Origin of the sequence: Sphingomonas sp. PAMC26645 (assembly GCF_004795835.1) — a bacterium.
In the GTDB taxonomy this organism is placed as follows: Bacteria; Pseudomonadota; Alphaproteobacteria; order Sphingomonadales; family Sphingomonadaceae; genus Sphingomonas.
In genome coordinates this window covers 2,952,009-3,067,351 of sequence record NZ_CP039249.1, presented here as the reverse complement: position 1 = coordinate 3,067,351, position 115,343 = coordinate 2,952,009, and the positions used below count along the sequence as shown (strand labels likewise).

At 65.2% G+C, this 115,343-nt stretch carries 96 protein-coding genes, 3 tRNA genes, 1 other RNA gene and 5 pseudogenes (1 of these 105 only partly in view); 56 read left to right on the top strand and 49 right to left on the bottom strand.

The genetic code is table 11. From position 1 onward, the window contains the following. The 10 genes from E5673_RS14115 to E5673_RS14070 all read left to right on the top strand — a co-directional run. Window positions 1–419, top strand: partial view of an N-acetylmuramidase family protein gene (locus E5673_RS14115; protein ID WP_136190487.1) — the end only. 496 nt of this gene lie to the left of the window's left edge; the window shows 419 of its 915 coding nt (coding positions 497–915); the start codon falls outside the window, past its left edge; the stop codon is at window positions 417–419. 10 nt (window positions 420–429) lie between these two features. Further along, a complete protein-coding gene (locus tag E5673_RS14110; protein WP_136190486.1) occupies window positions 430–1,092 on the top strand; it encodes a hypothetical protein in 663 nt (220 codons plus the stop codon). 257 nt (window positions 1,093–1,349) lie between these two features. Further along, window positions 1,350–1,832 (top strand): hypothetical protein, encoded by a 483-nt coding sequence (locus E5673_RS14105; RefSeq protein ID WP_136190485.1) that lies wholly within the window; start codon window positions 1,350–1,352, stop codon window positions 1,830–1,832. Between the two features lie 42 nt (window positions 1,833–1,874). After that, on the top strand, window positions 1,875–4,490 hold the full coding sequence (gene tssH / locus E5673_RS14100) for a type VI secretion system ATPase TssH (RefSeq protein ID WP_136190484.1): 2,616 nt from the start codon (window positions 1,875–1,877) through the stop codon (window positions 4,488–4,490). Between the two features lie 114 nt (window positions 4,491–4,604). Next, window positions 4,605–5,543 (top strand): BPSL0067 family protein, encoded by a 939-nt coding sequence (locus E5673_RS14095; RefSeq protein WP_136190483.1) that lies wholly within the window; start codon window positions 4,605–4,607, stop codon window positions 5,541–5,543. 11 nt (window positions 5,544–5,554) lie between these two features. Further along, complete coding sequence (locus tag E5673_RS14090; RefSeq protein ID WP_136190482.1) at window positions 5,555–6,145, top strand: hypothetical protein; 591 nt, start codon at window positions 5,555–5,557, stop codon at window positions 6,143–6,145. A 272-nt stretch (window positions 6,146–6,417) separates the two neighbouring features. Continuing rightward, a complete protein-coding gene (locus E5673_RS14085; protein ID WP_136190481.1) occupies window positions 6,418–7,977 on the top strand; it encodes a ShlB/FhaC/HecB family hemolysin secretion/activation protein in 1,560 nt (519 codons plus the stop codon). Window positions 7,978–7,987: 10 nt separating this feature from the next. Then, complete coding sequence (locus E5673_RS14080; RefSeq protein ID WP_168711638.1) at window positions 7,988–16,156, top strand: filamentous hemagglutinin N-terminal domain-containing protein; 8,169 nt, start codon at window positions 7,988–7,990, stop codon at window positions 16,154–16,156. A gap of 35 nt (window positions 16,157–16,191) precedes the next feature. Then, window positions 16,192–19,329, top strand: a complete 3,138-nt coding sequence (locus E5673_RS14075; protein ID WP_168711637.1) for a CHAT domain-containing protein — start codon at window positions 16,192–16,194, stop codon at window positions 19,327–19,329. After that, window positions 19,326–20,135, top strand: a complete 810-nt coding sequence (locus E5673_RS14070; RefSeq protein WP_136190478.1) for a type II CAAX endopeptidase family protein — start codon at window positions 19,326–19,328, stop codon at window positions 20,133–20,135. Before E5673_RS14075 ends, E5673_RS14070 begins: the two co-directional genes overlap by 4 nt. 2 nt (window positions 20,136–20,137) lie before the next feature. On the opposite strand, the gene E5673_RS14065 is transcribed toward E5673_RS14070, so the two are convergent. Next, window positions 20,138–21,235, bottom strand: a complete 1,098-nt coding sequence (locus E5673_RS14065) for a M23 family metallopeptidase (RefSeq protein ID WP_168711636.1) — start codon at window positions 21,233–21,235, stop codon at window positions 20,138–20,140. Window positions 21,236–21,248: 13 nt separating this feature from the next. Here E5673_RS14065 and E5673_RS19715 point away from each other — a divergent pair, with 13 nt between their 5' ends. The 7 genes from E5673_RS19715 to E5673_RS14035 all read left to right on the top strand — a co-directional run bounded on the left by E5673_RS19715 (window position 21,249) and on the right by E5673_RS14035 (window position 30,928). Beyond that, entirely contained in the window at window positions 21,249–21,476 is a 228-nt protein-coding gene (locus tag E5673_RS19715) for a hypothetical protein (RefSeq protein WP_168711635.1), read from the top strand. Between the two features lie 181 nt (window positions 21,477–21,657). After that, complete coding sequence (gene tssK / locus E5673_RS14060) at window positions 21,658–22,962, top strand: type VI secretion system baseplate subunit TssK (protein ID WP_247599398.1); 1,305 nt, start codon at window positions 21,658–21,660, stop codon at window positions 22,960–22,962. Continuing rightward, entirely contained in the window at window positions 22,959–24,389 is a 1,431-nt protein-coding gene (icmH, locus tag E5673_RS14055; protein ID WP_247599397.1) for a type IVB secretion system protein IcmH/DotU, read from the top strand. Before tssK ends, icmH begins: the two co-directional genes overlap by 4 nt. Then, window positions 24,389–27,901: a type VI secretion system membrane subunit TssM gene (gene tssM / locus E5673_RS14050; RefSeq protein ID WP_136190475.1), complete on the top strand. Its 3,513-nt coding sequence runs from the start codon at window positions 24,389–24,391 to the stop codon at window positions 27,899–27,901. The genes icmH and tssM overlap by 1 nt, the downstream gene beginning before the upstream one ends. Beyond that, window positions 27,883–28,350, top strand: a complete 468-nt coding sequence (gene tagF / locus E5673_RS14045; RefSeq protein ID WP_168711634.1) for a type VI secretion system-associated protein TagF — start codon at window positions 27,883–27,885, stop codon at window positions 28,348–28,350. Before tssM ends, tagF begins: the two co-directional genes overlap by 19 nt. Further along, entirely contained in the window at window positions 28,347–29,111 is a 765-nt protein-coding gene (locus E5673_RS14040) for a protein phosphatase 2C domain-containing protein (RefSeq protein WP_136190473.1), read from the top strand. The genes tagF and E5673_RS14040 overlap by 4 nt, the downstream gene beginning before the upstream one ends. Beyond that, complete coding sequence (locus E5673_RS14035) at window positions 29,108–30,928, top strand: serine/threonine-protein kinase (protein WP_136190472.1); 1,821 nt, start codon at window positions 29,108–29,110, stop codon at window positions 30,926–30,928. The genes E5673_RS14040 and E5673_RS14035 overlap by 4 nt, the downstream gene beginning before the upstream one ends. Before the next feature lie 401 nt (window positions 30,929–31,329). On the opposite strand, the gene E5673_RS14030 is transcribed toward E5673_RS14035, so the two are convergent. Further along, window positions 31,330–31,620, bottom strand: a complete 291-nt coding sequence (locus E5673_RS14030; protein WP_136190471.1) for a hypothetical protein — start codon at window positions 31,618–31,620, stop codon at window positions 31,330–31,332. 248 nt (window positions 31,621–31,868) lie between these two features. After that, complete coding sequence (locus E5673_RS20080) at window positions 31,869–32,432, bottom strand: muraminidase (protein ID WP_247599396.1); 564 nt, start codon at window positions 32,430–32,432, stop codon at window positions 31,869–31,871. Between the two features lie 1,963 nt (window positions 32,433–34,395). On the opposite strand from E5673_RS20080, the gene E5673_RS14020 reads away from it, so the two are divergent. After that, complete coding sequence (locus E5673_RS14020; RefSeq protein ID WP_136190469.1) at window positions 34,396–34,947, top strand: hypothetical protein; 552 nt, start codon at window positions 34,396–34,398, stop codon at window positions 34,945–34,947. Here E5673_RS14020 and E5673_RS14015 read toward each other — a convergent pair. Further along, the gene (locus E5673_RS14015) at window positions 34,940–35,173 is read right to left on the bottom strand and encodes a hypothetical protein (RefSeq protein WP_136190468.1); all 234 of its coding nucleotides are present in this window, start codon (window positions 35,171–35,173) and stop codon (window positions 34,940–34,942) included. The two genes, E5673_RS14020 and E5673_RS14015, sit on opposite strands and share 8 nt — an antisense overlap. A 759-nt stretch (window positions 35,174–35,932) precedes the next feature. Between E5673_RS14015 and E5673_RS14010 the strand changes: the two genes are divergently transcribed. Further along, window positions 35,933–37,336 (top strand): DNA-directed RNA polymerase subunit alpha C-terminal domain-containing protein, encoded by a 1,404-nt coding sequence (locus tag E5673_RS14010; RefSeq protein WP_168711632.1) that lies wholly within the window; start codon window positions 35,933–35,935, stop codon window positions 37,334–37,336. A 588-nt stretch (window positions 37,337–37,924) separates the two neighbouring features. Here the strand turns inward: E5673_RS14010 and E5673_RS14005 are convergent. Beyond that, window positions 37,925–38,338: an NTF2 fold immunity protein gene (locus tag E5673_RS14005; RefSeq protein ID WP_136190466.1), complete on the bottom strand. Its 414-nt coding sequence runs from the start codon at window positions 38,336–38,338 to the stop codon at window positions 37,925–37,927. Here E5673_RS14005 and E5673_RS14000 point away from each other — a divergent pair. Then, window positions 38,331–38,711 carry a hypothetical protein gene (locus E5673_RS14000; RefSeq protein WP_136190465.1) on the top strand — a complete coding sequence of 127 codons (381 nt, stop codon included), beginning with the start codon at window positions 38,331–38,333 and terminating at the stop codon, window positions 38,709–38,711. The two genes, E5673_RS14005 and E5673_RS14000, sit on opposite strands and share 8 nt — an antisense overlap. 411 nt (window positions 38,712–39,122) lie before the next feature. Here E5673_RS14000 and E5673_RS13995 read toward each other — a convergent pair. From E5673_RS13995 to E5673_RS13985, 3 genes and pseudogenes are all read right to left on the bottom strand, one after another. Continuing rightward, window positions 39,123–39,467 (bottom strand): annotated as a pseudogene (locus E5673_RS13995) (DUF4303 domain-containing protein); the annotation flags it as partial. A 30-nt stretch (window positions 39,468–39,497) separates the two neighbouring features. After that, entirely contained in the window at window positions 39,498–39,692 is a 195-nt protein-coding gene (locus E5673_RS13990) for a DUF4303 domain-containing protein (RefSeq protein WP_136190463.1), read from the bottom strand. A 333-nt stretch (window positions 39,693–40,025) separates the two neighbouring features. Continuing rightward, window positions 40,026–40,541: a hypothetical protein gene (locus E5673_RS13985; RefSeq protein WP_136190462.1), complete on the bottom strand. Its 516-nt coding sequence runs from the start codon at window positions 40,539–40,541 to the stop codon at window positions 40,026–40,028. A 1,130-nt stretch (window positions 40,542–41,671) separates the two neighbouring features. Here E5673_RS13985 and E5673_RS13980 point away from each other — a divergent pair. After that, window positions 41,672–41,969, top strand: a pseudogene (locus tag E5673_RS13980) (transposase); the annotation flags it as partial. A 1,377-nt stretch (window positions 41,970–43,346) separates the two neighbouring features. Here E5673_RS13980 and E5673_RS13975 read toward each other — a convergent pair. The 4 genes from E5673_RS13975 to E5673_RS13960 all read right to left on the bottom strand — a co-directional run bounded on the left by E5673_RS13975 (window position 43,347) and on the right by E5673_RS13960 (window position 46,130). Then, window positions 43,347–43,724: a hypothetical protein gene (locus tag E5673_RS13975; RefSeq protein ID WP_136190461.1), complete on the bottom strand. Its 378-nt coding sequence runs from the start codon at window positions 43,722–43,724 to the stop codon at window positions 43,347–43,349. Continuing rightward, window positions 43,721–44,428: a hypothetical protein gene (locus E5673_RS13970; RefSeq protein WP_136190460.1), complete on the bottom strand. Its 708-nt coding sequence runs from the start codon at window positions 44,426–44,428 to the stop codon at window positions 43,721–43,723. Before E5673_RS13970 ends, E5673_RS13975 begins: the two co-directional genes overlap by 4 nt. A 303-nt stretch (window positions 44,429–44,731) precedes the next feature. Then, window positions 44,732–45,073: a hypothetical protein gene (locus E5673_RS13965; RefSeq protein WP_136190459.1), complete on the bottom strand. Its 342-nt coding sequence runs from the start codon at window positions 45,071–45,073 to the stop codon at window positions 44,732–44,734. Window positions 45,074–45,728: 655 nt separating this feature from the next. Continuing rightward, window positions 45,729–46,130, bottom strand: a complete 402-nt coding sequence (locus E5673_RS13960; RefSeq protein WP_136190458.1) for a lysozyme inhibitor LprI family protein — start codon at window positions 46,128–46,130, stop codon at window positions 45,729–45,731. 144 nt (window positions 46,131–46,274) lie between these two features. On the opposite strand from E5673_RS13960, the gene E5673_RS13955 reads away from it, so the two are divergent. Beyond that, complete coding sequence (locus E5673_RS13955) at window positions 46,275–47,186, top strand: LysM domain-containing protein (RefSeq protein ID WP_136190457.1); 912 nt, start codon at window positions 46,275–46,277, stop codon at window positions 47,184–47,186. Window positions 47,187–47,966: 780 nt separating this feature from the next. Here the strand turns inward: E5673_RS13955 and E5673_RS13945 are convergent. After that, the gene (locus E5673_RS13945) at window positions 47,967–48,401 is read right to left on the bottom strand and encodes a hypothetical protein (RefSeq protein ID WP_136190455.1); all 435 of its coding nucleotides are present in this window, start codon (window positions 48,399–48,401) and stop codon (window positions 47,967–47,969) included. 748 nt (window positions 48,402–49,149) lie between these two features. Continuing rightward, window positions 49,150–49,419 carry a DUF4157 domain-containing protein gene (locus E5673_RS13940; RefSeq protein ID WP_136190454.1) on the bottom strand — a complete coding sequence of 90 codons (270 nt, stop codon included), beginning with the start codon at window positions 49,417–49,419 and terminating at the stop codon, window positions 49,150–49,152. Between the two features lie 883 nt (window positions 49,420–50,302). Between E5673_RS13940 and E5673_RS13935 the strand changes: the two genes are divergently transcribed. The 6 genes and pseudogenes from E5673_RS13935 (at window position 50,303) to E5673_RS13910 (ending at window position 54,970) form a co-directional block, all read left to right on the top strand. Beyond that, window positions 50,303–51,169: a peptidoglycan-binding domain-containing protein gene (locus E5673_RS13935; RefSeq protein ID WP_136190453.1), complete on the top strand. Its 867-nt coding sequence runs from the start codon at window positions 50,303–50,305 to the stop codon at window positions 51,167–51,169. Continuing rightward, the gene (locus tag E5673_RS13930) at window positions 51,166–51,729 is read left to right on the top strand and encodes a hypothetical protein (RefSeq protein ID WP_136190452.1); all 564 of its coding nucleotides are present in this window, start codon (window positions 51,166–51,168) and stop codon (window positions 51,727–51,729) included. The genes E5673_RS13935 and E5673_RS13930 overlap by 4 nt, the downstream gene beginning before the upstream one ends. 50 nt (window positions 51,730–51,779) lie before the next feature. Then, window positions 51,780–52,463, top strand: coding sequence for a PAAR domain-containing protein (locus tag E5673_RS13925; protein ID WP_136190451.1), 684 nt, complete (start codon window positions 51,780–51,782; stop codon window positions 52,461–52,463). 327 nt (window positions 52,464–52,790) lie between these two features. Further along, window positions 52,791–53,114: a hypothetical protein gene (locus E5673_RS13920; RefSeq protein WP_136190450.1), complete on the top strand. Its 324-nt coding sequence runs from the start codon at window positions 52,791–52,793 to the stop codon at window positions 53,112–53,114. Between the two features lie 82 nt (window positions 53,115–53,196). Beyond that, window positions 53,197–54,040 (top strand): annotated as a pseudogene (locus E5673_RS13915) (glycosidase); the annotation flags it as partial. Window positions 54,041–54,259: 219 nt separating this feature from the next. Then, window positions 54,260–54,970, top strand: coding sequence for a DUF805 domain-containing protein (locus E5673_RS13910; RefSeq protein ID WP_136190449.1), 711 nt, complete (start codon window positions 54,260–54,262; stop codon window positions 54,968–54,970). Between the two features lie 774 nt (window positions 54,971–55,744). Here E5673_RS13910 and E5673_RS13905 read toward each other — a convergent pair. After that, window positions 55,745–55,821 (bottom strand) — tRNA-Arg (locus E5673_RS13905). Window positions 55,822–55,882: 61 nt separating this feature from the next. Here E5673_RS13905 and E5673_RS13900 point away from each other — a divergent pair. Then, on the top strand, window positions 55,883–56,638 hold the full coding sequence (locus E5673_RS13900) for a queuosine precursor transporter (RefSeq protein ID WP_136190448.1): 756 nt from the start codon (window positions 55,883–55,885) through the stop codon (window positions 56,636–56,638). 172 nt (window positions 56,639–56,810) lie between these two features. On the opposite strand, the gene purQ is transcribed toward E5673_RS13900, so the two are convergent. From purQ to E5673_RS13870, 6 genes and pseudogenes are all read right to left on the bottom strand, one after another. Then, window positions 56,811–57,479, bottom strand: a complete 669-nt coding sequence (gene purQ / locus E5673_RS13895; RefSeq protein ID WP_136190447.1) for a phosphoribosylformylglycinamidine synthase subunit PurQ — start codon at window positions 57,477–57,479, stop codon at window positions 56,811–56,813. Beyond that, on the bottom strand, window positions 57,476–57,706 hold the full coding sequence (purS, locus tag E5673_RS13890) for a phosphoribosylformylglycinamidine synthase subunit PurS (protein WP_136190446.1): 231 nt from the start codon (window positions 57,704–57,706) through the stop codon (window positions 57,476–57,478). Before purS ends, purQ begins: the two co-directional genes overlap by 4 nt. Further along, entirely contained in the window at window positions 57,707–58,486 is a 780-nt protein-coding gene (purC, locus tag E5673_RS13885; RefSeq protein ID WP_056050712.1) for a phosphoribosylaminoimidazolesuccinocarboxamide synthase, read from the bottom strand. A gap of 155 nt (window positions 58,487–58,641) precedes the next feature. Continuing rightward, complete coding sequence (locus E5673_RS13880; RefSeq protein WP_136190445.1) at window positions 58,642–59,499, bottom strand: hypothetical protein; 858 nt, start codon at window positions 59,497–59,499, stop codon at window positions 58,642–58,644. A 62-nt stretch (window positions 59,500–59,561) separates the two neighbouring features. Continuing rightward, a pseudogene (gene kynU, locus E5673_RS13875) lies at window positions 59,562–60,775 on the bottom strand (kynureninase). Continuing rightward, on the bottom strand, window positions 60,772–61,692 hold the full coding sequence (locus tag E5673_RS13870; protein ID WP_136190444.1) for an alpha/beta hydrolase: 921 nt from the start codon (window positions 61,690–61,692) through the stop codon (window positions 60,772–60,774). Before E5673_RS13870 ends, kynU begins: the two are co-directional and overlap by 4 nt. Before the next feature lie 122 nt (window positions 61,693–61,814). Here E5673_RS13870 and parC point away from each other — a divergent pair, with 122 nt between their 5' ends. Continuing rightward, on the top strand, window positions 61,815–64,064 hold the full coding sequence (parC, locus tag E5673_RS13865; RefSeq protein ID WP_136190443.1) for a DNA topoisomerase IV subunit A: 2,250 nt from the start codon (window positions 61,815–61,817) through the stop codon (window positions 64,062–64,064). Window positions 64,065–64,129: 65 nt separating this feature from the next. Continuing rightward, window positions 64,130–65,803, top strand: a complete 1,674-nt coding sequence (locus E5673_RS13860; RefSeq protein WP_136190442.1) for a bifunctional diguanylate cyclase/phosphodiesterase — start codon at window positions 64,130–64,132, stop codon at window positions 65,801–65,803. Between the two features lie 27 nt (window positions 65,804–65,830). Here E5673_RS13860 and E5673_RS13855 read toward each other — a convergent pair whose 3' ends face one another. The 4 genes from E5673_RS13855 to E5673_RS13840 are packed head-to-tail and all read right to left on the bottom strand — an operon-like array spanning window position 65,831 to window position 68,742. Continuing rightward, complete coding sequence (locus E5673_RS13855; protein WP_247599394.1) at window positions 65,831–67,009, bottom strand: CCA tRNA nucleotidyltransferase; 1,179 nt, start codon at window positions 67,007–67,009, stop codon at window positions 65,831–65,833. Further along, the gene (locus E5673_RS13850; protein ID WP_136190440.1) at window positions 67,000–67,596 is read right to left on the bottom strand and encodes a CoA pyrophosphatase; all 597 of its coding nucleotides are present in this window, start codon (window positions 67,594–67,596) and stop codon (window positions 67,000–67,002) included. Before E5673_RS13850 ends, E5673_RS13855 begins: the two co-directional genes overlap by 10 nt. Continuing rightward, window positions 67,593–68,171, bottom strand: coding sequence for a DUF1285 domain-containing protein (locus tag E5673_RS13845; RefSeq protein WP_120300037.1), 579 nt, complete (start codon window positions 68,169–68,171; stop codon window positions 67,593–67,595). The genes E5673_RS13850 and E5673_RS13845 overlap by 4 nt, the downstream gene beginning before the upstream one ends. 43 nt (window positions 68,172–68,214) lie before the next feature. Continuing rightward, entirely contained in the window at window positions 68,215–68,742 is a 528-nt protein-coding gene (locus tag E5673_RS13840) for an N-acetyltransferase (protein ID WP_136190439.1), read from the bottom strand. Between the two features lie 160 nt (window positions 68,743–68,902). On the opposite strand from E5673_RS13840, the gene E5673_RS13835 reads away from it, so the two are divergent. Both E5673_RS13835 and E5673_RS13830 read left to right on the top strand, forming a co-directional pair. Next, entirely contained in the window at window positions 68,903–69,274 is a 372-nt protein-coding gene (locus E5673_RS13835) for a dihydroneopterin aldolase (protein ID WP_056482390.1), read from the top strand. 4 nt (window positions 69,275–69,278) lie between these two features. After that, window positions 69,279–69,554 carry a Rossmann fold domain-containing protein gene (locus tag E5673_RS13830; protein WP_056482387.1) on the top strand — a complete coding sequence of 92 codons (276 nt, stop codon included), beginning with the start codon at window positions 69,279–69,281 and terminating at the stop codon, window positions 69,552–69,554. Window positions 69,555–69,576: 22 nt separating this feature from the next. Here E5673_RS13830 and E5673_RS13825 read toward each other — a convergent pair whose 3' ends face one another. After that, on the bottom strand, window positions 69,577–70,425 hold the full coding sequence (locus tag E5673_RS13825; RefSeq protein ID WP_247599393.1) for a hypothetical protein: 849 nt from the start codon (window positions 70,423–70,425) through the stop codon (window positions 69,577–69,579). Between the two features lie 272 nt (window positions 70,426–70,697). Between E5673_RS13825 and E5673_RS13820 the strand changes: the two genes are divergently transcribed. From E5673_RS13820 to E5673_RS13800, 5 genes are all read left to right on the top strand, one after another. Then, window positions 70,698–71,378, top strand: a complete 681-nt coding sequence (locus E5673_RS13820) for an energy transducer TonB (RefSeq protein ID WP_056058187.1) — start codon at window positions 70,698–70,700, stop codon at window positions 71,376–71,378. Window positions 71,379–71,431: 53 nt separating this feature from the next. Then, a complete protein-coding gene (locus E5673_RS13815) occupies window positions 71,432–72,226 on the top strand; it encodes a MotA/TolQ/ExbB proton channel family protein (RefSeq protein ID WP_056058190.1) in 795 nt (264 codons plus the stop codon). 91 nt (window positions 72,227–72,317) lie between these two features. Beyond that, a complete protein-coding gene (locus E5673_RS13810; protein WP_056058193.1) occupies window positions 72,318–72,794 on the top strand; it encodes a biopolymer transporter ExbD in 477 nt (158 codons plus the stop codon). A 59-nt stretch (window positions 72,795–72,853) separates the two neighbouring features. Further along, window positions 72,854–73,282, top strand: a complete 429-nt coding sequence (locus E5673_RS13805; RefSeq protein ID WP_056058196.1) for a biopolymer transporter ExbD — start codon at window positions 72,854–72,856, stop codon at window positions 73,280–73,282. A 243-nt stretch (window positions 73,283–73,525) separates the two neighbouring features. After that, complete coding sequence (locus E5673_RS13800) at window positions 73,526–73,888, top strand: tetratricopeptide repeat protein (protein ID WP_247599392.1); 363 nt, start codon at window positions 73,526–73,528, stop codon at window positions 73,886–73,888. A 660-nt stretch (window positions 73,889–74,548) separates the two neighbouring features. Here E5673_RS13800 and dcd read toward each other — a convergent pair. Continuing rightward, a complete protein-coding gene (gene dcd, locus E5673_RS13795; protein WP_136190437.1) occupies window positions 74,549–75,103 on the bottom strand; it encodes a dCTP deaminase in 555 nt (184 codons plus the stop codon). A gap of 223 nt (window positions 75,104–75,326) precedes the next feature. On the opposite strand from dcd, the gene E5673_RS13790 reads away from it, so the two are divergent. From E5673_RS13790 to E5673_RS13780, 3 genes are all read left to right on the top strand, one after another. Further along, on the top strand, window positions 75,327–76,016 hold the full coding sequence (locus tag E5673_RS13790) for an N-acetylmuramoyl-L-alanine amidase (RefSeq protein ID WP_247599391.1): 690 nt from the start codon (window positions 75,327–75,329) through the stop codon (window positions 76,014–76,016). A gap of 187 nt (window positions 76,017–76,203) precedes the next feature. Beyond that, window positions 76,204–76,588: RNase P RNA component class A (gene rnpB / locus E5673_RS13785), an RNA gene on the top strand. Between the two features lie 50 nt (window positions 76,589–76,638). Then, window positions 76,639–78,612, top strand: a complete 1,974-nt coding sequence (locus E5673_RS13780; protein ID WP_136190436.1) for a hypothetical protein — start codon at window positions 76,639–76,641, stop codon at window positions 78,610–78,612. A 108-nt stretch (window positions 78,613–78,720) separates the two neighbouring features. Here the strand turns inward: E5673_RS13780 and E5673_RS13775 are convergent, their stop codons facing one another. Both E5673_RS13775 and E5673_RS13770 read right to left on the bottom strand, forming a co-directional pair. Further along, window positions 78,721–79,359: a carbonic anhydrase gene (locus E5673_RS13775; RefSeq protein WP_136190435.1), complete on the bottom strand. Its 639-nt coding sequence runs from the start codon at window positions 79,357–79,359 to the stop codon at window positions 78,721–78,723. Next, window positions 79,356–80,936: a SulP family inorganic anion transporter gene (locus E5673_RS13770; protein ID WP_082440998.1), complete on the bottom strand. Its 1,581-nt coding sequence runs from the start codon at window positions 80,934–80,936 to the stop codon at window positions 79,356–79,358. Before E5673_RS13770 ends, E5673_RS13775 begins: the two co-directional genes overlap by 4 nt. Window positions 80,937–81,151: 215 nt before the next feature. Here E5673_RS13770 and E5673_RS13765 point away from each other — a divergent pair, with 215 nt between their 5' ends. Both E5673_RS13765 and E5673_RS13760 read left to right on the top strand, forming a co-directional pair. Continuing rightward, on the top strand, window positions 81,152–81,691 hold the full coding sequence (locus tag E5673_RS13765; RefSeq protein ID WP_136190433.1) for a J domain-containing protein: 540 nt from the start codon (window positions 81,152–81,154) through the stop codon (window positions 81,689–81,691). Further along, window positions 81,688–81,996, top strand: a complete 309-nt coding sequence (locus E5673_RS13760) for a (2Fe-2S) ferredoxin domain-containing protein (protein ID WP_210731745.1) — start codon at window positions 81,688–81,690, stop codon at window positions 81,994–81,996. Before E5673_RS13765 ends, E5673_RS13760 begins: the two co-directional genes overlap by 4 nt. 135 nt (window positions 81,997–82,131) lie before the next feature. Here the strand turns inward: E5673_RS13760 and E5673_RS13755 are convergent, their stop codons facing one another. The 4 genes and pseudogenes from E5673_RS13755 to E5673_RS13740 form a co-directional block, all read right to left on the bottom strand. Next, window positions 82,132–82,539 (bottom strand): SufE family protein, encoded by a 408-nt coding sequence (locus E5673_RS13755; protein ID WP_136190432.1) that lies wholly within the window; start codon window positions 82,537–82,539, stop codon window positions 82,132–82,134. 113 nt (window positions 82,540–82,652) lie between these two features. Next, entirely contained in the window at window positions 82,653–82,892 is a 240-nt protein-coding gene (locus E5673_RS13750) for a hypothetical protein (protein WP_056482364.1), read from the bottom strand. A 9-nt stretch (window positions 82,893–82,901) separates the two neighbouring features. Next, complete coding sequence (locus E5673_RS13745) at window positions 82,902–83,144, bottom strand: hypothetical protein (protein WP_136190431.1); 243 nt, start codon at window positions 83,142–83,144, stop codon at window positions 82,902–82,904. A gap of 95 nt (window positions 83,145–83,239) precedes the next feature. Then, window positions 83,240–83,419, bottom strand: a pseudogene (locus tag E5673_RS13740) (hypothetical protein); the annotation flags it as partial. 80 nt (window positions 83,420–83,499) lie between these two features. Between E5673_RS13740 and E5673_RS20240 the strand changes: the two are divergent. After that, the gene (locus E5673_RS20240) at window positions 83,500–83,763 is read left to right on the top strand and encodes a hypothetical protein (protein ID WP_210731744.1); all 264 of its coding nucleotides are present in this window, start codon (window positions 83,500–83,502) and stop codon (window positions 83,761–83,763) included. 48 nt (window positions 83,764–83,811) lie between these two features. Here the strand turns inward: E5673_RS20240 and E5673_RS13730 are convergent, their stop codons facing one another. From E5673_RS13730 to E5673_RS19710, 5 genes are read right to left on the bottom strand one after another with little or no spacing between them, the layout of a single operon-like run. After that, window positions 83,812–84,087, bottom strand: coding sequence for a hypothetical protein (locus tag E5673_RS13730; RefSeq protein ID WP_136190429.1), 276 nt, complete (start codon window positions 84,085–84,087; stop codon window positions 83,812–83,814). A 32-nt stretch (window positions 84,088–84,119) separates the two neighbouring features. Next, complete coding sequence (gene pspC / locus E5673_RS13725; protein ID WP_056482352.1) at window positions 84,120–84,503, bottom strand: envelope stress response membrane protein PspC; 384 nt, start codon at window positions 84,501–84,503, stop codon at window positions 84,120–84,122. A gap of 1 nt (window position 84,504) precedes the next feature. Continuing rightward, complete coding sequence (gene pspB / locus E5673_RS13720) at window positions 84,505–84,801, bottom strand: envelope stress response membrane protein PspB (protein ID WP_136190428.1); 297 nt, start codon at window positions 84,799–84,801, stop codon at window positions 84,505–84,507. A gap of 1 nt (window position 84,802) precedes the next feature. Then, a complete protein-coding gene (pspA, locus tag E5673_RS13715; protein ID WP_056482347.1) occupies window positions 84,803–85,468 on the bottom strand; it encodes a phage shock protein PspA in 666 nt (221 codons plus the stop codon). A gap of 52 nt (window positions 85,469–85,520) precedes the next feature. Further along, on the bottom strand, window positions 85,521–85,664 hold the full coding sequence (locus E5673_RS19710) for a hypothetical protein (protein WP_168711631.1): 144 nt from the start codon (window positions 85,662–85,664) through the stop codon (window positions 85,521–85,523). Between the two features lie 172 nt (window positions 85,665–85,836). Between E5673_RS19710 and pspF the strand changes: the two genes are divergently transcribed. Further along, window positions 85,837–86,874: a phage shock protein operon transcriptional activator gene (gene pspF / locus E5673_RS13710; RefSeq protein ID WP_136190427.1), complete on the top strand. Its 1,038-nt coding sequence runs from the start codon at window positions 85,837–85,839 to the stop codon at window positions 86,872–86,874. Window positions 86,875–87,025: 151 nt separating this feature from the next. Here the strand turns inward: pspF and E5673_RS13705 are convergent, their stop codons facing one another. Beyond that, window positions 87,026–88,234, bottom strand: coding sequence for a cation:proton antiporter (locus E5673_RS13705; RefSeq protein ID WP_136190426.1), 1,209 nt, complete (start codon window positions 88,232–88,234; stop codon window positions 87,026–87,028). 248 nt (window positions 88,235–88,482) lie between these two features. Between E5673_RS13705 and E5673_RS13700 the strand changes: the two genes are divergently transcribed. Next, window positions 88,483–89,403: a right-handed parallel beta-helix repeat-containing protein gene (locus E5673_RS13700; protein WP_136190425.1), complete on the top strand. Its 921-nt coding sequence runs from the start codon at window positions 88,483–88,485 to the stop codon at window positions 89,401–89,403. Window positions 89,404–89,522: 119 nt separating this feature from the next. On the opposite strand, the gene E5673_RS13695 is transcribed toward E5673_RS13700, so the two are convergent. After that, complete coding sequence (locus tag E5673_RS13695; protein ID WP_136190424.1) at window positions 89,523–91,151, bottom strand: alkaline phosphatase family protein; 1,629 nt, start codon at window positions 91,149–91,151, stop codon at window positions 89,523–89,525. A gap of 108 nt (window positions 91,152–91,259) precedes the next feature. On the opposite strand from E5673_RS13695, the gene E5673_RS13690 reads away from it, so the two are divergent. From E5673_RS13690 to E5673_RS13675, 4 genes are all read left to right on the top strand, one after another. Beyond that, the gene (locus E5673_RS13690) at window positions 91,260–93,308 is read left to right on the top strand and encodes a protein-disulfide reductase DsbD domain-containing protein (RefSeq protein WP_210731743.1); all 2,049 of its coding nucleotides are present in this window, start codon (window positions 91,260–91,262) and stop codon (window positions 93,306–93,308) included. A gap of 232 nt (window positions 93,309–93,540) precedes the next feature. Further along, window positions 93,541–95,076, top strand: coding sequence for a circularly permuted type 2 ATP-grasp protein (locus tag E5673_RS13685; protein ID WP_136190422.1), 1,536 nt, complete (start codon window positions 93,541–93,543; stop codon window positions 95,074–95,076). Next, entirely contained in the window at window positions 95,076–96,011 is a 936-nt protein-coding gene (locus E5673_RS13680; protein WP_056048449.1) for an alpha-E domain-containing protein, read from the top strand. The genes E5673_RS13685 and E5673_RS13680 overlap by 1 nt, the downstream gene beginning before the upstream one ends. Further along, window positions 96,011–96,820: a transglutaminase family protein gene (locus E5673_RS13675; RefSeq protein ID WP_133019511.1), complete on the top strand. Its 810-nt coding sequence runs from the start codon at window positions 96,011–96,013 to the stop codon at window positions 96,818–96,820. The genes E5673_RS13680 and E5673_RS13675 overlap by 1 nt, the downstream gene beginning before the upstream one ends. A 65-nt stretch (window positions 96,821–96,885) precedes the next feature. On the opposite strand, the gene E5673_RS13670 is transcribed toward E5673_RS13675, so the two are convergent. Both E5673_RS13670 and E5673_RS13665 read right to left on the bottom strand, forming a co-directional pair. Further along, complete coding sequence (locus tag E5673_RS13670) at window positions 96,886–97,662, bottom strand: arginyltransferase (RefSeq protein ID WP_136190421.1); 777 nt, start codon at window positions 97,660–97,662, stop codon at window positions 96,886–96,888. A 127-nt stretch (window positions 97,663–97,789) separates the two neighbouring features. Continuing rightward, window positions 97,790–99,049, bottom strand: a complete 1,260-nt coding sequence (locus tag E5673_RS13665) for a threonine ammonia-lyase (RefSeq protein WP_136190420.1) — start codon at window positions 99,047–99,049, stop codon at window positions 97,790–97,792. A gap of 57 nt (window positions 99,050–99,106) precedes the next feature. Here E5673_RS13665 and E5673_RS13660 point away from each other — a divergent pair, with 57 nt between their 5' ends. After that, on the top strand, window positions 99,107–99,961 hold the full coding sequence (locus tag E5673_RS13660; RefSeq protein WP_136190419.1) for an NAD(P)-dependent oxidoreductase: 855 nt from the start codon (window positions 99,107–99,109) through the stop codon (window positions 99,959–99,961). Window positions 99,962–100,134: 173 nt separating this feature from the next. Continuing rightward, window positions 100,135–101,805, top strand: coding sequence for an amidohydrolase (locus tag E5673_RS13655; RefSeq protein ID WP_136190418.1), 1,671 nt, complete (start codon window positions 100,135–100,137; stop codon window positions 101,803–101,805). A gap of 9 nt (window positions 101,806–101,814) precedes the next feature. Here the strand turns inward: E5673_RS13655 and E5673_RS13650 are convergent, their stop codons facing one another. The 6 genes from E5673_RS13650 to E5673_RS13625 form a co-directional block, all read right to left on the bottom strand. Beyond that, window positions 101,815–102,702, bottom strand: a complete 888-nt coding sequence (locus tag E5673_RS13650; RefSeq protein WP_136190417.1) for an acyl-CoA thioesterase II — start codon at window positions 102,700–102,702, stop codon at window positions 101,815–101,817. A gap of 133 nt (window positions 102,703–102,835) precedes the next feature. Next, window positions 102,836–103,963 carry an acyl-CoA dehydrogenase gene (locus E5673_RS13645; protein WP_136190416.1) on the bottom strand — a complete coding sequence of 376 codons (1,128 nt, stop codon included), beginning with the start codon at window positions 103,961–103,963 and terminating at the stop codon, window positions 102,836–102,838. A 90-nt stretch (window positions 103,964–104,053) separates the two neighbouring features. Beyond that, the gene (locus E5673_RS13640; protein WP_136190415.1) at window positions 104,054–105,235 is read right to left on the bottom strand and encodes an acyl-CoA dehydrogenase family protein; all 1,182 of its coding nucleotides are present in this window, start codon (window positions 105,233–105,235) and stop codon (window positions 104,054–104,056) included. Window positions 105,236–105,239: 4 nt separating this feature from the next. Continuing rightward, window positions 105,240–106,544 carry an amidase family protein gene (locus tag E5673_RS13635; RefSeq protein ID WP_136190414.1) on the bottom strand — a complete coding sequence of 435 codons (1,305 nt, stop codon included), beginning with the start codon at window positions 106,542–106,544 and terminating at the stop codon, window positions 105,240–105,242. A 37-nt stretch (window positions 106,545–106,581) separates the two neighbouring features. Beyond that, entirely contained in the window at window positions 106,582–108,627 is a 2,046-nt protein-coding gene (locus E5673_RS13630; protein WP_136190413.1) for a 3-hydroxyacyl-CoA dehydrogenase NAD-binding domain-containing protein, read from the bottom strand. 96 nt (window positions 108,628–108,723) lie between these two features. Beyond that, window positions 108,724–109,944 (bottom strand): serine hydrolase domain-containing protein, encoded by a 1,221-nt coding sequence (locus tag E5673_RS13625; RefSeq protein ID WP_136190412.1) that lies wholly within the window; start codon window positions 109,942–109,944, stop codon window positions 108,724–108,726. A 193-nt stretch (window positions 109,945–110,137) separates the two neighbouring features. Here E5673_RS13625 and E5673_RS13620 point away from each other — a divergent pair, with 193 nt between their 5' ends. Beyond that, window positions 110,138–111,844, top strand: coding sequence for a class I adenylate-forming enzyme family protein (locus E5673_RS13620; RefSeq protein WP_136191521.1), 1,707 nt, complete (start codon window positions 110,138–110,140; stop codon window positions 111,842–111,844). A gap of 156 nt (window positions 111,845–112,000) precedes the next feature. Here E5673_RS13620 and glpK read toward each other — a convergent pair whose 3' ends face one another. After that, window positions 112,001–113,485, bottom strand: a complete 1,485-nt coding sequence (glpK, locus tag E5673_RS13615; RefSeq protein ID WP_136190411.1) for a glycerol kinase GlpK — start codon at window positions 113,483–113,485, stop codon at window positions 112,001–112,003. A gap of 172 nt (window positions 113,486–113,657) precedes the next feature. Between glpK and E5673_RS13610 the strand changes: the two genes are divergently transcribed. The 3 genes from E5673_RS13610 (at window position 113,658) to E5673_RS13600 (ending at window position 115,112) form a co-directional block, all read left to right on the top strand. Beyond that, complete coding sequence (locus tag E5673_RS13610; RefSeq protein WP_136191520.1) at window positions 113,658–114,806, top strand: AI-2E family transporter; 1,149 nt, start codon at window positions 113,658–113,660, stop codon at window positions 114,804–114,806. Between the two features lie 54 nt (window positions 114,807–114,860). Further along, window positions 114,861–114,937 (top strand) — tRNA-Asp (locus E5673_RS13605). Between the two features lie 98 nt (window positions 114,938–115,035). Next, window positions 115,036–115,112 (top strand) — tRNA-Asp (locus E5673_RS13600). Window positions 115,113–115,343: the final 231 nt, after the last annotated feature.

The following is a 115,343-nucleotide window of genomic DNA, read 5'->3' as shown; positions in this document are numbered from 1 at the left end:
AGCGCCACAAGTTCAGCAAGCACACGGGCGGGCGGTACGACCGTACCGATCCCGAACTCTCCAATCCCGTCGGTGGCGGCTACGGTAAATTTTCCGAGCAATATCCGAAGCTCGAGCGCGCAATGAAGCTCAACAGCAGCGCGGCGCTGAAGTCGGCGAGCTGGGGCGCGTTCCAGATCCTCGGTGAGAACCATGTCCAGGCAGGCCATGCGACGGTCGAGGCGTTCGTCGCCGCGATGAAGAGCGGCATCCTCGCGCAGGCGGAGGCGTTCGTCGCGTTCGTGCTGGCGAACCGGAGCTTGCTGACCGCGCTGCGGGCGCGAAACTGGTCTACGTTCGCCAGGATCTACAATGGTCCGGCCTATAGAAAATTCGCTTACGACGACAAGATGCGCAGCAACTACCTGAAATACGCTTGAGGAAAATGAGATGACATTCGATCCGAAATTGCTGTTGCTCGGCGCGGCATCGCTGGTGCTGGCCTGCTCTCCCGAGGCTGGCACTGCGTCCGGCAATTCGACCGCCGCCGTCGCCACGCCTGCGGCTGAGCCTAGCGAGACCGTCGCGCCCGAGCCAATGACGCCGCCTGCCGCGCCCGCATCGGCCGGAAAGGTCGCACTGTCCGGTAGCGCCGACGCGGAAGCCATCGCGCAGATCAAGACGGCGGCAGCGGGTGAGCAGATGACGAAGGTCCAGATCACGTCGGCGCAGTCGTTCGGACTGTCGGTGGATGGACAGCGGGTCGCCTCGATCGTCACCGGCGAGGCCAGTCTCTCGAACGGCACCCCCGGATGCTTCGCCGCGATCGTGCAGGACGGGAAAGTCTCGCTGGTCCCAACGATCGGGCAAGGCGAGTATGAAGCCGAATCGTGCGATAAGCCGACAGCGGTCGGTGTCCTGTCGTCATCCGGCGACATGGTTCGCATCGGCGCGGTGTTCGGTGCGTTTTCGCCCAATGCCACGGTCAGCGAGCCGATCGTCCTGAACTGGTCGCGCTCCACCGGCGCGCTTTCGATCGATGCAGCCGGTTCCAGCAAGGCCTCGCAGGACGGTGCGCAGACGATCGCCGCGATGCGAAGCGCGGTGCAGTGACGCACCCTCGGGGTCGATGATCAGGCGAACGTTAGTTCTATTGGGTGATGGAAAGATGCGCACAGATTGCCAACGACTTTCCTATGCGGGCTAGTGCGTTCGCCTTGCGCGGATCTGTGGTGTCCATACTCGCTTGCGCGGCAGCGGCATGCAGCGCGGAGCCGAGCACGGCTAACAGCAACGCTGTCGGGACGCCCAAAACCGCCTCAGTCGTAGCCTCGGTATCTGCACCTGCGGTTCTGCCTGCCCGACAGGATTTGAAACTTGCCGGGCAGGCGGACGGTACCGCGGTCGCAGCAGCGCTTGCCGAGGCGCGACGTCAGAAAATGACGGACGTCGAAATATCCAAGACCCAGTCGTTCCGTGTGGTCGATGGCGCCGGGCCGGTGGCGACGGTCCTGACCGGCCACGGCGACATGCCGGCTGCCATCTCTGCCGGCTGCTTCATCGCGATCCAGCAGGACGATGACGTCGAACTGATCCCGACGCTGGGATATGGCAGTTACGAAGCTGAGACCTGCGGCGGGCCGTTGGCTGTCGGCATCGTATCGAGCGCGCCGGTCCGTTTCGGGATCGTCTTCCGCGGCTATTCCCGAGAGGCCAAAACCAGCGTCCCGATGGTGGTGGAATGGAACCGGAGCGACAACACGCTGCTGATCGACGACGCCCTGTCGACCAAAGCCCTGGATGGGGGGGCGACCAGTATCGCAGCCATGCGACGCCTGATCGGTCGACCATAGATTCATGATTATGTCAGCACACCGTGCAGAAACAGGGGCCCCATGACCGAAATCAGCCGTGCGTCATTGTTCGGGCGGCTCGACGCCGCCGCGTTGACGTCGATCGAGTCCGCGACCGGGTTCGCCCGGATGCGCGGCAATCCCTATGTCGAGCTGGTTCACTGGATCCATCTGCTCTTGCAGGATCCGCAGGGCGACGTCGCGGGGATCCTGCAGAACTTCGGGCTCGACGAGGCGCGGCTGGCGCGCGACGTGGTCGGTACGCTCGACCTGTTGCCGCGCGGTGCCTCGGCGATCTCCGACTTCGCGCCGCAGGTCGAGGAGGCGATCGAGAAGGGGTGGCTGTACGCCTCGCTCCAGTTTGGTGCGGCCAAGGTGCGGCCGGGCCACCTGCTGTACGGGATGTTGCGGACGCCGACGTTGCGCAACGCATTGTTCGCGACCAGCGGCGAATGGCGCAAGATCCAGGTCGAACGGCTCGGCACCGAGTTCGCCGCGATCGTCGGGGGCGGCAGCGACGCCGGGGGCGATCCGGTCGAGCCGCTACAGGCCGCCGGAACCGTGCCGCCCTCGTCCGGCGAAGCGCTGGAGCGGTACTCGGTCGACCTGACCGCCCGCGCGCGTGCCGGCGAGATCGACTCGATCGTCGGGCGCGATGCCGAAATCCGGCAACTGGTCGACGTGCTGCTGCGCCGACGCCAGAACAACCCGATCCTGGTCGGCGAGGCTGGCGTCGGCAAGACCGCGGTGGTCGAGGGGTTCGCCAAGCGGATCGTCGATGGCGACGTGCCGCCGGCGCTGCGCAACGTCGTCGTCCGCGCGCTCGACGTCACGCTGATGCAGGCGGGCGCGGGCGTGAAGGGCGAGTTCGAGAAGCGGCTGCGCCAGGTGATCGACGAGGTCGAGGGCGCGTCGACGCCGGTGATCCTGTTCATCGACGAGGCGCACACGCTGATCGGCGCGGGCGGGCAGGCGGGGACGGGCGACGCCGCAAATCTGCTGAAGCCGGCACTCGCGCGCGGTCGGCTGCGCACGATCGCCGCGACGACCTACGCCGAATACCGGCAGTATTTCGAAAAGGACCCCGCGCTCACCCGACGGTTCCAGACGGTCGACGTCGCCGAGCCGGAGGCACCGGTCGCGATCGCGATGCTGCGGTCGGTGGTGCCGGCGATGGAGGCGCATCACGATGTCGTGATCCTCGACGATGCGGTCGCGGCAGCGGTGACGCTGTCGCAGCGCTATGTCCCGGCGCGGCAGCTGCCCGACAAGGCGGTCAGCCTGATCGACACCGCCGCGGCGCGCGTCGCTGTGTCCCAGAACGCGACGCCTGCGCCGGTCGAGGACCAGCGGCGGCGCCTCGAACTGCTCGAGGTCGAGCGCGGCATCGTCATGCGGGAAACCGAAGGGCGCTACCGTCACGATGACGCCCTGCCGGCACTGGACGAGGCGATCGCATCCGCCCGTGCTGCGGTCGAGGCGGTCGAGGCGCAATGGGCGCGGGAGAAGGACGCACTCGATGCCGTGCGGGCGGCGCGCGACGGTGGCGACGGTGCGGCGCTGGACGCGGCCCTCGCGACGGCGCGTGATCACGCGGGCGATGCGCCGATGGTGTTCGGCGTGGTCGACGCCGACGCGGTCGCGGCGGTGGTCGGCGACTGGACGGGCATCCCCGTCGGGCGGATGGTGAAGGACGAGATCGCCAGCGTGCTGGCGATCGGCGAGGCGCTGAAGACGCGAGTGATCGGGCAGGATCATGCGATGGCCGCGATCGCCAAGCGCATACAGACGAGCCGCGCGAAGCTTGACAATCCCGGCAAGCCGGTCGGCGTGTTCATGCTCTGCGGTCCGTCGGGAGTCGGCAAGACCGAGACCGCGCACGCGCTGGCGGAACTGATGTACTCCGGCGACGATTCGATGATCGTCATCAACATGAGCGAGTTCCAGGAGGCCCATACCGTCTCCACGCTGAAGGGGGCGCCCGCCGGCTACGTCGGTTTCGGACAGGGCGGCGTCCTTACGGAAGCCGTTCGCCGACGGCCGTACAGCGTCGTTCTGTTGGATGAGGTCGAGAAGGCGCATCCGGACGTCCACGAGATGTTCTTCCAGGTGTTCGACAAGGGGTTCATGAACGATGCCGAGGGACGCCACATCGACTTCCGCAACACTGTCATCCTGCTGACGTCGAACGTCGGCACGGATCTCATCGCATCGCTGACCGACGACGAGGAGATGGCGCCGGAACCGGAAGGTCTGGCCGATGCGTTGCGTCCGGAGCTGTTGAAGGTGTTTCCGCCGGCGCTGCTCGGTCGGTTGCAGGTGCTACCGTACTATCCGCTCGGCAGATCCGTGCTGGGGGGCATCGTCCGTCTACAGCTTGCGCGGATTGAGCGCCGGATAGCCGACAATCACGGTATCGCGATGACGATCGATGAGGCCGTAGTGCAGCACATCGTCGATCGTTGCACCGAGCTCGCATCAGGCGGGCGCATGATAGATGCGATCCTCACCAACACGATGCTTCCCGACATGTCGGTCGCACTGTTGGAACGCCGAATGCGGAGTGAGGAGGTGTCGGAAATCCGCGTGATGGCGACGGACGGCGGCTTCAGCTACGAATATCGAGCTGTCGCAGGCACGGGCAACGTAATAGGCTGACTGACGAGCGGCTCGCAGAATCATATTAATCAATACGAGTCTAAGAGAACGCGAAGGCCGCGACGGACGTGTGACTGCACAGATCAGATGCAATTCAGCAGAGGATGGTGAAGGATGGCGACACGGTTGGTACGGAAGGGCGATCACGGTCCGATCGTTCGTGAGATCCAGGGGAATCTCACGAGGACGGGACATCAGGTCAAGACTGATGGTCTGTTCGGAAGCGAGACGGACGCAGCGGTCAGGGCCTTCCAGAAGGTGCACAAGCTGCCAGTGGACGGCGTCGTCGGGCCGCGGACACTCGCCGTGCTCCATCGTCGTCCCCCGCAACCCAAGCCGCCTGGGCAGGACGCGTTCGATCCCGCCGCGTTCGGCGCGTGGCTGTCGCGGTTGCCTGGGGAGGTCTTCGACGCCGTACTTCCGGACAAACCGGCGGCAGCGATCGCCAGGCCTACGGCGCGTCCCGAGCCACGCCACGAGATTCGCAAGGTGCCCGATCGGCCGACACGAGCCACCGGCAAGCCGGTGGTCTCGCCAGCGCAGAACACCAAGCATCGCCGCATCAGCTTTCCCGGCTACGAAGGACGCGGCTTCGTCCTGCAGGATTTCGAGAAGTACGAGAATTACGCGATCAAACTGCTGGGCGGCTATTCAGTCGCACCTTGGGATCCGCGTAAGCTCATCAAGAACGAATGCGCACAGTTCGTTCAGTTCTTCGGGGTGCCTCGCACGCGGGAATGGCGGGCAGGACCCCAGGTCTGCTTTCTCGATCAGGGCGACATTCCATCCGGTACCGTCGTTGCGACGCTACGCGACAACATGTACCACAACGACTATTCTGGGCGGTCCCATGTCGGCATCTATCTGCGGCATGACCCTTTCGGGACGAAGGGCGGCGGCGTCCTTCTGCTCGACCAGTTCAACAAGAACCCGATCAAGCGCCGACTGAAACGCTATGACGGCGATGCCGGGCGCGCCAAACCGATCCGGGCGACCGGTCGCCGGTACAACTGGTCCGCTGACGGCGAAGAATATTTCGTGCTTCTGGTATGAGGATCGTTACGATGGGATCAACGGGAACCGGCAGTGCCAGTGCGATGGCGGCGGTACTCATCGCACTGAGCGGATGCGGCGCGCAGGCGACGGGTGGACAGGCGTCTTCGAACACCATGCAGGCGTCCTCTCAACAACCGGTCGACGCCGGAGGCGTGAAGCCGAAACCTGCGCAAGCCTCCTCCGTATCGGCGGAGCAAGGCGTGATCGAGTGCCCCGCAACGCTAGTGTCTGGCATGACGCTGCCAAGCGGCGCACGATTGCTCGGCGCACCGCTCGGCGCCCGTCTCAGCCTGACCTCGGCAACAGTGACGGCGGATGCAGTCGGAACGATGCCTGCAGATCTCGATGGCATAGCGGAGGTCGAGCCGGTGGAACGTCCAGGAACGACAGGGATGACCGTGCAGATGCAGGACGCCGCCCCAACGGCCGATGCGCCGTTCACGCTGATATGCCGGTACGGCGAGGCCAAGCCGCCGCTGCTGGCACAATCGGTGGCGCTGATCCCGTTGCCGGCCAACGGCGCCCGCTACGACTGCACCACGCGCCTGCCGCAGGGAAAGGATCCGAGGACGGCGAGCGCCATGTGCAAACGGAGCTAGCGTTTCGTCCAATGCGACGTGACAAGCTACCGTGCGAGTGGTGCGTGGCACGATGAAGACGGTCTGAGAGACGCCACGGGGGCGGTGACATGGGGGACTTGGCGTTGCGGCGAATGACGGCAGGATTGGTTTCGACGCTTGCGATGGTGTTCGCGGGGACATGGTCCATCGCGTCCGATGCGCAGGTGGCGCTCCCTTCGCGACAGGAAGTGACCCCGCCGACGCCTCGACCGCGTTCCGACTCCACCGCCAGCGTCGATGCTCGAGGTGCGATGGCCGAGACGAGCTGTCCGTTCGAGAAGTCGGGGCTACGGCTGACGCTCGACCGTATCGAGTTCACGCGCCCCGACGGTTCACCGCTCCAGGCGCCGATCGCGGCCGCGCTCGCCGATCTGCGCGCGCCGTCCGGCCAGCAGCCGATCACGGCGGTCTGCGACGTGCGCGACGCCGCCAACGAAGCACTGCGGCGGGGCGGCTGGGTCGCGTCGGTGCAGATCCCCGCGCAGGAGATCGCCGACGGCGTGTTGCGTCTGCAGGTCGTCACCGCTCGCATCGTCGACGTCCGGGTGCGCGGCGACGCGGGGCGGTACGAACCGTTCCTGCGACGGCGGATCGCGGCGATCCAGGCGCTGGACCCGCTGAACGAGCGCGAGGCGGAACGGATCCTGCTGCTCGCCGGCGACGTGCCGGGACTGGACGTCGCGCTGTCGTTGCGGCCGTCGAACGGCGAGGCCGGGACGGTGATTGGCGACCTGACGGTCAGTTCGCGACACTTCGCGCTGTTCGCCAACGCCCAGAACTACAACTCGTCATTGCTCGGCCGCGAGACGGTCTATGGGCGCGGCGAGATCTACGGCCTGACCGGGCTCGGCGACATCACGTATCTGGGTGCGTCGACGACCACCGACTTCCAGGAACAGGTGATCGTCCAGGGCGGACACATCCTGCAACTCGACGATGGCGGCACGACCCTTGGCGGCCGCGCGACCTATGCGTGGTCGCTGCCGGACCTGGGCGCACTCGACCTCAGGACCAATACGCTGATCGCGGGCCTGGACCTGGCGCGGCCGCTGTTCCGGTCGGTCCGCGGCAATGCGCGGGTGCGGTTTGGGCTCGATTTCGTCGATCAGATCTCTCGAGTCGGGGGTGGTGACGATGCCGTCACGCTGACCCGCGACAAGCTGCGCGTGCTTTTCGCGGGCATCGATGCCGACCAGCAGTTCGTCAACGCCAACGGGCGGCCCTGGCTCTCGGTCTCGTCGTCGCTGGAAGTGCGCAAGGGCCTGAGCCTTTTCGACGCGAGCCAGACCGGCTTTGCGAGCGGCGAGCTTACCTCGCGATTGGAGGGCAATTCCCGCGCCCTCGTGGTACGCGGCGTGATCGACACGACGCTGTCGCTCGGGCCGATCTTCAGCATCGCGGCGATCGGCCAGATGCAATGGGCGAACGATCCGCTGCTGAACTATGAAGAGTTCGCGCTCGGCAGCCTGACGATCGGTCGAGGCTATGATCCAGGCTCCAACAGCGGCGACCGTGCGCTGGGCGGGCATGTCGAGGCACGTGCCGATATGCCGCTGGTTACGGGGCTCGGCACGCAAGTATACGGTTTCTACGACCATCTCTATCTGACCAATCTCGATCGCGCGCGGATCGAGGGCGCGCGGAATTTCGACAGCGTGGGGGGCGGCGTGCGTGTGTCCTTCCCGAACCGCCTGGTGCTCGACGTCGGCTACGCCAAGCCGCTCGACCGTGCGCTGAGGCTCGACAAGGAACGACCGCCGGCGCGCGTGCTCGTTTCGTTGACCGTGCAGTTCCGTGATGGCGCTCGATAGGATGTTACCGATGACCCATGTCACGTCGCCCGTTCGCCGCCGCCGCCTGCTTCTGATCGTCACAAGCGCGCTCGGCGGCATCGCGGCCTTGCCTGCGGTTGCGCAGACCGTGCCGGCGCCGCCGGTACTGCCGACGCGGGCGAGCGTGGATTCCGTGCAGACGAACGTTCTCGGCAGCGATCCCCGGATCACGAGCCCGAACGGCAATCTGAACGTCGAACTGCGCGCCAACAATACGGTGATCAACTGGAAGGGGTTTAATATCCCTAAGGACCAGGCGGCGAACTTCGAAAACGGCACGGCGTCGAGCAATATCGCGGTTCTCAACCGCGACATCTCCAGCAATCCGTCGCAACTGCTCGGCAAACTCACAAGCAGTGCCGGCGTCGCCGTCTGGGTCTTGAATTCCAACGGCATCGTGGTCGGTCCGGGCGCAAACTTCACGACCGGATCGCTGGTGCTGTCGACGCTCGACGTCACGGATACCGACTTCCTGGACGGCGGCAGCAACTATCGCCTGAGCAGCGGTATGAACGGGGCGGGCAGCATGTCTGCAATCACCGTGGCGAGCGGTGCCCAGATGACGGTCGAGGGCGGTAATCGCGGCCTGATCATGATCGCGCCCAGGATCGAGGCCGACGGCGTGTTCCAGGCCAAGGGCCAGGACGTCGCGTTCGTGACGGCGACCGACGTCACGCTCAACTATGCGACGAACAGCCCGCTGTCGGTGACGCTCAACCGCGGCACGGCGGTACCGAAGAATAGTCAGTATGTCCGCGGTACCGTCGATGGGCGCGACGCGCTGTTCGCGCTGGCATCACAGGGAAACATCACCGACGCGTTGCTGCAAATCGATGCGCGTGTGACGACCGCTTCGAACGGCCGGCGCGGCATCGTACTATCCGCCGGCAAGCCCGACACTGCGGTGGCGGGGATCACGGTTGCTGGTGCAGCAGCGGACACCGGCGGCATCGCCGGAGTCTCTGTAAGTGGCGTATTGTCCACCCAGTCCGACGATAACGGTGACATCATCGCCGGCGCCAGCGGTACCGCGAGCTTCGCGCGCGCCCTCACGAGCGGACGCGATGTGATCCTTTCGGCTGGGGGCGCGCTGACGGTGGCGGGTGACGTGACCGCTACCCGCGACTATCGGATCGCCGCCCAGGGTATTGCGCTGGGCAGTGGCACTTCGGCGATCCAGCGCTCCGGTCGAGGTGTCGATCTCGTATCGACCAACGGCAACATTACCGGCGCTGCAGGTTTGTCGCTGCGGTCCGGCGGCAGTGCCGGGTTGACGTTATCGACCGTTGGCACAGCGGCGGGCGACATCTTGTTCGACGCGACCAGCAGCATCTCCGGCGGCAGTGACCGATCGGGCTATGTCGATATTCGCCAGCGCGGTCCAGCCAACCAGATCGCCTTGGGCAACGTTGCCGCACGGGGCTTGCGCCAGGCCATCGGCGCCGGCGCGATCCGCAACGGGCTGACGACGACCAGTTCGCTGGCGCTAGGCAACATCGACGTGCGCGATGGACTCGCACTCGATGCTGCGGGCATCAGCGCGGGGACGCTCGCGTCCGATCGCGGCGTCGCCATCGTCTCCAACGGGGCGTTGACGACCAGCGCGATCACTGCGGGGAGCGGTCCGGTCGCGCTGACCGGCGGCGGCACGACTTCAGTCGCCGGTACGATCACGGCCATCGGCAGCACCGTGGCCGATATTACCATCGTTCGCGATGGGGCGATGACGCTTCAGGGGCTGACGGCGACGCGTGACGCGCAGATCGATGCTGTCACCGGGGCCGTTTCGATTGCGGGTGCCGTCGGCTTGGGTCGCAACTACCGGGTTTCGGGAAGTGGCGTCACGCTCGGCGCTCCCGGTGCGGTGACGCAGCGCGCCGACGGGGCGATCACGATCACCGCGGGCGCGGCCGGCATCACCGGACTCGAGGGGCTGGCTCTGCGCTCGGACGCGAACGGATCCGGCAACGATCCGTTGACCCTTGCGGTCACCGCACCGTCAACAACGGGGATCGCCTTCGCGCCCGGCACCAGCCTGTTCGGTGGAACGTCGCGGCAGTCGGATGTTCAGCTCCAGCTGAACGATGCAGCAAGTCCGATTTCGCTGGGTCAAGTCGAGGCGCGCTCGCTGACTGGGCTGAGCACCACCGGCGCCTTGCGCTCGGGCGACGTCAATATCGTTCGCGATCTTACCGCTAGCGGTGCGTCGATCGCCACCGGTGCGTTGACGGCTAGTTCGGGCGCCGTGACGCTGACCGCGACGGGGGGCGCGCTGACCATTGGCGCGGTCGATGCGGGACAAGGCATCACGTTGACCGGAACCGATGCGATCGCCACCGGTCGCCTGACCGCTCGCGATGCCGTCACCGTAAATGCCGTCGGCGCTGCGACCTTCGGCAGCGATGTGACGGCCGGGGGCGCACTGACCCTGCGCGGCGCTTCGCTGGGGTTTGCGGGTGGCAATGTCTGGAGTGGCGGATCGATCGACTTGCTCGCATCGAGTGGCGGTATCGTCGCTACTGGTGGGGTTGCTCTCGCCTCGACCAGTACACGCACGAGCGATTTCGTCCGGTTGCAGGCGGCCGGTGTCGACGGCATCGTTCTGGCCTCGGGCAGTTCGATCACCGCGGGCGCCAATCGCGCCTTGCGCATCGGGATCTTCAACGCCGCCGCCGATGCGCCGCTCAGCCTGGGCAACGTCACCGCGCGGTCCTTAAGTGCGCTGGGTGCAGCCAACGCCGACGCCACGGTCCTTGGCGGCGCGATCGTGTCGGGCGGCTCGCTGACGTTCGGCGCGCTCGACCTGGTAGACGGCTTTGCGGCCAAGAGCGCCGGCGGTAATCTGAGTGTCGGTCGACTGGCGGTGACGGGCGCGGGGCAGGGCATCAGCCTGCGTGCCGCCAACGGAACGCTAACCGTGCAGAACGACGTGTCCGCCAGCGGCGACGTGACGCTTGTAAGCGGTACCGCGCTGCAACTCGGTACGGTGGAAAGCCGTGACGGGCAGGCCACGCTGACCAGCGGTGGCACCGTGACGCTGGGTACACTTGCGGGTCGGCTCGGTGCCAGCGCGAGCGGGACGCAGATCGCGATCGATACGGTCCGCGGCGGTGCCGTCGGGCTGACCGCCAGCAGCGGCAACGTGCAGGTCGGGCGGATCGATGGTGCGGCAGTGACCGCCACTGCCACCGGTGGTGCCGTCACGATCCGCAACGCGCTCGCGGCGACGGGCGCCGTCAACCTTACCGCGACCGGCGACGTGCGGGTCGGCGGGGCGATCACCGGTGCCGGCGTCACCGTCGGCGCACAGGGCGATACGGCGCTGCTCGGTGGACTGCAGGCGCGCGGCAACGTGGCGTTGTCGGGACGTTCGGTGACGCTCGGCGGCGCGCAGGGCGCCATGGGCAGCTATACCGCGACGAGCAGCGCAGGCGCTATCACCGGCAACGCCGGAACCGCGATCGTCGCCGACAGCGACAACTTGGGTGGCGAGGCGCTGAGCCTCACCGCAACCGGCGGTGGCATTATCTTCGATCCGGCCACCTCGCTACGCGGAGGCAACGGGACGTCGGCGGTTTCGCTCGCGACCGATGGCGGGATCATCACGGTCGGCGACGTCGGCGCGACGGTCTTCACCGCCAACGGTGCGGGTAGCATCCGGACCGGCAGTCTGACGTTGACCAAATCGCTGGCGCTGAGCGCGGCGGGTGGCGTCACCACGGGCGCGGTCGCGACGGGCGATGGCACGGTCACGATCGACAGCGTCGGCGGCGCGGTCACTACCGGCGCCATCGACGCGGGTGGCGGGGTATCGCTGGCCGGGGACACGGTCACGTTCGGGACGGTTCGGGCGGCGTCGCTCAATGCGACCGCGAAGGTTGGAACGCTGACCGGCGGCGATATCACCGTGGACGGCGTCACCGCTCTCCAAACGCCGGGTGCGTTGGCCGTCGGTGCGATCCGTGCCGGCAACAGCGTATCTTTGAGTGGCAGCACCGTGCGGTTTGGTCGCGTCGAGGCATCGGCTTTCAAGGCGGCGGCGGGTGCCGCGCTGAACGGGGGCGATATTGTCACGCGTGGCGATGCGACGCTGACGGCGGGCGACGCGCTCGCGGTCGGTGTGGTCGATGCGGACGGTATCGTTGCCCTGCGCGGCACGACGGTGAACGCAGGCCGGATCGATGGCGCATCGCTTACCGCAGTCGCAAGCAAAGGCGCACTGGTTGCGGGAGACATGCTGATCGGCGGGTCGGCGACGATCGAAGCGACAGAGGGGCCGATCAATCTCGGCACCGTCGACTCGCGCGGCGATCTGACGATCACCGCCGGCGGCCGGCTGTTCGCGACGGGCCTCGTCTCGGGTGGCACCGCGTCGCTGAAGACGACCGGTCCAGGTTCCGACATCCTGCTGGCGAACGGTCTTGTCGCGGAGAATGGGGTGGACGTTCGCGCGATGGGGAACGTCCGCGCGCCGGTCATCAGAAGCCGCACCGGCGATCTTACCATCGCGGCGCCCAACGGCGAACTCTCCGGCTACGACGCGAACAGCGGAGTCACACTTGGTGCGGGACCGGGCAAGGCATTCTCCCTGACGATCGGCACCGCGGCGCGGTTGGGTGACGTGGTCGGCGGCAAGCTGACCGTCGTCGCAACGTCGATCAGCGCAGGGCGGGTCGACACCGGCAACGATGCGCTGGAACTGCGCGCGACCAACGGCGACCTGACGCTGACCGGGCCAGCGAGCGGCGGCACGGTGACGCTCGACGCAAGCGGGCGGACCCAGCTCGCTGGCGTCACTTCGAAGGGCGCATTGGCGCTGACCGGCGGCAGCATCGCGTTCTCCGATATTTCGGGTGCGACGATCGACGCGACGTCGGCAGGCGCGATTACTGGGGGTTCCGCGACGGCTACGGGTTCTCTCGCCATCCGCGGCAGCGCCGTGACCCTGAATCAGGCGAGCGCCGGCACGACACTCCGCCTGACGGCGACCGACGGCGATTTGACGCTGGCGGGGCCGGTCACGGGCGGCGACGTCAAGCTCGGTGCAAGCGGGGCGGCGAACCTGGCCAAGACCACGGCAATCGGTGCGCTGACCCTTAGTGGTGGCAGCATCGCGTTCTCCGATGTGTCGGGCGCGACGGTCGACGCGACGTCGGCAGGGGCGATCACCGGCGGCTCGGCGACTGCTAAGGGCGCTCTCGACATAAGTGGCGGCGCAGTAACTTTGAATCAGGCGAACGCCGGCACGACACTTGGCCTGAGGGCTACCGATGGCGATCTGACGCTGACGGGCCCAGTTACCGGCGGCGACGTGACGCTCGGCGCGAGGGGGCGAACGAGCCTGACTAAGACCACCGCCCGTGGCGCGCTGAAGCTGACCGGCGGCGGTATCGCATTCTCCGATATTTCGGGTGGATCGATCGACGCTACGTCGGCAGGCGGGATCACTGGCGGGTCCGCGACCGCTACAGGCGCTCTCGCGATCCGCGGCGGCACCGTGAACCTCGGTCAGGCCAACGGCGGCACGACGCTCGGCTTGACCGCGACCAACGGCGACTTGACGCTGACGGGCCCTGCAACCGGCGGCACCGTGACGATCGGTGCAAGCGGGCAGACCGCTCTGACGGATGTCACCGCCAAGGGCGCGATGACCCTTACCGGCGGCACCATAGCGTTTGCCAATATCGCGGGGGCCTCGGTCGGCGTGACGTCTCCAGGTGCAATTACCGGTACCTCGGCTACGGCCACGGGAGCACTCGGCGTGCGCGGCGGTACGGTGACCCTCGATCGGGCCGGGGCGGGCGCGGCACTCGCCCTGACCGCGACCAACGGCGATCTGGCCGTGACGGGACCGGTAACTGGTGGCGACGTCACGCTCGGTGCCAGCGGGCGGACCAGGCTCGGCAAGGCCACGGCCACCGGCGCGCTAGTGCTCACCGGCGGCAGCGTCGGCTTTGCCGACATCGCGGGCGCATCGATCGACGCCACGTCGACCGGCGCGATCACCGGGACTTCGGCGGCGACGACGGGCACACTCGGCGTCCGCGGGGCGACGGTCGCTCTAGGTCAGATCGCGGCAGGCGGTACTGCGACGGTGGCGGCGACCGGAGGCGATCTGGCACTGACCGGGCTGACGTCCGGTAGCGATGCAATCCTGAGCGCAACGGGCGTGGCGCGGATATCGGGCGCGGTCACTTCGGGCGGGGCGTACCGGGTGACCGGTGGCAGCGTGACACTCGGCGACACCGGGATCGTCCAGAAGGCCGCCGGCGAGGTTAGCATCACCGCGACGTCGGGCGACCTGACGGGGGTACGGGGCCTGACCCTGACGAGCGATTCGGACGGCACGGGCGCGGATCGGCTGGTCCTCGATTCCGCAGGCCAGATTGCCTTTGCAGGGACCCGGATCCAGGCGCGACCCGGCGGCGGCGCGGTACTGGGCCTTCGCGCCGGGGCGGGCCGCGCGATGCAGTTCGGCAGCATCGAGGCGTCGAGGATCGGCAGCTTCGACGGCAACGCGATCGTAGCGACACTCTCGCATAATGCCAACATTGGCGCCGACGACATCGCGGTGTCCGACCTGTCGGTGGCGTTGGCGCGCGGCGACCTGACCTTCGGTAAGGTCGGCGCATCCGGCAACCTCACACTGCGTACCGACGCCGGTGCTATTGCGCTCGGCGAAGTCCGCGGCGGCGATATCGAGCTGGCGAGCAACGGCGCGCTGACCACGGCGAACGTGACCAGCACCGGCGGGACATCGTTGAAGGGCGAGACGATCGATGTTCGCGGCAGGCTGTCGGCCGCGCGGCAATTGCTGGCGGATGCGCGGGCGGCACTGACCCTGCGCGATGTCGGTGCGGGCGGCTCAGCGACTTTGAAGGCAGGCGGCGCGATCGTTGCCGACACCGTCGAAGCCGCGAGCATCACCGCCAGCGGGGCCGGTGTCACGTTGGCCAACGCAAAGGCGGGCGATGCGCTGGCGCTGACCAGCGGCCGCGATCTGTCGCTCGGCAGCGGGAGCGCAGGCGGTTCGGCGACGCTCGATGTCGCCGGGCTGGCGACGATCGGCGCGCTGGCCGCCGGCCCCGCCGTTACGGTCACCGCGAACGATGTCGCGTTGAACGGACCGGTACGCTCGCAGACGGTGGCGTTCGCCAACCGTGCGCCGGCGACCACGACGATGCGGATCGGCGACGGCACCGGCGCGGACGGCTTCCGCCTGTCCGATGCCGAGGTGCGGCAGGTAACCGCCGACACGCTCCGGTTCGATGCGGGTGCGGGGGCGATGGAGGTCGGCACGCTGGCGCTGGGGACGGGCAGCGGGCGGGCGGTCGAGATGCTCGGCACCGGCGACATCCGCGTGATCGGTGCGGTCTCGACCCAGGGCAGCGGCCGTTCCGTGCGGATCGGCGGCGGGCTGACCGAGGGCAACGCCAATGCCATCCACGTCGTCGCGACCCGCGATGGCGGCGGACGATTGCTGTTCGACGGATCGGATGTCGAACTACGGGGCACGCGAATCGCCATCGGTCTCGCACCCGGCTTCGTCGACACGCTACAGCCGGGAGCTGCCGGCATCGCGCAGGCACAGTCGCTGATCGGCAACGGCAATTCGGCCTTGTACAACCCGCAACTGGGCGGTGGCTTCTACGATCCGGCGTCCACGACGACGCTTTCGGCGCGGTCTTTGACGGTGCGGTTCGGCGATTATGCGCTGTTCCAGAATACGGCCATTCCCGGTGAGTTCTCCGGATTGAAGCTTGGAGGCACGCAGAGCGCACCGGTGTCACCGGCTCTGCGGATCAGCACGTTCGGCACGCCTGGACAGGCCAGCGTCGCGCTGTTCGGGACGATCAATGGCATCGACGGGGCTAGCGCTGCACTCCTCGGCAATCCGATCATCAACATCGATCCCGTATTGCTGGCCAGCAGTCGCATCAACGGCTGCCTCGCAGGGTCGGGCGCGGGGTGCATCACCACGATCGTGATCCAGCCGACCTTGCAGGTGTTCGACTGGAGCAGCGAAGAGGTGTTCGGCATTTCGCGCGACGTCACCGTGCCGTTCGCGCCGCTGATCGGCAGCAACAACGAGGAGTTGTTGACCGACTTGCCGGCATTGGCGCCGCAATCCCTGACCGACCAGAAGGCCAAACCCTGATGCCGCGCTCGATGCCTCGTACCCATAAAGCGTTGATGATGATGGCGCTGGGCGGCTCCGCGCTGGCCGGCTGCGCGACCGTCACGCCGCAGGCTCGCCTTGAGACGGTCGGACTTGGCCGCAATCCGGCTGGCGAGGCGTGCGTCGCGACGCGCAACTGGTCGGATCCCGGCGTACCCGATCGCTTCGCGCGCGCCTATACGATCGCCTGTTCCGGCGTTGCCGCCAGCCGGCCACTCGGCACCGTCCGCGCGATCAAGGCGACGGCCGAGGCTCAAGCGGCGCTCGAGGCGCAGTTCGACTGCGGTCCCGTCCAGGCGGTGCGCGTCGCCGCGGCAGAGGCCACCGCACGCCGCTGCCTCGACAAGGTCACCGGGCTCGAATCGGTGCGGCTGGATACGGCGCGCGGCGGGATGCACTATGCCGCTGCCGGCACGCCCGCACTGCTACCGTTGCTCGAGGAGGCGCTCGGGATCGTGTCGGGCGTGCTGCCGCCGAACACGGACGTCACCCGCACGCCGACCGCGACGATCGATATCGCCGGGCTTGCGCCGCGGCCGAGTGCGACGGGCGCCGACCTTGCCGCGGCCGATGCTGCGGGTACGGTCGCAGCCCCGCTCGACGTCGCGACCGCGTTGGCACAGGGGATCAGCCTCAACCACAAGGGGCTCTATGTGGAGGCCTCGCGCATCCTCAACGATGCGCTGAGCCGGTTGTCGCCCACCGCGTCCGCCCCGTCTACCACCACCAACACCACAGCTCTGTTGAGCGCCGAACTGCTGCTGGAGGCGGCACTGGCGGATTCGAACATCCGTTTCCCCGATGCCGCCGCCGCGCATTTCGCGGCCGCGGATGCGATCTTCGCCGCGCAGCCCGGCTCTCGCACGGCGTTCCTGTCGCGCAAGCGCGATACCTATGGCGCGCTCGATGCGATCAACCGCCACGCCTTTCCTGAAGCACTCGCAACACTTGATCGGGTGGCGAATGCACCCGCCGCGGCAGACCAGCCGTTGCGCGATCCGTCGACGTTGCGGCTGTTGAACCAGCCGCGCCAGAACGGCACCGCGACGGCACTTACCGTGCCCAATGCTGCCGTGCTGTCGCAGTTGGTGCTCGACATCCAGACGCAATATGCGCGCAGCGTCGCGCTGCTCGCCCAAGGTGACCGCGACCAGGCCGAAGCCGCGATCGATCGTGCCGCTGCGATCTATCGTCCGCTCGCCAACGAACGGCTGGACCAGACGCAGCTGCTATGGCTCGGCGCGCGCATCGCTCGCCAGCGCGGTCGATTGCAGGCACAACGCGGCGATTATTCCAACGCCTATGATAATTTCACCGACGCGGTCGACATGCTCCGGCGAAGCGCGATCGCCAATGCCGGGACCGGCAACGAGCCTGCCATCGCCGAGGCGCAACTCGATCGCGCCGCGGTCTATGCCCGGACCGGCGCATCGCGCACGGCGGTGCGTAATGCCTTTGGCGAGGCGGTCGACGCGCTGATCGATTCCCACGGCACGTCGCTTGGCAGCGCGCTCGGCATGCAGGATTATCTCGATCTGCTGGTCGCCGAATCCGCCAAGCCGCTGGCCGATACCTATGATCGGTTCTTCCGGGCGGTGCAGGCGAATGGCGAGCCCGCGGTTGCCCGCCAGCTCAGCCAGTTGCAGACCACCGTGACGGCCGACGGCACGATCGCCACGGCGTTGCGCGAGCGCGCCGATCTGGAACGGGAAATCACCCGGTTGCGCTATGCGTTGGCGGGCGGAAAGACGGGCGAGGCCGCGCCGACCGACCTGTCGCGCGCGCGAACGGCGGCCGAACAACGTCTGCTCGCGGTCGATGCCAAGCTTGCCGCCGATCCGCGGTATCGTACGCTCGACGATGCGCCGGCGACGTTGGCCGAACTGCGCGGCGCACTGCGTCCCGGCGAGGCGTTCCTCAAGCTGACCCGGCTCGATCGCCGCATCTACGGCCTCGTCGTGACCCCCGACCGGACGTTCGTCTACCACGTCGCGGACAGCGAAGCGGCAACGCGCGCGGTCGAGACGCTGGGTCAGCAGCTGCGCGCTTCGATCGATGGCGGCCTCGACGTCGGCAAGCTCGTCCCGTTCGACGAAGCGCGCGCCTATACGCTCTTCCGGCTGGTCGCGGGGCCGGCGGCGCCGACGCTGCAGGCCTCGCGGTCGATCGTCGTCGATCCGGCAGGTCCGCTTGAGACGCTGCCGATCGGTGCGCTTGTGACGCGCTATGACGCGAATGCAGTGCGCGCCGATCCGTTCGACTTCTCGCAGACCGCGTTCCTGGCGCGTACCGCATCGATCTCCAACGCGCTGTCGCCGCGATCGTTTCTGGTCGCGCGCGGCACCCCGGCGTCGCGAGCGCAGCGCGCGTTCATCGGCTTCGGCCAGCACAGCGCCCCCGCCAGCGCAACCGGGGTGGCGGCACTCCGGCCAATCTCGGTTGGCTATGGGTGTACCGTCGACTATGGTCGTCTCGCGTCTCTGTCGCGGACCTTGAAGCCGATCAGCGCGCGCGAACTCGGTATCGCGGCGGGCGCGTTGCAGGTCCGTGACGCGCAACTGCTCACGGGCGCCGCGTTCACCGATACCAGCGTCGAGGCACGTGGCGATCTCGACCAGTATGAGGTCGTTCATTTTGCCACGCACGGCCTGACCGAAGGAATGTGGGGTTGCTCCAAGTCGCCACCCGCACTCGTCACCTCGTTCGGCGATGCCAAGTCCGACGGATTGCTGAGCTTTTCGGAGATCGCGCAACTTCGGCTCGATGCGAACCTAGTGGTGCTGTCCGCGTGCGACACTGCGGCTGGCGTGCGGGACGAAGGGCTCGCCCGCAGTGCCGGACAGGAGGAGGCTGGCGCAACGCTCGAGGGGCTGGTGCGCGCCTTCCTCACCGCCAACGCCCGCGCGGTGCTCGCCACCTATTGGCAGGTGTCGGCGGAGAAGGAGAGCGACGAGTTCATCCGCGCCTTTTATGCCCGCGCGCGCACGGGCACGATGGGTGAGGCGATGCAGGATGCGCAGCGTGCGCTGATCGCGCAGCCGGCGTATTCGCATCCATTCTACTGGGCGCCGTATTTCCTGGTCGGCGACAGCAGCAAGACCGCGCTGACAACTGCCTCGCCCGCTCAAAGTCCGCACGTCGCGGCAAAATGAGCGCGGTACGACCACTCGCGGGGGCGGCGATCGGCGTCGTCCTGGTGGCAGTGTTGCTGGCGTTCGGGCCTCCGGTCGTTGCCGGATGGTTGAACGGTACATCAGGGGCTTCGGGCGAAAGCCTTTTCACGCTGGCGATATTCGGGCCGATGCTGGCGATCGGCATCGCCGGTTGGTGGCTGGATCGTGTGACTGGCCCTGTGTTCGGCAAACGTCCCGGCCGTGCGACGGTGCTGGGTTTGGCGCTGGGCGCGGGTGGCCTGGCCTTGGCGGTCGGCTATACCTGGCTGGCTGGTAGTCTGGTCGGCGGAGCTGGTAGCACGGTCCTTTCTACGTTGCTGCTCGGCATCGTGACCGTGACGCTTCAGGTCGGGGCGGAGGAGATGCTTTTCCGTGGCTGGCTGCAACCCCAGATCGCATCGGTCGTCGGTGCGCCCGTCGCGGTGCTGCTGGTAGCCGTATTATTCGCGGCACTTCATCTGCTGGGAGGCGCGACGGGCGTGATGACGCTCGCCAACCTGACGCTAGGCGGAATCCTGTTTGGGTTGATCGCGGTCCGCGACGGCGGCATTGCAGGGGCCATCGCCGCGCATTGGGGGTGGAATGTCGGCGAGCAGATGCTGCTCGGGCTCGATCCCAATCCAGGCGTCGGCGCGTTCGGCGCGCTTTTCGACCTGGACCTGGTCGGCGCGGCACGGTGGGGCGGATCGGACCAGGGGCTTAACGCAAGTCTCGCAATGACGATCGCACTTGCCGCGATCGTGATCCCGCTGGCGCTTCGATATCGCCGCGCAAAGCCCGCCTGAGATCAGCCCGGCGTTGCGACCCGTGCCGCGTCGACCCGGTCGCGCAGCGCGCGGAATTGCTTAAGCGCGGCGCCGGCCAGCGTGCGACTGCCGCCGACCTCGATCGACATCGGGTCGACCGGCTGGCCGTCGATATGCACCTCGTAGTGAAGGTGCGGGCCGGTAGAGCGTCCGGTGGTTCCGACCTCGCCGATCTGCTGCCCCTGCGCGACCTTGAGGCCCGGCATCAGTCCTGCGGCGATGCGGTTCATGTGGAGGTACAGCGTGTCCCAGCCATTGGCGTGATGCAGGCGGACGAAATTGCCGTTGGGCCCCTTCGGCCCCGCGAACGTGACGACCGCATCGCCCGCCGCGTAGATCGGCGTGCCGGTCGGTGCCGCGAAGTCCGTGCCCTTGTGCATCTTGACGAAGCCTAGGATCGGATGGCCGCGCATGCCGAACCCCGAACTGATCCGCGCCGCCTCGACGGGCGTGCGCATCAGCGACTTGCGGCTGCTCCGGCCGCCGCTGTCGAACCATTCTTCCTCGGCATCGCCCGGCGCGCGGTAGCGATACAGCGCGCGCGACTTGCCCGCGGTGGCGAGCGAGGCATAGACCAGCACCGGCGTGCCGACCGGCTCGCCGTCCGCGGTGACGCGCTGCTCGAACCCGGCTTCGAACACGTCGCCTCGCGCGACCTCGCGCTGCATGTCGAAATCATAGCGGAATGCGTTGACGAACGGACCGATCAGCACGTCGCTGACGCCGGCCGCGACCGCTGAACTGTAGAAGCTTTCGCCATCGAGTTCGCCGCGGACGAAACGGGTTTGCCGACGCAGGTCCGCAGCAAGCGATGTCGTTGCAAAGCCGCCGCCGGTTTGCGGCGCGAGCTTCACGCCCGACCCGTCGGTGCGTGTCGCGGTGAGACCCGCCAGCCGGATCGCGGCGCCGTCATGATCCAGCGTGAACACCAGCCTGATATCGCCGGCCGTGGAGCCGAGAGTCTTGCCGATCGCACGAACCGCCGCCTGGCTGTCGGCGATAGACACGCCTGACGCGGCGAGCGTCGGCGCAAGGTCGGCTACCGTAGGCACGATCAGCGTGCGACTTTCCGAGGCCACCTTGTGCGGTCCGGTGGCTGGTGTCGCAACGGCAGCCGAAGGCGGTGCCGAGGGTCGAGACGAGACGGCAACAATGGCGCCAGCAGCAGCAATCGCGATGCCGATACCCGGTGCGATCCAGCGGCGTGTCGTCGCAGTAGCGCTGGTCGCCGCAATGGCAGGAGCTGGCCTTGGCGGAGTGATTGCGGCAGGGGCCGGTTTCGGTGCGACCCAGGATCGGGGATCGAACGACGGTTCCTGATCTAGGGGACTGGGCATCGACTTCCCGGACATAGATTGTGTCGCCGCGTGCGACATAGCTATTGCCCAGTTCGACAGGCGAGGCAATAACCGGGCCAGCAGCCGCATCGTCGCGGTCGGTTTATGACCCTGCAGGGGGAATGCGATTGGCTGGGAAGAATCGGGTTGCCTGGCACGAAGGCATGTTCCTCAGGCCGCAGCATTTTCAGGCTCAGGACCGTTTTATCGACGCCCAACTGGGCGCGCGGGTCGAATCGATTCGGCCTTGGGCGTGGGGCATCACGGCGCTCACGATCGACGAGGATCTGGCCGCGCTCGGCAAGTTCGCCGTTTCGCGCGCCACCGGGATACTCCCCGACGGTACGCCGTTCGCGATCCCCGACGACCTGCCGCCGCCCGACCCCCTCGACGTGCCCGGCGACACGCGCGACGCGATCGTGCACCTGACGCTGCCCGCGAGTCAGGTCGGGGCGGTGCAGTTCCGCGATGGCGACGCCCCCGGGCTCGATGCGCGCTTCCTGGTCGACGAGGCGGAGTTGGCGGACGCCTATTCCAACGATCGCACCAGCGAGCCGATTGGACTGGGTCGGCCCAACCTCCGCTTCGGCATCACGCGCGACCAGATCTACGGGCGGGTGACGCTCGGTCTCGCGCGCGTTCGCGAAGTGCAGAACAAGCGCGTGATGTTCGACGACCGCTATGTCGCGCCGACGCTGGATGCCGCAGCGGCACCGCGGCTGCGCGGCGGACTGTCGGACATCGTCGGTCGCGCCGCACAGCGAGCGGAGGAACTGGCGGTGCGCGCGGTCGAGGCGACCGACGGCGGCTCCGACACGTTTGCGAGCTTCCTGCTGCTACAGGCTCTCAACCGTTGGCTGCCGGTGCTCGAGCATCTCCAGTTCCTGCCGGTCGTCCACCCGGAGCGCCTGTTCGAGGCGCTGGTGTCGATGGCGGGCGAGATCGCGACGCTGATCCGCGCGGAGCGCAAGCCACCGCCGCTGCCGCGCTACGACCACGAGAACCCTCAGATCTGTTTTGAGCCGGTGTTCGATCTGCTGCAGTCGATGCTGTCGGCGGTGTTCGAGCGGTCTGCGCTCCAGATGCCGCTCGATCAGGCGGGGCCGGGCGCGTACGTGTCGCGGATCACCGATCATAGCCTGTACGAAACCGGATATTTCTATCTCGCGGTCGCGTCCGCATCGCCGGTCGAGGAGATCCGCGGGCTGTTTCCCTCGGTGGCGAAGATCGGCACGGTGCAGAAGATGCGCCAGATCGTCGATTCCGCGCTGCCTGGCGTGCCGTTGCGCCATACGCCGACGCCGCCGCCGCAGCTCCGCGTGCTGCCCGGCTTCGTCTATTTCGAACTGGATCGCGGCGTACCCGACTGGCGCGAGTTCCAGCAGGCGACGGCGCTCGGGCTGCACGTCGCCGGCGACTGGCCGCAGCTGAAGCTGGAACTGTGGTGCGTCAAACGGGGCGGGCGATGAGCGAAGACGGCGACAAGACCGTTTTCCGCCCCTCGCCGCTGCAGGGGCTGAAGCGGGGCGAAGGCAATGCGCCCGCAGGCCCTGCCGGCAACGCGACCCCCTGGTCGCCCACCGGCAACGCGGGATACGGGTCGTCTCCCTCCAGCGCCGGATACGCCGCGCCGCCGTCGCTGTCGCGGACCGGTAGCGCATCGGTCGCACCGGGGCTGACGCCGTCGCGGCTCGGTGAGGACGATGTCCCGCTGCCGGCCACGCCGCAGTCGATCCGCAACGTCATGCTGGCGGAGGCGGAGCCGGTGCTGGCCTTGCTCGCCGCGGTCCGTGCCGGTCGCGTCCGCCCGGCGATGCCCGAGCTGCACCGGCAATGTGCCGCGGCGATCGCCCGGTTCGAGCGCGCGATCCAGCCGCACTACACCGAGGAAAAGCGCCAGCGCGCCAAATACGCAGTCTGCGCGACCGCCGACGACATCGCGCAGAACCTGCCGGGCGTAGGTGGCGACGGTGCCGAATGGGCACGACGGTCGATGGTCGTCACGTTCTTCCAGGAGAACATCGGGGGCGACCGGTTCTGGCAGCTGGTCGACGACATGCTGCGCGTACCGCAGGACAATCTCGATCTGATCGAGCTGTTTCACGCCTGTCTCGCCGCCGGGTTCGAGGGCCGCTTCCGAGTGATGCCGGATGGCCGGCGGCGGCTGCACGAGATCATGACGCGGTTGCAGGGCGCACTGCCCCATGTCCGGTCGCTGTCGCAGGTCGAGCTCGTGCCCCACTGGCGCGGCGAGACCGCACCAGTCGGCCGGATCGGGTGGAGCGTGCTGGCGCTGGCATCCGCAGCGGCGCTCGCGCTTCTCCTGCTGGTGTATGTCGTGCTGCGGCTGATGCTGGGCTCCAGCGGCGAAACGCCGTCGTCCCGGCTAAACGCGCTGACGCCCGACGCCCGGCTGACCCTGTCGCGCCCCGCCGCCGCGATGGCCGTGACGTCGAGCGCGCAGGCGAGCAAGCTCAGGCGGTTCCTCGAACCCGAGATCCGCGAGCATCTCGTCACGGTCGAGGAAGACGCGCAGACCGTTCGCGTCCGCACCACAGTCGGGCAGCTCTTCGAGTCCGGCTCGGACGCGCTCGAACCCGGCCGCGAAACGCTGTTCCACCGCATCGGTCGCGCGATCGAGGGCGAAAAGGGCAATGTCGTGATCGAGGGGCATGCCGATAATGCACCCGTCGCGACCGTCCGCTTCCCCGACAACACGGCACTCAGCGAAGCCCGTGCCGAGACGGTCGGCGCGCTGGTCCGCCAGGACCTGTCCGATCCGGCGCGGGTATCCACCAAGGGACTAGGAGACACAGTGCCGATCGCTTCCAATGCGGATGCCGCGGGCAAGTCGCAGAACCGGCGCGTCGAAATCGTCGTGCCGCGGCGCTACTGATGGGGCGCTTCTTCCGGAACTGGTATGCGGTGACGATCACCGCGGCGGTGCTGCTGGCCGCGTTGCTGGCGTTCGGTCTGCCGTTGCTCGTCGCGTTCTTCCGCCCCTTGCCGGTGCGGATCGGCGCGGTAGTCGCGGTCGCTCTGGGCTGGGGGCTGTGGTGGTTCCTACGGCGACGGGCTGCGCGCCGCGCCGCCGACGCCATCGCCGCCGAACTCGCCGGGCCGAATGCCGCCGACGAGGAGGGCAAGGCGCTCGGCCGTCGCATGAGCGAGGCGCTGACCAAGCTGCGCGGCGCGGCGGGCGGAAAGCGCGACTATCTCTACAGCCGTCCCTGGTACGTCATCATAGGTCCGCCGGGCGCGGGCAAGACCACCGCGCTGCTGAACTCGGGGCTACGGTTTCCACTCGTCGAACAGGCCGTCGGCGGTGTCGGCGGCACCCGCAACCTCGACTTCTGGTTCGCCGACGAAGCGGTGCTGGTCGATACCGCGGGGCGCTACACGACGCAGGACAGCGACACCGTGGTCGATTCGGCTGGCTGGGGCGCGTTCCTTGGACTGCTCAAGCGCCACCGGCCACGTCAGCCGATCAACGGCGTGTTCGTGGCGATCGGGGTCGATACGCTGGTCGCGAGCGACTGCGCCGCGATCGACTCGCACGCGCGTGCCGTCCGCCGTCGCCTCGTCGAGTTGCGCCGCTCGCTCGAGACCGCCGTCCCGATCTATCTGCTCGTCACCAAGGCGGATCTGCTCGCCGGCTTCACCGATTACTTCGACGATCTCGACGTCGAGGGGCGGCGTGCCGTGCTTGGTGCGACGTTGCCGTACTCTGAAGGGCGACCGTCCGCCGAGATGCTGGCGCATGCGTTCGACGAGGCGACGCAGGCCGTTGCCGACCGTCAGGCGCGGCGGCTGTTCGAGGAGGTCGACCAGCGCCGTCGCGGCATGATGATCGGGTTCCCGGCACAGTTGCGATCGCTGCGCGCGCGGATGATGCGCTTCGCCGACGGCGCATTCGTCGCCGGCGACGAGGCGGCCGGCGTGCTGCGCGGCTTCTACCTGACCAGCGGCGTGCAGGAGGGGGCGCCGCTCGACCGTATCCTCGCCTCGATGGCCGAGGTGTACGAACAGCCGGTCGATCCTGCGGTCGGCGCGCGTGGGCGTGCGTATTTCCTCAACCGTCTGCTGACCGAAGTGATGTTCCCCGAGGCCGGGCTCGTCACCACCGACACCAAGGCGAAGGCGCGGCGTCGCGGCCAGCTCGGCGCGGCGCTGGCGGGCATCGCCATCGCGGCGGCGCTGGTACTGACCGCCTGGGGCGTCAGCTTCGTGCGCAACCGGGCGTTCCAGTCGGCGCTCGCCGGCCAGACCGCGCGCGCCGAACAGCAGTTCCGCGATGCCGGTGTCGACCTGACCCAAGTGCGCGAGGACGATGCCGACCTGCGTGCAGCGATCCCGGCGCTCGATACCCTGCGCAACCTGCCGCGGGGTTATGCCGAGCGGCGTAGCGGGGGGGCAGCGCTGACGATGACCTTCGGCCTGTACCAGCGGAGCCTCAGCCAGCAGGCCGAGGAGACGTACCGAGATGCGCTGCGCCGTGTGATGCTGCCGCGGTTGCTGTTGCGTCTGGAAGCCGTGATGAAGGCGAACGGGCGCGATCCGATGCAGCTGTACGAGCCGCTCAAGGTCTATCTGATGCTCGGTCAGCAGGGGCCGATGGATGCCAGGGCGGTGCGCGCGTGGGTGACCGCGGATTGGGCTACCGATCTGTATCCGGGCGCGGACAGCCAGGCCGAGCGGACCGCCCTCACGCGCCATCTCAACGCACTGATCGAAGACAAGGACATGGCGTCGGTCTGGCCGAGCCGTCGTCCGCCGCTCGACGGCCAACTCGTCGCGAGTGCGCGTGCGGCCGTGCAGACCCTCAGTCTCGCCGACCGGGCTTATGCGGTGATGCGGCAGAAGGCAGCGTCGGCGGGACCGGCTTGGGAAGTCGCCAACGTGCTGTCGCAGGGCGATGCACTGGCGTTCGCGTCGCCCGATACGCTCATCGCGTTGCGCATCCCGTATTTTTTCACGCGTGGGGGTTACGAGAAGACATATCTGCCGGGACTTGCGACCGTGCAGCAGGACCTCAAGCGGGACCTCTGGGTGCTCGGCGGTGCGGAGGAGGCTGGCGTCGGCGAGGAGCTGAGCAACGTCCGTCCCGGCGTCGCGGGGCTGTATGCCAAGGATTACATCGCCGCCTGGGAGGGCGTCGTCACCGCGATGAAGCCCGCCGCGTATTTCAGCGATCCGGCGGCGTTTGGCGCGCTGACCAAGAGCCCATCGCCGCTGAAGCGCGTGCTGCTCGAACTGCGCAAGAACACGATTTTCACCGGTGGTGCGCAGGCGGGTCTCGCGCGGGCGGGGCGCTATGGCATGAACCGCTCGCGGCTCGGGCGGGTGGCGAACGAGATCGGCCGCGATCGATCGCGCGGCATCGATGCCGGCGATGAGATCAGCGGGTATTTCCAGCCGATGCACGAATATGTCGGCAATGGCCGCGGTTCGGCGCCGATCGATGACTTCGTCGCCGGGATCAAGGCGGCCGGGCAGGCGGTCATGGCGGCACGCTCGGTCGGCGGCGGTGGCGGTGCGGACACCACGCAGGCGCAGATGGCGGCGGCCTTGGCCTCGGTCCGTGCGGCGGCGGCAGGGGCTCCCCCGCAATTGCAGGGCTTCGTCAATTCGGCTGCGGGCGGGGGCACCCGTGCGCAGATCGGCGCGGCGAGCGGTGCGGTCGGCGACGCCTATGCGCAGACCGTGCTGCCCGCATGTCGGGGGGTTGCCCAGGAGCACTACCCTTTTTTCGCCACCGCAGCGGATGCCCCGATGGTTGAGGCGTTGCGCGTGTTCGCCATGGGCGGGGTGTTCGACGGCTTCGTCCAGCAACGGCTGATGCCGATGATCGACACGTCCGGCCCGGTATGGCGGTGGAAGGACAACGACCCGGTCGCAGCCGCGCTGAATCCTTCCACTCCGGAAACGCTGGCGCGTGCGGTACAGCTCCGCGAACTGCTGGCGGCGGGCCTGCCCATCAAGGTGTCGGTCGCGAGCTTCGGCGCCGATGTCGGCATCGTCGAGGTCGCGAGCGGTGGGACGCGCTATCGCTTCACACCGCAGAACAATCAACCGAAGCCGCTGATATGGTCCGCGACCGGCAGCTTGCCGGAAGCATCGGTGGTTCTGTATCGCAACCAGCCCACCACACCGGCCACGCCAGCCACGACGGGCACAGGCGCCGATGCCCCGCCCGGTGTCGAGTTGGCCCGCGTCGAGACCGAAGGGCCCTGGGCCCTGTTCCGCTTGATGGATCGTGCAGAAAAGCAGAACGCGGGACCCAAGGCGGTCCGAGCCGGCTTTGGCGATGGGCCGCAGCACACGACGCTGACTGTGCAACTGCCCGGCACCACCAACCCGTTCAGCCGCGCTGGCCTATGGTCGTTCCGGTGCCCGGCCAGCCTGTGACCGCCCGCCTGTTCGGCAAGCTGCCCGCGCATGGGGACTTCGTCACACGCGGCTGCACGGCGGCGGAGCGGGCCGGTCTGGATGCCTGGCTCACCGCGTCACTGACGGATGCGCAGAGCCGTTTCGGTGGAGAGTTCGCCGATCGGTTCGACGCGGCGAGGCCTTGGAAGGGGCGTGGAGCCGGCGCGGTCGGAGTGATCGCCGCATCGCAGGACGCTGCCGGGCGGCGCTATCCCCTGGTACTGCTGTGTGCGGAAGCAGACGACATCGAGGACCTGATCTACGCGGCCATCGCTGAGCGCTGGGATGCCGATCGGCTCGCGACGGTGGCCGGAATAGGTCCCTCCTCGTCGATCGAGCGATGGGAGTCCGCCGACGGCGGAATGTGTCTCGACGGCGGCATGCCAGTCGATATCGTGACCGCCATGCTGGAGACCGTCGGCGTATGAGCGTCCAATTCCGCATTGTCAGCGTCGCTGCGACGCATCCGGGCCTCGTGCGTCGGATCAACGAGGATCGCCATGCCGAACGGACCGCCGATGGTCTTTGGGTCGTGGCGGACGGCATGGGCGGCCATGCATTCGGAGACTGGGCTGCGCATGCGGTGGTCCAGGCGATCGAGAGCGTTGAGATCCCGGCGGCATTCGATGCCGCCGTACAGGCCGTCGCAGATGGCGTACACAGCGCCAATCGGAGAATATGGGCGGAGTCGCAGCGGCGCGAGCAGCAGATGGGGTCAACCGTCGTCGTGCTGCTGGTCCACGGTGATCGTTTCGCGGCGTTATGGGTAGGGGACAGCCGCATCTATCTGCGTCGCGCCGACATGCTGGTTCCGCTGACCCGCGATCACAGTCAGGTGCAGGAGATGGTCGATCGCGGCCTGATCTCGCCCGAAGAGGCGGCTGACCATCCGCGGGGGCATGTGCTGGCACGTGCGGTCGGTGTCGGCGCACGGATCGCGGTCGATGTCGTCACCGACGTCGTCGAACCGGGCGATCGGTACCTGTTGTGCAGCGATGGGCTGTCCGGGCAGGTCGCCGACCCGGAACTGGGTGCGATACTGGGGCTGCCTGATCAATCGGAGGCCATCGAAGCGCTCGTGTCGCGCGCGCTCGACCGTGGCGCACCCGACAACGTGACCGCGATTCTGGTTGGCGTCCAGGAGACGACGCGACTCGAGTTCGCTCATGCCGCCGAGGCACGGTCATGATCGACGACGACCACGACCGCACGGTCTTCGATCCCGACCGCACGGTATTCGACCCGGCGGGGGCCGGACCGAGGCAGGGTGCGGGCGGTACGACGCCGCGGCAACCTGCAGGTGGAACCGCGATCAAGGTCGGCGACGTGCTCAATCACATGTTCGCGGTCACCGGCTTCCTAGCGCGCGGCGGCATGGGAGAAGTGTTCGTCGGCGCCAACGTCATCACCGACGAGCGTGTCGCGATCAAGGTGATGCTCCCCGCCCTCGCCGCCGATCCCAACGTCATCACGCTGTTCCGACGCGAGGCGAAGACGCTGACCCGTCTGCACCACGAGGCCGTCGTGCAATACCGCGTGCTGGCGCAGGAACCCGAACTGGGCGTCCTCTACATCGTCACCGAATACATCGAGGGTACCAGCCTCTCGGACGTGCTCGCGACGCTTCGGCCTTCGCCCGAAGACCTGGGCGCGCTGTTGCGGCGGCTCGCGTCGGGACTGGCAGCGGCACATGCGCTCGACGCGATCCACCGCGACGTCTCGCCTGACAACGTGTTGCTGCCTGGCGGGCGACTCGGTGGCGCAAAGCTGATCGACTTCGGGATCGCCAAGGATCTCGACCCCGGCACGGCGACCGTCATCGGCGACGGGTTCGCGGGCAAGCTCGGCTACGTCGCACCCGAACAGCTTGGCGACTTCGGGCGAACGCTGGGGACCTGGACCGACGTCTACAGCCTCGGACTGGTGATCCTCGCGGTCGCACGCGGCAGTGATCTCGGGCTCGGCGGGACGCTGGTCGATGCGGTCGACAAGCGTCGCGCGGGGCTCGATCTTGCCGCCGTGCCGATACCGCTGCGCTCGGTCGTCGCGGGGATGGTCCACCCTGATCCCGCTGCTCGCCTGCAGTCGATGGGCGCCGTGCTGGCTGCGCTCGACGGCGCGGAAGTGCCCGGCGCCGCGGCCACTAGCAGCCTGCCGCGCTGGTGGCCTGCCGCCACCGCGATCGTGCTGATGCTGCTGGTCGTGGTGGGCTGGTTCGCGATGCGCAGCGATGCACCGACCGAACGGACGCCATCCATCGCAGTCGCCGCCGATCCGGTCGCACGTGCGCGCGATGCCATCGATGCTGCATTGCCATCGGTCAGCTGCACGTGGTTGCGGATCGTCTCCGTCAGCCCGAGCGCCGGCGGCCCGCGCGTCGCGCTCACTGGTGTCGCGGGCAACCCGACCCAGGCGCAGACCGAGATCGTCCGCACACTGCAGGCGCAGGGACTCACCGCCAGCGCGATCGATTTTGCAGAGGTGTCGCCGATCACGCAGTCGGGCTGCGCCGTGCTCGATGCGTTTCGTCAGATCCGGACGACCGGGCGCAACCGCCTGTCGGTGCCGCAACGGCGCTTTGAGATGCGCACGCAGACGGCAGGTACCGCGTATGAAGGCAAGGTCGCGGCGAGTGCGGTCATCGGCATCGCGATCGGTGATCCGTCGTTGGACTTCGCTCTTGTCGGCTTGGAACCGTCCGGCGCGATCGACATACTGATACCGAGCCGGGCCGCCTTCGCCGAGCAGGTGCGCAGGTCGCGCGATGGCTTGCCGATCACGGATCTGGGGGGCGACCGATATCGGATGCAGCTCGATCTGGATCATGAAGGCTGGTCCGGCCTGCTGCTCGTCACGGGCAAGGGACCGTTCGACGCCAAGGTGATCGCCCCGCCCCTCGGTCAGCGCGACGCTACCTGGCGCACCACGCTTGTCCAGCGTGCGGCAGAGCACGAATGGCAGGCGGACATGGTCTGGTTCCGGTCGGTCGACGACGAGAAGGACTGAAACAGCCTGACCGCGGTCCCATTCGCCGCAACGCTTATCGAGAGCAAGATCGGTGCCGCTTCCCGGTTCGATGGGCGCAGCATCCCGTCGGCGCCGTTAGCGATCAGCGCGGGCGCGAATCCGCTGACGAACGTCGCTGTGCGGTTATGAGCAGGGCGTCGTCGAAGCACATTCGCTTTCTCTCGGCCTGAACCCTCGAACTTCCAGGAGGCCGGTGACCTTGGCGAGACGGCGTCGGATGGTGCCTCCGCTGCCGCCTCATGATCACGACCGGGAGGGCCGCGCTTCAGCGTGGACCATGCGGCAACCAGGATTGCACACCTCGACGAAGTGGTTCGTATTGCGCGCTCGCGTGTCTCTCGACGACATTCGGCCCCGGCGTCGGCCCTCACGGAAGGACATTAGCTCTGACAGTCGTCCGACAGCAGGCCCATTCCACCATCGACGCGTCGGAAACCCGGGCCGTCCGCTATCGTGAATACGTGCCGACCCTGATCGTCCGCGATCGGCAGGGTGGCCGTGCCATTGTCCAACTCCCCAGCGAAGTTCCCCACCTTGGTCCAGTTGACGGTGACGGTGCCTTCAGCTGTCACGAACGCGGTATTGCACCTTCCCGTCATGCGGACATCCGTCAGGGGCGACCCGTCGAGTTTGCCCGCACCGACGAGTTCACGCTTCAGCGACTCGTTCACCGTTGCATGATTGGCTCCGGCGACGGGCCCGACCGTGCCATCTCCAGGGACCTGTTGCGCAGAAGCGCTCGACGATGGTCCGGTAGGTGCACGCGAAGTGTCCTGAGCGGAGGAAGAGACGGGCGCCGTAGCGACAGGACCATCTCCTACGGCCGAGGCCGTATCCGAGTTTGCCGTCACTGCGGCGGACGGACTGCCACAGGCACCCGGGAGAAGAGCAAACAGCAGGGTAAGCGAGGATGGTCGGATCACTTATACTCTCCGTAGAGGAACAGTCGGGACTCCGCTTTGCGACGGACGACGAGGCTGGCCACGACGTCGGGGCCGGACTTGATCTGGCGGGCGATGACTTCCATCGCCGCGCCAGGCTTGTGTTCGTTCACGAACGTCGTCGTGCTCCTCCAGCCCCCGCCGGGATTGTATGCGTAGGACACCAGCGCATCGAACTCATACTGATGCAGCGGTATGCGGATCTTGCCCTTCACCATCGATTCGTAGTGCGGTACGATCCGGTCAAGCAACGCCGACTCCTGGTGGATGTCGATCGTAACCAGATCCTTGTTGGCCTTGACGAAGACCTTCGCGTCGTGACCCTTTATGCCAGCGCCAGCGGCGACAGCTTCTGCGACCGACCGCTCGACGCCGATCGTCATCAAGTCGCTGGTGACCGAACTGGGCGTCCTCGTCCCCATGTCGTATCCTGGGCCGAGCGTGACGCCGCTCACCCCACCTGGCCAATGCAGCCGGTTGGAGACGCCGCGAACCGCCTCATGGGCGATGATGAAGCGCCGCCCGTCCCTCGATGTCGTCATCTTGGCTACGGGCCGCACTTCACCGGCTGGCATGGTTGCGGACACCGCTCTGTTTCTGGCCGGTACGACCGCAGGGCGAATGGCTCTTGGAACGTCGTTCGCGCTCGGCATGTGCGCGGAAACGAAGTCGGAGACGTCCTTCTCAAGTCCCCTCAATGCGGTTCCGGCCGCGCTCATCAGCGACGCCGCCCAGTCGGACCAACTCGGATCGCGGGCCGCCTGGGTCCTTCGACGCGCGGAGGCCAGGCCTGCAAGCGTCCTTGGTCCGGCTATGCCGTCAGCAGGGAATACGCCGCAGCGACGTTGCGCCAACCGAACGGCACGCTCCGTCGCCGGGCCGAAACGTCCATCTGGTACCAGCGTCGGATCGTATCGCTTCAGCGTCGTCTGGAGAGCCTTCACGCCGTCTCCATGGCTACCAAGTTTCAGCACGTCCCCTCCGTGATGCAAATCCGGCAAACGGTCCGACGCGAAGCGACGAACAGGTTGCCATGGTGAGCGGACGCATACCCCGTGACAACCTAAAAGTTGACGTCAGTCGGGCCCCTCGGCGTATTTCCGCGCAGACAGTCCTTCATGCTCGTTTGGCGCAGTTCGCTGGAACACTTCATTGGTCTGCGACATCGGTCAGATCTTCCGCTTCGTCCTCATCGGCCTGAGGGGATCCTTGGAACTTGCCCTGTGATCCTGGATGTGCGCGGCGGGTCGAACCCAAGCCCCCAAGGTGGGGTGACGTCGACTTCATCCATCGACGTTCCGAGGCCCGGCGTCGATGTCGGACATGTTGGCATGCCCGCAGACGATGACCACCTTCGTGAGAAGATGGTTGATCCCGTTCCCTCCCATCGCGCCAGCGCTTCGCGACGAGGCAATCCGTCGTCGTTCATATCGTTCTCTTCGAACGCCTTCGATCCATAAGCCTGCTAGTCCGTCGCAGGCTGGCATCCGGCTATGTCCCTCGTGAAGGGTCAGGGCGCTGCCGCCTACGAGCAGATCCGGAGGGATCCGCTATTCCTCTGATCCATCCGAGGAGATCCGCGAAGGCTGAAACCCGGTGCGGCGGATGATCTCGCAAGGATCGCGCGTCGCATCGAAGCACTCGAGGCAAAGCCGTCTCATGCGAAGTTCCACGATCCCAAGGGGCGATATCTCCGCTGGACGCATCGATGGGCGTCCCAGCGCCATAGAGCGAGAATCCATCCGGGGGCTGGTTCTGCTCGTTCCCGTGAGATCGATTCCGGATGCATGGGGACGTCGCGCGGCACTGGACTTCGATGCGGCGTCGCGTAGGTTGAACTGCGTAGGCGAGGTGCCGACGCGGCATGGATGTGGGAAAGCGGCATCCAGCGCAGGTTGAAACTGAGGTTGTTCGTGCTGGACGAGCGAGGACGGTCCACCGGCGTCTCACGCAGCCTGGATGTCGAGTTTCGAATCAGATGGGCTCGCTCGATGGCAAGCGCCGATTACGTCCTGTGCGTGTACCCGACACAGAACGATCTCCCCATGGTCCCGGGCAGGACCGAGCGGCCGCCGTTCGTCATGTCCGGCGTCTGGACCCAGTCGCACAGGATCGAGATGCACATCGCGGCGACCGAGTCCGCGTGCACGTTCAGTCATGAGTTCGGTCACTGCATCGGACTGCCCGACGAATACAGCCATCCCGGTGTCGGCTATTTCAAGCCGGACGGGCGCGAGGGCCTGCTGCTCCAGCGGCCGGACGCCTTCATTCCCGCCAACCGGCAAGGCGGTGTCACGTTCGGCCGCCGCAATCCGGATCTGAGGACGGAGACGAGCACGAACCCCAACTGCAACCTCCTGCCACGACATCTGTGGCCGACTGCGATCGAAGTTCGAAGGCTGGTCAATCGGTCGTCGAAGTCCACCAAATTCGATCGTTCCGCTGGCAGCGGTGGCGGCAGCCTGAACGATGGCGCCTGCCACAGCCGAACTGTAAGGCGCGGCGATGCTCCGGGTTTATGCCTTCGCCGCGCTGCTGGTGGTCACCTCTGGCTACGCCCTATGGCGCGGAGGCGCGCCCGAACGGCTCGTGGCCACCGGACTCCTGCTGGCATATGTCGCCACGATCGTGAACTGGTCCCATATGCCCGCCCGGTTCTACGGACTCGAACTGAACGTGTTCGCGGTGGACGTGGCGCTCTTCGCAGGGCTCCTCGGCGTCGCAGTACGGGCTGATCGGGGGTGGCCGCTCCTCGTCGTGGCGCTCCAGCTCGATGCGGTCGGCGCCCACTTCGTGAAACTGGTCGCCCCGGAGACGATCCGTGTCGCATATGCGCTGCTGATCACGGTCTGGAGCTGGCCTGTCCAAATTCTGCTGGCCATCGGCACGTGGCGCCATTCCCGGAGAATGAAGCTCGACGGCTTCGACCGCTCGTGGAGCCTTCCCGAATACAGGGATCAGTCCGGATGGATGATCGGGCATCACTGCAGAGTGAGGATCAAGAGTACGATTTCGAGATGTTCACCTTGGGACAGAAGCGACGCCTCGATCAGCTGATCGCAAGTACGAGCGCGCGGAAGGAGCGGTTCGTGAGTCCGTCCAATCTGTTCTGCGATCCCGCCTGGGACATACTGCTCGATCTGTTCGATGCAACGATGAAGAGCAGGGCGGTCTCCATCACGTCGGCTTGTGCTGCGTCGGGCGTCGCCCAGACGACGGCCCTCAGATACATCCGCGTCATGGAGGACGAGGGACTGATCCGCGCAGGAGCGACGAAACGCATGCCCGCCGGGCCATCCTCTCCATCGCCGCTCCCGGCTTTGCGTCGATGCATTCGTACGTACGGTGGCTGGAGGAGGCGAATGCCTAGGCCGGTCGAAATGTCCGCGGGCCGCGGAGGGTTTTCCGTGTGATAGCACGAACGATTCCTGGTGCGTTCGTCAGCCTTCGGGCGATCGCCTCTCCCAAACGCCACGGGTCGACGAGTCTCCGGTCGACACGGCTGCGACCGAGAAGGCGTTCTACGACCTTCTTGTCTCGGCTTTCGCATGAGCCCGTCGAAACCCCGTCCGGCAGGTAGACACGATGCATCACGATGCGTGCCGTCTTGCCACCGGAGAACCTGATGCAGGCCGCTTCCGTACCGTACGCCAGGGTGACATGCACGTCATCCCGGGGCGACGTACGTGTCACCCGGAACAGAACAGACTAATCGTACTGTTGTGCGAGCGGGACGTCGGGCGCCGTTCCAGTACCTTCGGGATGCTCGCCGACGCTGCAGACGGGGGTGCGGAAGCGGGCGGGGCATGCGTAGCAGTCGGACATGGAAGATTGGACCGCAGCGACGATACTGGCACACCCTGGCGACGGCGTGCTGGTGGAGGCCCTTCATTCGGCCCTTCATGAACTGCTTCCCGGCTTCCGGATCAGGACGGCGGACGCGGAACGCCCGGAGTAGATCATCGCCGCGGACGCGGGTGCGGTCGTCGTGGTCGCCACCCCCGTCCTCGTCGGTTCTGTGCAGTTCCCAAGGCTGATGAGGATGCTGAGCGCTGCCAGAACCGTGCGGCAGCGCATCTTCGTGACGACGAGCGTGAAGGTGCCGGCATTTTCCGGGGACGGTTGGGAACTGGTCGACGTTTCCGGCTGGAACGGCCATTCGTCGTCCGAAGCCCTGCGCAGGCTGGCGGGTCTGATCTCGAGCAGCCGTTCGACGCTATCACGTGGAACGCCGGCGATGCCGCTGATGGACGCCCTGCTCGGCCGGGTGGACGAACTGGCGCTCACCGCCCGGACGAAGACGCTGCTGCGCAGAGAAAACATGATCCACGTCGGCGACCTCGTTTCGCGGACCGAAGCGGAGATGCTCAGGCTGCCGGATTTCGGACGTAGGTCGCTGAACGACGTCAAGGAGCGACTGGGCGAGATCGGTCTGAGACTCGGGATGGATCTGCCGGAGTGGCCGCCCGAGGACTTCGACGCGGCGGCCTTCCAGATGACGAACGCGAGGCGCGTGGCGAAGCTCAGCCAGGTTCCGGGCGGTGCCGTCTTCGAACCGGTCGAGGACCGTTTCGTGATGAGGACCACCGGCGACGAGGACGACGACGCCGCCGCACGTCGGCCGATGACGCAGCAGCTGCAGTCGGCGGCGCTGGACAAGGCGCGGACGTTCGCCGGGCTGGCCGCGAGGCTCGACAACCAGCCCGGCTGGACGGGCATCGCGAGATCCGCATCCTCGATCGTCGCGCTGCTCGATCGTCCGCCGCTCGAGATCCCGACCGTGCTGGGTCTCATATATCCCGCGAGCCTGGAGATGGCGTCGTTCCTGGAACTGGACGAGCGGCTCGCGTCGGGTGCCGAATCGTTCGCCGTTCCTCTCGAGCCGGAGATGCGCCGTCCGCTCGGGGATCTCATCAGGACCCTGGCCCCATGGCTGCGGGCGTTCCCCAGCATTCGTCAGGCGGATGACGATGCAAGCAGGTTCCTCCTCGAGGTTTCCGAACTTCAGCCCACCTCGGACGTCGTGCGTTCCGCACACGAGTTCGCCTTGCTGACGAACGGCGATCTCGAAGTGTTCAGGCAGCTTCGTGACGCCGCCGAGCGTGGCGCGTTCCAGGGCGGCAAGGCGGCGGAGCGCGCAAAGCGATCCGCCTTGAACCTGGTGATCGGGGTGGCCGTCTTCGCGAGCGGCGCGATGATGGATGCGGTGGTGTCCGACTACGCCACCACGTCTCCCCTAGCGCACAAGGCCGGCCAGTTCCTCACTCGGACGGAGGTCGCGATCGAGTCGCTCGTGGCAGACATGCCGTTCGACCTGCGTCACGCGATCGTCGATTTCGCCCGAGCGGCTGGAGATCCGCCGGTGCTGCCGACGTCGCCGGCGGAGCCGATCGAGCCGCACTCGCGGTCATCGTCCAACCGCCGCTCTTCGGACGAGGAGCACTGAACACGCTTCCGTACCTGACGGATTCCACCTTCCCGGAGTCGAACGCCGAAGATCCACTTCGTGCCTAGGTAGTATGGGCCGCTGAACGGTATGAGATGCGGCCGACGCCGGTCTCCCTGATGTCGCATTCCCCGACGCACTCTTCGTGACGCGGATCCACGGTGCCGGGCTGGGTCGCAGGATTGCGACTCCGGGGAGCGGGGCGGTTTTCGACGTTCGCGTCGATCGGCTGCCACCGACGGACCTCCGCTGGCGAAATTGCCGGCGTCGTCGATCGGACGACGGCAGGGGACGGTGGCGGGCCAGTTATGGAAGAGGCCAACCCCTTCCGGACTGAATCAGGCAGCCTGGTGGTCCGGTCTCGCCAGAATGCCGCTTTCGTACAGGCGTTTCCGTCCGAAGGGACTGTGCACTCGGGCAAGTCTTTGCCCTGTAAATCTACGTTGCGATCATGCTTGAGGACTAAATCGAAAAACTATCCGCTTAATGTCGCAAGGGTTGATCGAACGGGAATACTATCCTGGGCGCGCCTTCACATCACGTTTACAGCGCATCGTCGTTGATCGACGCTATAGGCCCATTGTTTAATCATACGTGATGAGATTTCCACTTTCCCGACACGTCGTTATAGACCTCGCGTTTTGACAGTTTCCACTCGCTGCCACGGCGCGTCATCACGTAGCGAAACCTGTCTTGAAAGCCCGTTTTCGACTGTACGTATATGATCGTCTTGGTGTCTCCAGACTGCGTAACTTCGATCGTATCGCTGTCCGCGTCGTAGTCAGATGGGCGGCTCGTAGCGGGGTTTTTAAGACGTTCGTCGCCACGAACGGCGTTCGGCCAGACGTACTGGCGAAATATCGGTTTGAGCTCGGCGGCGGCCTCATCGGCGAATGCAGCGGCATTCTCCTTCATGACAGGGTAGAAGTTGTCGTTCCACCTATTCATCGCCGAAGCGAACTCGAGCCAGACCGTGGATGCCTCATCAGGAGATTTGATCATCGTCCACCTTTCTAAGATACCCCGCCGACGCGATAACGTTGACCAAAGCCTGACCGAAAACCTGCCGATCAAAGTCGGTGGCTATTTTGCGCGCTTCAAGGGGTATCGCGGGCCCAGCTTGGCTACTGGGTTAAACAACATCATGTACTGGCTCGGTGTAGTTCAAATTACTCTCCCAAAGGCATTCCGCGCGCAACCGTCGTATCATTTCCCGACGATCGACCAGGCGTCCGCTTCTGCTATTCTGCCAATCACCACGGTGACCCTGATTGCTGTAAAAACGGTCGTTCGGGAGGTTTGCACGTCCGTTCGACAGAGAGCCAATATTACGCGGATAATCTTCCCAGGGCAGCAGCCATTGCTGCGTTATTGACATAGCGCTCGGTTTCGCCACGAACCCGGCCGGTTTGTAGCAGCTCCTGTCGTTGGGCGCTCGTCCAGTAGACCGTTCCATTTCGTGTTGTGCGGACCAGTCAGTGTTCCTGAGCCCAAGCCCTCGCGATGCCACTTGAATAGCTACCGGGCTGTCGTGCCGACGTAGGATGAATGGGATAGGTGACGGCGCCGGGCTCGCTTGAAAGACCCCCCGGATCAACCCGGGTCAACGGATCGGACGAATAAGTGTGGGTCCGCAAGCCACCGTCGATGCCGGTTAGATCGGGCGACGGATACTTGCCCGTTCCCGAGTCTTGGAAGGGGTGAAGATTACAGTGCAGCCCACTTTCGGGCTCTACCAACCGTCTTGGAAACTAGGACGAACCGCGACATGGAGTCATTCTGGCAACTAAGAATATCTAGCGAGTAGCGCGTTTGAAATACTCTGCGGATTAAGTAGACCTGCAGACTGTCGTTCGACCTCTTCAGCGGTTTCACTGTCGGATACGGTTACAAATAGCGCGACGTTGGTAAGCATGTCCGCCCTCTCTTTGCGCAGGTAAGCTAGTCCATCGGTCATTGTTTGTATCAGACGAGCAAAATGGCCAGTGAAATTGATGTCTGAGTCCGTCAACAAAACGCTAAGGTCACGATTGACCGCGGAGAAATGCGTATCACCAACGACTTCAAAGCGCCATTCGGCAGGGGACCAACGCAAGTAACTACGATACTCAGGCGTCATATCCTCGAGTTCGGCCTCGAATGCGCATCTCGCGGAATAACCCTATTCGGTATTGGCACCCGCACCTACGCTGATGCCGTCTTCCGCCGTCTGCAGGCAGATGACATATAAGCGCTCATCTCCTACCGATACGATCAATTCGTCGAAGGTCGCTAGAACAGCCGCCTGAATGCTCTCGCGATTGGTATCCCAATCCATAATTAATCCTTCATTTCCATCTGAATAAGTCTTGGCCAATCCGCTGCAGCTCGCCCTGCGTAGCAGAACGACCTTCCGCAGAAGACATATTCTGCGCCGAAATCCGGGTATCCGCGGCTCTAATCGAGCTGCAACGGTTCTTGCGTTTGCTACGCTGTGTCCCCGGTTCGGAGCCCACGTTAGAGTGTTATGGTCGTTGACCGGGTCGATCCTGTATTTCGACGATACATTTCTACTGCGGGTCAAAGCCGACTGCATCGGCGAGTTGCTTGCAGATGGCCCCTTGAAGACGATATGAAGTGCATGCAGACGAGGGATTTTTGCGGGCGGTAGGCTTCCTGTCTTCCTCGCGAACCATTGACCCCAGTGGCTTCAATTCACGCCGAAACAGCGTGAGAGTCGTGACGTCACGGGTGTCCAGGTGCTTCCGGCGTTCGCCGGATAGAGCAGTTCCATCGTGCTGAAGGCGTCCCGGGCGAACACCGACTTCAGGTAGAAGATCTGGCCATTGCGTGTCCCCGACAGCACGTACCAGGTTGGCCGTACGACGGAGTAGGTCACCTCGCCGCCATTGCCCAGGCGTTCGCGATCCGCCGCCGCGTTCGACGCCACGGTGTCTCCCAGCGCGTTGTTGCTACCCCAGACACTGAGTACGGCACCCCCAGCGCCAGTGAAACGACGTCCGTCGCCATTCGGCGATACGGCGGCTGGCTTGAGCAGCGCAGCCGGATAGCAGGCATGATAGCCGAAGCGCGCATTGACGTAGACGGGCCATTTCGCTTCAGCCGTCTGACCGCCAGCAGAATGCACCGGCAAGGCAGAAACACTCATCAAGGCGGCGGCTGAGGCCATCGCTGCCACACGCACTCTTGCCATCGCCATTTTCATATCGATCTCCCTTGCCACGGTCGTCTGAACCGTCGGCCGTACATTGCTGAAGGCCAGCTTGCTTACGCCCGCCTCCTTCCGTCTCATCGCAGGCCAGTCCAAGCGCCTGTGCTCTGGTCTTCAACATTATACAGCATTGCACCAGCGTCACGTTTTTCCGTGGGTCGCGCCCCACACTTGCTGCGGTGCGATCTTTTTAAAAGCGGTTGGAGAACGTGGGGCGGCCGTTGTCGGTACACGCGGGGCGAGGTCGACGCTGGTAGAGTCGACTGAGGTGAGGAGCGCCGCGTCGCCGGTGGGTTGGGTCATCCCAGTGCATCGAGAGCGGTCATCTGCAGTACCGGTCCTGCAATCCTTAAGCCGATCCGCATCGGGGCCTCGTGAATGGACGACCATCGCGCGGTGACCCTGGCAGATGTTTCGTCGTCACGTATCAGGCCGGAACGATCGTCGCTGAACTCGACTGCTGCCGAAGACGCTGATTCAAGCTGGCCGCCTGTGCTGCTCCGACAGGCGGACGTCAGCGTGCGATCCGCCAACGTTGACTGAGGGGAGCCGGGATCCCGTCATCGCACCCGCACCAGTCCGCCGACCGGAAATGAGAGTTGCCACCTAGTGGCGCTGTGCGGTCCTCCCAAGTCATTCTTGACCTTGAGGACATTGGGGCGCGCGAACTCGGCTATGGCGTCGAGGGTGGCGCTGCATCGACAACCGTCCAACCCCTCGGCTTGAGGTGCGTCAAGGCAGCCCGGCGCCACCATGATCTCCTGCAGGGGTCTCATGGTCGGGTCGGCGCAGGCCGGTAGAACCAACGTCCCGTACGCGGCGTTGCCATTGCGGGCCCTCGTGACGTCGCGGACGGATAAACAACGTGCGTTCTGCTCCGATCCACCGCTTCCGTGTACGCCGGAGCAGGATGCGTGGGTCCGGATCCGACCTGCCGCAGGGACGATCGGGACCGGCGGCCGAGGTCACCTTACCGCCCGTTGGAGGTCGAATGGTGGAATGCCACATCTTTCGAGGGGCGGGGGGCGTGATCACGACATGAGGGCCGCGCTGCAAACGAGCAGCCGCCAGTCGATGGCCTTTACAGATACCGCACTCGCAAGGCCGCATGCGATGCCCGCGACCTGCGGCCGCGGTGTTGCCCGAATGGGCCGCACCGGAAGATCCTGCGCTCCGTCCATGACGGCGCCCGCGATCTGGCTCGCGATATCGCCACTACGGAGGCCCATGTGACGTCTCGTCGACAGCGCAAGATAGTAGAAATGTCGTTCGCGCACCTCAAACGTATCCGGAAGTTGGATCGCTTGCGCCTGGAGGGGTCCAAACGGCGCCAAGGACGAGTTCCTACTCGCCGCCACTACCCAGAACCTCCGCAAGATGGCCAAGTTCGTTCCGATGCCGGCGCAGATGGCACCCGCCTGAGGAGGTAGGTGGGCTTGCCTTAATTTCAGACCGGGTGCCAGCCAGCGCCGAGGCCTACTTCTTCAACAAAATCTGAGGAAATCAGCCCGTTCGATTTCGGCCTGCGATTGCCATATTCAGACCTCCGTTTATTTTGCGGATAGGCAAGCTAAAACGACGCTATGGTTGGAAACGAGCAGGCGTCTCCGCAATAGTTCCCTCGCCTAGACGGCGGTCGGGTCGTTCTTACAGCTCGCAAACCCTGCCCAAACCTGCTTGGCCGCCCAAAGCCCGCGAGGTGACTTCGACACGGCGAGCGCAGAAGTTGCGTTGTAGCTAGGTACGGACTCGTCACCTGGCCGGCCTAGACCGAAGCATGCTGCGCTATGCAAGCGAAACACGGACTTGATTGCCGAATGGATCGTAGCGCGAGGCATCGAGCATTTGGCGATCCATTTCGACCTCGATGTTCTCGACCCACGCTGTTTCGGTCTGTGCTGTTTGCTCGCCCAGGCCGTGGTGAACATGACTTCGGCGATGTGGCAGAGGGGCAGATCGATATCCGAGATGCCGTTCAGCTCATTTCCCGCGTTGCCACGCACACCGATATCGTCGGGCTCACAATCTCCGAGCATATCCCGTGAGACGCGATTAACCTCAAGGACATGCTGGCGCAACTTCCACTGATTGGAGAATGATCCGTGTATAGTTCTAATGGCTTCAGTTTTCTCAATTAGGAAGGGCGATCGACAAGGCCGGAGCGTTCTCGGAATCGATCCTTTTGGAGAAGTCCTAACCTTCCCGATCGGCGTCAAGCCGGCTGGATTTGGGGAAACGCCCCGGTTGCGGACAATCGCGCGGCTGTTATCATCATCCGATGAACTGAATTGTATGTGGCTCTATCGGAGCAGCTTTCGGTATCGCTGTGGCTAGCTATGCGATGGAGCCGCAAATTGGCAATGTTGATCGTCAGGCAGCTTGCAACACTAGCGGCGGAGTTCTCCGCTCATATGGAACGGACGGGCGGCGTTGGTTCTGTGATAAACCGTTTGTGGACGCCGGTAAGATTTGCACCGCCAAGTCTGATTGTGCCGGCGAGTGCACGTTGCCCGACGACTACCATTGGGTCCGTGGGCAGAAGCCACGAACGGTAGGCGCATGCCAAGCCCGCACGCGAGTGGGCTGCATGACGATCCTGGATAAAGGCTTACCGACACAGTCCTGCGTTGATTAGTGACGCCCGAACCCCGATCAGTACGATCAGCTCGGACATTCTCGGAAAACGATCCGATTTCGGGAATGTCCGAGTTGGGAAGAAAGCGGACCGACCGCTTTTGGACATTGCGGCAGTAAAGACACGCTGTTCATGGGGCCTCGCGGTGGCACGAACTCCCTCGTCTATGTGCGGCTCAGAGCCATGAGATTGAGTATGGGAGCGCCGTCGCCGGCGGCGAGGAACTGAAGCTGCCACTGTGCAGATGGAACAGGGATCATGCCCGATTGATCCAACGCCGTCATCAAGTCGAACCAGAGAGGGTGGTCTTGGAAGACCTCCAAAAGACGCCCATCGGAAAAGCCTAGCTGTAGGACAATGGCGTCGCCCGCGTACACGTCACGGTGCGCCAGCGTCGCCTGAGTCAGTTCCGATAGCCGGAACGCCTTCCGGTCGCCCGTCTCTGTTTGCAGCACGAGGTGCTGTCCCTCTATGGCCAATTGAGGTCGACCTGCATGTATCCGCGCGCCGACCCAGCGATTAAGCTTGTCTACGATGCTCATCGGCGCACCCACGTAAACTTGGTTACATAGTCATAGGCGGTCGCACCGACCTGCTCGCCGCCCCATGCTCCCAGCGCACCAAGACCGAGGCCACCGACGAACCCGCCTACCAAGCAGGCGCCTCCGGTAGTGACCTCGCCTACAACCGGAAGGACGAGCGACGGGGAGGCTAAGAGCGATGCCCCGGCACATCCAGCCCATGCTCCCGCCCATCCGCCGACTACCCCGCCAGCGACACCACCCCCTTGCCGGGCCGCCACGCGAGCCCGATCCTCAGGTTTAGCACGGACTACCAGCACAACGGTAAAGACCAGCTGGAGCACGACCGTGCCACGGCCAACTACCCTGAACGCAGCAACCATCCTGTTGGTCGTGGCGCGGGTTTTGCCCGCGCTTTGAATAATCGCCTCAATGCTACCTTTATGTCGAAGCAGCTTCTCGAAGGAAGGCAGGTCGTTCGAGGGTTTCAGGATCTCGCTGTAAAGCCGACCGAACGGGCTCAGCGGCGAGCGCGCTTCAAGCAGCACCTTGTTACGTTGCTCGACAAGTGCGCGGACCTCGGCCACGGTTACGAGGCCACGTTGCCGTAGGAGGCTCGCCTGCCAGTCCAACGCTGTATTAATCTTGGTGTAAAGACCGCGCTGAAAAGCATCCCATTGTAGATTGGATTCGAGACCGAAAGCTGCGTCCACCGAGACGCGCACGGCTGGGCTATATAGGAATTGAGGTTCTGCGTTGGTCGCTCTGCTTGCCAACTTGCTACCCTTTCCGCGCTAACGCCCACAAAATAGCCCGATCGGAGTACGAAACAATCGCGTGGTACAGCAATATCAGGCCTAGGTAATCTTAGCGTTACGAGCGATCGCCGACAGCTTCACCCGCCCACTTGCCTAGATCAATGCGACAATATCATGAACGTTACAAAAGTGACTGTAGCTGGGGTGCATCGCTCGACAAATGGACGTCCAGTCTCGAACGCTGTGATCGCCGACCGTAACGACTGACTTTTAAAGGACGAAGCGGCCTAACTCATTTGCCGGGAACGTTCGGAACCGCCGGAAGCCGCCCTGCACTGCGTTGGCGAGAGACGCGATCGCGTCGATATCACCTGCATCCGCCTTCCGGGAATCCTCCTCTGTCAACATGACCCCCACGGTGACGGAAACCGCACTGATCGCAACAGGGACCGCAAGGACATGCCGCCCGCTCATCCCGTTCGAAACCACGACATCGACCGCATAGAGGCTAAACGCGTAGTCGCGTTCTGCGATCAGCGTCCTTGGCCCCTTAACGAGATATCGCGGTTCGTCGCCCTCGAGCCTTCCGTAATTGGAACTGAAGTTCGCCATCGGTGCATCCTGTAGCGGATGCCGCTCGGTTATGGAAAATCGGGAATGGCCGTGCTGAACGGATGTCTGCTTTCGGGAGTGGGAATTGCCTAGCTGGACGTCCGGGTGTGGGCGTGACCGGACCTGAGGCGACATGGTTCAGTTCCGATCTAATTCGGCTGATCGCGTGGTCTGTTTGGGGTATCGCCGGGGTACATGGCGACCTGCGAAGTTGCGGAAACCGCGTATTGCTGCGGGGCGGGGGCCGTTGCGGCGGAGGGTGTCTCCTCCGTGTCATGAACTTATGCCCGAAAAAACCGCCGCTTCCCCGTGACCAAGTGGCCATTAACACTGCATAGAATACGACCGCAATCACGATAACCATAATGTCTAGAAATATTGCATCAGAGTAAGAGGGCGGCGTCCACGAAAGTCCCCTGTCGGCGGCAAAAATTGCGTCGGCATAGACTGTTATGAAGACAATCCACCAGTAAACAGCGGTGAAGACGCTGCCAATGACTGTGAAGATCGCTGTTTTTATGCTTGTCTCGAAGATCGGCATCCCATGAATTTCAAGTGCGAAGCAAAGTTGGTAACGACTAGCGCGCTAGACAATCTTGATTGCTCCGCATGTCAGCCATACGCCTATGTAAACTGATTGAACCGCGCCGATCGGCTATTTATAGCGCCGTAGGTAGGCAGTTCGCTTGATCGTCTCGTCGATTTTGCATTCCGTTGTCAGGTCCGGATCGGGCAGCTTGCCGCATTTATGATCGCGCGCGAGGATCCAGTTACGTTCATCGGTGCGTAGGTCTGCCTTGCGGGCGGATGGCAACCGAGCGATAACTGCTTTGTAAGCAGCATTTAGGCGAGCGTCCTGCACACGCAATTCGCGTGCGTCACACACTCCTTGAGGAATGGCGGCAGTGTTATGAGTTTCGCCGTAAATGATGCAGGCCTGATAGGCCCGCGAGAAATTCTCGGTCACATCTTGCGAAGTCTGAGCTGCAACAGGGCCACTACCAAACGTGCCGGCAATCAGGATCGTCGCCAGAATCTCGGTATTTTTCACGCGCATCCACGATTCCTTTAAAACCGCCGGCTTTCGCCAGGTGCCTCGCTATATAGGCGCAACGCGCCTGCTTCAATCGGCAAAGATTTGGTTTGCTAGCCGCAGCTCTTACGATACATCGGTAAGACTTATCCAGAGTAGGAAGGTTAGATGATGGCAATTGCTGGAAATGGCCACATTCAGCATCGGGTCCGCGCCGGTGAGACCTTGGCTGGCATTGCGCACAGCCACGGACTTGACTGGCAGGCAATTGCCCGGCTGAATCATATAACTGATCCGCGACGCCTACCGGTGGGTGCGACGCTGCGACTGCCGCCGCACGGCGGTCGACGTCCGGCCACTGGCGCTGGGGTGGGGCCGGCAGTGCCGCACGCTCCACTCCCGCCTGCGCCGCGTCTGCCCGCGGCGCCTTCGCCCGCGCCGATCCATCAGCTAGGGGCCAGTCGGCTCGGCCATCTTTCGATGGTGTACGAAACCGGCTATCGCCCTGGCCAAGAGGCGCAGGCGGCAGCCGTGGTGTCGAGCGGACGCCGCGATCCGGGCGGCGTGTCCTATGGCGCCTATCAACTGGCTAGTTCGGCCAAAGGCGGCCGACAAGTGCAAGCGTTTCTACGTGCCGACGGGACGAGATGGGCGGCAAGGTTCGGCCATGAGAATCCCGCGTTGCCGCGCGGGGCGTTCGGACAGACGTGGAAGGCGATTGCGGCCGAGGCGCCGATAGTCTTTTTCGAGGCCCAGCACGACTACATCGCACGGACGCATTTTAACCCGGTGGTAAGCTATGTGCGTAACGTCACGCAGGTCGACCTGACGTCGTGTTCGCGAACGGTGCAGAACGTTGTGTGGTCGATGGGCGTCCAACATGGACGCGCACCCAAGCTCGTAGCGCAAGCGGTGCAGCAGGTCGGCCCGCTACCGGAAGGCCATCGGGGCGACTACGAGCGCAACCTGATCAATACGCTCTACGACATTCGGGAAGCTTACGTGGACAAGATCGGCCTCGGCGGGCTGAAGGATCGTTACCGAAGCGAACGGCAGGCGGCGCTGCGACAGCTGGGCTAGCTTATTCTACATGGAGCCTGAACACCCGGCAGGCCACGGTATCGAACGAAAGTAATTGTTCAGCTTGTTTGCAAATTATGTCGGTCGAGCATGGCGATAGGGTACCGTTGGGGTACATCAGGCCTTCGAAGGTTCTGAAGCTACGCATTTTGGCGGGGCTCAACGCCCCACGGTGCAGGGGTTATCCGCCGCGATCGGCACCGTGAGTGTCCGGTTTGCAGAGGGAAAGCGGACGGGCCGCTTTGCGGCGACCAGTGAGATAGCGGACGTTGCTTTCATGGCCTCGCAAGCGCCACATAGCGGCATGACCTCGACTCCTTGCTGCATCCGAATGGCTGACGATTTAAACTGGGTTTGTGCCGTCCATGCGGATCGTTCGGACTGTCCCGATGCGTTTGTCGCAAAAATTAATGGGGGCTATGGCCTGATGGTCCACGATGGCGGTAGCAGCGCTATCGAGATTGCCTTCTGCCCTTGGTGCGGTGCTCGCCTGCTCCGAATGGAGCATTAATGGAGAAGGATTGCGGACAGGCGGCCTTTGAGGAAGCAGGTAGTGTTAGCCACCACGGGGCGGGCAGATAAACCGTTCCCAGCCCTGCTTGCCGCGCGCGATCATGGCGTCGGGGAGGCCGGTGCACCAAGGTTTTTTCGAACTTCTGCCAGCGAAAGCGGAGCGGCCGGTAGGTCGAATTCGAACGCGGGTATAGGATCGTTATTAACTGAGTCCAACTCCATCCCAGTAAAAACGAGGGGTGCGCCCTCTTTCAGGACAGACTGCATCTACGCGAATGGATTGGACTTACCAAAGATCTGGCCCATTGCTTCGACCGACATCGCAAACTGATGCTGCATGGCAATCCCCAGCGGCGTTATTGCAGGATCGACACTGATAACAATGAATGGCTGTTCGGCGGCCGAGTGCTTGATCGTCTTGCCCATGTAATAGGCAGTGCCCTTCCGCCCTCGGACGCTGACAACGCCGCCCTTGGTGAGGTCAAGCGAAGGAGCTTGGTCTGCGGCTCCGTGAGGCATGTCTGGCATCAGCCGCTTCATTTGCTCGGCCATTACGATGGAAATATCTTCCATACGCATGACTGCGGGGCCTTTGAAGCTTGCCTGAACCATATAACCATGACCAGCGCGGGTGATGAAGTAGCTGTTAGGGTTTGAGGTCGTTCCGCGAATATTGCCGTTCGCCGCGATTTCTACCTTCATCGTAAGCGCTTTGTTTGGCCCAACGTAATTGGCCGTCATGTCTGCGAAAGCGGGACTGCCGAACGCAGCTAATATGGAGGCGAGCACGCATCTTGTGAGCTTCATACATCTATTCCACTGGTCGGTCGCTGCAAGATGAACCAACGGCAGCTTTCGGGCAAGGCGATGCGTCAATTACACCGCGGAGTTTGGGCGTTTCGAGACGGGGTATCGCTGTGGTACATGGTGCTTGCGGTGGAGCGAGGCCTTAGCGTTGCTGATAGCCTGCCGAGGCTGCGGCGGAGGGTGTCTCCGCGGTCGCGTCACGATAACGATCGAGAAAGCCGGCGCTTCAGCGTGGACCAAGCAGTGATCAAGAGTGCGTAGATGACAACCGCGATCACGATGATTGTAATGCTGTGACCTATCGCTTGCGAGTCGGCTGGCGGAGTCCACGATGGCCCGCGCTCGCCGGCAAACAGGGCATCCGCGTAGACCGTTATGAAGGCAATCCACCAGTAAGCTGCACTGAGTATGCTGCCGATCAAGGTGAGTATGACTGATTTCATGTGCGCCTCGACGAAATGAATGGAATAATGCGCTCATAATCGCTGAGCGCTCCGGTTCCGTGCACTGGCTTTAAGCTGTGCGTTACCCGATAGTAATCGCCCACGATCGACGCTTGAACTTCAACGCCTTGAGATAAAAAAGTGAGTTTAGGCTTCGACAGGTCACCGTAGTCGTAATTTCGGTTAGCCATTCCACGCAATCAGACCCACATCCCGCGCTGATGCTGCCAAACGTGCGTAAGCTCATGAATAAGCCAAGCTGCATCACTACGATTTGTGGCGAAGCTGTCCTTGTAGTCCGCCGGTCGAAAATAGATTTCCCCGTTTGGGGTGATGGCCGTCCCGTTTGGCTGGAAGAAATAAGCGGTAGCTTCGTGGACGATGACTGTGTCGTAGTCGATCGATAGTCCGAAAACGCTTTTCGCCTCGCGCAGTTCACCAGGCGTCAGTTTGCGTGATTTGTTCGCCAAACCATCCTCCCGTCAGTGCAGCCAGCACAGTAGAACATACCGTTTCACCGCACGCAACGCCGGGGTTGCGGGCACGAGCGAGACATGTTTCAACATTGATCTAGTTGCACGTCGCTTGAGCGATCGGGGTACCGGTAGAGTACATCGTTCACCGGGCCACTCGCAAACCGCGCATTTGGGGGAGAGGTAGTGGCTTGCGGGGGAGGGGGTATCCGCCGCGATCGGTAACCGGAATGTCCGGAATGGGAGGTTAGCGGACGGTCAGCTGAACCATCGTTCATGCATCGCGCGGATAAAATCGGGATCGGCTACGCGGAAGCGGAGTCGACGCCGCAATAGGGGCAGAGGGCGGTCCCGCTCTCGTTCTCGACCCACTCCTCTACGTCGTTGACCGCACACGTTTTTGAACAGAAAAAGCAGCCGCAAACATCGCTACGCTCCAACTCCGCTCGATGGTTGGCGGAATGGCTCTGAGCGGCATTGAGCGTGGTGCGTGGAAAGTCCGTGAAGGCAGTGCGGCCGGGATTGGGAACGTCGGCAAATGGGCGACTGCCTTCCGTCCGCGCTCGGGTCCGCCTTGCCGATCGCGAACGGTGATTTTGGCCGATAGCCGACCGCCGGGTCTTGGGCGCTGACCAGGCAATAGCTGCCCATTACACCGTGAAGCGTCCCGCCGGTACTCGTGCATCGTCCCGCGCTAAAGTGCACAACGTCCCTGATCTCGATCTGCCGCCTGCGCTTTCAGGCGAACGACCGGCCAGTCGGTGAATGTGGGTATCAGTCGGGTCTCGTCTGGCCGGCTGTCCGAGGGTACTGCCCCATAGCGCGACGACGGAACCGAGGTGATCGGAGTTGGTTACCCCGTGGTACAGGGGAGACCAATATGGTCGAGGCGAGAAAGCTTACCGCGGCGGAAATGCAATTGGCGAGAACCGTGTACGCGGCCAGCATCCCCTTCGATCGCGTCTATCTTACCAACCTGGACCTAGGCTCCGCCGTCACTCTCGCCGGTATGGACGGGTCGACGGGCAAGTTCGACTATACCGTGAACTGGAAGGACGGCTTCGGCGGGGTGATGACCGACAAGGAGCGCAGGGCCACGTTGATCCACGAACTTTGCCATGTGTGGCAGGGAGAGAACGGGGTCTGGCCGACCTTCTACATGGGTCAATCCATCTGGTCACAGCTGTCGAGCGGCGTAAGCGACATCTGGAAGACGCGAAAGTGGCGAGGCTGGGGGACGCATCGCAGCACCGCCTACAAATTCCCGCGAAGCGCGATTGGCAAACCCTGGACCAGTTTCAATGTTGAGCAACAGGCCTCGATGGTGGAAAGCTGGTTCATGCCGGAACGCGACCGAATCCGCCCGGCGGGACCGGGCCGCGTCTTCATCTCCGATTTCGGCGATGGCGTGACCGGCGGCGACCGATCGCCGTCGGACCCGCGATTTCCCTATATCCGGGACGTGATCCGCGCGCGGCATCGCGGCGCTGCCTATCGTCCGATCACGCTTCCAGGCGGCGGCGATCCGCAAGTAAAGGCCATGCAGGACCGGTTGGTGGCGCTCGGCTATCTAGAGGCACGCCACGCCGATGGCCTAGTCGGGCGTGGCAAGAGCGCGACGCTGGACGCGGTTGAGGCCTTTCAGCGTCGCAACGGTCTCAAACCCGATCGCGACCTGGGCGGCGCGCACAGCTTGACGCGCCAGCGCTTGACGCTGCCCGTCGCCAAGCTGGTGCGTGCAGGATGATCCGCGCGCTGGCCATGGCCGCGCTGTTGCTGGCGTCCTGCAGCCGCAGCACCGGTGGCCCGCTGGATCCGATGGAGGCGCCGGGCGTGCAACTGTCCGAGACTGCGGACGGTGATCGCGCAGCCACCGTTCGGGCCGACGCCGTGTCGGCGCGGGTTACCGGCCATTGGTCGGACACCGGGGGACAGTCGGCGAGGATCGTCTACACCAATCGCGGTCGCACCGCTGTCCGTATCGACCTCGGCACGCTGACGATGACCGGCCCGGCGGGTGAGGCGGTGGTCATGTCCGCCGCCGACGTGACGGACACCGATCTGCTCGACAAGCGCACGGACAATGACGACGCGCGCGTCCTTCTGGAGCGGGACGATAACGGGACGGCCAGCGGAAGCCTGGACCTCCAGGCCGGCGGGGAACGCCGCGTGGACGCCCAACTCAGCCCTTTTTCGAACAGCACGGCGGCGGCGGCCGGGAACCAGATCACGCTTCGCTTGCCGATGCCGAAGGCGCCCCGCGACCTTAGGTTCGTGACGCGCCGACCTTCGATGCTACCGTTCTAGGCGGCGAGCGGCGTCATTGGCGACGCTAGAGACTGCTGAGCGGCACAGCGTTGGTTCAGCCTGCTTCACAGGGTGAGGAGATCGGTCAAGCGATCGGCGCCAAGTCGATGCAGGCGCCATCGGGAAAGATCATCGAGGGACCGCCCAACGTCACTATCAATGGCCTAGCTGCCTCGCGCGTTGGCGACCAAGAGAGCTGCGACGGTGGAGAGATCGCGCAGGACTCGGGAACTGTCTTCATCAACGGCATGCCTGCCGCTAGGGTCGGCGACAAAGTGACTTGCGGCGCCACCATTGTGGGCGGTTCGCGTAACGTGTTCATCGGTGGCGCCACGGTCACCCGTCTACATGTCCAGTCAGAGGTGTCAGAGGCGGCCCGCTTTGCCGCGGTAGTGATCGGCATCCTCCCGGCGCTGGGTGGCTTGGCGCGGGCGACCGCGTCGGCGTTCGCCGAAATCAAAGCTGCGGGCCTCGCACGCGCGGCGCAAATCGGCGTGAAGGTGCTTGGGCGAGCGATGGAGGCGCGCGGGACGCCAAAGCCGTTCGCATATTCCCCGAAGCGTCTCGGAGAAACCGAACCCGGGGCGGTCCCGAAACAATGCAAAGCTGCAGTCCAAGATGGATGCAGCCGCGACTGCCAGGGCACGCAAGGCCGAAGAATACCCCAAGCTGACCGCGCCGGCCGACGAGTATCCGGAGCTGCCCGCTGCAAAGGCTGCGACCTTCGGGGATGATGTCAGGCCGTGGAACGGAGACGATCATGAAGGGCCGATCCGAAGAGTAATTGGCAGCGACCGACATGCCAATGGCAGATACTGGCAAGCTAAAATCCCTTCGAGCGAGGCCGAATGGCGCGGCGGTTCGGCGGTGTTGAACGATTGGAACGGCAATGGTGGCTACGTTAGAAGCTCACCGAAAGGCTTGCGGGGCTGGATAGGTTCGGCAAGACCGCAAATGTCGCGTGACGGAGTAAATGTCTTGCCCGGCCATGGGGAGCAAATTTGGCTTCCGCCAGCAAGTGCCGACCCAGGTAAGACGATGCCGACGCCATGGAGTATCAGATGACGATCACTGAGAGTTCAATGAACCTGATCCGTGAAGTGGACTTGTTAGCGGGGGAAGTCCTGTCTGCGGTGTCGAATAACGATCCAGAAAGCGCCGATACCATCGCCCGCTACCAAGAAATAATGCGAAACGGAGCCTTAGGCGGCAACGCGCAGGAGGCGCTCAGTGGAGCAAACCTGCTAACGACAGTGAACAAGGGAGTCTCTGATCGAGAGCGAGGGGAGGACGATCCGGCAATCACGTCGCAAGCTCGTGCGCTGAGTGCAAAGGCGATTCAAGCAGCAAGGAGCCTTCGGCGTGATCTCGGGATTCAATACTAAGCATTGATGCTTATCGTCATAGCGGCTGAACCAAGGGCCGCTTCCGGGCAAGCTCTGAAGCGAGCTGAACGTCCGTTTTTGGGCGGTTACGTTCCGGACGGGCGTCTGGACGCCCGGGAACGATCTCACGATCGATGATCCGGGTTCGACGTCCGTGCCGCCGATCATTTCCCCCCGAGACGATGACGATGGCGCCGTCCATCTCGACTGCGGCGGATCCAGAAGCATTTCCGAAACCGTGCTTTCCCGACGCTGCCGAGCCAGCGGCAAGGCATCGAGGAAATGCGTCTCGTCCGCTTCGTCCAGGACGATGGTCGAGAAACCTATCACGGCACCTACACCGCATTCAGCGGTGCTGAGGCTCGCTCCGAGCTGCTCTCGACGACCGACTTCAAGTCGTTCGAGATGCGGGCGCTCACGGGCGAAGTTGCCGGTGCCAAGGGCATGGCGCTCTTTCCCCGTCGGATCGGCGGCCGCTACGTCACGCTCGGCCGCCAGGACAACAGGAACAGGACAACAGGAACATATGGCTGAACGTCTCGGACGACCTTCTCCACTGGGACAGCGGCTCAAAGCTGATCGAGCCGCGCTATCCCTGGGAGTTCGTGCAAATGGGTAACTGCGGCTCGCCGCTCGAGATCGATGAGGGCTGGCTCGTGCTGACCCATGGCGTCGGCACGGTGCGCAACTACTGCATCGGCGCCTGCCTGCTCGACAAGCACGATCCGCCAAAACTCCTGGCGCGAACGCCGCGACCGGTACTTGCACCCAGTCCGCATGAGCGGGATGGCTACGTACCCAATGTAGTCTACTCCTGCGGTGCGCTTTTAGGTGGTCGCAACCTGCTACTGCCTTACGCGGTCGCGGATAGCTTCACGGCGTTCGGTTCACTTTCCGTCGATGACCTGCCCACGTGCATGGAGTAGGAGGCAGAATCTCCACAGCGGTTCGTGGCGCTCTTGCGGAACGAACCGGTCGTGAAGCGCGGCGAGTCGACGCCAGTGCCGATACCGATCGCAGCCAGAGGTCCTTTCGTCCTGCAGGACGAGAGCCCGCGGCGACACCACGCCTGTAAGATGACGCTGTCCCATCGTGGTCGACGGTGTAGAAGTGCCTCACGAGCGTAGCGCCGGGAGCGTAGAGAGATGCTGGTCCGGTTCTTTTCATACCGTGCGCGGACGGCGCCGCTGCGGTGGCTGGCTTGGCTGATGCTGGTACTGGGGCTGGGTCGGCTGAGCGTCGAAGCGCTGGCTCGGGCGGAAGGTGTCGTGTTGATGAGCGTGTTTGCGACGCTCGGGATACTGGCAGCCAAGATCGGCACTGAGACGGTCCGCCGCGTTCATGACGGCGGGCAGAGCGGCTGGTGGGTGCCGGCGTTCGCCATCGGCGTGGTCGGGCTAGTGGTGACTGCCATCCTGCGCTGGCTAGGCCACGGCGCCGACGCGGTAGCCTGTCTGACGTTGGCGCTTGCAGCAATTGCGACAGCGGCGTTAGGCCTGCGCCCAGGCGAGCGCGGCACCAATGACCATGGCGTCCCGCCCTCGGCCTGGACATCGAGCGGACCTGCCGATGGGCAGGCGGGTCTGGTGGTCGCGACGCTGCTGCTGATGGTCGGGATCGGCGCGGGCGGCGCGGTGATCAGCTGGCAGAAGGCGCTGATCCACGAGCGGGATGCACGCATGCGTGCCACCGCGCCGCCCGCGCCGGAACCGACGGCGAAACAGGCGAAGGGTGACGACGTATCGATGGACAAGGAGCATGACGCGACCGGCAGTGGGCGTGAAGCGCTCCGCGACGACAATGCTGCCCTGTCGACGCAGATCGACAGCCTGCTCAACGAAGGAAATGCGCGATGATCACGGCGAACGCCGAGCGGCTGAAGGCCGCACAGTCGCTGCTGCTCCGGTTCATTTAGATCGGACGCGCGGGTCCCAAGGCCGACGAAAAGCGAACGGCGGCGCTGCAACGGAGTCCCGCAGGCTGGCCGGTCACGCGCGACGAACTGGCCTGTCAGGTTCAGGACCGTCTCAAGGGGATGTTACCCGACCAGCTGGAGACCTCCTACTGCGGGCCTGCCGCTTTTCTGTGCTGTCTCATTCACGACCGGCCGGACATCTACGTCACATATGCGCTTTCGCTATGGGAGCGTGGGCGGTTCACTGCTCCCGACTTGGACTTCCGTGAAGTGGACCTTCCCCCTCTCGCCAGATCCTCTTGGCGGGCGTGGAACGCCCATCGGGAACCTTTATCTCGGAAAACGAACTAACGTTCTGGGCGGTCCAGCAGAGTGCCTGTTACGCATGCTGGTTTGATGTCCTTCCCATCCGGCGTTGGAGGCCCAGCTTCGTCTGGGCCAACGCGCGAGGGGCATTAATTGGGAAGATTCCTCTAAGCCGGCCTGACTTCGCAATTCTTTAAAGCAGCCGACCGTCGTGCGCGAGTCGGGAGGTACCGAGTAGCGAGTTGACGCGGCGCTTGCCGCGGCGATCAGTCTGCCCCCGCGAGGATGCGGCTAGGGTCACCATAAGCCTAACAGAAGGGCAGGGTTAGGTAGCGCCCACACGAAAGGCACCCCAAGGTTGGCATAGGGTCACGGTCAGCGTGTCCCAACACGAGAGCGACTTGCGAGTTGGCGCGCCCGGAGGGGTTCGAACCCCCGACCGAGGAGGTAGAAGCTCCTTGCTCTATCCAGCTGAGCTACGGGCGCGCGCTGCCGCGACGACTAGCGCGGATTGTGCGGGCTTGGAACCTCGATCATAACGCCGGGCATGGAAATTGGAACGGATCAGGCGCCCGGGCTCGAACCGGTGGACGCGAGCGCGGTCGGCGGCGCGCAGTTTCGCTATTTCGATTTCGTGATGGCGGCGTTCGTCACGATCCTGCTGCTGTCGAACGTGATTGGGGCGGGCAAGCGCGCGGTGATCGACCTGCCGTTCATCGGCGCGTGGCCGTTCGGCGCGGGCATCCTGTTCTTTCCGGTCAGCTATGTGATCGGCGACGTCCTGACCGAGGTCTACGGCTATGCGTATGCGCGGCGCTGCATCTGGGCAGGGTTCGGCGCGATGCTATTCATGGTGTTCATGTCGGCGGTCGTCGTCGCGCTGCCGCCCGATGCGGGGTGGACGGGGCAGGCCGCATACGAGTCCGTGTTCGGCCAAGTGCCCCGGATCGTGTTCGCGTCGATCTGCGCGTTCTGGGTGGGCGAGTTCGCCAACAGCTTCGTGCTCGCGCGGATGAAGATCTGGACGCAGGGGCGGATGCTATGGACGCGGACGATCGGCAGCACCGTGGTGGGGCAGGCGTTCGACAGCCTGATCTTCTACCCGCTCGCCTTCTACGGCGCACCCGACTGGCCGGTGGAGGCGATGCTGATGGTGATGGTCAGCCAGTTCTTGCTCAAGGTATCGTGGGAAGTGCTGCTTACGCCGCTGACCTATGTCGCGGTCGGTTGGTTGAAGCGGCGCGAGGGTGTCGATGTGTACGACCGGGGGACGGACTTCTCGCCGTTCCGGACGCGGGTCTGAGACCTGCAATCTAAACATTCCCCCTCCCCGGCGAAGGCCGGGGTCCAGTTGGCAAGGTTGCAATAATGGAGCGCGACCGTCGCCAGCAACGTCTCCCAACTGGACCCCGGCCTTCGCCGGGGGGGGGGCGTGTTTTCAGCGTTCAATAACAAACGGGTTCAGGTAACGGAGGTTACGCGCTGACGGCTTCCAGCAGGCCTTCAAACAAACGCCGGCCATCGGTGCCACCGTGTGCCGCTTCGATACGACGCTCCGGGTGCGGCATCATGCCAAGCACGTTGCCCTTGTCGTTCAACAACCCAGCGATATTCCGCGCGGAACCGTTGACGCGCTCCGCATAACGGAACGCGACGCGGCCTTCGCCTTCGAGACGGTCGAGCGTCTCGGCGTCAGCAAAGTAATTGCCATCGTGATGTGCGACCGGGAAGGATACGCGCTCACCCGCCGTGTAGCCCGATGTGAACGTCGAGCTTGCCGTCTCGACGGTCAGCGCGACGTCGCGGCAAACGAAGTTCAGCCCCTCGTTGCGCATCAGCGCACCGGGCAGGAGTCCCGCCTCAGTCAACACCTGGAAGCCGTTGCAGACACCAAGCACAGGCAAGCCCTTGCCCGCCTGCTCGACAACCGCGCGCATGATCGGCGACCGTGCGGCAATCGCGCCCGAGCGGAGGTAGTCGCCATACGAGAAGCCACCCGGTACCGCGACCAGGCCGACATCCGCCGGCAAGTCCGCATCACCGTGCCAGACCATGAGCGGCTTGACGCCGGTCACCGCCTCCAGCGCGACGGCGATGTCGCGGTCGCAGTTGGAGCCGGGGAAGACGATGACCGCCGTTTTCATGCGCGCTCGACCCGGTAGTTTTCGATCACCGTGTTGGCGAGCAGCTTGTGGCACATGCCGTCGATCGTCGCGTCGTCGGTATCGTCGGCGACCTCCAGTTCGATCAGCTTGCCCTGGCGGACGTCCTGCACGCCGTCGAAGCCGAGGCTGCCGAGCGCGTGGTGGATCGCTCGGCCCTGCGGATCGAGCACGCCGGGCTTCAATGTCACGAAAACCTTGAGTTTCATTTACTTGCCCCGGTTCTTGCGATGCTTTTCGAGGTCGAGGACGGCGTTGTCGGCACCCTCGGGCAGCAGGCCGAGACGGCGTGCAACCTCTTGATACGCTTCGACTTCGCCACCGAGATCGCGACGGAAGCGATCCTTGTCCATCTTCTCGTTGGTTTCCATGTCCCACAGACGGCAGCCATCGGGGCTGATCTCGTCGGCGAGGATGATCCGACCGAAGTCGTTGTCGAAGATGCGGCCGAATTCGAGCTTGAAGTCGACCAGGCGGATGCCGACACCAGCGAACAGCCCGCACAGGAAATCGTTCACCCGGATCGCGAGGTCGGCGATGTCGTGCATCTCCTCCTGGCTCGCCCAGCCGAACGCGGCGATGTGTTCGTCGGAGATCATCGGATCGCCGAGCGCATCGTCCTTGTAGTAATATTCGATGATCGTGCGGGGCAGCTTGGTGCCCTCCTCGATCCCGAGGCGCGTCGAGATCGAGCCCGCGGCGACGTTGCGCACGACGACTTCGATCGGGACGATCTCGACCTGGCGGATCAGTTGCTCGCGCATGTTGAGCCGGCGGATGAAGTGCGTCGGCACGCCGATATGATCGAGCAGCGTAAAGATGTGCTCGGAAATCCGGTTGTTGAGCACGCCCTTGCCGTTGATCGTGCCCTTTTTCTGGGCATTGAACGCGGTCGCGTCGTCCTTGAAATACTGGATCAGCGTGCCCGGCTCGGGACCCTCGTAGAGGATCTTGGCCTTGCCTTCGTAGATCTGGCGGCGGCGAGCCATGCGCGGTCCCCTGGAAATCGAGCGGTGAAAATCGAGCGGCCCCAGCCTACGCGCTATGTACCGCGAAGCCGAGGCCGGAATAGGCCGCGCCTATAGGCGAAGGGTGCGGGGGGTGCAATCGCGGCGCATGACTGCCCTCGGAATACTGCCCGACGTCATCGCGAGGGCGGAGACGATGTGTCTTGGACAGGCGCGAGCGGCAGGCCGGTTCGACGATCGATGCGGACCATCAATTCGGTCCACCAACGCTGGATCCAGCGTCGCCAGACCAGGAACGCCAACAAGATCACCAGCAGCGGCGGGCCGAGTGCCGCCAATACCCATAGCAGCGCCGTGACCGTCAATCCGATCGAGCCGAGCGCGGTGTCGCCAGCATCTTGCAGACGGTCGACCAGGCCGGTCCCGCGGCCGGTCGTATAGTCGAACGACATCGGCGTATTGGCGAGACTTTCGCGCTGTTCGGATGCCGTCGCGGCCGCCGCCGTGGCTTGGCCTTGCGCGACCGCCTGTTGCTGGCGGAGCTCGGCACGTTCGCGCGGGGACAGATCGACACGGGCCAGTTCGCGGTCGATCCGAGCGCGTTCGGCAGCGACGTCGGTCCGTTCGGTCGCGGTCGCCGCGGCAGCCGTGGCGACATCGGTTTCGCTGATATCCGCCCCCGTTAACGTCGCGCCGACGCTCTCCGCTTGCTTCACCCCGGCCCGGCCAAAGGCACGCGCCAGGGGGGCGACGATCTTGACCGAAAGGTTCGCGCTGACGTCTCCCTGCTGGCCGACCGTGTACCGCAATCCCGTCATACGGCAGCGTGTTGCCCCGAGCCGTTCACAGGCGCGCGCATGCTCCTCCTGAAGATCCGAGATCCGGGACGAAGGTAGCGTCAGGTCATAGCTATAGTCGAATGCCACCCCGGCGACAGAGTTGCCGGCGATGTCGGGCTCTCCGGCGCTACTTTCGGGAGCCTTGCTGCATCCGGCGAGGGACAACGCGATGGCGCTACTAACAACCCATTTCATGGACAGTCTCCCGTGATCGATTGAAACACTATCGATTGAATGGGATATGCCGTCAAGCGTGCTCAGGTCACGACGAGCCGTTGCGAATATGCCGGATCGCGCCAGCTCTCGGTCTCTACTGTGTCCCGCACTATCTCGCCTGCGCGCCAGACGTCTTCGTGGCTGAGATACAAAGGTGTGAGCCCAAGGCGCAGGATGTCGGGGTCCCGGAAGTCGCCGATGACGCCGCGGGCTATGAGGGCTTGGGTGAGTTCGTACGCGTGCGGGTGGCGGAAGCTGATGTGGCTGCCGCGTTTGGCTGGGTCACGGGGGCTGACGCAGTCGAGGCCCAGCGCGTCGCCGGCTGCGGCGAGGATGTCGAACAGTTGCGCGCTCTTGGTGGCGACGGCGTGCTGGTCGATGTGGGCCCAGAGGTCGAGCGCGGTTTCCAGTGCTGCGGTCGAGAGCATCGCGGGGGTGCCGGCGAGCCAGCGTTTCATGCCGGGGGCGGGGCGGTAGGCATCCTCGAACGCGAAGGGCGCGACGTGGCCCATCCAGCCGGAGAGCGGGCTGGCGAGCGTATCCTGCCAGCGCTTGGCGACGTAGAGGAACGCGGGCGCGCCGGGGCCGCCGTTGAGGTATTTATAGGTGCAGCCCACCGCGAGATCGGCGTTCGCGCCGTTGAGGTCGATCGGGACCGCGCCGACGCTGTGGCTCAGGTCCCAGAGCATGAGCGCGCCGGCATCGTGCGCGCGCGCGGTCCAGGCGGCCATGTCGAAGCGGTCGCTGGTCTTGTAGTGGACGTGCGTGAGCAGCAGGACCGCGGTGTCGTCGTCGAGCGCCGCGGCAAGGTCCTGGCGGGCGACGACCTTCAACCGCGCGCCGGGGACGCAGGCGACGGCGCCTTCCGCGATGTGCAGGTCGGTGGGGAAGTTGCCGGCCTCGCTCAAGATCGTGTGACGCTCCGGGTTGCTGCGCAGTCCGGCGACCAACGCCTTGAAAAGGTGCGTCGAGGTCGTGTCGCCGATGATCACTTCATCCGTAGCCGCGCCGATCAGGGGAGCGATCTTAGCGCCGATCCGCTGGGGGCCTCGATCCAACCTTCGTTCCAGCTTCTAATGAGGCGGTCGCCCCATTGGCGCGTCGCGACGTCGGCGAGTGCGGCGGGCGTGGCCTTAGGCAGCGCGCCGAGCGAGTTGCCGTCGAGGTAGATAACGCCCTCGGGGAGCGCGAACTGGTCGCGGTACGCGGCGAGCGGATCGGTCGCGTCGAGCGCGCGGGCGTCTTCGAGAGTCACTGGGGCTTTCCAAAATAGGACAGGATCAGGCGTTTGGCCTCGGCCCAGGCAGGCGTTTCCGGCGCGATCAGTTCGACATGGCCGGTCGCCGGGATGGTGTGGAGCGTCGCGGTGTCGCCGGTTGCCTTGGCCTTGGCGATATAGTCGGTGGCCATGACGAAGGGGATGATCCGGTCTTCGCGGCCGTTGACGAGATCCTGCTTCACGCTGAGCGGCAGCAGGCGCGGGACCGATGTGTCGGCATAGACGTCCGGATGCTGCGGCGTGGGGACACCGACCAGTTTCGCAACGACTTCGGTACCGCAGCCATTGTCGGCGTTGGTCGCGGTGGCTTCGAGATCGGGCAGACCGCCGAGGCTGATGACGTGGCGGATACGGAGCGGATGCGCGGTATGGACCGCGCTCGTCGTCGGAAGCTTGGTGCGGGCGGCGAGCCAGAGTGCGAGATGACCGCCGGCGGAGTGACCGATCGCGAGCACGCGGCGCGTGTCCAGGTTGAACGTCTTGGCGCTGACCTTGAGTTGGTCGGTAGCCTTCGCAGCATCCGCGAACGTACCGGGATAGCCGCCGCCGCTCCGGTCGACGCCGCGATAGTCGATGTTCCAGACCGCGACGCCGGCGTTGCGGAGGTCGTCGGCGATCCAGTTCATCAGGCTGCGGTCGGCGATGCTCGTCGTCCAGCAGCCGCCATGGACCATCACGACCACGGGGAACGGCCCTCTGGTCTTGCCCTTAGGAAGCCAGACGTCGACCTTCTGCATCTGGTCGGTGCCATAGTCGACGGTCGCATCGGGCATCGGTTTCGGCCGCTTGGTCAGGTCGGGCCACGTCAACAACTTAGGCGGTGGAGAAGCAGGCGTTTGAGCCAAAACGGGCGTGGACATCGCGGCGAGCGCGAGAAAGGCAAGGCGGATCATGGGGTTGGTGTAGCGGCCTCGATCGACCGCGTCATGCGGACATATCGTCGTGATGAGCACGTGATACGCGACGTACGTTCATGCTTTGATCGTTTCGTTCCCGGCTGCTATCGCTGCGCGCAATGGCCACCGATTTCAAAGATCCGTTCGACTCCATCGTCGACGCCCCCTTCGACAGCGCGCTGTCCGAGCGGTATCTCGTCTATGCCTTGTCGACGATCACCGCGCGGTCGCTGCCCGACGTGCGCGACGGGATGAAGCCGGTGCATCGGCGCCTGCTCTGGGCGATGCGGCTGCTCAAGCTCGATCCGGCGCAGGGCTACAAGAAGTGTGCGCGTGTCGTCGGCGACGTCATCGGCAAATATCATCCGCACGGCGACCAGTCGGTCTATGACGCGATGGTGCGCTTGGCGCAGTCGTTCGCGATGCGCTATCCGCTGGTCGACGGGCAGGGTAATTTCGGCAACATCGACGGCGATAACGCCGCCGCCTACCGCTACACCGAGGCGCGGCTGACGCAGGTCGCGATCGACCTGATGGACGGGCTCGACGAGGACGCGGTCGCGTATCGCCCGACCTATAACGGCGAGGATCACGAGCCCGAGCTGTTTCCCGGACTGTTCCCGAACCTGTTGGCGAACGGCGCGAGCGGGATCGCGGTCGGCATGGCGACGAGCATCCCGCCGCACAACGCCGCCGAGTTGCTGGAGGCGGCGATCGTCCTGATCGACACGCCCGACGCGGACGATGCCGCGATCCTGGAGCATGTGAAGGGGCCCGATTTCCCTACCGGTGGCTTGGTCGTCGATCCGCCGGCCGTGATCCGCGAATCCTATGCGACCGGACGCGGCGGGTTCCGCGTCCGCGCGCGCTGGGAGACCGAGCGGGAGAAGGGTGGCGGCTGGCAGCTGATCGTCACCGAGATTCCGTACGGCGTGCAGAAAGGCAAGCTGATCGAGCAAATCGCCGATCTGATCAACGCCAAGCGCCTGCCGATCCTCGCCGATGTGCGCGACGAATCAGATACCGAGATCCGCATCGTGCTCGAGCCGCGCAGCCGCACGGTCGATCCGCAGATCCTGATGGACGGGCTGTTCCGGCTTACCGATCTCGAGACGCGGATCAGCCTCAACCTCAACGTGCTCGACAAGGATCGCACGCCGCGGGTGATGTCGTTGCGCGAGGCGCTGGCGGCGTGGGTCGATCACCAGTTCGTCGTGTTGCGCAGGCGGACCGAGCACCGGCTGGCGAAGATCGCCGACCGGGTCGAACTGCTCGACGGCTATCTGATCGCGTACCTCAATCTCGACCGCGTGATCGAGATCATCCGCACCGAGGACGAGCCGAAGAAGGTGATGATCGCCGAGTTCGCGCTGACCGATCGCCAGGCGGAGGCGATCCTCAACATGCGGCTGCGCAGCTTGCGGCGGCTGGAAGAGTTCGAGATCAAGACCGAGCGCGACAAGCTCGACAAGGAGCAGGCGACGCTGGCCGCGTTGCTGGCCGATCCGAAGAAGCAGCGCGCGCGGATGAAGCGCGACATGGCGAAGATCCGCGATCGATACGGGCTTGAGACCCCACTCGGCAAACGACGCACGACGATAGAGGAGCATGCGCCGACCCGCGACATCCCGCTGGAGGCGATGATCGAGCGCGAGCCCATCACCGTGATCCTGTCGCAGCGCGGCTGGATCCGCGCGATGAAGGGGCACAACGATCTGGCGAGCCCGGAAGCGCTGAAGTTCAAGGAGGGCGACGGCCCGGCCTATGCATTCCATGCGCAGACCACCGACAAGCTGTTGCTCGCGGCGGAGAACGGGCGGTTCTACACGCTTGCGGCGGACAAGCTGCCGGGCGGGCGCGGGTTCGGCGAGCCGGTGCGCGCGATGATCGACCTCGACGGGAGCGTCGGGATCGTCGCGCTGCTGCCCGCGAGCAAGCATCCCAAATTGCTGGTGGTGGCGACCGATGGCCGCGGCTTCTCGGTCAGTTCGGCGGAGGTCGTTGCCGAGACCCGCAAGGGCAAGACGGTGATGACGCCGCGGCCGGGTGCGCAGTTGAAGATCGTCCGGCCGATTGGCCCCAACGACGATTACGTCGCGGCGATCGGCGACAATCGGAAGATGCTGGTGTTCCCGCTCGCCGAACTGGTCGAGATGACGCGCGGGCAGGGGCTCCAGCTGCAACGCTATCGCGACGGCGGGCTGGCGGATGCGATCACGTTCACGTTCGCCGAGGGCCTCAGCTGGGCGATGGGCGGCGGTACCGGTCGGACCAGGACCGAATCGGACCTTGGCCCTTGGCGCGCTGCCCGCGGAGCCGCCGGGCGGATGCCGCCCACGGGGTTTCCGCGCGATAATCGGTTCGGATAATGGATGAGAAAGGCCCCATTCAGGGTCCTTCAGAGCCTCTTAACGAACCCGCGGTACCGGGGAGCATGCCATCGACCGCCCTCGAACAGACTGCAAAGCCGATCGTGACGAGTGATATGGTCGCACGCGGGCTTGAACTCGTGCCGATCCCCGCGGTTCATATCGTCCTGAACGCGGGGCAACTCGAGCTGTTCGCGATGAATCGCGCGTATCGTCTGGCGGGGTTCGGCGTCGTTGCGGAACGTTCGCCGATGATCGCCGAGCTCGGCGACCGGATCCGGGCGTTTCTCGGGTCGGAGCAGATCAGGTCCGACTTCGACTGGGTCCTGGGCGACGAGATTGACTGCCGCCATTACCGCGTCACGATCGCACGTTCCGATCCCATATTCCGCGAACGGTGTACGATCAGTTTCATCGACCTGACGTCGCAGGTCCAGACCGAGCGCAGTCTGCGTCGCGAGATGACGACCGACAGCCTGACGGGACTGTTGAACCGGGAAGGGTTCGCGGACCTGATCGAGGAGCTCGAAGACCATACGGTCAGGGCCGTACTCGCGATCGATCTCGATCGGTTCGGCCGGCTGAACTCGTGCCTTGGCTCGCTGGCGGGAGACGAATTGCTCATCACGGTGGCGCGTCGGATCAAGGGCGCTTTGCGCGCGCGCGACACGCTGGCGCGGATCGGAGGGAATCAATTCGGTATCCTGATATCGATCGACCAGGATCGTGAGGAGGCGCAGGCGCTGGCCGAGCGGATCCACCGGACGTTGCAAACGCCGTTCCGGTTGACCGATTACGAGATCAACGTCGAATGCTCGGTCGGGATCGCCTTCGGGGCCGATGAGTCCGGCGACAATGTCGACTTGGTCCGCCATGCGCAGTTTGCGGTAAAACGCGCTAAGGTGAGTGGTCGCGCCGAGTTCTACCAGGTCCAGGATTTCGCGATCGCCCGCGCCCAATTCGGCATGGAGACCGCGCTACGTCGCGCAATCGAGCACCGCGACCTGCGGCTGGCGTATCAGCCGATTTGCGACTTGGCGACCGGCCGGATCGTGTCGTTCGAAGCGCTGGCGCGCTGGACCGATAAGGATGGCCGCGAACATTCGCCCACCGAATTCATCGCGGTCGCCGAGGAATCGGGATTGATCGTGCCGCTGGGGCGATGGGCGATCGAGGAAGCTGCGCAGACGCTGGCGCGCTGGGACGCGGCGAACGGCGGACCGTGTGGGGTGAGGCTGGCCGTCAACCTGTCGGCGATCCAGTTGCAGCGCGATGCGATCGCCCCGGTGCTGCAGGCGGCGCTGGACTCGACGGGGTTGTCGGGAGATCGGTTCACGCTCGAACTGACCGAGAGCGCGATCGTCTCGGATCCCGACCGGATCGCCGGGACGATGCACGCGCTGAAGGCGCTCGGGACGAACCTGGCGATGGACGATTTCGGCACCGGGTATTCGAACCTCGCCTATCTCCAGAAGCTGCCGATCGACATTCTCAAGATCGACCGCAGCTTCGTGACGGGCATGCTGGCGGACCGCGACAAGGTGTCGATCGTCCGCGCTATCCTCAGTCTTGCGCAGGCACTGGGGATGCGGACGACGGCCGAGGGGGTCGAAACGCATGAATTGTCCCAGACGCTCGCGGCGTTGGGGTGCACGTACGGGCAGGGCTATTTCTACGCACGACCGCTGGAGCCGGATGCGGCGTATGCGATGATCAACTCTATAACTGCTACGAACTGACTGGCGCCCACGCCGGCTCAAAACGAGTTAGGCGGAAACCTCCGCCACCAGTCCGTCGGCGATGGCCGCCACGCGCTCGGCGCGCGGAAACCCTTCCGAGATCCACTGCGTCTCGACCCGGCGCAGCATCGCAGCCACGTCGGGTCCTTTCCGGAGTCCACGTTCGACCAGAGCCCCGCCGGAGAACGGGAACGCAGGCGGCGTCCAGTCCTTGATTTGGGACACGTCTTCGCCAGCGATGAGCAGACGGTCGACTGCACCGGCCACACCGACACGATAGGCCAAGGCGAGGGGGCCTTCCTCACCGGATCCCGCAGTGGCAGCCATCAGGCGCTTGCGGTCGACGTTGGACAGCTTCAGCCTCGCTCCAACGGCCTCCGCGGCGGCAGGCGCGATCGACACGGCGAGGCGGCGGATCGGGTCCGGTGCGATGCCAGCGTTCGTCTCGCGCTCGGCCAGCACGCCCAAACGCGCCGCTCCCTGGGCGTCGATCTCTGGCAATACCGCGCGGAAGATGCCGCGCTCGACCATCAGCGTGACGACGGGCACGGCGTTGCCGGCGACCAGCAGTTTCAGGACTTCGCTCGCCACGCGTTCACGGGACAGCGCCATCAGGTCGTTCGCGCGCGCGGTGCAGGCGTCGAGACCGGCTTGGTCGATCGCGGTGCCGAACCGCGCGTGGAAGCGAAAGAAGCGGAGGATGCGCAGATGATCCTCGGCGATCCGCTGCAACGGGTCGCCGATGAAGCGGACGCGCCGCGCCGCGAGGTCGTCGAGGCCGCCGAAATAATCGAAGATCTCGCCCGTCGCGGGATCGGCGTAAAGCGCGTTCATCGTGAAATCGCGGCGCGTCGCGTCTTCGCGCCAGTCGTCGGTATAGGCGATGATCGCGTGGCGGCCGTCGGTCGAGACGTCGCGGCGCAGCGTCGTCACCTCGACCGGACCTGCGGGGGTGACGGCAGTAATCGTGCCGTGCGCGAGGCCGGTCGGAACCGCCTTGATCCGCGCATCCTGGAGTCGCTCGATCACCTCCTGCGGGGGCAAGCGCGTGGCAATGTCGACATCGGCGACGTCGATCCCGAGCAGCGTGTCGCGCACCGCGCCACCGACGAAGCGCGACTCGCCCTCTGCCGCGCCAAGAACCTTGGTCAGTGCTGCGAGGCCGTCACGGTCGCGCCACGGCGCCGCCGGGAGTATCAAGACCACCTCAGGCGGCGGGCAAGGTTGACGATCATCGCCGCGGTCGCACCCCAGATACGGCGCTCGTTCCACATGATCTCGTAATAATGCCGGTCGTGGCCCTGCCATTCGAGCGTCGCCTCGACATGGTTCGCCTCGTCGAGCAGGAACGCGAGCGGGACTTCGAAAACGCTGGCGACTTCCGCCTCGCTCGGTGTGAAGACCAAGTCGGGCGGAATTATGCCGATCACCGGCGTCACCTGGAACCCGGTGACGGTGCGATAACTGTCGGCCTCGCCGATCACCTGGACCTTGTCGCGGGGGAGGGCGATCTCCTCCTCGGCCTCGCGCAGCGCGGCGGTCACGACGTCCTCGCCGGGGTCGATCCGGCCGCCGGGAAACGCGATCTGGCCGGGGTGGCGGCTCATCGTGTCGGTACGCTGAGTCAGGATCACGCCGGGATCAGCGCGGTCGGTCACCGCGATCAGCACCGCGGCAGGAAGCAGCGTGTCGGCGGCGGTTAGATCGCCGTCATGCTGGTCGCCGGTGAGCAGGATCATGTGCGACCCGGCGCCCTTCGCCAGCGCCGCGGTCATCCGTTCCGTCAGGCTCATGCAGCGGGCTCCAGCGGGAAGAACGCGCCGTCGCTCCACAGCCCGGCGGGCGTCGCGTCGTCGGCAATCGCGCGCTCGGCGAGTTCGTAATAGACCGAGCGGACCACCAGCGCCTCCATCCCGCCGCGGACGGCGAGGTAGGGGCGCGGACCGCCATCTCCGTCGGTCGTGTCCTCGACGAAGCGCAGCGGATGCTCCGGACCTGCCGTAACGAGGTCGCCGGTGTTGAGCCGGAAAGCGAGCTTCGCATCGCGACCGCTGCCCTCGGCCTTCATCTCGACCGCGATGAACGGCGCATCCTCGACCTCGATATCGAGCTTTTCGACCGGCGTGACGAGGACGTGGCTGCCATCGGGCTCACGGCGCAGGATCGTCGAGAACAGCCGAACCATCGCCGGGCGGCCGATCGGCGAGCCCTGGTGATACCAGGTGCCGTCGCGCGCGATCCGCATCTCGCTGTCGCCGCAATGCGTCGGGTTCCATTTCTCGACCGGCGGGAGCTTCGCCTCTTCGACGAGCTTGGCGATTTCGGCGAGACTGAGCGAGGCGATATCGGGGATGGCATCCATGGGCATGGCGGCGGACTAGGCGGGCAGGGGGCGGAGGTAAAGCGGTGGCTTATGCGGATGCGGTGACCGGCATGGCCTCGGCAACGCGGGGACCGAGCATGCCGGTGCTGTCCGGCACCGCATCGCCGCGGGCGAGCAGGCGGTGGCGCTCGACCGGGCCGGGGGCGGCCCAGAATGCGGTGCGCTCGGCGGAGAAGCCGAAGAACCGGCCGTAATAGTCGGGGTCGCCGATCAGCATGAGCGCATCGTCGAGCCCCGTGACGGCGGCCGCGTCGAGCGCCTGCGTCATCAGGCGACGACCGATGCCATCTCCTTGATGGTCGGGTACCACGGCGACCGGGCCGACCATGATCAGCGGAAATGGTCTGTCGTCGTCGACCAGCGCAATCGGCCAGCACTGGATCGAGCCAACCAGCACGCCATCCTCGACCGCGGCGAAGCTGAGTGCGGCGACCGGCTTCGTCCCACCGCGGATCGTGTACGCGGTCCGCGTGAACCGATCCGGGCCGAAAGCGGCATCGAGCAGCATCTCGACCGCTGTCGGGTTGATGCTGGCCAGGGGAACGAGAGTGATCAACGGCATCTCCGGCCCGGACTGCGCCGCGTACACGCGGGAAGGGCAGCGCGCTTTAGCCGTGGCGACGCTGAACGCAAGGATAACCGGATCGACGTTCGGACGACCCGGCGCGCGAACGGTGTGACTTTCATCTCGCGGTGCGTCTGCTAGAGGCGCGCAGATGGAAGACAGTCTTCAACTCGAAGTCCACGATCTCGAAGTGCAGGTCCTGACCGGCATCTATTCGGAGGAGACGCACCTGCCGCAGCCGCTGCGGATTTCTCTGACCGTGGACATGGTCTGCCCGAGACACTTCGCGCCGGATACGCCGTTGTCGGCATCCAAGAACTATCTCGATTTGAAGAACGCCGCGACCACCGCGCTGCCGGCCGGCGTGCATTTCACGCTGATCGAGGGCGTTGCGGATCATATCTGCGAGACGTTGTTCCTGCAGGATGCCCGCGTCCTGCGCGTGATGGTCAAGATCGTGAAGCTCGCGATCGCCGAAGCCGACGAGGCGATCGGCGTGACCCTCGTCCGACATCGCCGCTGATCGCATGCTGCTGAGGCTAGAGCCGGGCGGGGACATCGCGGCGCTCGTCCGTGGCGCAGTCGGCGAATCGCGGATCGTGTTGATCCCCGCGAACCTCGATCCGCTGACGATGGCGCAGGCGAGGGCGGCGATCGGCCCCCTCGCGATCGAATTGGCGCCAGCGGTCCGCGTGAATGCGGTGGCACCGGCCGAGGCGGCTCGACACGCCGATGTTGAGGCCGCGGTCGCGTTTCTTGAGCAGGCGCGCTCCACCACCGGACAATTGCTGGTCGTCGGCTAGCCTGCGCGCTTCCGAGGGTAGTTCAGCTTTTCCGAGTCCGTCCGCACGGCCCCAGCGCGGCCAGGACGAATGCGTAATCCTCCCGCGCGATCGCCGCATCGGCGGCCTCCAGCGATCCCGTGCTGCGGTCCGGCAAGGCCTGCGGCAAGGCGCAGCTCAGCCGGTACCACAGCAGCGTCTCCGCCGCAGGCGGTGCGGCCGACTCGTCGACGATCTCGCTAAGCGCAACCGCCCAGCGTGGCTGTTCGCCGGGACGCCGCAGCACCGACAGCGAAACCGGACGTTGGTCCGCGGTCGTCAGGAAGATCTGGGTCTCGCCTTCACCGGGTAGCGCGCCGGGAACGTGAAACGCGTTGCCGATGCCGGTGATGACCGGCGGCGCATCGCTCGCCAGTGCATCGCGGGCGATCTTCCGTGCGCGTGCATCTGCGATCGGCGTCCAATCCAGCTGCGCGTCGGGCGCGACCAGTTGGACCTGATTCACCGCGCCGGACACTGGTCTGGCGAAGATCAGCACGCGCGCCTTCTTGAATTTCGGCACCCGGCCGGCTGCGTCGGGCATTACGTCGAGCAGATACCCGATTCGCGGCGGCAGCCCGTTGGCGCCGCGGATCAATGCGGTGACGTCGACCTCGACATATAGTCTGACATGACCCGCCGCGAGATTCGGTGCCTCGGCCGGCTTGATCTTCGTCGTCGACCGGACGGTCGCGTCGGCGATCACGGGGGCGGAAAGCACCAGGTCGGCGATGTCGGAATATCCAATGCCGCCAGCCGCTTCGCGCTGCACCGCACCCTGCGCCACACCGGCGTCGCCGGTGAAAACCCGGGGTGTAGCCGGGGTTTCCTGAGCGCCGATAGGAGTTGCCACGATGATGACGGAGAGGGCCGAAGCCGTAACGTGAAAGAGAAGATTCATGTCTTCAGGCTACGCTACGCAAGCTGAACGATACAGAAATAATTCTGCCATCCTATGGTTGTACGTTTGTTGCGTCCGACAAAGCGTTTGCGTGTCGCAGAACGTGGCGATAGGACTTGCTCACTGCCCCGTGGTTATTCCGGCCAACGGCAGACGCATGTGCCGCGTACCCATTGCGGGCACGTGCGTACGGAGCAGGCAGATTAAGGGAGTGTCGTTTCTGAATGGCCTATACTGACCAAAAGATGTCCGGAGGCAAAATCGTCGCGATCGTGATCGTCGCGCTGATTCATGCGGCCTTGGGCTATGCTTTCGTCACTGGCCTCGCGTACCAGTACGTGAAAAAGGCCCAGGAAAAGATGACGACGTTCGACGTGGAGCCGCCACCGCCGCCGCCTCCGCCCGACGAGCCCCCGCCGCCGCCACCCGACCAGCCAAACCTGCCGCCGCCACCGACCACGGTCGTGACGCCGCCGCCAGTCGTGGTAACGCCGCAGCCAGCGCCCGCGCTGACGACGTCGAGCATCATTCCTCGGTTCCAGCCGACGGCACCGCCGTCGCCGCCCGCACCACCAGCACCGCCGGCACCGCCGCCGACGCCACGTGTCTCGCAGGCTGCTGGTCTCAAGGGTAACCCAGGGCAGTATTTCGGCGCGGACAATTATCCGCCGTCGGCTCAGCGTGAGGGTGCTCAGGGTCGCGTTTCCGCGAAGCTGACGATCGGTACGGATGGTCGCGTGACCGACTGTTCGGTGACGTCGTCCAGCGGCAACACGACGCTGGATGATGCGACCTGCCGGATCTCCAAGGCGAGGGTGCGTTTCACGCCTGCCAAGGACGAGAACGGCAATGCCGTAGGGTCGTCGTACCAGCTGAACATCAGGTGGGTCCTGCCTCAGGAATGATCCATCCTACGTCAACCGCACCAGATAAAATTCAGTCAGAGGACTAAGCGAACATGATCACCACCATTCTTGCAGCGGCAGCGCCCGCCGCAGCCGACGCCAACCCGTACGGCCTGCAAGCCGCACTTCGCGAAGGCGGCCTGATTTCGCAGACCGTGTTCGGCATTCTCGTGCTGATGTCGGTCGTGTCGTTCTACATCCTGTTCTCGAAGCTGTTCGAGCAGCAGAAGATCATCGGCCAGGGCAAGCGCGTCCGTCAGGCCTTCTGGTCGTCGAACAGCCTTCGCGAGGGTTCGGCCAAGCTCGAGAAGAACTCGGCCTACAAGCAGATCGTCGACGACGGTCTGGCCGCTCAGGATCAGCATTCGAAGCTGACCGATCCGGTCGAGGCGCATGACTGGCTGCACGGTTCGCTGGCTCGCTCGGAAGCCGCGATCAACTCGAAGCTCGGTGGCGGTCTCGCCTTCCTCGCAACGGTCGGTTCGGTTTCGCCGTTCATCGGTCTGTTCGGTACGGTTATCGGCATCTACCGCGCACTCGTGAAGATCGGTGCATCGGGTCAGGCATCGATCGACAAGGTCGCAGGGCCGGTCGGTGAAGCACTGATCATGACCGCCCTTGGTCTGGTCGTCGCGGTTCCTGCCGTGCTGTCGTACAACTGGCTGCAGCGCCGCAACAAGTCGATCGCAGAGGACCTGTCGGCCTTCTCGAACGACGTGCTCGGCTTCCTGGCTTCGAACGGCGCAGTGCGTCCGTCGATCGCAACGGCTGCCAAGCCGGTTTCGGCCAAGCCTGCCACGACGACCACGACTGCCGGCCAGACCGGTGGCGTACCGCGCGCCAACTAAGACGCGAAAGGCGGGGCTGCTGCCAGCAGCGGCCCCGCTTCATTGCCGCCGGCGGTTCCGGTGGCGATCAAATGGATAGGATAGTTCGCACATGGCGATGAGTGTTGGTGGCGATTCCACCGAGAGTTCGATATCGGACATCAATACGACGCCGCTGGTCGACGTCATGCTCGTGCTCCTGATCATCTTCCTGGTGACGACGACCGTCGCGGTTCAGGCTGTGCAGCTGAAGCTGCCGGATGTTCGTTTCGATCCGACGATGACCAAGCCTGAGAACGTCTCGCTGTCGGTAACGTCGGCTGGCGGACAGTGCCAGGTGTACTGGGGGCTTTCGCCGGTGACCCACGAGGAGCTGCTGCAGCGTGCCGTCGACAAGCTGAAGGCTGAGATCGCACGTCAGGGCGGTGTCAACGCGGCTGGTCTCGAATTGCCCGAGGCTCACATCCGCGGCGACGTGAATGCACCGTATCGCTGCATCGGCGCGACGATCTACACGATGCAGCAGGCTGGGTTCGCCCGCGTCGGCTTCATCTCCGAACCGCCTCCCGGCGGCACCACCGAACGTTGATGGCGAACGCTGATGCCGAACGCTGATGATCGCTCGGACGTATTTAGGAGTAGTATAAGATGGCAATGAGCGGCGGCAAAGAAGATGGCGCGCCGATGATGGAAATGAACATGACGCCGTTGATCGACGTCCTGCTCGTTCTCCTCATCATGTTCATCATCACGATCCCCATTCAGACGCATGCGGTGAAGGTCGACCTTCCGGTCAACAGCAAGAACCAGCCGCAGAACCCGGTCGATCCGCAGAAGAACAAGATCTCGATCGATCCCGCCGGTACGGTCGCATGGAACGGTTCGCCGGTCGACGAGGTGACGCTGCGCCAGTATCTGGACCAGTCCGCCGGCATGACGCCAGAGCCCGAACTCCACTTCCAGCCCGATCCCGAATCGAAGTATGAAGTGGTCGATCGCACGCTGGCCGTCATCAAGCGGTCCGCGATCACCAAGCTCGGCTTCATCGGCAACGAGCAGTATCGCAACGCCTTCTAGGTCCTGCTGCGTGCAGTATCGAACGTCCAAAGGGCGGTCCTCCGGGGCCGCCCTTTTTTTGTCGTGCGGTCGTCACCGGACGGCGGACGAACCGCAGCGGCGGAACGCGTCGTGGTGCATCGAAAGGAGATAATCCCCTCGCGGGAGCGAACTTGATCAATGTGCTTGTATGACAGTCATCGAAGTGACACACCGTTGTCATAAAAATGAAACCTTCCGATACGCGAAGGTCAGTGGAGATGGATGATGCGCAAGACCGTCCTGTTCGTTCTAGCAACCTTGGGTGCAGCCACGCCGGCGTTGGCGGACCAGTCCGCGTCGACGGATCGCACTGGGTACGTCGCGATAGCGGCGGGCGACCTGTCGACGGCGGAACAGCGCATCGTCGCCGAGCGGAGGATTTTCCCGCAGCGTCCCGAGCTCATGCTCAATCTCGCATCGGTCTATCACCGTACCGGTCGCGAGTCGGAGGCACGCGCGCTGTATGCGGCGGTGCTCGACCGCCCAGCGGTCGCGATGGACCTGCCATCGGGCGCAGTGGCGTCCTCGCACGATCTGGCCAGCCGTGCGTTGGCGCGGCAATCGCAGCAGATCGCGACTCGCTAACTACCTCCCAACGATCACCACTCGGTAATCGTTGGGGTGGGTCATTTGAAAGCCGGCTTGCTACCTTGTTCTTCCGCGAAGGCGGGAGCCCAGTCTGGGTCCCCGCCTTCGCGGGGAAACAAGCTAAACAGGTAGATCGGATCTGTGTCTGTCGGGCGGCGAGCTATCATCTGCTGTAAAGCATTACGCCATATGGACGTGCCGTCTTGGCAGCAGGTGAGCCGTCCGCTGTTGGGTTGCATACAGACGACGATTTGTCATTTTTTGTCCGCGGGTGCGCGCTTCCTAAGCGATCGTACCGTTGTCGATACCCGTAAACATCGTCGACCAACAAAAGCACGGCGCTACCCCGGCGAAGGCCGGGGCCCAATTGGGGACGCTGTCAATTGAACGGTGAGCGCCGTAACCGAGACATTGCTACTGAGGCCCAGGCCTCCGCTGGGGAGGTCGAGTGCGGGGGACGTGTGATCCGCTTGTTGCCTCGAGGTTCGCGGTAGCCGCCTGACTCAGTTCCGCCCAAGCCCAAGCCCAAGCCCAAGCCCAAGCCCAAGCCCAAGCCCAAGCCCAAGCCCAAGCCCAAGCCCAAGCCCAAGCCCAAGCCCAAGCCCAAGCCCAAGCCCAAGCCCAAGCCCAAGTCCAAGCCCAAGCCTAGCCCAAGCCCTAAAGCCGCGGCAGCGTCACCCCCCGCTGCCCCATATATTTCCCCGCCCGGTCCGCATAACTCACCTCGCAAGGCTCGTTCCCCTTGAGGAACAGGAACTGGCACGCACCCTCGTTCGCATAGATTTTGGCAGGCAGCGGTGTGGTGTTGGAGAATTCCAGCGTCACATGCCCCTCCCATTCCGGCTCCAGCGGCGTCACGTTGACGATGATCCCGCACCGCGCATAGGTCGATTTGCCCAGACAGATCACCAGCACATCGCGCGGCACGCGAAAATATTCGACGGTGCGGGCGAGCGCGAAGCTGTTGGGCGGGATGATGCAGACGTCGGTCTTGCGATCGACGAAGCTGTTTGCGGCAAAGTCCTTAGGGTCGACGATCGCGCTGTCGACGTTGGTGAAGATCTTGAACTCGTCGGCAACGCGCGCGTCGTAGCCGTAGGACGACAGCCCGTACGAGATGCAGCCGTCGCTGCGCTGCGCTTCGTGGAACGGTTCGATCATCGCATCGCCCAGCGCGCGCTCGCGGATCCAGCGGTCGGACATCACGGACATGGCAACTCCCTTTTCGCGAGCGGCTTTCGCCCGGATGCGGGCGGACGGCAAGAGGGACCCGCCGAATCACGTGTAGCCCCGACCACGACTCCTTCACGAAGCGTCTGCTTATGCGCGTAGGCTATTGATGCGGTCGAGCGGTGGCGTCACAATGTAGCGTCACGATCGCCGCGATCGAGACTGCGCCATCGGTGCTGGCCCGACGGCTAGAAGGGAAGCTGGCTTGAAGTTCATCGAGACCCCGTCACCTAATTTCGACGATCGTTCGCTGCCCATCACCATGATCGTGCTGCATTATACCGGGATGCAGGACGGCGCGTCGGCGATCGCCCGGTTGCGCGATCCCGAGGCGAAGGTGTCGTCGCATTACCTGGTGGAGGAGGACGGCACGGTCCTGCGCATGGTCGCGGAGGACAAGCGCGCCTGGCACGCGGGCAAGTCGCACTGGCGCGACGTCGACGACGTCAACTCGGCCAGCATCGGCATCGAGATCGTCAATCCCGGCCACGAGTTCGGCTATCGCCCGTTCCCGCCCGAGCAGATCGCATCGGTCGTGGCGCTGGTCGCCGAGATCAAGGATCGTCACGAGATCACGCGCGGCAACATCGTCGGCCATTCCGACATCGCCCCGGTGCGCAAGCGCGATCCGGGCGAGCTGTTTCCGTGGCACGAACTGGCGCGGCGCCGGCTGGCGCTGCCGCGGCCGACCAAGAATCTGATGGACCCGGGCTGGACCGAGGGCGGCTTCTGCCTCGCACTCGAACGCTTTGGCTACGACGTCGAAAACCGGATGGCGGCGACGATGGCGTTCCAGCGGCGATTTCGACCGGAACTGATCGACGGTGAGGTCGATGCGGAGTGCCGGTGCATCTTGCTGGCGTTGCTGTTGCCGAAACCAATGGGCGACGACTAATCCTCATCCTCCCCCGCAGGGGGAGGTGGCACCGAAGGTAACGGAGGGGGAGGACACGGAACAGAGGTTGTCCCTTTCCTCCCCCTCCGACTGGCAAGCGCCAGCCACCTCCCCCTGGCGGGGGAGGATTGGCGCCCCCGCTAAAAACGGTGGTGCATCGCCCGCACCCGCGCTAGGGCTCGCCTCGCCAGAGGGTCGGGCGGCCGCGGGTGTCTTTGGACACGCGAGGAAAGTCCGGGCTCCGCGAAACGACGGTGCCGGGTAACGCCCGGCGAGGGTGACCTCAGGGAAAGTGCCACAGAGAGCAGACGGCCAACCCTCGGCTTCGGTCGGGGCGGTCAGAGTGAAAGGGTGCGGTAAGAGCGCACCGCGCGCCTGGTAACAGGGGCGGCACGGCAAACCCCACCGGGAGCAAGATCGAATAGGGGTGGCACATGGGCTTCGTTTCAGCTCGTCACCCGGGTTGATTGCTTGAGGCGGCGGGCAACCGTCGTCCTAGAGGAATGGTCGCCTAACTTCCGTATCGAAGGATCGGAAATGGACAGAACCCGGCTTACAGACCCTCTGGCATCCTTTCCCGAACCATTGCAGACTGCGGCGGAACTACGCTTGGGGGAAAGTGATGCGTTTCGGCAATGTTGGTCTGTTCGGTGCGGGCATGACGGCGCTCGTCGCGGGGGCGGTTCAGGTGGTGGCTCAGGCTCCAGCGTCCACCACGGTACAACAGGATTTCGACGCAGCAGCCGCGCTCGATACGAAAGGTGACAAAACCGCGGCACTTGCCGCCTGGGAAAGGCTCGAGGCCCGTACCAAACCTGGGTCACGCAGCCGCGGCGTCGCACTTACCCGCAAGAGCGCGGCTTTGTTCAAGCTCGACCGCTCCGACGATGCGGTAATCGCCGCACGCGCCGGACTTGCCCTGCTGCCGGCTAGCGATCCCACGCTCGCAGAGGACCGCTGGCGCGCCTATTACAATCTTGGCATCATTGCGGAGGACGCGCTCGACTATGCCGGCGCAAGCGATTCCTATGCGAGCGCCGAGACGGCTGCGGATACGCCTGCCCTGAAGGCCGCCTCGATCCTGGCGCTGGCCAACACGAAGACGTTCACTGACCCCGCTGCTGCGGATGCCGCGCTCGCTCGTGCCGATGCGCTGCTGAAGCCGCTCAAGGCCGATGGCAAGCTGAAGGCGCTGGTCGCGCGCCGCCACGCCATTCTGCTGCTCAATCGCGGCGCCTATGATCCGGCACGCGTTTACGCGATCGACGCGGTCAAGCAACTCGGTGGCCTGACCTCGCAGACCGACGTGAACGATGTCTCCGCCCGTTCCGATGCAGCGATCGCGTCGCTCCTGGCAGGGAAACCGGACGAGGCGCGACGCTATATGGCGATGACCGGGGCGGGACGGTTGACCAAGGGCGAGTTCGATCCGGCGGTGCAGATGGACGTGCCGCCGTGTGGCGGCGAGGCGGATCTACGGCCGGCGGACATGGCGGTGGTCGAATTCACGATCGGCGACGACGGCGTGGTGAGAAACGTCGCGCCGATCTACGCAGCGGGCGGTGGTGCGGTCGCGCTGGAGTTTGCTCGGGCGGTCCGCGACTGGTCGTGGACGCCCGAACAGGTCAAGGCGCTGCCCGCGTTCTTCCGCTACAACGTCCGGGTCGAGATGCGGTGTTCGACGTTGTTCGAACGCCCGTCGATCACCAAGTTCCTCGATTCCGACATGGCGACTTGGCTCGAGTCGAAGGGTCTCTCGCTGCCGAGCGAGGAGCGCGGCGCAGACGCAGTTTCGGTCGTGCGCCAGCGTGCCGCGCTGGCCGCGGCGGAGGCGAAGTCCGGACCCACATCGATCGCCGCGCTGCCCCCGCTCTATCAACTCGTGAACAACGCGGTCGTCGGACGCGAGGAGAGCAACGTCCTCGCGCGGCGGGCGCTTGCGATCGCCGAGGCGCAGGGCGCGCCGCCGACGGCTCGGCTGTCGCTGGACATAAGCGTCCGTGAGACCGGCAGCACGGACAGTTGGAAGGATGGCACCTACGCGCGCGCGGTCACGCCGCTGCTGTCGATGCCGGTCTACGCGAACGATCCGAAGGCGCGGTCGGCAATCCTGTTGCTGATGGCGGAGCGGACCAGTTCGCGCACGCGCCGCGGGGTGTTGTTGCAGCAGGTCGCGGACGACAAGGCGCTCGCCGCGAATGATCCGTTGCGCGTCGGAGCGCTGATTCGTCTCGCCTCGCTACAGCAGCAGGCGGGCGACACCGCCACCGCGCGTGCGACGTTCGATCGGTCGGGACTGGCGGCGAACCAGTGCGCGATCCTGGATGCGCCGCCACGGTTCCTGTCAGCGGGCGGGACGTTCCCCAATGAAGCGATGGCGTGGGGCTTCGAGGGGTGGACCAAAACGCAGTTCGATGTCGGCGCCGACGGTCGGGTAATACATCAGCGCGCCGTGCTGAGCTATCCGCCGTTCGTGTTTACCAAGGCGGGTACCGAAACGATGGCCGGCGCACGGTACAGCAAGACGTTTCGCCCAGATGGCGGCCTCGGCTGCGGCGGCCTGTCGCAACAGGTCCGGTTCAAGCTACCGGGGTAGGGGCGGATCGGCAGCGTCGGGTTGCCGTTCTTGTTCTCTCGCGAAGGCGGGAGCCCAGGCTGGTTCCCCACCCTCGCGGGGAACCAAGCGAAGGCAGGTGGCGCTCGCCTAAACCAGCACCTTGTCCGGCCGACCGACCTCTTCGAGCACGGTCGTCGAATCAATCTCCATCATCGGTTTGATCAGCCCGTCGCGGATGTCGTAGACCCAGCCGTGGAGCAGCACTTCCTGGCCGCGCGCAAACGCACCCTGGATCGTCTTGGTGCGCGCGAGCCTGACGAGCTGGTCCCGGACGTTGACCTCCACCAGCCGGTTGACCTTCTGCTCGCGGTCGGGCTGCGCGTCGATCTCGTCGGCATGGTCGTGCAGCACGCAGCGCGCGGTCTTCAGCCAGTCGTCGACGGGGCCGGTGGTGCCGCCGTCCAGCGTCGCGCGGATCCCGCCGCACGCATAATGACCGCAGATGATGATGTGCCGCACGCCGAGCACGTCGATCGCATATTGCAGCACCGACATCAGGTTCATATCGTCGTCGTTGACGAGGTTGGCGATGTTGCGGTGGATGAACATGTTGCCGGGCGGCGTCATGGTCATCTGCTCGGGGCCGACGCGGCTGTCCGAACAGCCGATCCACAGGAACTCCGGGTTCTGGCCGACCAGCTGGCGCTGGAAGAAGTCGGCGCTCTCCTCGATGATCTCGGCCGCCCACGCCTTGTTGGCGAGCAGGAGCTGCTTGTACTGCCTCATGCGAAACGGACCTCGGTCTGGGGGGCGTTGATAAGCTTGACCGTACGCAGCGCGAGATCGCCGCGGATGAGCACGGTGATGCCGCGATAAGCGGCGCCCTTGATGAACGCGTTGATGATGTCGACGTTATCGAGATCGACATAGCTGGTCGACGACAGGTCGATTAGCAGGTTCGCATTGTCGGGCACCTTGGCGAGCGACTTCTGCAACTCGTATTTGTGGATGAAGTACAGGTTGCGACGGGCGCGGACGAGGCAGTCCTCGTCGTCGCAGGCAAAGGTGATCGCGGTACGGAAGTTGCGTGCGACGACGAACACGAAGCCGACCGCGAGGCCGATGACGATGCCTTCGAGCAAGTCGGTGAACAGGATCGCAGCCACCGTGACGACGAACGGAATGAACTGCGTCCAACCCTGCTTGAAGCGTTCGGTGTAGAGCTTGGGCTTGGTCAATTTATAGCCGGTCGCGATCAGCACCGCGGCGAGCGCCGACAGCGGGATCAGGTTCAGCACCGCCGGGATCAGCGCCACGCTGACCAGCAGCCAGAAGCCGTGCAGGATCGTCGACAGCTTGCTCTCGGCCTTGGCATCGACGTTGGCGGACGAACGCACGATCACCGAGGTTACGGGCAGGCCACCGATCAGGCCCGACAGGATGTTACCGCCGCCCTGCGCCATCAGCTCCCAGTTCTTGTCGGTCGAGCGGCGGCGCGGATCGATCTCGTCGACCGCCTTGACGCTCAGCAGCGATTCGAGGCTGGCGACGATCGCGAGCGTCACGGCGCTGCTCCAGACGATGCCCATCGTGATCCCGGAGAAGTCGGGGAAGGTGAACAGCGACGGAAATTGCGACAGGGTCTGCGTGATCGGCACCTGAACGAGATGCGTCGCCTGGAGCTGCCAATCGGGCTTCACGGCACCAAGCAGCATGTTGCCGAAAATACCGATCAACACGACCACCAGCGGGCCGGGGACGAAGCGCAGCGGGCCGTCCTTCGGCTTGGCGCCATCCCACCAGAACAGGAAGGCTAGGCTGACCGACGCGATCAGGATCGCACCTGGCGTCACCGCGGCGCTGAGGCTGTCGAGGATTCGCGAGAAGGTATTGATGCCGTTCGCGGTGGTGAATTCGAAGATGCCCTCGGCCTCGCGGTCGAAACCGACGGCATGCGGGATCTGCTTGAGGATCAGGATCAGGCCGATCGCCGCGAGCATGCCGGTGATGACCGACGACGGCACGAACTCGCTGAGGATACCCGCGCGGGTCAGCGAGAAACAGATCTGCAGAACGCCCGCGAGAACGACCGCCATCAGGAACATCTGGTAGCTCGGCATGCTCTCGATCGCAGTGAGCACGATCACGGTCAGGCCCGCGGCAGGGCCGCTGACCGACAGCGGCGACTTCGAGAACAGGCCGACCGCGATACCGCCGACGATCCCCGAGATGATGCCGGCGAACAGCGGCGCACCCGACGCGAGCGCGACGCCGAGACAGAGGGGCAGCGCGACGAGCGCGACGACGATGGAGGCGGGAAGATCCGCGCGCCATGTGGTAAGCTTTGGAATGAGAGTCGGCACCAGGGCTCCTGTCCATAAGGTGTCGGCCGGGATACGTCCGCACCGGACGCATCTATCCATGCCACATGACAAATAGTTCATGTTTAGTAATCGATGAACGGTGTCTGACTCAAGGCGGAATGTTGCGGCGCGGAAGATTGTCGGATCGGGCAAGTTTACGTCGCGATCGCTGCGTGCGGTTGCGTTGTCCGTGGGGACGCCTATCTCGGACCGCTATGGCTCGAAGCACGACACGATCTTCAGACTGGGGTTTTCCGCGCTGGCGCGAGTATGGCGCGAGCACCGAGGCGGTGACCGTCCGGCTGTGCGATCGGCATGGCTGCAACGAGCCCGGCAACTGCCCGGCGCCGAAATCGCCGAACAGCCCCGACCGCTGGTATTTCTGCATGAACCACGCCGGCGAATATAATCGCGGCTGGAATTATTTCGAAGGCCTGAGCGCGGAGGAAGCGGCCGAGCGCGAGGCGGCGGAAACGCGCACCGCGGACGGGTACGCCGATCCCAAGCATTATGCGTGGGCCGGCTCAGGCGACGGCAGCCGCTCGCGTGACGAGATGCGCGCGCTGGAGGTGCTGGACCTTGAGCCCGACGCGACGTTCGAGGACGTCCGCGCGGCATGGCGGCGGATGGCGAAGGCGAATCATCCGGATGTGCGCCCGAACGACAAGGACGCGGCGAAGCGGTTCCAGGGCGTGCAGGCAGCGTACGAGGTTCTGAAGGTGGCCGAAGACCAGCGGACCTGGAAACCGGCGTGATCCGGGTCCTCGCCAGTCGCTGGCAAGGCAGCGTTCTGGTCTGCGGCAAGTGTTCGAAGAAGCTCGATGGTGGGTTTGGCGCAAAGGGCCGGACACCGCTGGTGAAGTTGCTGCGTCAGGCACTCGGCTTGAAGAAGGGCCGCAAGGCGGATCGCGGGGTGGTCGAGGTTAAGTGCCTCGGGGTCTGCCCGAAGAACGCGGTGGTGATGGTCGACGGCGCTCGGCCGGATCGGTGGATGCTCGTCCCGGCTGGTGCGGACGTGACCGAGGTCGTTGCGAACCTCACCGAATACGCAGCAATCTGACGATCCTCCCCCGCCAGGGGGAGGTGGCTGGCCCTTGCCAGACGGAGGGGGAGGAAGGGGTAACCTCCGTTGCGTGTTCCTCCCCCTCCTTCACCTTCGGCGACACCTCCCCCTGGCGGGGGAGGATCGAAAGGTTCAGCCGGCGTACCGCTCCGCCGTCTCGCGAATCAAAGCGATCATATTCGGAATCCCCTGCGTCCGGTTCGAGCTCAGCTGCTTGCTCAGGTCGAACGGCGCCAGTTCCGCCTTGATATCTGTCGCGACGATCGCACCCGGCGCCTGATCCTGCACCGTCAGCAACACCAGCGCGATGATCCCCTTGGTGATCGCCGCATTCGAATCCGCGAGAAAGTGGAGCCGGCCATCGTCGGTCGTAGTCGGATAGACCCAGACCGAGGCCGAACACCCGCGCACCAAAGTCGCGTCGGTCTTCAGCGCATCCGGCATCGGTTCAAGCTCTTTGCCAAGGTCGATCAGCAGTCGATAACGATCGTCGGGTTCGAGGAAGTCGTATTCCTCGCGAATGTCGGTGAGAGTGGCCATGCCGTGGGCGGTAGCGGGTCGGCCTTAGCGCTTCAACACCATGTTCCCCCGCGAAGGCGGGGGCCCAGTCTGGACCCCCGCCTTCGCGGGGGAACATGCTTGCGGGGCGAGACTTAAAGATCCACCCCGGCAGCGATCGCCTCCAGCTTCTTGATCCGCTCCTTCAAGTCCGCGATCTCGATCCGCGACCCGGTCGACACCGCGACCGGCATGCGGCCGTCCTGCATGTGATCCAGCTCCATCCGCCGCAGCGAGAGCCATCCGCGCCATCCGGCCAATCCACCGGCGACGATCATTGCCAACCCTGCAAGGCTCGCCAGCGCCAGGGTGATATAGACGTTCGGTTCGATCATGTCCGCCTCCTAGCGGTCGCGGAGCCGTTCGATCTCTCGGTCGAGATCGACGCTCTTGTGGTTGTCGGTGATCACGCGCTCCAGAACCTGGATACGCTCCTTCATCTGCTGCACCTCGTCGCGCAGCCGCAGCGTATCGATGCTGTCGGCCGGCTTGGCCGGGGCGTCGCCCATCGCGCGGTAGCGCGCGGTCAGCACCTTGGCGGCCATCACGATCAGCACGATGCAGACGACCATCGAAAAGGGGTTCATCGTGTTTCTCCTTCAACGAGGCTCGGGTGGCGGGCCGTCAGCGCGATCGGTGGGGATGCGGGTGACAGTACCGCCTGGGATGGGGTTGGTTCGACCCGGAGCCGTTCAATCTCGTCGGCGACGCCGGTGCCGCGATCGGTGGCGATCCGTTCCAGCACGCGGACGCGCTGTTCGAGACGTTCGGTGTGGGCTGCATATTGCGCCGCCTTCTCCGCGGTCTGCGCGTTCAGCGCGGTGGCCATCGTCTCCTTGTGTCGCAACCAGCTCTTGAACATCTCGCTGCCGATCCCGAGCGTGACGGGAGCGCCGACGCAGACGATCGCGAGCATGAAAACCGTAAATCCGTCCATGATCGATGTCCTCAGCGATCGCGGAGTGCTTCGATCTCGCGAGCGGTACGCTCGGCGGGATCGGTGGCGATGCGCTCGAGGACCGCGATCCGTTCCTCGAGGCGGGAGACCTGCCCGGTCAGGCGCTCGTTCTCGTTGCTGAGCAGCAATACCTGGCGCTCACCGTCGACATCGCCGTCCCGCCCGCGCCTGCGGCGGCGCGCTTCTGGCTCGAAGCCATGCTTTGCGCGGACCCAGTTGTTCGCAACCCAGGCAACCGGTCCTATTGAAATTGCCACGACCGGTATGATCAAACCCCAATCCATTGCAGTATCCCTTCAGTTCGGCTGGAGGCGAAGCGCCTCGATTTCGCGGGCGGTGCGCTCGGCGGGATCGGTGGTGATCCGCTCGAGGACCTGGATCCGCTCCTGCAGGCGGTCGATCTGGCCGGTGCGGCGCATATTCTCGCTGTCGAGCAGCGCGATGCTGCGTTCCGCATCCCGGTTCGCGGCCTTGACCGCGATCCGCGCCTTGCGGCGACCAAATGCCTGGATCGTCAGCGTTGCCAGCGTGCCGAGTATGATACCCAGTATCAGTGCTGCTTCTGGTGGCATGGTATTTCCCCCTTTTCGATCGACGCCGCGTCTCAGCGCAGGCTGTCGATCTCTGCCGCGAGGCTGTTGCTTGAGCGGCTGGTATAGTGCGTCTCGATGTCGGCGAGGCGGCGGTCGATGTCGCGGAACTTGCTGCGGACCTCGGCAGTCGACCGCTTCGGGTTCGATCGGACGCCCTGCCAGAACTTCGCGTCGTCGGGCGTCTCGTACAGGCCGATAGGCTTGGCATGGCCCATCCAGGCGACCATCCAATAGGCCAGCAGCGTCCAGGGAAAGCCCCCGGCAAGCGTCAGGACGACCATGCCGACACGGACGAAGAGCGCGTCGACGCCGGTATAGTCGGCGATCCCGGCGCAGACGCCCTTCCACTTGGCGTTCTGCTTATCGAGGTAAAACTGGGTGCGGCTGCCGGACATTTCAGTTCCTCCGATCCGAGTTGCGATCAATGGTGCGGTCGGACTGATGGTCCGACAGATACGGCGATTGCGTCGTGCCGAGGCCCGGCTTCCAGTCGGGATTGTCGGCGGCGATGATCCGTTCGACGGTCATCACGCGGTCCTCAAGGCGGCGGGCGAGCGCCTGCATCTCGTCGAGCAGGCGTTCGTCCTCCTCGGTGATCCGCGGCGCCTGCTTCCACTTGGTAATGTAGTGCAGGATCACCCACGGCAGCCCGATGAAGAGGACAGCGCAAACCAGAACGGCAGTGATATTCATCTCAATCGTCCTTCTTCATGCGCGCCTTGAGCGCGGCGAGCTGGGCGTTGACCTTGTCGTCGCTGCGCAGCTCGGCGATTTCCTCTTCGAGCGTCTTGACGACCCCGAGCCCCATCGCATCCGCGCGGCCCTCGGCCTCGTCGACGCGGCGGTCGAGGATGTCGAAGCGGCTGAACGCCTCGTGCGTCTTCGGGCCGTTGTACATTTCCCGAAGTCGCGTCCGGTTGTTCGCGCTCTCCAGCCGGGTCTGCACCGCGTTCTGCTTGGTGCGTGCCTCGCGGAGCTTGGTCTGGAGTTTGGCGATGTCCTCTTCCGACGCCCGAAGTGCGTCGTCGAGCACGCCAACCTCGGCCTTCAACTGCTCGGCCATGTCGAACGCTTTCTGGCGCTCGACCAAGGCAGCCTTAGCGAGGTCCTCGCGGTCCTTGCTCAGCGCCAGCTCGGCCTTCTCGGTCCAGTTGTCCTGGAGCTGCTCCAGCTTCGAGATATGGCGGCGCATCTCCTTCTGGTCGGCGATGGTGCGCGCAGCGGAGGCGCGAACCTCGACCAGCGTTTCCTCCATCTCGAGGATGATCATGCGGATCATCTTCGACGGGTCTTCGGCCTTCTCGATGAGATCGGCGAAGTTGGCGGCGACGATGTCGCGGGTGCGGGAAAAGATGCCCATGTAAATCCTACTCCAGGGGTCGGCCCGAGGCTCTTGGCGAGCCGTCGGGGTCTTATGCCACGATTGCGGTGGTTGCCGCGATAGGCGTCATGTTGGTTGCGGTCGCAGGTCCTACCGCGCCGATGACGCAGGTTGCGCTGGCGACGATGGTGCAGAGGGCGGCGACGACGGTGCGGGCGATGGTGGTGTTGAACATGGTGGGTCCCCTTTGAGGATGGTCGTTTCCGCTATTCGGCGGGTTGCCTGAAGCATTGCATCTGTCGTGCCAGTTTCGAAAATGGCGGAATTGCAGGGGTTTGCGCGATTTCGACTATCGGGCTGGCACCGCAAGCTTGCCAAGAGTTGGGAATTCGCGCCACATCTTCGCCATGGAGCGAACAACCCAGGTCATCGGCGAGTCCGGCACGTTCATGGCGGCGCTCGAACGCGCATCGCGGGCGGCGGCGCTTGACCGTCCGGTACTGGTGATCGGCGAGCGTGGCACGGGCAAGGAACTGGTCGCCGAACGCCTTCACCGCTTGTCGCCGCGGTGGGATCAGCCGTTGGTCATCATGAATTGCGCGGCGTTGCCCGAGACGCTGATCGAGGCGGAACTGTTTGGGCATGAGGCGGGCGCGTTCACCGGCGCGACCAAGGCGCGGGTAGGGCGGTTCGAGGAGGCGGATGGGGGGACGCTGTTCCTCGACGAACTCGGCACGTTATCGATGGCGGCGCAGGACCGGCTGTTGCGCGCGGTCGAATATGGCGAGATCACGCGGATCGGCTCGTCGCGACCCATGCGTGTCGACGTGCGGATCGTGGCCGCGACCAACGAGCATCTCCCCGACAAGGTCGATCGCCACGAGTTCCGCGCCGATCTGCTCGACCGGTTGTCGTTCGAGGTCGTCACCTTACCGCCTCTGCGCGCGCGCACCGGCGACGTGGTGGTGCTGGCAGAGTATTTTGGGCGGCGCATGGCATCGGAACTGGGGCGCGAACGCTGGGAAGGCTTCGGCCCGGCGGCGATGGACGCGCTGATAGCCTATCGCTGGCCGGGGAACGTCCGCGAACTCCGCAACGTCGTCGAGCGCGCGGTATATCGTTGGGAGCAGGCCGGGCCGATCGACGCGATCGAGATCGACCCGTTCCAGTCGCCGCATAGGCCGGGGGCTTCGACTGCGCCTAAACCTATGGTTGCGGCTCCGCGCGCGACCGAACCGGACGAAGGCGAGGACCCGGTCGTCGCGTGCGAAGAAGGCCCCTCGGACTTCAAGTCCCGCGTATCCCGCTTCGAGCGCGACCTGCTCTCGCGCGCCCTCTCGGAACACCGCTTCAACCAACGCGCCACCGCCGAGGCACTCGGCCTGAGCTACGACCAACTCCGCCACGCCCTGAAACGCCACGACCTGCTTAACGCAGGAAGCTGAGGAGCGTCCTAAAAGCTATTCCTCCCCCGCAAGGGGGAGGTGGCGCCGAAGGTGACGGAGGGGGAGGCATGCGAAACCTCTGCTCCGTGTCCTCCCCCTCCGTCTGGCAAGTGCCAGCCACCTCCCCCTGGCGGGGGAGGATCACAATCCGTCACCCGCTCTTCCCCACCAACCCCACCAGCTTCTTCAACTTCGGCGCGACCACAGGCACGGTCAGCATCGTGCTCGCCAGCGCCATCAGCAGCAGCGCCGTGAACGTCTCATTCGTAATGATCTTCTTATCCAGCAGGATGTTGACGAAGATAATCATGATCAGCGCCTTGGTCTGGAGCAGCCAGCCGATCGCCGACGCCTCTCCCGGCCGCCACTTCAGGATCCGCCCGGCCGCGTGGACCCCCGCCAGCTTGCCGCCGACCGACGCGACCAGCAGCAACGCCGCGGCGCCGAACACCGCATAGCCGCCGACCGCCCACTGCGTCTTCAACCCGGTCGACAAGAAGAACACCGGCATCACCGCAAGGAGCACGAAATGGCGGAACTGGTCCATCTTGGCGATCGTGAACCACTTCGAATCGAGCACCGCGCCCGACAGGAACGCGCCGACCATGAAGTGCAGCCCCGCCCAGTCCGCCGCGAACCCGCAGCCCGCGAGCCAGATCAGGCTGACATACCAGCGATCGCGCTCCTCAATCCGCGCCATCAGTTTGCGCACGATCAGCGTTGCCACTGCGAACCCGACCAGGAAGCCACCCTGCCGCCCGACCCGCTCCCAATCGAGCAGGATCAGCGCCAGCACGCCCCAGATCGCGATGTCGTCGAGGCTGGCATAGCGCAGGATCCGCTGCCCGATCGGCTCGCGCAGCACGTCGAGCTTTTCCAGGAACAGCACCAGGATCGGCAGCGCCGTAACTGCGCATGCCATGCCGATGCCGAGCACGACCTGCCACGTCGCACCGTCCGGCCCACGCCAGCCTGGGTAGCGCAACATCAGCACCGCTGCGATGCTGCCGGTAATGAGCGGCACCGCGAGCGCGAGGCCCGCCGTTACGCCAGTCTCGCCGCGCCGTTTCCAGGCCTCGCCGAGATCGAGTTCGATACCGGCGACCCACACGAACATCATCACCGCCCACCACGCGATGCCGTTCAGCGAGCCCAAGGTCGCGGGTGTGAAGACCGTCGCGTAATAGTCGGGATACGCCGCCCCCAGCACGCCCGGTCCGAGCAGGATCCCGCCAAAGATCTGCACCACCACCAGCGGCGCCCAGTAATCGGTCCGCCCGAGCCGCCACACCAGATACGGCACGGTGAAGATGATGAGTATCGCGAGGAGGAAAACCTCCGTCGGCGTCATGGCGTGCATCTGGATCCCCCGCGCCGGTCGGTTCCCCCCGCCGGCTTTGTTACGGTAGCGGTATTATGCGGTCGACGCAGGCACGGCAATATGCGGACGCCGGGATCGACCCAGCCCGGTTCATTCTTTCCAGTGGTTCATAACGGGACAGGCGTCGTCAAAGCGCGGCGGACGGACTGGTCGAAGCGCGACGTTCCGTGCGATCACGCAGCCCATATCGTCGGCGGGCCACCGCCGCGAAACGAAGAGGATCTCGGATGAAACGATCGTTGCACGCCCTCGCGCTGTTCGCCGCTCCCGCGTTCGCGCAAAGCTCGGCGCCGTTCACGATCAACGGGCAGGGGTTCGCGACGTTGCAGGAGGCGGTCTCGTCGATCCGGCTCGGCACCGCGACGATCCTGATCGCGCCCGGCACCTACCGGCAATGCGCGGTCCAGGCCGGCGGCCACATCACCTTCAAGGCGGTCAAACCCGGCACCGCGATCTTCGAAAAAGTGGCGTGCGAGGACAAGGCGGCGCTGGTCCTGCGCGGGCAGGGCTCGGTCGTTGACGGTCTCGTCTTCCGCGGGTACCGCGTGTCGGACGGCAACGGCGCGGGCATCCGCACCGAGATGGGCGACCTGACCGTCACCAACGCGATGTTCCTCGACAGCCAGGAGGGCATCCTCGGCGGCGAGCCGATCGGTCAGAAGATCCTGATCGACCATTCCACCTTCGCTGGGCTCGGCCAGTGCGACGAATCGCCGGGCTGTTCGCATGCGGTCTACCTCGCCAACAAGGGCAGCGTGACGATCACCAACTCGCGGTTCGAGCGCGGGACGGGCGGGCATTACGTCAAGCTCCGCGTGCCGACCGTGTCGATCACCGACAACAGCTTCGACGATACCGCGGGGAAGAAGACCAACTACATGATCGACCTCCCCGAAGGCGCGACCGGCCTGATCGCGCGCAACACCTTCGTGCAGGGGCGCAACAAGGAGAACCACACCGGTCTGATTGTGGTTGCGGCAGAGGCGAAGACGTACCGCTCGACCGGGTTGCGGGTCGAGGGGAACGACGCGAGACTGTCGCCGGGGGACGGCAGCAGCCCAGCGTTCCTCGCGGACTATAGCCACGACAAGCTCGCGCTGGGGGCGAACCGGCTGGGCACCGGGTTACGGGCGTTCGAGACGCGGTAGCACGCTGGTCGAAGCGAGCGTTCGAGACGGCATTTCCCTAAAAGCTTGTTCTCCCGCGAAGGCGGGAGCCCAGACTGGACTCCCGCCTTCGCGGGAGAACATGTTTTCAGCAAGCGAGCCTAATTAGCGCACGTGCTCGCAGCCCCCGGATCGAGATCCAGACACCGCCCGTCAAGCCCACTCACCGGCAACCCGATCGTCGCCGCCAAGGTCGGCACGATATCCACCGTTTCCACCGACAGCGGCTGCTCGAACGCGGTCATCCCCTTGCGCCAGAACAGGATCGGCACGCGGCGATCGTAATCCCACGGCGACCCGTGCGTCTCCACATACCCTCCTGCCGGCGACACGATCGTCGTCACGCGCGGCTTGAGCAGCACCACCATCTGCCCCGACCGCTCCGGATAGAACGACGCCCGCGCCCGCTCGATCAGCGTCCAGGTCTCGGGCGGTGACTTCGCCATCGGCGTCGCCATGATCTCCGCTGCCGAGTAGGCGCCCGCGATCTGCGGCATCGCGCGATACCGGCGCAGTGCCTCGGCCAGCACCTTCGCCTGCGTCTTCGCCGGCAGCGTGTCGTCGATATAAACGTCGCCCTCCGTCCCGAGCAGCACGCTCCCCGGCAGCCCCATGTCCTTGGCGATCGCAGTCCCGACCTGCTTGGCGAGCACGTTCTCGTCCATGTGCGCCTCCATCGGCATCGCACGCTGCTGCTGGCGCTCGGTCGCGTCATGCGCGCCGTGATCCGCGGTCAGCACGACCTCGTAGTCGACCCCGGTCTCGTCCATCACTGCGAAGAAATCGCCGAGCGTCTTGTCGAGCTGCGCCATCTGGATGCACATCTCCGAGCCCTGCGTCCCGTAGGTATGCCCGATGTAATCGGTCGCCGACGCGCCGATATCGATGATGTCGGTCTGCGGACCTTTGCCGAGCTTCATGCCCTGCACCAGCGCCGCCGCCATCGCGAACACCGCTGCGTCCGAAGCCGGCGACACGCGGAAGCCCTTCGCGTCGCCCGCATCGCGCTCGAATCGACCCTGGCCATACGTCTTGCCCGCGATCACGATCGGATGGTTCACGCCCGCGCAATAACCGGGCAGCGGCAGCGCCGCCTGCGGCTTGGCGATCAGCGCGGCGACCGCGTCGCGCGTCCGCTGCACTGCCGGCGGCACCGCGCGCGCCGCGTACGAAACGTACGTCTTGCCGTCCCACCACCAAAGCTCGTCGACCTTGTGGCCGCCCATCATCACCGCCGCGCGATCCTTCCCCGCGACCGAGACCGAGCGCGTCCGTGGATCGCGCGCCTTCATCATCTCGCCGAGCGTCGGGACCTTCAGGTGCATGTCCGACACGGTATAGCTGTCGTGCGTGCTGCCGGTGACGCGCTCGTCCTCCGAGCAGTAGACGACCTTGTCGGGCCGTCCGGCGCGTTGGTCGATCCAGTTGTTGGCGATGATCCCGGTATGCGCGGGCCGCATGCCGGTCAGGATCGTCGAGTGGCCCGGGCACGTCTCGGTCGCGGCATGGCTCTGATACCCGCTAGGGAACACCGCGCCGTTCAGCAGTCGGGTGAAGCCGCCGGTATAATGGTTGCGATATTGCTGGAACAGGTCGGCGGCGAACTGGTCGACCGAGATCGCGACGATCAGTTTCGGTGGAGTCGTGGGGGTCGCCGCGGGGGGCGCCGCCGTCTGGGCAGAGACCGAAACGGCCGAGGTCAGCAGGAGCGCGGCGATAAATGCTTTCACGAACAGTCCTTTAGCCAGCAACGTCCCTCGAGCGAGGCCGTCGCTTTGAAGTGCAATACGACAAGGTCACCGCTATGGCTTTGCGCGATGAACGAAACAAGGATGGCCATGCGCGGATTACGTTGCGTCCTCATGACGGTCTTGCTGGCTGTCTGCGGGCTGGCGAGTGCGCCCGCGCTTGCGGAATCGCTGAACGGCTCCAGCCAGCATCTAATGATGAAGCTGGTCGCCGAAAGCGATCACCCCAAAGCCGGCGCGCCGCTGACGATCGCGCTCGCGACGACGCCCGAAACCGGCTGGCACGGCTATTGGCGCAACCCGGGCGATGCGGGCTTTCCGGCGACGTTCGACTGGACCTTGCCGACGGGCGCGAAGGCGGGTGAGCCCGAATGGCCGGTGCCGACGACGCTGCTGATCGCTGGCCTGATGAACTATGTCTACGAGGCGCCCTATGCGCCGCTCGTGACGATCCAGGTTCCGGCAGGGCTGGCGCCGGGGACCAAATTCCCGATCCGCCTGAAGACGAGCTATCTCGTCTGCTCGGCGACGATCTGCGTGCCCGAGGAAAAGGCGCTGTCGCTCGACCTCACGATCGGCGACGGCGCGCCATCGCAGGCCGCCGCGTTCGCCGGCTGGCGTCAGGCGATCCCCAAGCCGCTCGATGCCGGCGCGACCTATGCGGCGAGCAACGGGACGATGCGGATCGCGGTGCCGTTCCCGGCAAGCGCGAAGATCGACAAGGCGTATTTCTTCCCGATCACCACCGGCGCGATCGAGAACGGCGCGGCGCAGACGGTCACGCGCGACGGCGACCGTCTGACGATAACGACGAAGGTCGCGGCGAACGCGAAAACCGGTGGCCCGATCGAGGGCGTTCTGCGTCTCGGCGACGGGCAGGGGCTAGGCGTCAAGGCGACGCCCGGCACGGTGGCCGAAGCGGCCGGCGGCGACGCGACCAGCACCAGCGGCGAAAGCCTCTGGCTGACCGCGCTGATCGCATTCGCCGGCGCGGTGCTCGGCGGCCTGATCCTCAACATCATGCCGTGCGTATTCCCGATCCTCAGCCTCAAGGCACTCAGCCTCGCCCGCGGCGGCGCGAGCGAGAAGGACGCGCGCGGCGAGGCCTTGGCCTACACCGCGGGTGTCGTTCTGGTGTGCCTCGGCCTCGGTGGCGCGATCCTGGCCTTGCGCGCAGGCGGTTCCGCGGTCGGCTGGGCGTTCCAGTTGCAGCATCCCGGCGCGATCGTCGCGCTGCTCTTGCTGAGCACCGCGATCGCGTTCAACCTCGCCGGGCTGTTCGAGGTCCCGACCCCGCGTTTTGCCGGCGAGAGTGGCGCGAGCGGCGCGTTCGCGACCGGTGCGCTGGCGGCGTTCATCGCGACGCCGTGCACCGGGCCGTTCATGGGTGCGGCGCTCGGCGCGGCGCTGGTGCTGCCGTGGCCGGCGGCGCTCGCCGTGTTCGGCGGGCTCGGGATCGGACTGTCGCTGCCGTTCCTCGCGATCGGGTTTATCCCTGCGTGGCGGCGCTGGTTGCCGAAGCCCGGGGCATGGATGGAGACGTTCCGCCACATCCTGTCGGTGCCGATGTTCCTGACCGCGATCGCGCTCGGCTGGGTGCTCGGGCGTCAGGCCGGCGTGGACACGCTCACGCTCGCGCTGGTCGCGGTGCTGGCAGTCGGCGCAGTGCTGTGGATCGGCGGCTCGCGCCAGCGCAAGGGCAAGTCGTTCGGCATCGTCGCGCAGGTCCTCTTGCTCGTCGTGTTCGTCGGCAGCGCGGTGCTAATCTCGCGCGCGCCGGCGGTGGCCGCCAAGACTGCGACCGCAGGCGACGAAGCGTTCACCGAGGCCAAGCTCGCGTCGCTGCGTGCCGAGAATCGCCCGGTGTTCGTCTACTTCACCGCCGACTGGTGCCTGACATGCAAGGTCAACGAGAAGGCGGCGATCGACACCACCGGCGTCCGCGACGCCTTCGCCAAGCACAAGGTGGCAGCCTTGATCGGCGACTGGACCGACGGCGACCCGGCAATGGGCCGCTTCATCCAGGCCCACAACCGCGCCGGCGTGCCGCTGTATCTGTACTACGCACCAGGCGCAGCCGAACCGACAGTCCTCCCGCAGGTTCTCACGCCGGGCCTGCTCGAAGGGTTGGGAGCTTAACCCACGATCCTCCCCCGCCAGGGGGAGGTGGCTGGCACTTGCCAGACGGAGGGGGAGGAAAGCGAAACCGCTGGTCCGTGTCCTCCCCCTCCGTCACCTGCGGTGCCACCTCCCCCTTGCGGGGGAGGAATACCGCAGCCAGCCTACTAATGCTTACACAGAGTGACTTGTGCAGCGCAGCGATGCGTTGCAGCATGGAACCGCAACGCTTGATGGGGAATTGACCGTTTCGATGGGGAAACAAGCGTTCGACGAGATCATGGGCACACCGGGCGACACGACCGCCCGGCCCGAACTGGCGGCTCTCGGCAAGTGGATCGAGGATACGCCCGACGCCGAACTGCGACGCCGGCAGGAAGCTGCCGAAACGACGTTCCGGCAACTCGGCATAACCTTCGCGGTCTACGGCGAGAACGAAGCGGCCGAGCGGATCATCCCGTTCGACATCGTCCCGCGCGTGTTTCTGCATGACGAATGGACGCGCCTCTCCGAAGGCCTCGTTCAGCGCGTCGAGGCGATCAACGCGTTCCTCGACGACATTTACGGCGAACGTCGTATCCTGAAGGAGGGCATCCTCCCCGAGGACCTTGTGCTCGGCAACGCGCAGTTCCGTCCCGAGATCGCCGGCATCCGCCCACCGCACGGCGTATGGGCGCATATCTGCGGGATCGATCTTGTCCGCACAGGCCCCGACGATTTCTTCGTGCTGGAGGACAATGCGCGCACGCCGTCCGGCGTGAGCTACATGCTGGAAAACCGCGAGGCGATGCTCCGGCTCTGTCCCGAACTGTTCCGCGAGTTCCGCGTTGCCGCGGTCGACAGCTATCCCGACCTGCTGCTCGAGACGATGAAGTCGGTCGCGCCGCATGGAACTGGCTCCAACCCGACCTGCGTGCTGCTGACCCCTGGCCACTACAACTCCGCCTATTACGAGCACAGCTTCCTCGCGGATTCGATGGGCATCGAGCTTGTTGAAGCGGCCGATCTGGTGGTCGACGACGACATCGTCTGGATGCGGACGATCGCGGGGCGGGTGAAGGTCGACGTGATCTACCGCCGGATCGACGATGATTATCTCGATCCGCTCGTGTTCCGTCCGGACTCCGCGCTCGGTGTGCCCGGGCTGATCGCAGCCTACGCCGCCGGCAACGTCGCGATCATGAACGCGCCAGGCAACGGCATCGCCGACGACAAGGCGATTTACAGCTACATGCCCGACATCGTGAAGTTCTACTCCGGCGGCGAGTGCAAGCTGCGCAACGTCGAGACCTGGCGCTGTCGCGAACCCCAGGCGCTCAAGTTCGTCCTCGACAACCTTAAAGACGTCGTCGTCAAGCTGGTCGACGGCTCGGGCGGCTACGGTATGCTTGTCGGCCCGACCGCATCGAGAAAAGAGATCGAGGACTTCCGCGCCGCGCTTATCGCCGAACCGCATCGCTACATCGCGCAGCCCACGCTAGCCCTCTCCACCGTCCCGACGATGGCACAAGGCGGTCTCAGCCCCCGCCACGTCGACTTCCGCCCCTTCGTGCTGAGCGGCGCGAAGGGCGTGCAGGTCGTCCCCGGCGGCCTCACCCGCGTCGCGCTTAAGGAAGGATCGCTCGTGGTCAATTCCAGCCAGGGCGGCGGTACCAAGGACAGCTTCGTGCTCATGGCCGACCAGTCGCAGCGGATGAACGCCGGCGGGATGACGCAGACCACGGGCGGCATGACGCAGACCCTAGGTGCACAGACATCGGGCGCGCAGACGTCCGGCGGGAATTCCTGATGCTCTCGCGCACCGCATCCTCGCTTTACTGGCTCGGCCGCTATTTCGAGCGCGCCGACTTCATCGCCCGGCTGGTCGAAGCCACCGTCCGGCTCGATGTGCTCTCGTCGCAACCCTCTGGCGACGCCGCTTGGGCGTCCGCGTTGGCCGTCACCGAAACCGACGAGGCCTTCGCAGCGACCGGCGTCGAGATCGGTCAACGCGACGTCGTCCGGTTCCTGACGCTCGATTCGAGCCATCCGGGATCGATCGTCCGCTGCCTCGACATGGCGCGCAACAACGCCAAGGCGGTCCGCACCGCGCTGACCCGCGAAGCGTGGACCGCGATCAATCGCGCATGGCTGCTGTTCGAGAACCGCGCGACGCCGGGCAGCACGACCTCGCAGCTGAACCTGGTCGAGGCGGTCAAGAACGAGACCCGCGGCTTCGAAGGCGCGGTCCACCGCATGCTCCGCAACCAGACGACCTGGTTCATCCGTCTCGGCCAGGCGGTCGAGCGCGCGGACAACACCGCGCGTCTGCTCGACGTCAAATACCACATCCTGCTGCCCGAGGGCGAACGGCTCGGCGGCGCGATCGACCGTGACCAGTGGACGACGATCCTCCAGACCGTGTCCGCCGTCACGGCCTATCGTTGGCTCTACAATGACGGCTTGCGTCCCGCCGACGTCATCGACCTGCTGCTCGCCCGGTCCGAACTGCCGCGCAGTCTCGCCGCCTCGGTCGAGGAGACGGTGGACGTGCTCAACCTGCTTGCCAAGCGCACCGGCAACCACGGCGAGGCCGACCGCATGGCCCGGATGCGTGCATCGCGGATGGCGAAGACGCGATCGGGCGAGGTCATCGCCTCCGGGCTGCACCAGTATCTGCAGGCGTTCATCGCCGAGAACGCGCTGCTGCATGGCGCGATCGGCCGTCAGTTCAAGTTCCTCTGATGCGGCTCTCGATCGACCATCACACGATCTACCGGTTCGCGCAGCCGCAGGGTCGCTTGGTGCAGATGCTCCGCCTCACGCCCGAGAACACGCATGACCAGACCGTGGCGTCGTGGCGGATCGACGTCGATTGCGATGCGCGGCTGCGGCCGGGGCGTGACGGCTTCGGCAACGCGGTGACGATGCTGTACGCCGAAGGGCCGGTCGACGGGATCGAGATCACCGTCAAGGGCGAGGTGCTGACCAGCCATTCCGACGGCGTCCTGCACGGCGTCCACGAAACGCTCCCGCCCGCGCTGTTCCTCCGCTCCACTGAGGCGACCGTCCTCGATACGGCGATCGCGAAGTTCGCGGCCAATGCGGCCGAGGGCGCACGCGACCGGATCGGCGCATTGCACCGGCTGAACCGGGCATTCCACAAGCGGTTCGCGTTCGATGCCGGACGCCCCGAACCGGGTCGCACGGCCGCCGCAGCGTTCCGCATGGACAGCGCCACGCCGCGCGACATGGCGCAGATGTTCGCCGTCGCCGCGCGGTCGCTCGGGGCGCCGGCGCGGTATGTGTCGGGGTATCATCATAACGACCACGAGGTCGTGCATCTCCCGACGCCGCACGGCTGGGCGGAGGCGTTCGTCGACGGGCTCGGCTGGGTCGGCTTCGATCCGTGCACGGGGATGTCGCCCGAGGAGCATTACGTGCGCGTTGCGATGGCGCTTGATGCGGCGGGCGCGGCGCCGGTGGCGGGCTCGCGACTGGGCGAGGGTGGCGAGGAACTCGACGTCGACGTCGTGGTGCAGCGCGAGGACTAAGATGTGTTTCACCGCGAAGGCGAGGACCCAGACTGGGCTCCCGCCTTCGCGGGAGAACAAGAAGGTTAAACCAGCGCCGCAACCCGCGCCGGCGGCGTCACCAGATCAGCATCCTCCAGCCGCCGCCACCCCGCCGGCCCCAGCACTTCCAGCGGCCGGTACCGCGTCTTGTACTCCATCCGCGGCGAGCCCTTCACCCAGTATCCAAGATACACGTACGGCAGCCCGGCATCGCGCGCGCGGAGGATGTGGTCCATGATGATGAAATTACCGAACCCCGGCCGTGCCGCGTCGTCGGCCGCGAAAAAGCTGTAGACCATCGACAACCCGTCAGTCTGGCGATCGGTCAGGCACGCGCCGATCAGCGCGCCCTGCACCCCATCGACCGACGGCTCGCGATACTCGACGATCACCGAATTGACCGGCGAATGCTCGATCATATCGGCATAGTCGTCCTCGTCCATCCCCGCCATGCCGCCACCGGGGTGACGCGTACTTAGATAGCGCCGCAGCAACTGGAACTGTTCGTCGGTTGCCCAAGCCTTGCACGCGGTAATCTCGATATCGCCGAGCCGCTTCAGCAGTTTGCGCTGGGTCGCGTTGGGCACGAACTCATCGGTCACCACGCGGACCGAGACGCATGCTGTACACCCCGCACAGGACGGCCGATATGCCACCCCCTGGCTGCGACGAAAGCCGATCCGCCCCAGCGCATCGTTCAGTTCGTTCGCATGCGGACCGGTCAGCTCGGTGAACACCTTTCGCTCCTGCCGATCCGGCAGATACGGGCACGGCGCAGGGCTGGTGACGAAGAAGCGCGGGAAACGGAAAGGCGCGGTCACCGAGCGAAAAGTCCTTCAGGCAGGCGCGATCAGCCGCGTCGCCCCGTATATGGCCGCCCTGCGGCAACGTGCAATCGGTTTACCACGAATGGCGGTTAACGCGGTAAATCACCGTATCAGAATGGGATTATGCCAGCTCGACGGTCGACGTCTCGTACCCGCCAGCCCGCAATGCCCCCACCAGCCGATCGAGATGCGCGCGGTCGCGAAGCTCGCATTCGATGTCGGTGATGAGCCCCTTCGCCGGCAATGTCGTGAAGACCCGCTGGTGATAGATCTCGATGATGTTGACGCGTTCCTGGTCGAAGATCCGCGCGACATGGAACAGCGCACCCGGCTTGTCCTGCAACCGAATCCGCAACCGCGCCAGCCGCCCCGACCGCGCCAGATCGCGCAACAGAACGTTGGCGAGCAACCGCGTATCGATATTGCCGCCGCACAGCACGATCCCGACGGTCTTCCCAGCGAACCGCTCGGGATGCGACAGCAGCGCGGCGAGCCCGGCGGCACCCGCACCCTCGACCACTGTCTTCTCGATCTGCAGCAGCAGGCTGACGGACTCTTCCAGACTGCGCTCGCTGACAAGAACGATGTCGTCGACCAGCTCGGCGACGATCTTCGAGGTGATCGCACCCGGCTCCTTGACCGCGATACCCTCGGCCAGCGTGTCGCCCGCGCACGCCATGTCGGTGCCGTTGATGCGGTTGTACATCGACGGGAACAGCTCGGCCTGCACGCCGACGACCTCGATCGGGTGACCGCCCGGCGCTTTGCTCAACGCCCGCGCGACCGTCGACATGCCCGAGATCAGCCCGCCGCCACCGATTGGGATGACCAGCGTATCGAGTTGCGGCACGTCCTCCAGCATCTCGATCGCGACGGTGCCTTGCCCTGCGATGACGCGCGGATCGTCGAACGGGTGGACGAAGGTAAAGCCGCACTCGCCCTCCAGGATACGCGCGTGCGCATAGGCCGCGTCGAACGTCTCGCCGTGGAGCACGACGTTGGCGCCGTGCCCTTCGGTCTGCATGACCTTCACGGTCGGCGTGTTGGTCGGCATCACGATCGTCGTCGGAATGCCTAGCCGGTTGGCGTGATAGGCGAGGCCCTGCGCGTGATTGCCCGCCGACGCAGCGATGACGCCCTTCGCGCGCGCCTCCGCCGACAGCTGCAACAGCGTGTTGAGCGCACCGCGCTCCTTGTACGCCGCGGTGAACTGGAGGTTCTCGAACTTCAGATACACCGTCGCGCCGGTCATCTTGCTCAGCGTCTTACTGATCAGCGTCGGCGTGCGGACGATCGAGTCGCGGATCCGGTCATGCGCGACGCGGACGTCGTCGATCGAGACGGGGAGGGTGGGTGCCGCTACGGCAGCGTGGGTAGCCATGCCCGACCCGCTAGACCATCTGGCGCGCATGGGAAACACCGCTTATGCGCGGACGCTATGGCAAAACTGGCATTCATCGGAACCGGCGTCATGGGCGCGCCGATGGCGGGGCACCTCGCCACGGCAGGGCACGGCGTCACCGTCTACAATCGGACTCAGGCCAAGGCGTTGGCATGGGCCGATAAATATGGCGGCAAGGTCGCGGACACGCCCGCGGCAGCGGTGAAGGACGCCGAGGCCGTGTTCGCCTGCGTCGGCAACGACGATGATCTGGCCTCGGTCACTCTAGGTGAGGACGGTGCGTTCGCGGGGATGCGCGACGACGCGGTGTTCGTCGATCACACGACGGTTTCGGCCTCGATCGCGCGACGCCTCGCGGGCGAGCGCACGCTCGTCGTCGACGCCCCCGTATCGGGCGGACAGGCTGGCGCGGAGAACGGCAAGCTATCGATCATGTGCGGCGGCTCTGCCGAAGCGATGGCGAAGGCCGAACCGTTCATGCAGGCCTATGCCGCGCGCATCGTCCACGTCGGCGAGGCGGGGGCGGGCCAGACCACCAAGATGTGCAACCAGATCGCGATCGCCGGCGTCATCCAGGGCGTCGCCGAATCGCTGCGGTTTGCGCAAGTATCGGGGCTCGATCTCGACAAGGTGTTCGAGGCGATCTCGGGCGGTGCGGCGCAGAGCTGGCAGATGGTCAATCGCTGGCCGACGATGGCGAAGGACGAGTTCGACTTCGGTTTCGCAGTCGACTGGATGCGCAAGGACCTTGGCCTCGCGCTCGACGAAGCACGACGCAACGGCGCGGTGCTGCCGGTCGCGGCGCTGGTCGATCAATTCTACGCCGATGTTCAGGCGATGGGCGGCGCCCGCCAGGATACGAGCGCGCTGGTACGGAGATTGCCGAAGTGATCAAGCGCAACACCACAGCACTGCTCCCCTTCGTCGAGAATGCCTCCGTCACTGCAACACTGCTCCCCTCCCTGGAAGGGAGGGGCCGGGGGTGGGTTGGGCCGTCGTTCAGGCGGCACGTTGCCCCAACCAGCCCACCCACCCCCAACCCCTCCCTTTCAGGTAGGGGAGCAATGTTGGCGCTTTCGGCGCTACTCCTCCCGACCCCAGCGCTTGCCGACGGGATCGTCGACAACGTCAACGGTGTCACCATTGCTGACGGCGGACGCGTGATCCACTTCAAGGCGATCCTGGTCGACAAGGACGGTCGCGTCACGCGGCTCGTGCCCCCCGGCGAGGAAGCACCGAAGCTCAGCCGCAAGGAATTGAAGAAGAACGCCGGCAAGCCGCTGTACGACTGGCGCGTCGACATGGGTGGCAAGACGGTGTTGCCGGGCTTTATCGACGCGCACGGCCATGTCCTCGAAATGGGCTTCGGCGCGCTGTCGCTCGATCTGTCGATGACCAAGTCGCTCGACGAGGCGAAGTCGCGGATTGCCGCCTACATTGCCGGGAATCCCGATCGCAAATGGGTCCTGGGCCGCGGCTGGAACCAGGAGGCGTGGGGGCTGGGCCGCTTCCCGACCGCCGCCGATCTGGAGCCCGTCTCCGGCGGCCACCCGATCTGGCTGTCGCGCGCCGACGGGCATGCCGGCTGGGCGAACCGCGAGGCGATGCGCGAGGCAGGAGTCACCGGCGCGACCGTATCTCCGGCGGGCGGGCGGATCGAGAAGACCGGCGGCGCCCCCGCGGGCGTATTCGTCGACGGCGCGCAAGGACTGATCGAGAAGGTCGTGCCGCAACCGCTTCCCAAGGAGCGCGATGCCGCGTTCCTGACCGCGCAACGCATCCTGCTTGGCTACGGCGTCACCGCGGTCGCCGACATGGGCACGACGCTCGACGACTGGCTGACCTATCGCCGGATGGCGGACATCGGCGGGCTTCGCGTCCGCATCATGAGCTATGCGATGGGCGTCGAGACCGCGAGCCGGATCGGCGGCAAGGGGCCGACGCCGTGGCTGTACAACGACCACCTGCGGATGGGCGGCGTGAAGCTCTATGCCGACGGCGCGCTGGGGTCGCGCGGCGCATGGTTGCTGAAGCCCTATGCCGATGCGCCCGGCCAGTCGGGGCTCGGCTTCCTGACCGACGACCAGCTTCAGAACCAAATGAGCCGCGCGGCGATGGACGGGTTCCAGGTCGCGGTCCATGCGATCGGCGACAAGGCCAATCGGGAAGTGCTCGACGCGATCCAGGTCGAAAGCGAGACGTACACTGGCGATCGCCGCTGGCGGATCGAACATGCGCAAATTGTGGACCCGACCGACCTGCCGCGCTTCGGCAAGTTCGGCACGATCGCCTCGATGCAGCCCACGCACGAAACCAGCGACCGGACGATGGCGGAGGCTCGGCTGGGGCCGAACCGGTTGGCCGGTGCCTATGCGTGGAAATCGATGCTGACCAACGGCGCCAAGCTTGCGTTCGGGACCGACTTCCCGGTCGAGAAGCCCGATCCGTTCGCGACCTGGGCGGCGGCGTTCACGCGGCAGGATGCCGATGGCCAACCTCAGGGTGGCTGGCAGCCACAAGAACTCGTCACCCGCGAACAGGCGTGGTGGGCGATGACCGGTGCGGCCGCCTATGCCGGGTTCGCCGAGAAGCAGTTCGGTGCCCTCGCGCCCGGTCAGCGCGCGGACTTCATCGTCGTCGATCGTGACCCGACGATGGCCTCGCCGACCGACCTGCGCGCGACGAAGGTCAGCGAGACGTGGATCGGCGGGGAGAAGGTCTGGGTGCGCAAGTAACCGCGAGGGTTACTGGCGCATCCTGATCAACCCCTCCTGCGCGACGCTGGCGACGAGCCGGCCGTCGCGCGAGAAGATGCGCCCGCGGTTGAACCCGCGGGCATGTCCGGACCACGGTGCGTCGCAGGCGTAGAGCAGCCAGTCGTCCGCGCGGAAATCCTCGTGCAGCCACAGCGAATGATCGAGGCTTGCGGTCTGCAGCCCCGGCGTGATCCAGTTGACGCCGTGCGGCAGCAGCGCGGTACCGAGCAACGCCATGTCCGAAGCATAGGACAGGATCGCGCGGTGCATCGCCGGGTCGTCGCCGATCGGTGCGACCAGGCGGAACCAGTTGGCATGCGCCGCGGGTTGCGGAACGGGCTCGATCCAGCTGCGCGGATTGACCGGACGGATCTCGATCGGCCGCTGGCGCAGCATGTGCGCGCGGAACTTCTCGGGGATGCCGTCGATGCTCTCCAGCCGCAGTTCGCGATCGGTGCGCAGGTATTCGGGCGGTGCGACATCGGGCATTGCATCCTGATGATGGAGTCCGTCCTCGGGCGTCTGGAACGACGCCGCCATGTTGAGGATCGGCTGCCCCTTCTGCATCGCGATCACGCGCCGCGTCGCGAAACTGCGCCCCTCGAAGTCACGGACCACGCGGAAGACGATCGGATAATCCTCGTTCCCCGGCCGCATGAAATACGCGTGCAAAGAATGCGCGGCCTTGGGGCTTTCGGTCGAGCGTTGCGCGGCCTGCAACGCCTGCGCGATGACCTGCCCGCCGAACACGCGACCAACCCCGCCCGGCTGGCGCTTGCCGACGTAGAGATCGGTATCGACCTCCTCGATCTCGAGCAGGTCGACGAGCCCCTGCGCGAGTGCTTCGGGCGACGTATCGACAGTATCCAAGCTCATCTGACCTCCGTGTTCACCCGCGAAGGCGAGTGCTGGGATGCGCATGCCCCGCATGCGCAAGGATCGTCCGGCGGACGATCCGACCCAGCACTCCCAGACTGGGGCCCCGCCTTCGCGGGGGCGCACCCTACGGTCAATACCCCGCCGCTACCGCCAGCCGGTCTGCATGGAAGTTCGCATCCCCGAACATCTCGGCCAGCACCCGCGCGCGCTTCATATAGAAGCCGATGTCGTATTCGTCGGTCATGCCGATGCCGCCATGCATCTGCACGCCCTCCTGCACGCTAAGCGTCGTCGCCAGCGCGGTCATCGCCTTCGCCACCGACACCGCCTCGTCCGCGCGGTCGCTGCCTAGATCGAGCAGTTGCTGCGCCTTGAGGACGGCGGCCCGCGCCACCTCCATCTCCGAATACAGATGAGCGGCACGGTGCTGGAGCGCCTGAAAACTGCCGATCAGCGTCCCGAACTGCTTGCGCTCCTTCATGTAGCCGATCGTCATGTCCATTGCGCCGCCGCCCACACCGAGCAGTTCCGCCGACGCCCCGGTCCGCCCTGCGCGCAGAAGGCGATCGAGCGGTGTACGCCCAGCGTCGACCTCACCGATGACCGCATCCGCATCGACCTCGACGCCCTCGAACTCGAGCCGCGCGGCCAAGCTCGAATCCGCGAGGCGTTCGGCGTTTGCCGTCAGTCCTGCGGCATCCTTCGGTACGGCGAACAGCGTGATGCCGTCCGTGTCGTCGGCGCTGCCACCGGTGCGCGCGGCGACGATGATCAGGTCGGCGGTGTGGCCGTGCGTGACGAACCGCTTGGCGCCGGTCAGCTTGAACCCGTTGCCCGAGCGTTCGGCGGTCATCGCGACGGTGTCGCGGTGCTTGGCGCCCTCGTCGATCGCGAGTGCCGCCACGGTCTCGCCGGCGATGATACCGGGGAACCAGCGTTCGGCCTGAGCCGTGCCCTTCAAAGCCTCGACCGCCGCGACCGCGGTGGAGAGGAACGGGGAGGGGGACAGGTTGCGGCCGATTTCCTCCAGCACCACGCCCGCCTCGACATGCCCGAGCCCGAGCCCGCCCTGGTCCTCACCGATCAGGATGCCGTTAAAGCCCATCTCCGCGAACTGCTTCCACAGGTCGCGCGAAAAACCGGTCTTGTCGTCGGCATCGCGCAACGCGCGCATGTGGCTCACGGGCGCGTGCTCCGCGACGAAATCGCGAATGGTGTCCTGAAGGACGGTCTGGTCGTCGTCTAGATACAGTGGCATTCTGGTTCCCCCGCGGAGGCGGGGGCCCAGGAGCCCCACGCGCAGCGTTCGTGATTCTGGGCTCCCGCTTTCGCGGGAGAACGGTCAAGGTCAGGCAGGCAATTCCAAGATCCGCTTGGCAATGATGTTGAGCTGGATCTCGCTCGTCCCGCCCTCGATCGAGTTCGCCTTGGTGCGCAGCCACGACCGCGGGATCGCACCGCCACGCGACCGATCGCTGTCCCATTCGAGCGCATCCGATCCGCCCGCCGCCATCATCAATTCGTACCGGCCCTTGTTCAGCTCGGTGCCGTAATATTTCATCATGCTCGGCTGGGCAGGGTGCGCCTTGCCCGCCTTCAACTCGTCGATGAACCGCTCGGACATCGCCCCGAACGCCTTAGCCCGAACCTCGAACAGAGCGATCGACGCGCGCAACAAGGGATCGGCAAGACGCCCGTCATGCCCAAGCCCGACGGTCGCGATCGCGCCGTCGATCAGCGGATTCCCGCCGCTCAACCCCAGCCCCATCCCCGAGATCATCTCGCGCTCATGCCCAAGCAGATATTTCGCGACGTCCCAGCCCTTGTTCTCCTCGTAGACGCGGTTGACCTTGGGCACCTCGACATTGTCGAAGAACGTCTCGCAGAACGGCGAATTGCCGCTGATCAGCAGGATCGGCTTGGTCGACACGCCGGGCGAGGCCATGTCGAACAGCACGAAGCTGATCCCGCCCTGCTTCGACGTCTTGTCGGTCCGGACGAGGCAGAAGATCCAGTCGGCCTTGTCGGCATAGGACGTCCACACCTTCTGCCCGTTGACGAGATAATGGTCGCCCTTGTCCTCCGCCGAGGTCGCGAGCCCGGCAAGGTCGGACCCCGCATTCGGCTCCGAATAGCCCTGGCACCAGCGGATCTCGCCCCGCGCGATCTTGGTGAGGTGGTCGAGCTTCTGCTCCTCGGTACCGTATTTCAGCAACGCCGGCCCGAGCATCGAAATCCCGAACGAATTGAGCGGGTTGCGCGCCTTTATTGCCGCCATCTCTTCACGCAGGATCTTGGTCTCGGCGGGCGACAAACCGCCGCCGCCATACGCCTTGGGCCAATCCGGCACGGTCCAGCCCTTGGCAGCCATCTTGTCGAGCCAATCTTTCTGCGCCGGCGACGACGGCTTGAACTGGCGCCCGCCCCAGCAGACGTCGTCCTCCGAGCGCACCGGTTTGCGCATCTCGGGCGGGCAATTCTCCGCGAGCCACGCACGCGTTTCGGACCGGAAAGTATCGAGGTCGGACATCGGATCAGCTCCTGCTTAGTCGATTGCACAGCGCGGCGACGGCGATCGCGTCGTGGTCGCGGTAACGGTTGGTGATGACCTGCACGCCGATCGGCAGGCTGCGCGGGTCGGTCCCGACGGGCACGCTGGTCGCGGGGAGATTGGGGAAGGTGGCGAGGCCTGCCCAGGCGAACTGGACGCCGAACGGGGTATCCTCGCTGTCGATCGACAGCGTGCGCCGCGCGACGTTGCGCTCGGCGATGTGCGGGAAGGCGTTAACGCCGCTCGCCGGCGCGATCACCGCGTCGAACTGCTCGAACAGCGCACCCCAGGCGCGTTGCATCCGCGCCTGCGAATCGAGCAGGTCGAACCAGTGCGACAACGTCGCGACCTTGCCGTCGCGCGCAGGTCCGCCGCGGGTCATCGCGATGCCGAGCATCCGCATATAGTCGGCGTGCTGAGCAGCGAGGTCGATCGGCGGGGGTGCGCTTGAAATGATGGCGCCGGCCGCGGCGAGGGCATCGCCGACGCGCCCGATCGCGCCGACGATCGACGAATCGACGCGTGCCGAGGGATGCGCGGTGAGCAGCAGGATGCGTGGTCGGGCTAAGTCGACGGTCGCGCGCGGCAAGGGGATGTCGGCGAGGATGGCCAGCGCAACGGCCAGATCCTCGGGATTGCGCGCGAGCGGTCCGATCACGCCGAGAGCCGCACTCGCCCCATCGGTGCCGGGCACGCGGTGGCCGAGATCGGACAAGGCGCCATAGGTCGGCTTGTGCCCCCAGACGCCACAGAACGCGGCCGGCACGCGGATCGAGCCGCCGATGTCGGAGCCGAGCTCGAGCGGTACCATCCCCGACGCGAGCGCCGCCGCGGCACCACCCGACGATCCGCCGGGTGTCAGCGTCGGATCGATGGGATGATTCGTCCGGCCATGGATTGGGTTGTCCGCCTGCCAGTCGCTCAACCGCACCGGCACGTTGGTCTTGCCGAGGATCACCGCGCCCGCCGCCTTCAGTCGCGTGACGGCGACCGCATCCCGGTCGACGATGTTGTCGCGGTGGACCCCGACGCCCCAGCTGGTCGGCAAGCCGGCAACGTCGAACGATTCCTTGACCGTCATCGGTACGCCGAACAGCGGCCGGTCGTCCGGAGCCTCCGCATCGAGTACCCGCGCCGCCTCTCGCGCCCGCGCAAAATCGCGGATGACGACGGCGTTGATCGCACCGTCGCGCGCCTCGATCCGCGCGATCGCGGCGTCGCACTCGGCGAGCGCGGTCGTCTCGCCCGCACGGATCGCCGCCGCCGTCTGGAGCGCAGACCGTTCCATCAGCGATCGACTACCGGCAAGAAACGACCGCGACCGATCACTTCAGCCGACCGCCCGATGCCGCCGCGTCCTTTAGCGACTTCGCCACCGGGAACCCGTATTTCTCGAGCCCCGCGACAACCTTGGCCAAGCCCTCGGACTGCGCCCAGAACATCGGCCCGCCGCGGTACACCGGCCAGCCATATCCATAGATCCACACCACATCGACGTCCGACGCGCGCTGTGCCTTGCCCTCTTCGAGGATCAGCGCGCCTTCGTTCACCATCGTGTAGAGCGTCCGCACGACGATCTCCTCGTCGCTGATCTCGCGCGGCGTCACGCCGGATTTCTTGCGGAAATCGTCGATGATCTCCGTGACCCGCGCCGAGTTCGACGGCGTCCGCTTCTCGTCGTAATCGTAAAAGCCGGCCTTGGTCTTCTGGCCCCAGCGATTCTCCGCCGCCAGCGCATCGCGGATGTTCTCGATCCGGCTCGGATCGCGATGCCAGCCGATGTCGACGCCCGCGAGATCGCTCATCTGGAACGGCCCCATCGGCATCCCGAACGCGACATGGACCTTGTCGATCTGCTCCGGGCTCGCGCCTTCCAGCAGCAGCTTGGTCGCCTCGACCTGCCGGGGCATCAGCATGCGGTTGCCGATGAACCCGTACGTAACGCCGGCAACGACAGCGACCTTCTTGATCTTCTTCGCGAGCGCCATGACGGTCGCCAGCACATCGTCCGCGGTCTTGTCGCCGCGCACGACCTCGAGCAACTTCATCACGTTGGCGGGCGAGAAGAAGTGCATGCCGACCACGTCCTGCGGCCGCTTGGTGCACGCCGCGATCGCATCGATGTCGAGATACGACGTGTTCGAGGCCAGGATCGCGCCCGGCTTGGCGATCGCGTCGAGCTTGGTGAAAATCTCCTTCTTCACCTCCATCGTCTCGTACACCGCCTCGATGATCAGGTCGCATTCCGCCAGATCGGCGAAGTCGAGCGTTGGCTTCAGCGCACCCATTGCCTGCTCGACCTGCTCGGGCTTCATCCGGCCTTTGGCGGCGGTCGCTTCGTAATTCTTGCGTACGACGCCGGTGCCGCGGTCGAGCGCCTCCTGCTGCATCTCGACGATCGTGACCGGGATGCCCGCGGACAGGAAGTTCATCGAGATGCCGCCGCCCATCGTGCCCGCGCCGATCACGCCGACGCGCTTGATCTCGCGAAGCTTGGTGTCGGCCGGAACGTCGTCGATCTTGGCGGCCTGGCGTTCGGCGAAGAAGATGTGGCGCTGGGCTGCAGACTGCACGCCCATCATGAGCTTCATGAACTCCTGGCGTTCGAACGCGATGCCGTCCTCGAAGCTGGAGCCATCCGCGGCTTTCTCGACGCAGGCGATGTTCGCGGCCGGCGCGTCGAAGTTACGGAAACGCCGCGCATTCTCCTTCTTGAACGCGGCGACCGCGTCGGGATCGGCCTGCGCGGTTTTCTCGGACGCGCGGGGCAGGGGGCGCTTGGTCGCGATCTCGCGCGCGAACGCAACGGCATCGGCTTCGAGCGAGTCCTCGCCGACGATCTTGTCGATCAGACCGGCATCGAGTGCCTTCTTGGCCGAGATCGGATCGCCCTTCGCGGTCATTTCCAGCGCGAGCTTCACACCGGCGATGCGCGGGATACGCTGCGTGCCGCCTGCGCCGGGGAGCAGGCCAAGCTTCACTTCGGGCGTGCCGATCTTCGCCGAGGGAACGGCGACGCGGTAATGGCAGCCGAGCGTGACTTCGCAGCCGCCGCCGAGTGCGGTGCCGTGGATCGCCGCGACGACGGGCTTCGACGAGGCCTCGATCATGTCGACGACGGTGGGCAAGCCGGGCTCGACCATCTCCTTGCCGAACTCGGTGATGTCGGCACCCGCGAAGAACGTGCGGCCGTCGCAGCGGATCACCATCGCGGTGATGCTGTCGTCGTTCACGCCGTCCTTGATCGCCGCTTCGAGACCCTGGCGGACCGCGGCGCCGAGCGCGTTGACGGGAGGGTTGTTCGAGATGATGACGAGCACGTCGTCATGGCGTTCGGTGCGGATCGGGCCAGTGTTCGTCGACGGGGTCATACTATTCTCCTTGTTCTCCTGCGAAAGCAGGAGCCCAGGGCCACATCGGCAGCCCTGTGTGATACTGGACTCCTGCGTGCGCAGGAGAACGAAAACTCAGGTCATCGCCGCGTAGATCATTGTCTTCAGCTCGCGACGGATGGGATAGAAACTGCTCGGCGAAAGCTGCGTCATGAACACCATCGACAGGCGCTCGACGGGATCGACGAAGAACGCGGTCGAGAACATTCCGCCCCAGTAGAACTCGCCCTTCGACCCCGGCACCATCGTCTTCGCGACGTCGTCCGTGATCGCGAACCCGAGCCCGAAGCCGGTACCCGCGTTCGAGGCCTCGCTGAACAGCGACTTCGACATCGCCGCGAGATCGGATTTTCCGGGGAGATGATTCTGCGTCATCAGGTCGAGCGTCTTGCGTCCGAGGATGCGCGCGCCGTCGAGTTCGCCACCGTTGAGCAGCATCGTGTTGAAACGGTGGTAATCGAGCGCGGTCGAGACGAGCCCACCGCCGCCGGACACGAGCTTCGGCTGCCGGCTCCATGCGCTCTCCGCCCCGCGATCGTACATCACGCGGCCCTTGCCGGGCGCGAGCGTGTAGCAATCGGTGAGACGATTGAGCTTGTCGGCAGGGACCTGGAAGAAGGTGTCGTCCATCTTCAGCGGCGCGAAGATGCGCTCTTTGAAGAACTGATCGAGCGGCAGGCCCGACACGCGCTGCACGACCGCGCCGAGCACATCGGTCGCGACCGAATAATTCCACGCGGTGCCGGGCGAAAATTCCAGCGGGATCTTCCCCAGTGCGCCGATGAACCCGTCGAGGTCATACCCGCCATGCCAGCCTTCGATCTTGCCCTCGCGGTAGGCGGCATCGACGTTCGACCGGTTCTGGAAACTATACGTCAGCCCCGAGGTATGCCGGAGCAGGTCGATCATCCGCATCGGCTCGGCCGTCGGCCTGGTCACGAACGGCACGCCGCCGCCACCGCCATCATAGACGCCGATATCCTTGAACTCGGGCAGCACGTGGTGGACCGGCGTATCGACCGCGACGAGGCCCTGCTCGACCAGCATCATGAACGCGACCGAGGTGATCGGTTTGGTCATCGACGCGATCCGGAACAGCGATCCTTCGTCGACGCTCTTGCCGCCTTCGCGCGCCGCGCCCGCGTTCGAGAAATGGACGATCTCGCCGTCGCGCGCGATCAGCAACTGCGCATTCGGCAGCTTGCCCGAATCAACGTAGCGGGTCTGGAGCAGCGTATCGATCGCCGCCAATCGGCTCGCATCGAAGCCGTGCGCGGCAGGTTCAGCGATTTTCACGATTCGACCGTCCGTGTCATGACTCGCTCCATACCCCTAGTTCGAACTTGGTGCCTCTATTGCCTTGAGTGCGGCAGGAATCAACTATAACCTGTCTTCGAACAGGCGATAAGCCAAACCCGAAATTCAACTCTGGAGGCAACCGGTCTTGGCAAGCGAACCGATCATCGCACTCGATCCCTCCTGGCCGGCGATGTCGCTCGCCGATGCCGAGCGACTCCTGACCGCGCCCGGCGCGAAGTTCGAGATGGAGGTTTTGACGATCGACGGGATCGAGACGCGCATCTGGAAGAACGCGCCGCCGTCGCTCAGGTGGCTGGCCGAGGCGGCGCGAGCGCATGGCGAGCGGGTGTTCACCGCGTATGAGGACGAGCGCGTCACCTACGAGGCGAACTTTCGGGCGATCGCCGTGCTGGCGCACCGGTTGCGCGAGATGGGTATCGGTCCCGGCGACCGCGTCGCGCTGGCGATGCGCAACCTGCCCGAATGGCCGGTCGCGTTCTTTGCAGGCGCGAGCATCGGCGCGATCATGGTGCCGCTCAATGCGTGGTGGACCGGCGCGGAGATGGAATACGGCCTCGCCGATTCGGGCGCGCGCGTGCTGATCACCGACGACGAGCGGCATCACCGGCTGGAGGCGGCCTACGCGACGCTGCCGGCGCTGGAGCACGTGTTCGTCGCGCGCGCCGCGGAGCCGCTGACCGGGATCGTCACGCGGCTGGAGGACGTGATCGGCACGCCGCATGACTGGGCTGCGTTGCCTGACGTTGGCCTGCCGGAGGCGACGATCGCACCCGACGACGATGCGACGATCTTCTACACCAGCGGCACCACCGGCGCACCGAAGGGGGCGCTCGGCACGCACCGCAACATGATGTCGAACATCCTGTCGGGCGGCTATTCGTCGGCGCGCTCGTTCCTGCGACGTGGCGAGGCGCCGCCCGAGCCAACGCCTCGCGTGACCTTGACCGTGATTCCGCTGTTCCACGTTACCGCCTGCTCGGCGGGGATGATGGGGGTGATCGCGACGGGCAGCACGATGATCTTCATGCGGAAATGGGACACGATCCGCGCGATGGAGATCATCGAGCGCGAGAAGGTCAACATCACCGGTGGAGTGCCGACCATTGCCTGGCAGTTGCTCGAACACCCTGACCGTGGCCGTTACGACCTCTCGTCGCTCGAATCGATCGCCTATGGCGGCGCGCCCGCTGCCCCCGAACTGGTGAAGCGCATCCATGCCGAGTTTGGCGCGATGCCCGGCAATGGCTGGGGCATGACCGAGACGATGGCGACCGTCACGCATCACGGCGGCGAGGACTACCTCAACCGCCCGACCAGCGCGGGGCCACCAGTCGCGGCTGCCGACCTGAAGATCATGGCGGACGACGGCCTGACGGAGATGCCTCTGGGCGAGGTCGGCGAACTTTGGGCACGCGGCCCGATGATCGTGAAGGGCTATTGGAACAAGCCCGACGCAACCGCCGCGACCTTCGTCGACGGCTGGGTCCGGACCGGCGACCTCGCCCGCCTCGACGACGAAGGATTCTGCTACATTGTCGACCGCGCCAAGGACATGATTATCCGCGGCGGCGAGAACATCTACTCCAGCGAAGTAGAGAACGTCCTATACGCTCACCCCGCAGTGACCGACGCGGCGCTGATTGGTATTCCACATCGTATTTTGGGGGAGGAGCCCGCAGCGGTGGTGCACCTCGCGCCGGGTGCGGTGACAACCGAGGCGGAATTGCAGAGCTGGGTGCGGCAACATCTAGCAGCGTTCAAGACGCCGGTCGCCGTGCGCTTCGTGCACGAGACTCTGCCGCGCAATGCCAATGGGAAAATCTTGAAGAAGGATCTGCAGGTGTTGTTCGAGCATCGGGTGGGGGTGGTGGCTTAGCCGCAGCGTGCCTGCCCGGGCGCACCTCTCCGGCGGAGGCCGGGGTCCAGTCGGGAAGGTCGTGGTAACGACGCGCTGCCCTACGTTGGCGACGTTCCTCAACTGGGCCCCGGCCTCCGCCGGGGTGGTGGTTGGGGTTGCGGCGAGCGATCGGTTCTAGCGCTTAGACCCTGCGACGACCGCATCGACCGCAGCCTTCCATCCCGCCAGTCGCGCCTGCCGCTCGTCCTCTTCCAGCGACGGCGTGAACGTCTCGACCGCGCCGCGCATAGCCGTCGCCTCCTCCAGCCCTCCGAACAGCCCCGCACCTACCCCAGCCAGCATCGCCGCGCCCAACGCGGTCGTCTCCGCAAATTTCGGCCGCTCGACCTCGATCCCCAGCAAATCCGCCATGTCCTGCGCCATCCAGTCGTTGGCGACCATGCCGCCGTCGATTCGCAGGCTGTGCCAGTCGATGCCGTCAGCGGCGAAGGCGGTCATCAGGTCATGCGCCTGGTACGCCATCGCCTCCAGCGCCGCGCGGGCCACATGCGCCTTGCCAGTGGCGAAGCTCAGTCCCGAGATGCTCGCGCGCGCGTCCGGCTCCCACCACGGTGCGCCGAGGCCGCTGAGCGCGGGCACGAGATACACGCCGCCGGTGTCGGGCACGCTGCGGGCGAGTGCTTCGGTTTCGGCGGCCGTGCCGATCAGGCCGAGCGTGTCGCGAAGCCACTGGACGAGGCTGCCGGCGACGAACACCGATCCCTCCAGCGCATAGGCGCGCTCGCCGCCCAACTGCCATGCGACCGTCGAGAGCATCCGGTGCCCCGATGTCGGCGGCGTCGCGCCGGCATGGGTGAGGATGAACGCGCCCGTTCCGAACGTCGCCTTGGTCTGCCCGGGTGCGAGGCAGGCCTGGCCTATCGCCGCGGCCTGCTGGTCGCCAGCGATGCCGCAGACCTGGATCGCCGCGCCGAACGCGGTCGTCTCGCCGAACCGTCCGGCGCAGTCGACGATCTCTGGCAACGCCGTGCGCGGCACGCCGAACAGCGCGCAGAGCCCATCGTCCCAGTCGCCGGTATGCACGTCCATTAAGGCGGTGCGCGAGGCGTTGGTCGCGTCCGTCACGTGCAACCCGCCGGTCAGTTTCCAGATCAGCCAGCTGTCGACCGTGCCGATCGCAAGGCGCGCTCCCGCGTCGGCGAGTTGGGGCCACTCCCGCATGGCCCAGCCGATCTTCGAGGCGGAAAAATATGGGTCGAGGAGCAAGCCGGTCTTGGCCTGAACCTCCTCCTCGTGACCCTTCTCGCGCAAGTCCCGGCAGATCGCGGCGGTACGCCTGTCCTGCCAGACGATTGCGGGCGCGAGCGGTTGGCCGGTCGCGCGGTCCCAGAAGACGATCGTCTCGCGCTGGTTGGTGATGCCGACCCCGGCGATCCGGTGCGCGCCGCCTGCCTGCGCGACCATCGCCGCGGTCACGCGGAGTGTCTTGCGCCAGATCTCGGCCGCGTCATGCTCTACCCAGCCCGCGCGCGGGTATGTCTGGTCGAGCGCGCGGGCTTCGCTGGCGATGCAGCGGCCGTCGGTCGCAAAAAGCATGGCGCGGGTGGAGGTGGTGCCCTCGTCAATGACGAGAATTAGATCGGTGACGTCGTTCGGCATGCTTGAATGCTAGCCACGATTACGGGATGGGGGAACAAAGGAAAATGCCATGACGGACGAGGGCCTTCGCCACGAAACGAACCAGCCGCAAGGCGGGGACAGCGCCGTTACCGAAGGTCCGCCGGCCGAGAGTGCGTTCGGGCTGCCGATCGCGGTCGGGGTCGAGGATGCGATGCGAATCGCGCAGCGTCGCGATCGGTTGCTGGCGGCGCTGACGCTGACCGCGGGCGTTGGGCTCATACTCGCGACGCCGTTCGCGTTGAAATCCGGAGCGGAGTTCTTCCTTCCGCTGACGATCGCGCTGGTGATTTCAGTGGCCTTGGTGCCGGTGCTCGAATGGCTCGAGCGGCGGCATGTTCCTTCGCCGCTTGCCGCGATCCTGTGCATTCTCGTCTTCTTAATCGCCGCGAACATTGCGATCGCCGCGATCCTCGTACCGGCGACCGACTTCTTCCGGTTGTTGCCGACGCGGTTGGATCGGATCCAGAACAATCTCGCGCCGCTGCTCGATCTGTATTCGAGCCTCGAGAAATACGTGAACAAGACGCTGCGGCAGGTCGCGTCGACGCCGATCAAGCAGCCGGCGACCGCGGGGGTTGCGGCACCAGGCTCGATCCTCGAACTCGCGGCGACGTCGGCGCCGGCCGTGATCGTCCAGTTCCTGTTCGGAATTCTAATTGTGTTCTTCTTCCTGTCGGGCTGGACGCGGATGCGGCGGCAAACGATCACGGGGCGGACCAGCTTCGACGGGGCGATGGCGACAGCTCGCGTGATCCAGGACATCGTCGACGACGTGTCGGCGTATCTGGGGACGATCACGCTGATCAATATCGTGCTCGGGATCATTACCGGGGTGGCGCTGTGGTTCATCGGCATGCCGTATCCGGCGATGTGGGGCGGGATCGTCGCGCTGCTCAATTACATCCCGTATTTCGGGCCGGTGATCGGTGCGTTCCTGCTCGCGCTCGGCGGGCTTATGACGTTCTCCGACATCTGGATGGCGATGCTGCCGCCGGCGCTGATGTACGGACTGCACCTGGTCGAGGCGAACGCGATCACGCCGTTCGTGGTCGGGCACCGGCTGACGATCAGTCCGTTGCTGATCCTGATCTCGCTGAGCTTCTGGGGATGGGTGTGGGGCACGTCGGGCGCGCTGCTCGCGGTCCCGCTGCTGATCATCATCCAGACAATCGTAAAGGCCGCTGGTAAGCCCGATATCGCCGGGTTCCTGTTCGAGCACGGAACGCTGGTGCAGCCCAAGACCGGGCGAAACCGCCGTCGTGGCGACCCGCCCGAGGCACAACGTGAAACTGGCGGATAATTTGGGTTGACGGTATTCGAACCCTCGCCTAGTTGCCGCCTCCACGCTGTTTCAGCGGGTGTAGCTCAGTTGGTTAGAGCGCCGGCCTGTCACGCCGGAGGTCGCGGGTTCGAGTCCCGTCACTCGCGCCATCGTTTGCCCTGACCGGGTAGATGGTTCGAGATCGTGTCGAGGTTTTGACGAGCCTTCCCGCGTGTCCTTTGGGACGCTAGGGTTCGTCATTGGGAATGCGGGTGTAGCTCAGTTGGTTAGAGCGCCGGCCTGTCACGCCGGAGGTCGCGGGTTCGAGTCCCGTCACTCGCGCCACCCTAATGGGTGGCCGAGATTCTTAAAGATTTTGGGTGCTGCGAGCATTCCGTTCCGTAGATCATCCGGAACCACCAACCCCTTTCCGTTCGTGCTGAGTAGAGACCGAGTAGCTCCGTTAGGAGCGTATCGAGGGCTCGTATCGAAGCATGGGTTCCGCCGCCAACCTGTCCTTCGATACGCCCTCTCGATACGCCGCTGCGCGGCTACTCGATGGCTACTCAGGACGAA

Coding starts and splice junctions, on each gene's coding strand:
- E5673_RS14110 (WP_136190486.1), top strand. CDS start 430: ATGACATTCGATCCGAAATTGCTGTTGCTCGGCGCGGCATCGCTGGTG.
- tssH (WP_136190484.1), top strand. CDS start 1,875: ATGACCGAAATCAGCCGTGCGTCATTGTTCGGGCGGCTCGACGCCGCC.
- E5673_RS14095 (WP_136190483.1), top strand. CDS start 4,605: ATGGCGACACGGTTGGTACGGAAGGGCGATCACGGTCCGATCGTTCGT.
- E5673_RS14090 (WP_136190482.1), top strand. CDS start 5,555: ATGGGATCAACGGGAACCGGCAGTGCCAGTGCGATGGCGGCGGTACTC.
- E5673_RS14085 (WP_136190481.1), top strand. CDS start 6,418: ATGGCCGAGACGAGCTGTCCGTTCGAGAAGTCGGGGCTACGGCTGACG.
- E5673_RS14080 (WP_168711638.1), top strand. CDS start 7,988: ATGACCCATGTCACGTCGCCCGTTCGCCGCCGCCGCCTGCTTCTGATC.
- E5673_RS14075 (WP_168711637.1), top strand. CDS start 16,192: ATGATGATGGCGCTGGGCGGCTCCGCGCTGGCCGGCTGCGCGACCGTC.
- E5673_RS14070 (WP_136190478.1), top strand. CDS start 19,326: ATGAGCGCGGTACGACCACTCGCGGGGGCGGCGATCGGCGTCGTCCTG.
- tssK (WP_247599398.1), top strand. CDS start 21,658: ATGTTCCTCAGGCCGCAGCATTTTCAGGCTCAGGACCGTTTTATCGAC.
- icmH (WP_247599397.1), top strand. CDS start 22,959: ATGAGCGAAGACGGCGACAAGACCGTTTTCCGCCCCTCGCCGCTGCAG.
- tssM (WP_136190475.1), top strand. CDS start 24,389: ATGGGGCGCTTCTTCCGGAACTGGTATGCGGTGACGATCACCGCGGCG.
- E5673_RS14040 (WP_136190473.1), top strand. CDS start 28,347: ATGAGCGTCCAATTCCGCATTGTCAGCGTCGCTGCGACGCATCCGGGC.
- E5673_RS14035 (WP_136190472.1), top strand. CDS start 29,108: ATGATCGACGACGACCACGACCGCACGGTCTTCGATCCCGACCGCACG.
- E5673_RS20080 (WP_247599396.1), bottom strand. CDS start 32,432: ATGACGACATCGAGGGACGGGCGGCGCTTCATCATCGCCCATGAGGCG.
- E5673_RS14020 (WP_136190469.1), top strand. CDS start 34,396: ATGCTCCGGGTTTATGCCTTCGCCGCGCTGCTGGTGGTCACCTCTGGC.
- E5673_RS14015 (WP_136190468.1), bottom strand. CDS start 35,173: ATGCGTTTCGTCGCTCCTGCGCGGATCAGTCCCTCGTCCTCCATGACG.
- E5673_RS14010 (WP_168711632.1), top strand. CDS start 35,933: ATGCTGAGCGCTGCCAGAACCGTGCGGCAGCGCATCTTCGTGACGACG.
- E5673_RS14005 (WP_136190466.1), bottom strand. CDS start 38,338: ATGATCAAATCTCCTGATGAGGCATCCACGGTCTGGCTCGAGTTCGCT.
- E5673_RS13985 (WP_136190462.1), bottom strand. CDS start 40,541: ATGAAAATGGCGATGGCAAGAGTGCGTGTGGCAGCGATGGCCTCAGCC.
- E5673_RS13975 (WP_136190461.1), bottom strand. CDS start 43,724: ATGAGCATCGTAGACAAGCTTAATCGCTGGGTCGGCGCGCGGATACAT.
- E5673_RS13965 (WP_136190459.1), bottom strand. CDS start 45,073: ATGGCGAACTTCAGTTCCAATTACGGAAGGCTCGAGGGCGACGAACCG.
- E5673_RS13960 (WP_136190458.1), bottom strand. CDS start 46,130: ATGCGCGTGAAAAATACCGAGATTCTGGCGACGATCCTGATTGCCGGC.
- E5673_RS13955 (WP_136190457.1), top strand. CDS start 46,275: ATGATGGCAATTGCTGGAAATGGCCACATTCAGCATCGGGTCCGCGCC.
- E5673_RS13945 (WP_136190455.1), bottom strand. CDS start 48,401: ATGAAGGTAGAAATCGCGGCGAACGGCAATATTCGCGGAACGACCTCA.
- E5673_RS13935 (WP_136190453.1), top strand. CDS start 50,303: ATGGTCGAGGCGAGAAAGCTTACCGCGGCGGAAATGCAATTGGCGAGA.
- E5673_RS13930 (WP_136190452.1), top strand. CDS start 51,166: ATGATCCGCGCGCTGGCCATGGCCGCGCTGTTGCTGGCGTCCTGCAGC.
- E5673_RS13920 (WP_136190450.1), top strand. CDS start 52,791: ATGACGATCACTGAGAGTTCAATGAACCTGATCCGTGAAGTGGACTTG.
- E5673_RS13910 (WP_136190449.1), top strand. CDS start 54,260: ATGCTGGTCCGGTTCTTTTCATACCGTGCGCGGACGGCGCCGCTGCGG.
- E5673_RS13900 (WP_136190448.1), top strand. CDS start 55,883: ATGGAAATTGGAACGGATCAGGCGCCCGGGCTCGAACCGGTGGACGCG.
- purQ (WP_136190447.1), bottom strand. CDS start 57,479: ATGAAAACGGCGGTCATCGTCTTCCCCGGCTCCAACTGCGACCGCGAC.
- purS (WP_136190446.1), bottom strand. CDS start 57,706: ATGAAACTCAAGGTTTTCGTGACATTGAAGCCCGGCGTGCTCGATCCG.
- purC (WP_056050712.1), bottom strand. CDS start 58,486: ATGGCTCGCCGCCGCCAGATCTACGAAGGCAAGGCCAAGATCCTCTAC.
- E5673_RS13880 (WP_136190445.1), bottom strand. CDS start 59,499: ATGAAATGGGTTGTTAGTAGCGCCATCGCGTTGTCCCTCGCCGGATGC.
- E5673_RS13870 (WP_136190444.1), bottom strand. CDS start 61,692: ATGATCCGCCTTGCCTTTCTCGCGCTCGCCGCGATGTCCACGCCCGTT.
- parC (WP_136190443.1), top strand. CDS start 61,815: ATGGCCACCGATTTCAAAGATCCGTTCGACTCCATCGTCGACGCCCCC.
- E5673_RS13860 (WP_136190442.1), top strand. CDS start 64,130: ATGCCATCGACCGCCCTCGAACAGACTGCAAAGCCGATCGTGACGAGT.
- E5673_RS13850 (WP_136190440.1), bottom strand. CDS start 67,596: ATGAGCCTGACGGAACGGATGACCGCGGCGCTGGCGAAGGGCGCCGGG.
- E5673_RS13845 (WP_120300037.1), bottom strand. CDS start 68,171: ATGCCCATGGATGCCATCCCCGATATCGCCTCGCTCAGTCTCGCCGAA.
- E5673_RS13835 (WP_056482390.1), top strand. CDS start 68,903: ATGGAAGACAGTCTTCAACTCGAAGTCCACGATCTCGAAGTGCAGGTC.
- E5673_RS13830 (WP_056482387.1), top strand. CDS start 69,279: ATGCTGCTGAGGCTAGAGCCGGGCGGGGACATCGCGGCGCTCGTCCGT.
- E5673_RS13820 (WP_056058187.1), top strand. CDS start 70,698: ATGGCCTATACTGACCAAAAGATGTCCGGAGGCAAAATCGTCGCGATC.
- E5673_RS13815 (WP_056058190.1), top strand. CDS start 71,432: ATGATCACCACCATTCTTGCAGCGGCAGCGCCCGCCGCAGCCGACGCC.
- E5673_RS13810 (WP_056058193.1), top strand. CDS start 72,318: ATGGCGATGAGTGTTGGTGGCGATTCCACCGAGAGTTCGATATCGGAC.
- E5673_RS13805 (WP_056058196.1), top strand. CDS start 72,854: ATGGCAATGAGCGGCGGCAAAGAAGATGGCGCGCCGATGATGGAAATG.
- E5673_RS13800 (WP_247599392.1), top strand. CDS start 73,526: ATGATGCGCAAGACCGTCCTGTTCGTTCTAGCAACCTTGGGTGCAGCC.
- dcd (WP_136190437.1), bottom strand. CDS start 75,103: ATGTCCGTGATGTCCGACCGCTGGATCCGCGAGCGCGCGCTGGGCGAT.
- E5673_RS13780 (WP_136190436.1), top strand. CDS start 76,639: ATGCGTTTCGGCAATGTTGGTCTGTTCGGTGCGGGCATGACGGCGCTC.
- E5673_RS13775 (WP_136190435.1), bottom strand. CDS start 79,359: ATGAGGCAGTACAAGCAGCTCCTGCTCGCCAACAAGGCGTGGGCGGCC.
- E5673_RS13765 (WP_136190433.1), top strand. CDS start 81,152: ATGGCTCGAAGCACGACACGATCTTCAGACTGGGGTTTTCCGCGCTGG.
- E5673_RS13755 (WP_136190432.1), bottom strand. CDS start 82,539: ATGGCCACTCTCACCGACATTCGCGAGGAATACGACTTCCTCGAACCC.
- E5673_RS13750 (WP_056482364.1), bottom strand. CDS start 82,892: ATGATCGAACCGAACGTCTATATCACCCTGGCGCTGGCGAGCCTTGCA.
- E5673_RS13745 (WP_136190431.1), bottom strand. CDS start 83,144: ATGAACCCCTTTTCGATGGTCGTCTGCATCGTGCTGATCGTGATGGCC.
- E5673_RS20240 (WP_210731744.1), top strand. CDS start 83,500: ATGTCCTCAGCGATCGCGGAGTGCTTCGATCTCGCGAGCGGTACGCTC.
- E5673_RS13730 (WP_136190429.1), bottom strand. CDS start 84,087: ATGCCACCAGAAGCAGCACTGATACTGGGTATCATACTCGGCACGCTG.
- pspC (WP_056482352.1), bottom strand. CDS start 84,503: ATGTCCGGCAGCCGCACCCAGTTTTACCTCGATAAGCAGAACGCCAAG.
- pspB (WP_136190428.1), bottom strand. CDS start 84,801: ATGAATATCACTGCCGTTCTGGTTTGCGCTGTCCTCTTCATCGGGCTG.
- pspA (WP_056482347.1), bottom strand. CDS start 85,468: ATGGGCATCTTTTCCCGCACCCGCGACATCGTCGCCGCCAACTTCGCC.
- E5673_RS19710 (WP_168711631.1), bottom strand. CDS start 85,664: ATGTTCAACACCACCATCGCCCGCACCGTCGTCGCCGCCCTCTGCACC.
- pspF (WP_136190427.1), top strand. CDS start 85,837: ATGGAGCGAACAACCCAGGTCATCGGCGAGTCCGGCACGTTCATGGCG.
- E5673_RS13705 (WP_136190426.1), bottom strand. CDS start 88,234: ATGCACGCCATGACGCCGACGGAGGTTTTCCTCCTCGCGATACTCATC.
- E5673_RS13700 (WP_136190425.1), top strand. CDS start 88,483: ATGAAACGATCGTTGCACGCCCTCGCGCTGTTCGCCGCTCCCGCGTTC.
- E5673_RS13690 (WP_210731743.1), top strand. CDS start 91,260: ATGCGCGGATTACGTTGCGTCCTCATGACGGTCTTGCTGGCTGTCTGC.
- E5673_RS13685 (WP_136190422.1), top strand. CDS start 93,541: ATGGGGAAACAAGCGTTCGACGAGATCATGGGCACACCGGGCGACACG.
- E5673_RS13680 (WP_056048449.1), top strand. CDS start 95,076: ATGCTCTCGCGCACCGCATCCTCGCTTTACTGGCTCGGCCGCTATTTC.
- E5673_RS13675 (WP_133019511.1), top strand. CDS start 96,011: ATGCGGCTCTCGATCGACCATCACACGATCTACCGGTTCGCGCAGCCG.
- E5673_RS13665 (WP_136190420.1), bottom strand. CDS start 99,049: ATGGCTACCCACGCTGCCGTAGCGGCACCCACCCTCCCCGTCTCGATC.
- E5673_RS13660 (WP_136190419.1), top strand. CDS start 99,107: ATGGCAAAACTGGCATTCATCGGAACCGGCGTCATGGGCGCGCCGATG.
- E5673_RS13655 (WP_136190418.1), top strand. CDS start 100,135: ATGTTGGCGCTTTCGGCGCTACTCCTCCCGACCCCAGCGCTTGCCGAC.
- E5673_RS13650 (WP_136190417.1), bottom strand. CDS start 102,702: ATGAGCTTGGATACTGTCGATACGTCGCCCGAAGCACTCGCGCAGGGG.
- E5673_RS13645 (WP_136190416.1), bottom strand. CDS start 103,963: ATGCCACTGTATCTAGACGACGACCAGACCGTCCTTCAGGACACCATT.
- E5673_RS13640 (WP_136190415.1), bottom strand. CDS start 105,235: ATGTCCGACCTCGATACTTTCCGGTCCGAAACGCGTGCGTGGCTCGCG.
- E5673_RS13635 (WP_136190414.1), bottom strand. CDS start 106,544: ATGGAACGGTCTGCGCTCCAGACGGCGGCGGCGATCCGTGCGGGCGAG.
- E5673_RS13630 (WP_136190413.1), bottom strand. CDS start 108,627: ATGACCCCGTCGACGAACACTGGCCCGATCCGCACCGAACGCCATGAC.
- E5673_RS13620 (WP_136191521.1), top strand. CDS start 110,138: ATGTCGCTCGCCGATGCCGAGCGACTCCTGACCGCGCCCGGCGCGAAG.
- glpK (WP_136190411.1), bottom strand. CDS start 113,485: ATGCCGAACGACGTCACCGATCTAATTCTCGTCATTGACGAGGGCACC.
- E5673_RS13610 (WP_136191520.1), top strand. CDS start 113,658: ATGCGAATCGCGCAGCGTCGCGATCGGTTGCTGGCGGCGCTGACGCTG.